We start from the raw sequence: 113,749 nt of genomic DNA on the forward strand, positions 1-113,749 counted from the left end.
CTGCTGTCAGCCCTCGAAGCGCATGTGGCGAAGCCACGAGTCTCGAGGGCTGACAGCAGACGCCAAGAGGGCCGAACCCCCGCGCGCGCCAGCGCGCCGAAAACACAGCGCCAGCGCGCCGAAAACACAGGCCAGGTAGCATCAGAGTGACCACAGTCTTGGGAGGTAACCACAATGGGCAGTCTGAGCATCTGGCACTGGCTGATCATCGCGGCGCTGTTCGTGGTGTTCTTCGGCGCGAAGCGGATGCCCGACGCGGCCCGCAGTCTCGGCCGGTCGCTGCGGATCTTCAAGAGCGAGGTGAGCGAGATGCACAACGACGGCAAGTCCGATGGTGCCGCCGCCGCGAAGCCCGCTCCGGAACTGCCGTCGGGCCGTGAAACGGGCGCCCCGGCCACGGAGACCCGGAGCGAGTCGAAAACGCTCTGAGGCCCGGATCGCGGCCCGGTGGGAACCGGGCTCCCGATGAGGGCTGTCGACCCGGCGCTGCCGACCGGGCGCTGATCGTCGTCCGGACCGGGAAGCGGAACCGGAGGGGCGATGCAGGGCCACGGGCCGAGCGGAGCGAGGCACGCTGACACGAGGGCAACCACATACCATGCGAATTCCGTTCGACCCCCGGCGCAGCAAACGCCGGACCAATCCCGATGGCACGATGTCGCTGGTCGAGCATCTGCGGGAACTGCGTACCCGGCTGCTGATCTCGTTGGCGGCCATTGTCGTGACCACCCTCGTGGGTTTCCTGTGGTACGCGCATCCGTTCCTGGGTATCGAGAGTCTCGGTGAGATCCTGCGGGGGCCGTATTGTGATCTGCCCGCCTCGACGCGGGCCACGCTCTCCCCGGACGGTGAATGCCGGCTGCTCGCCACCGCGCCGTTCGAGCAGTTCATGTTGCGGTTGAAGGTCGGGCTCACCGCCGGTGTGGTCATGGCGTGCCCGATCTGGCTGTATCAGTTGTGGGCGTTCATCACTCCCGGGCTGTATGCGAAGGAACGCAAGTACGCGATCGGCTTCGTCATCTCGGGTTCGGTCCTGTTCGTAGCGGGCGCGGTGCTGGCCTACTGGGTGATCGCCCACGCCCTGAGTTTCCTGCTCAGTATCGGCGACAATGTGCAGATCACCGCGTTGAGCGGTACGCAGTATTTCAGCTTCATCATTCAATTGCTGATCATTTTCGGTGTCAGCTTCGAGACGCCGCTGTTGATCATCGGCCTCAACCTGATCGGGGTGCTGACCTACGAGCGGTTGAAGGCGTGGCGCCGCGGCATCATCTTCGGGTTGTTCGTGTTCGCGGCGATCGTCACCCCCCAAGACCCGTTCTCGATGCTCGCGCTCGCGCTGGCGCTGACGGTGCTGTTCGAGGTGGCGGTGCAATTCTCCCGGTTCAACGACAAACGCCGGGCCGTGCGTGCGGAGCGGGAGTGGGGTCCGGTGGACGACGAGCAGGCCTCGCGGATCGAGACGCCCACCTCGGTGGATCCGGCCGGTCCGATCACCTCGGCGGACCCGGTGGCCGCGCCCGGCGATACCCGGCGCACGGCGTCGGACTACTCGGACACCCTCTGAGCCCGGCGCCCTCCGACTCCGGCCGCGGGCATAATCCGGGCGACCGGTGTCGGAATCCTCGATTAGTCTCGGACTCGTGACATCGAACGCGTCGCTGACCGCCGAACTGTCCCGGTTCGCCTCCCAGCTGACATTCGAGCTGGACCCTTTCCAGCGCCATGCCTGTACCGCCCTCGAGGAGGGGCACGGGGTACTGGTCTGCGCTCCCACCGGCGCGGGTAAGACGGTGGTCGGAGAGTTCGCGGTGCATCTCGCGTTGGTTTCCGGCGGGAAATGCTTCTACACCACGCCCATCAAGGCGCTGTCGAACCAGAAGTTCGCCGACCTCACCGCACGATACGGCCGGGAGCAGGTGGGCCTGCTCACGGGCGACCAGTCCATCAATTCGGACGCCCCGGTGGTGGTGATGACCACCGAGGTGCTGCGGAACATGATCTACGCCTCCTCCGACGCGCTGCGCGGCCTGTCGCATGTGGTGATGGATGAGGTGCATTACCTGGCCGACCGCTTCCGCGGCGCGGTCTGGGAAGAGGTGATCCTGCATCTGCCGCCGGATGTGCGGCTCGTGAGCCTGTCGGCGACGGTGTCCAATGCCGAGGAGTTCGGCGCCTGGATGGAGACCGTGCGCGGGAATACGACGGTGGTGGTGGACGAGACCCGTCCGGTGCCGCTGTGGCAGCACGTGATGGTCGGCCGGCGCATGTTCGATCTGTTCGACAGCGAATCCTCCGACCAGCGGATTCTGGTCGATTCCGATCTGGTCCGCTACATCAAACAGCGGGAGGCCCACGACCGGATGGACGGCTGGAGCGGCGGCGGCCCGCGCGGCCGCGGCGGCCCGCGGCGTTTCTTCCGGCCGCTACCGCGTCCGGAGGTGCTGGCCCGGCTCGACGAGGAGGGGCTGCTGCCCGCTATCACCTTCGTCTTCAGCCGCGCCGGCTGCGACGGTGCCCTGGCCCAGTGTCTGCGTTCCGGTCTGGACCTGAACGCGAATACCGATCCCGCGGTGGTCGACGCGATCATCGAGAAGCACACCGGCGAACTGCCGCGCGCGGACCTCGAGGTGCTCGGCTACTGGGAGTGGCGCGAGGCGCTCTACCGGGGGCTGGCCGCGCACCACGCCGGGATGCTGCCCGCTTTCCGGCACACCGTCGAGGAATTGTTCGTCAAAGGTCTGGTGCGGGCCGTGTTCGCCACCGAGACGCTGGCACTGGGCATCAATATGCCGGCTCGCACGGTGGTGCTGGAACGACTCGTGAAATTCAACGGCGAAACCCACGCCGAGCTGACTCCCGGTGAGTACACCCAGCTCACGGGGCGGGCCGGGCGGCGTGGGATCGACGTGGAAGGTCACGCGGTGGTGCTGTGGCAGCCCGAGGTGGATACCAGCGCGGTCGCCGGGCTCGCTTCCACCCGGACCTATCCGCTGCGCAGTTCTTTCAAGCCCGGGTACAACATGTCGATCAATCTGATCGACCGGCTCGGCGCCGAGGAGGCGCGGCTGCTGCTGGAGCGGTCCTTCGCGCAGTTCCAGGCCGACCGGTCGGTGGTGGGTCTGGTCCGCGGAATCGAACGTAACGAGGGCCAGCTGCGCAAACTGGCCACGCAACTCGGCGGCGAGGACGGCGATTTCCTCGAATACTTCCGGTTGCGCGAGCGGATCAAACAGCGGGAACGTCAGCTCAACCAGCAGACCCGCACCGATCGGCGTACCGCGTCGGTGGCCGCGCTCACCGAGCTGCGCCGCGGCGACGTGGTGGCCATCGGGGCGGGTCGCCGAGCCGGTCTGGCGGTGATTCTCGAACCCGACGCCACCCCCGGCGACCCACGTCCTCTGGTCCTCACCGAGGACAAATGGGCGGGGCGGGTCTCGGTCGCCGATTTCCCGGTGCCGGCGCAGCCGCTGGGGCGGATGCGGTTGCCCCGGCGGGTCGACCACCGCACCGCCCGGACCCGTCGTGATCTGGCCTCGGCGCTGCGCAGTACCGGGATCGCCGCGCCGCATCGCCCCCGGCGGGACAAACGTGCCGGGGGCGCCGACGATGTCGAACTGGAGACCTTGCGGCGGACCCTGCGCGCGCATCCCGCCCATTCCCGTTCCGACCGCGAACAGCTGGCCCGGGTGGGGGAGCGCTACAACCGGGTGAGCCGGGAGACCGAGGCGATGCGGCAGAAGGTCGCGACGACGACGAATTCGCTGGCCCGAACCTTCGATCGGATCGTAGGGCTGCTCGAGGAACGCGGTTTCGTGCACGACGGGGAGGTCACCGCGGACGGCCGGCGCCTCGCGCGGATCTACGCGGAAAGTGATCTGCTGGTCGCCGAATGCCTGCGGCAGGGTCTGTGGCGCGGGCTCGGCCCGGCGGAGCTGGCCGCCGTGATTTCGGTTCTGGTGTACGAATCCCGTTCGGAGGGCGGCTATCTCGGTGCCACCGGCCCCACGGCGCCGATCCGTCGTGCGGTGGCCGACACTCTCGCGCAGTGGTCACGGTTGCGCAACGACGAGGCCGAGCACCGGCTGGCGCCGAGTCGCGAACCGGATCTCGGGTTCGTGGGAGGTATCTACAAATGGGCGCGTGGCGACGCGCTGGCGGATTCGCTACTGGCCAGCGGAGATCAGGGCTCGCCGCTGTCCGCGGGCGATTTCGTGCGCTGGTGCCGGCAGGTGATCGACCTGCTCGATCAGATCCACAGCACCGCAGACGATACGGAGGTCGCCGCCACCGCGGCCAAGGCCGTCCGGGCGATTCGCCGTGGTGTCGTCGCGGTGGACGCAGCGTGAGACCATCGATTGTGATTTGATTTCAACCGCACGCGGGGGGCTACCGTGTGTTTGACGATGCGAGTGGAGGCAACCAGATGAGCGGGCCGTACGGACCGAACGACGCCCCGGGTACGGGGGAGGGACGTAACGATCCCACCCAGGTCTGGGGCGGGCAGCAGCCGCCCGGTGCGGCGCCCCCGTGGGGGAGCCAGCAGCCCTCGCAACCCCCGGTGAGCGATCCGCAGCAGGCGCAGGCCACGCAGCAGTGGGGCGACCAGAGCGGCCAGCAGTGGGGTCAGCAGCCCCAGCCGCCGCAGCAGCAGTGGAGCCAGCCGCAGCCCCAGCCCGATCAACCGCAACCGCAGCAGTGGGGCGACCCGAATCAGCAGCAGTGGGGTCAGCAGCCGCAGGGGCAGTGGGCGGATCCGAATCAGCAGCCGCAGCAGCAGTGGGCCGATCCGAATCAGCAGCAGTGGGGCCAGCAGCCGCAGGGGCAGTGGGGTCAGCCCCAGCAGCAGTGGGCGGGACAGCCGCAGTCCTCCGGCGGCGGTAAGAAGGTCGGCCTGTTCATCGGGCTCGGCCTCTTGGCCGTGGTGGTCGTCGGCGCCGTGGTCGGGGTGATCCTGATGCTCACCAGCACCGACCAGCTCGATCAGGCCGCGGTGCAGGACGGGGTCGCGAAGGTGCTCGAGGAGTCCTACGGGATCGAGGACGTCAAGGACGTCCAGTGCCCGTCCGGCCAGGATGTCGCCGTCGATGCGACCTTCACCTGCGATCTGAAGGTCGGTGGCGAGGCCAAGACGGTCAATATCAAGATCACCAAGGAGGACGGGACCTACGAGGTCGGCCGTCCGAGCTGATCGGTTTCCCCGAGAACCCGCCGGGAGGTGCCCCCGGCGGGTTTCGCTGTTTTCCGGGGCCGAGCGTTTCCGATGGCGGAGCGCCGGTGTTCAGGAGCAGGTCGCGAGCGCGGTGATCAGGCGCTGGATCGGGCTCTCGGCGTTGTAGCGCCGAGCCAGATCGATCAGTGCGTCGGCGTCGGCCGGGATGGGATGCAGAATATCGGGACGTGACAGGATCACGTCCGCGTCGCGGACCACCCGTACCACCGGCGCGGCGGCGTCCAGATACTCGGCCGCGGCCCGGAGTTTGGCGCGCATCCCCTGCGCCAGATCGGCGGCGGGGTCCTCGACCGCGGCGCGGAGTGCTTCCAGCGTGCCGAAACGGCTGATCAGGGTGGCCGCGGACTTCTCCCCGATACCGGCCGCGCCCGGCAGGCCGTCGGACGAATCTCCCCGCAGGGTGGCCATATCGGCGTAGGCGGGACCGGCGTTCTCCAGGGGTACACCGTATTTCGCGGCGAGTTCGGCGGGCCCGAACAGTTCGGCCTTCGCCAGGCCGCGACCGGCATACAGCACCCGGATCGGCGGCGCCGGAGTATCGCGGACCAGCTGCAGCAGATCCCGGTCACCGCTGACCACGACCACCGGGTCGGTGCGTTCGGTGGACGCCAGGGTTCCGAGTACGTCGTCGGCCTCCAGCCCTTCGGCGCCGCCGGTGGCGATCCCGGCGGCGGCCAGTACCTCGAGGATCATCTCGACCTGGGGAGTGAGCTTGTCGGGTACGACCTCGGCGCCCGGTTCGGCTCCGGCGGAGGTATCGAGGCGATGCGCTTTGTAGGTCGGCACCAGCTCGACCCGGAACCGCGGCCGCCAATCCAGGTCCAGGCAGACCACCAGCCGGGCCGGGCGATGCCGGGTGATGAGCGAGGCGACCATATCGGTGAACCCGCGCAGCGCGTTCACCGAGCGGCCGTCGGTGGCGGTGATCTTGTCCGGGATGGCGTGGAAGGCCCGGAACCACAGACTCGCTCCGTCCAGCAGCAGTAGCGGACGCGGGGCGGATTCGGTCGTAGTCACCCGCCGGAATCTACCGGGCGCCACCGACGATCCCGCGTGCCGTCCCCGAACGCGGGGTAAGTTCGAGGCCATGAGCGCGCACACGGAGTCACGGTTCGCGGCGGAGGTCTACGGGGAACGGCTGGAGCGGGCGGTGCAGTTGCTGCACGCCGCGCATCTGGACGCACTGCTCATCACTCCCGGCCCGGATCTGCGGTATCTCATCGGTTCGGCGGCGCAATCGTTCGAACGACTCACCTGTCTGGTGATCACCTCCGACAAGGCCACCCCGTCGGTGGTCATACCGAAGCTGGAGGTGGCGGGGCTGGCCGAATCCGCCGTGGACGACCTGGGGCTGCGGGTTCTGGACTGGGTCGACGGTGTCGATCCGTACGAGCTCGTGCAGTCGGCGTTGCATATCGGGTCCCGGGTGGCGGTCGCCGATGCCATGCCGGCCCTGCATCTGCTGCCGCTGGCGCGCAGTTTCAGCGGGCTGCCCGTCTCGGCGACACCGGTGCTGCGTGAGCTGCGGATGATCAAAGACGATGCCGAGATCGAGGCGCTGCGGCGGGCGGGCGCGGCGATCGACCGGGTCCATGCCCGGATGGAGGAGTTCCTGCGGGTCGGCCGGACCGAGGCCGAGGCCGGTGCGGATATCGCGGACGCGATCGTGGCCGAGGGGCATACCGAGGCCGCGTTCGTGATCGTCGGCAGCGGTCCCAACGGCGCCAGCCCGCATCACGAGGTATCCGACCGGCGGATCGAGGCCGGCGATGTGGTGGTCGTGGATATCGGCGGGCCGGTGGAGCCGGGCTACTACTCCGATTCCACCCGCACCTATGTGCTCGGCGAACCCGCTGCCGAGATCGCGGCGCGCATCGGTGAGCTGGAACGCGCCCAGGCGGCGGCGGTGGCCGCTGTCCGCCCCGGTATCACCGCCGCCGCGGTGGACGCGGCCGCCCGGGAACCGCTGGAGGCCGCCGGGTTCGGCCCGGCGTTCGTCCACCGGACCGGTCACGGTATCGGCCTGTCGGTCCACGAGGAGCCGTATATCGTCGCCGGGAACGACCTCGAACTGCGGCCCGGTATGGCCTTCAGCATCGAGCCCGGGATCTACTTCCCCGGCGAATGGGGCGCCCGGATCGAGGACATCGTGGTCGTCACCGAGGACGGCTGCGAATCGGTGAACCAGCGCCCGCACGGGCCCACGGTGCTGCCCGCCTGATCGGCCCGGCGCCGATCAGGCGCTGCGCAGCGCGACCCCGCACAGGACCCGCTGCACCTCGATGACCACCACCACCCGGGCGGGGTTCTCGCGCGGCACCCGGTAGCGCAGTGCGTAGCGGCGTTCGGCTTCCCGGACCTCGGCCGGATCGTCCAGGACCGATGCGGGGCCCTCCATGGTGAGCCACCGCCGCCCGTCGACCTGGCCGACAGAGGCGTAGCCGCCGCGCCGGGCGTTGCGCGCCTTCACCGAGCCGCCACCGGTGATCACCCGGACCAGGCCCGCTTCGGGGTCCCAGGTGAAACCCACCGGCACCAGATGCGGGGTGCCGTCGGCCCGCAGGGTGGTGAGCATGGCCAGATGCCGTTCGCCCAGGAATTCCACGGCGGCGGGGGAGAGATCGACTGTATGCGGTGGCATGAGCCGACAGTAGTCGTCGCGGCGCGGGCGCCCACGTCTCCCGGTTCCGTCCCCGCCTCCCCCAGGATGACAGACTGAGCCCATGGTTGTGCGTCGTACACGAGGGATCGCCCCGGGCACAGTGCTGGTGCTGGGTGGACGCAGCGAGATCGGTCTGCAGGTCGCGCTGCGGCTGGCACCGGGGCGGGCGGTCGTCCTGGCCGCCCGGAGGTGCGAGGATCTGGACACCGAGACCGCGGCACTCACGGCCGCCGGGGCCACCGCGGTGCATCCGGTGGAGTTCGACGCCGACGACACGGCGGGCCATCCCGCCCTGCTGGCCAAGGTCGTCTCCGATTACGGCCCGATCGGGGTCGCCGTCCTGGCCTTCGGTGTGCTGGGGGACCAGGCCCGCGCCGAAACCGATCCCGCGCACGCGCTGGCCGTGCTCCACACCGACTACACCGCTCAGGTCAGCGTGCTGACCGTGCTCGCCGCGGAACTCCGCGCACAGGGCAGCGGTCAACTCGTGGTGTTCTCCTCGGTGGCCGGCGTCCGGGTGCGCCGCGCCAACTATGTCTACGGATCGGCCAAGGCGGGCCTCGACGGTTTCGCCTCCGGCCTCGCCGACGCCCTGCACGGCAGCGGGGTGCATCTGCTGCTGGCGCGACCGGGTTTCGTGGTCGGCGCGATGACCGAGGGGATGACTCCGGCCCCCTTCTCCAGCACTCCGGACCAGGTCGCCGCCGCGGTGGTCACCGCGCTCGGGCGCCGGGCCGGGCGAGTGTGGATTCCGGGAATCCTGCGCCCGATCTTCTTCGGGATGCGGCTGCTGCCCCAGGCGATCTGGCGGCGGATGCCGCGGTGAGCGTGTGCGGTACGGGGCCCCGGGGGCGGCGGGGGTGAGCACCGGTCCCGCGATCGAATGGGCCGGGCCCCGGGTACCGGTGGTGGGGCTCGGCGCCGACGGCTGGGCGGGCCTGCCCGAGACGTCACGCGCGGCACTGCGCGAGTGCACGGTCCTGCTGGGGTCATCTCGTCAGCTCGAGCTGCTCCCGGCCGAAGTGACCGCCCGCCGGGAACCGTGGCCTTCGCCGCTGCTGCCCGCGCTACCCGGACTACTGACCGATCGGCGCGACACCCGGCTGGGGGTGCTCGCCAGCGGCGACCCGATGTTCTACGGCATCGGCACCACTCTGGCCCGGCTGCTCGGACCGGAAGCGCTGCGCGTATTACCGCAGCCGTCTTCGGCCTCGCTGGCCTGCGCGCGGCTGGGCTGGCCGCTTCCGGAGGTGAGTGTCGTGAGTGCGGTCGGACGGCCGGTGCAGCGGCTGCAACCGGAGCTCACCGAGGGCCGCCGGATACTCGTGCTGAGCGCGGATGCCGAAACCCCCGGACAGGTGGTGGACCTGTTACGGCGCAACGGTTTCGGATCGACCCGGGTGACGGTACTCGAACAGCTGGGCGGCCCGGCCGAGCGGATCGTCTCCGGAACGGCGGCGCAGTGGGACCGGCCGCCGGGGGATCCGCTCAATATCGTCGCGCTCACCGTCGCGGGAGACCCCGGTCGCGCCCGCCTGACCCGGCTCCCGGGACTGCCCGATTCCGCCTACGACGGTGACGGGCAACTCACGAAATCGGAGATCCGCGCGCTCACGCTCGCGGCCCTGGCGCCCGCGCCCGGGGAGACGCTGTGGGATATCGGTGGCGGGTCCGGAACCATCGCCATCGAATGGTGCCGTACCCATCCGTCCTGCCGGGCGCTCACCTTCGAAACCCGGCCGGGGCGGCGCGCGCAGATCACCGCGAACGCCGCTGCGCTGGGGGTCCCGGAGATCGGCATCCGCGCGGAGGCGGTCGCCGAGATCCATGCGGACGCCGGGCTTCCCGTGCCCGCCGCGATCTTCCTCGGCGGCGGCCTCACGACGCCCGGCCTCTTCGACCTGTGCTGGTCGCGGCTTCCGGCAGGCGGCCGCGTGGTCGCCAACGCGGTCACCGCCGAATCGGAGGCACTGCTGCTCGAGTGGTCTGCCGCGTACGGGGGCACGTTGCGGCGTTACCAGGTGTACCGGGGCGAACCGCTCGGGCGGTTCACCACCTGGCGCCCGCAGCTGCCGGTGACCCAGTGGTCGGTGGTGAAGAGCGGCCGGTTGTGACGGGCGGGCGCGCGGTGTGATGTGCACTGCCGCGTCCCTTCTCGAGTGTGACAACCCGAATGGACGAATCGGGCAGCGGTAGTAAGGTCACCGATGTTCCGAGCGTGGGCCACCGGGCCCGTGCGCAACGGGGAGATCGATTGTGAGATACAAGAAGTTCGCCGCGACCGCGATCATGGCCGCCGCGGCCACCGGTATCGCTGCCGGTACCGGATACGCCGCTCCCGCCCCCACGGCTCCCGCCGTCGAACAGCAGGAGAACGTCGTGCCGGAGGTCTCCGGGCACGACCGCGGCGTCGACTACACGCTGGCGCTGGCCGAGGCCGGAAAGTCGCTGGTCACCACCGTTACCGGCGGGGCCTTCAGCCTCGATACCGTCAACAACGAGGTCGTCCTCGCCAACGCGGCCGGGGAGCGCCTCACCGGCATCCCGCTGACGCAGCAGTCCAACGGTCAGACGGTCGCGGTTTCCGCGAAGATCGATGAGGGCAACAGCCGCCTCACCCTCACCCCGCAGGCCACCCCGGTCGCGGGTGCGCCCGCACCGGCGCAGTTCATCGGCGCGCAGCAGTGGTTCATGAGTGAACTGCAGGCGGCCTCCCTGGGTGCGGCCGTCGGTGCGGCGATCGGCGCCGCTGTCGGGTTCCTGTTCCTGGGAGTCGGGTTCATCCCGGGCGCGATCATCGGCGCCGGTATCGGTCTCGCGGTGGCCGGCGGCCCGCCGCTGCTGGATTCGGCCATCGCCTACTTCAGCGGCCAGCCCTGAGAATTCTGCTGCTGGGCGGGACCGGCGAAGCCCGCGAACTCGCCCACCTTCTGACCGGCGAGCGAGGACACGAGATCGTGTCCTCGCTCGCCGGTCGGGTGTCCGAACCCGTCCGTCCGCCCGGTACGGTGCGGATCGGCGGGTTCGGCGGCGTCGACGGCCTGCGGCACTGGCTGGCGGACAACCGGATACAGCTGGTCGTCGATGCCACTCATCCGTTCGCCGCGACCATGACCGCGCATGCCGCGCTGGCGTGCGCCCGGCTGGGGCTGCCCGTGCTGCGACTACAGCGGCCCGGCTGGACGGCCGGCCCGGGTGACCGGTGGTATCCGGTACCGGATACCACCGCCGCCGCGGCGACCGCGGCGACACTGGGCGCCCGGATCCTGCTCACCGTGGGCCGGCAGGAAGTGGGCGCTTTCGCCGAGTATCCGCGACCCTGGTATCTGATCCGGGCCATCGATCCGCCCGAGGTGGCGTTACCGCCCCGGCACGAATTACTGCTCGCCCGAGGGCCTTTCACCGTGGACGACGAGGCCGCCCTGCTGGCTCGGCACCGGATCGAGGTCGTGGTGACCAAGAACAGCGGCGGCTCGGCGACCGCCGCCAAACTCGCCGCCGCCCGCGATGCGGGTCTCGCGGTGGTGATCGTCGACCGGCCGCCGGTGCCGCCGGATATGGCCGTGGTCGAATCCGTTTCCGCCGCACACCGCTGGATTTCGGAGTACAACGGGGCATTTCCGTAACCGGGGCAACCGCACCGTCCGGCTCAACCGGTGAGCAGCTCCGGGAGCCTGTCGAACCAGTCCAGGACCGCACGTTCGTAGCCGATCCCGAATTCGAGGGTGGCCCGGGAATGCGGGGAGAGGCAGGCGGGGTCCTCGGCGCGGTAGCGATCGAGGCGTTCCTGATGGACCCGGCGCCCGCTATCGATGATCGAGGTCAGCTGTTCCCGGTCGAGATGACCACCGAAATGCAACGTGAGCAGCAGCGGGAATCTGATCGTCTCGGCGCCGGGATCGCGGGCGATCCATTCTGCGAACTCCGCGCGGCCCGCCTCGGTGATGCGGTACGGGGTGCGATCCCGGGCGCCCGCCTCGCCCTTGACCACCAGACCCGCCGCGTCCATGGTCGCCAGTTCCCGATAGACCTGGCTCTGGGTGATGGTCCAGAAATCCCCGATCCGGTCCTGCGCCAGTGTCACCAGATCCCAGCCCGACATGGGTCCCTCGTGCAGGAACCCCAGCAGTGAGGCGGCCGTGGAGTTCAGCGACCGCTTCGTTTTGGCGTTCACCACATCTCCCTTTCACCGACGGCATTCCATAGTGGAATGCTATCGGATGGGAGATCAGGTGTGATAGCGCCGTGCCGTGTAAACCCGGGGCGCGGCCCCCACACCGCCGTCCACCACCGCGGTGGTGGAGGCGCCGATGATCAGCAACGTCCGCATATCGACCTCGGCGGGATCGAGGTCGCCCAGCCGGATCACCCGCACCGCTTCCGACGGTCCGCCGACATCGCGGCCCAGCACCACCGGTGTTCCCGGATCGCGGTGTTCGAGCAATAGTTCCTTCATGGCCCCGACCTGCCAGGTGCGCCGGCTCGACGCCGGGTTGTAGATCGCGATGGCCATATCCGCCGCTGCCACTGCGGCCAGCCGCCGGGCCACCACATCCCAGGGTTTGAGGCGGTCCGACAGCGAAATCGTGGCGTAGTCGTGGCCCAGCGGCGCACCGACGCGCCCGGCGACCGCGTTGGCCGCGGTGACCCCCGGTAGCACCCGAACCGGTACGTCCGCCCACTGCGGGTTCGCGGATTCCTCCAGCACCGCGGACGCCATCGCGAAAACGCCGGGATCACCGGAGGACACCACCGCCACCCGGCCGCCGCGCCGGGCGAGATCCAGTGCCATGGCCGCGCGTTCCGATTCGACCCGGTTGTCGCTGGCGTGGCGGTGCTGCCCGGGACGTATCGGTACCCGGTCGATATAGGTGGTGTAGCCGACGAGGTCGGTCGCGGCGGCCAGTGCCGCGGTGACCTCGGGAGTGGTCCATCCGGAATCGCCCGGTCCGAGGCCGACCACGACGACCTCGCCCACGTCCGGGGACTCATCCGGCCCCGCCGCGGGCACCTCGCCCGGGACTGCCGTCGACGTTCCGGCCGGGGTGCTGGAATCCCGCATCGCGGAACGGGATTCGCCGGGTAGCGGGGTCGTCGGTTCCGGGCCCGGGACCAGGGTGATCGCGAAATAGGGGACCTGTGATTCGTCGACGTCACCGGCGGGCAGGACGCGTTCCCGGCCGGTACTGGCCCGTTCGATGTAGTAGGCGCGATCGAGCCGGCCGGAATCGGCGAGGGCCTTGCGCACCGTGGGATAGGTGCGGCCGAGTTTCATGATCGCCGCGGCGTCGCTGTCGGCGAGGCGGCGGGTCAGTTCGTCCGGGGACATCGTGCCGGGGAGCACGGTCAGTACCTGATCGCCCTCGACCAGCGGTGTGCCCAGCGCCGCGGAGGCCGCGCTCACCGAGGTGATCCCGGGGACGATCTCGGCTTCGAACCGGTCCGCCAGCCGGCGGTGCATATGCATATAGGAGCTGTAGAACAGCGGATCGCCGGCGGCCAGCAGGGCCACCGAGCGGCCCGCTGCCAGATGCGCGGCCAGCCGGCCTGCGGCCGCGGCGTAGAACTCGTCGATCGCGCCCTGATAGCCGCCCGGATGATCGGTGGTCTCGGTGGTGACCGGGTAGATCAGATGTTCTTCGAGCTGATCCGGCCGCATATAGGGCTCGGCGATACCGCGCGAGATGCTGCGCCCGTGCCGCGCACTGTGGAATGCGACCACATCGGCTTCGGCGATGATCCGGGCGGCCTTCACTGTCACCAGTTCGGGATCCCCCGGTCCGAGTCCGACTCCCCACAACTTCCCGGTCCGCACGGTCATTCCTCTTCGCTCGCGAGGGCATTGAGTGCGGACGCGGTGATCGCGCTGCCGCCCCGGCGTCCCCGTACCGTCAGGTATTCGATTCCGGTGGTCGCGGCCAGCGCCTCTTTGGATTCGACGGCGCCCACGAAGCCCACCGGGATCCCGATCACCGCGGCCGGGGCGGGCGCACCCGCCGCGATCATGTCCAGCAGGTGGAACAGAGCCGTCGGCGCATTGCCGATCGCGACGACCGCGCCGCCGAGCCGCTCGCGCCACAGTTCGAGTGCCGCGGCCGAGCGGGTGGTCCCGAGCCGCTCGGCCAGCTCGGGTACCCGAGGGTCACGCAGGAGGCAGAGCACCTCGTTGCCGGCGGGCAGCCTTTTACGAGTGACCCCGGAGGCCACCATGTTCGCATCGCACAGGATCGGGGCACCCGACCGCAGCGCGGTGCGCGCCGCGGCCACCACCGACGGGGTGAACAGCACATCGCCGGCCAGATCGACCTGGCCGCAACCGTGGATCATCCGGACCACGACCTGCGCGATATCCGCCGGGAACCGGTCCAGGTCGGCCTCGGACCTGATGATCGAGAACGATCGGCGGTAGATCTCACCGGCATCGGTGAGATAGCCGGCACGTGTTTCGGGCATGCGCACATGCTAAGCGGGGCCCTGCGGGCCCGGCCGGTGCGGGTCCGGCCGGAACCGGTCGTTCGTGCAGCACCGTGGCGCGCCCGCCCGGAACCGCGCCCGCCCGGAATTTCACCGTGGGGCGCCGGCCCGCCATCGGTCGACGAGACCCGGCCCGTGTAGTGCGGCCGGGACACATCGATGACCACTTCGGGGGCGGCCCGGATCGTCCGAGGACCCGAGCCGGTGGCAGTGAGATCGGTGGCGGCGTCGAGGGCGGGAGAGAACGTGGCGTCACCTGTCCTACGGCGTGGTTTCGGAGCCGCCGGATCCGGTCCCGCGTGGGCGCGGGCCGATCTGGTCGAGCAGGGTGTTGACCTCGTCCGGGAATCCGTTGGTCACCGGTTTCACCGTCTTGTGCGGAAACCGCCGGGTGGCATGCTCCTCGGCCGCCGAACCCGGCAGAACGTACACTGTCTCCTCCTGTCGCTGTAGTGGTCGCACCACCTCGTCGAGGTGGGCCCGGCGGTCGTCGAGGAACGGGCCGATGACATCCTCACCCGCCGGGCATACCGCCATGCAGTAGCCGGCCTTGTAGTTGGGTTTGAACGACAGGCTCTGCCACAGCGAGAACGATTCACCGGTGGGGACGCGGGCGCGGTAGTCGTCGCGGTCGTCGCTGTCGGCCACTGTTTCCGCCCAATCGGTGAACCCGCCCATGAACTCCCGGTAGTTGTGGGTGTAGCACGCCTGGAAATCGAATCCGGCGTCCGGGGTGATCGCACCCACCGGGCAGGCGGAGACACACAGTTTGCATTCCAGGCACGGATTGAAATCCAGGGGTGCGCTCGGCTGGTCGACCACCGCGTCGGTCACCACCGTGCCCAGCAGGATGAAATTGCCGAACCGCGGATGGATGACATTGCGGTGTATTCCCATGACCCCGAGCCCCGCCGCCTCGGCCACCACCTTGTGTGCGATCACCCAGATCCGGCCCGGGAACTGTTCGACTTCCATCGGATAGCCCGGCGCCGGATACACCGCGCGATACCCGGCATCCTGCAACGCCCGGGTGATCGCCCGTGATACCGCGTTGGTGTCGTCGTCGGCATGATTGAACTCGGTATTGGCGAGACTGCGCTGCGGGCTGCGCAGGTTGTCCCGATTCATCCGCACACAGAACGAGACGAACGTCCGGGCGGCGGGCAGGATCGCCCGCGCGGGGCCGGTCTCCTCGGCGACCTGTGGATCGTCCACCCGGACGAAACCCACATCATCGGCACCCGCGTCCAGGCAGATCTCGCGCAGCCGCGCCGCGGTGAGTACGGGGTCGGGCTTCGCGCGCGGCCGTTCGGCCATCCGCCGCACCGTCGGGTGCCGGGCGAAGCGCTGTGGTGGTTCCGGGGTGGGTTCGATATCCGGCACGGTGGCCTCCTGGGTGACGAAGAGTCGGGCCTCGAAGACAATGACGCTGCGGGAGGCCGGGATTCATCGGTCCGAAGGAGGGCCGCTGTGGGTTCAGTTCTCCCGGGGCGAATGCGCCACGGTGACTCCGGCCGCGGTCAGGCAGTAGTCCCACAGTGCGAGCAGCTGTTCCTCTGGGTAGCGGGTGTAGCGCACATAGTGCTCGTCGCGGATCTGCCGGTCGTGCCAGAAATGGCCCGCCATCGGCAGCTGGCGGGTGGCGGCCAGCCAGACCGCGGTATCGGCGCCTTGGTCCGGGGTGCGCAGTACCGGCCGCAGCGCGGAGCCGAAGCGGGGGAGGGCGGTGGCGATACCCGGTGTGTCGACCCAGCCCGGATGCATACTGTGCACGCTGGCGCCGTGGTCGGCGAGCAACTGATCGAGCAGCGGGGTGAACGCGACCTGCATGCGTTTGGTGCGCGCGTACGCGGTGGCTCCGCGGTAGGGGCCCTCCTGGTATTCGGGATCGTCGGCGGGCAGCGGCTGGGTGTACATACCGCCGGACGCGACGAAGACCGTCCGGGCGTCGCCGGCCGCGGTCAGCAGCGGAGTCAGACGGTCGATGAGCCGCAGCGGTCCGAGGATATGGGTCGCCAGGGTCAGTTCGTGCCCGGCGGAGTTCTCGGTGCGTTCGGCCGGGAGCACACCGGCGTTGTGGACGAGGATATCGAGGGTCGGAAGTTCGTCGCGCAGCGTCTGCGCGCAGGCGTCGATACTGTCGGGTTCGGCCACATCGCAGTGCACGAGGCGGATATCGGCCGCCGTGACCGCGGCGCGGATCTCGCGGCGCGCCCGCTCGCCCCGGTCGAGGTCGCGTACCGCGAGCACGGTCGACGCGCCGAGCGCGGCCAGCCGGGTGGCGACGGCCTTGCCGATTCCGGAATTGGCGCCGGTGACCATCGCGGTGCGTCCGAGCAACCCGTCGGCGGGTGGGTCGTTCCGCCTCCACGAGCGCGCCCGCAACTGGAAACCGATGCGGCTGTAGCCCGGCACGACGGTCCGGTCGAGCAGGGTGTCCAAGGCGTGGATCACGGTGTCATCCCTCATTTCCTCTGGTGAGCACGAACTGTTCGACATCCAGATAGCGGCTGCGGAATCCGGCCTCGGCGTAGGCGAGGTAGAGGTCCCACATACGCCGGAAGACCGGATCGAAACCGAGGACGGCCACCTGATCGGCGTTCCGGATGAACTGCGCGCGCCACAGGCGCAGGGTGTGGGCGTAGTGGTCCCGCATCGAGAATTGTTCGCCCACCGTGAGCCCGGCGTCGTGGGCGGTTTCGGCGAGCAACCGGGTGGAGGGCAGGAAGCCCCCTGGGAAGATGTATTTCTGGATCCAGGTATAGGTATCGCGGGTCGCCAGCATCCGGTGGTGCGGCATGGTGATCGCCTGCAGCGCGGCCCGGCCGTGCGGCGCGAGCAGCCGCTCGATCTGACGAAAGTAGATATTCAGATATTCGCATCCGACGGCTTCGATCATCTCCACCGACACCACGGCGTCGTATTCACCCACCACCTGGCGGTAGTCGAGAAGATCCACCCGGACGCGGTCGGTCAGGCCCGCGGCGGCGATGCGGTCGCGGGCCAGGTCGCGTTGTTCGGTGGAGAGGGTCACCGATCGCACGGTCGCGCCGCGTTCGGCCGCCCGCAGCGCGAGACCACCCCACCCGGTCCCGATTTCGAGGACCCGTGAGCCCGGCCCGACCCGGGCCGCGTCGAGTATGCGATCGGTCTTGCGCCATTGGGCGGCAGCGAGGTCGGTATGCCGGGGGGCCGGGTGGGTCGCGGTGAACAGCGCGCTCGAGTAGGTCATGGTCTCGTCGAGGAACAGGGCGAAGAAGTCGTTGGACAAGTCGTAGTGACGGGCGATGTTGGTGCGGGTGTTGGCCCGTGAATTGCGTTCCGCGTCCGGGTGACGGGCCACGTAGAGGCGGCGCAGCGCGCGCAGCGGGGCGGGAACCAGGTCTTCGATACAGTCGGCGAGCACGGTCAGCGCGGCGGCCGGGTCGGGCGAGGACCAGTCGCCGGCCATATAGGACTCCCCGAACCCGATCAGTCCGGAAACGCCCACGCGGACCGCGAAATCGTCCGGCCGGTGCAGTTCCAGGAGCGGGGCCGCGGTATCGGTGGGGCGCTGTCCGAGGACCGTGCCGTCCGGGTAGGCGACCCGCAGCGGTAACCGGCGGACCGCGCGCCGGAACAGCCGGTCGGCCACCGGGGCGGCGAATGCGGCCCGGGCCCCCGTGGGTAACCGGTCCACCTCCGGCCAGGGGTTTTCGGCGGGTGGGGACAGCGTGGACAGTTCGGTGGTCACCGCGACGGCTCCTCGATCGGTACTGGGGTGCGGGGAACGACAGGAAGGCCGCGTAGCCAGAGCCGCGCGCCCTGCACGCGGATCCGGGCCGCGACCGCGAGCGGGGCGAGTGGCATGACGGCCGCGGCGCGCAGGATCGCGCCGGTGGTCGCGGGGCGGCAGCGGCCGGATACCGACGCGGTGAGTACGGGGCGATCCCGGCGCAGCACGATCGACAGGTGCAGATCGGCGCCCGGTTCGGGCAGCAGCATCCGGTACTCGCCCGAGACATCGTTGAACGGCGAGACGTAGAACTGCTTGGTGGCGGTGGCACGACTGCGGGAATCGGTGCGCAGCAGATAGGAGTATCGCTCGCCGTAGGTGTTGTGCACTTCGGCGACCACGCAGACCGGGATATCGCGGTGGTCACGGCACCAGTACACGGTGAGTGGGTTGAACACGTACCCGAGAACGCGCGCGTTGGTGAGCATCGTCACCCGGCCGCCGGTGAGGTCGATCCCGTGACCTGCGGCGAAGTCGTCGATGTTCTGACGCAGACTGCGGGCGGGTTCGCCCAGGTGGTCGGCGGCGCGCAGGCCGGCGAGCGGGCGTAGCCAGCGGGGGAGCCGGGGCAGGTCGTCGAGGTCGACGAGCCAGCTGTAGCTGCGATAGCGGAATCGGTGGTGCACCGGCGTGTGGCGGACGTGGTCGATGGTGGTGTACACCAGCCGGGCGGTCATGAGGCGGGCAGGGGTCGCAGGATCCGTTGCGGCCAGCGTGCGCCGAGCCGTTCGGCGGCGCGCAGCCCCGACAGCGCCCCGTCTTCGTGGAACCCCCAGCCGTGGTAGGCGCCGGCGAACGCGATACGCCGGCAGCCGACCTCGCCGAGTCGCTGCTGGGCGGCGACGGACGCCGGGGTGTAGCGGGGATGTTCGTAGACCATCCGGTCGACGATCGAGCCCGGATCGATGCGGTCCTCATCGCCGAGGGTGACCAGGAACCGGGGTTCGGTGGCCTCGCCCAGCCGATGGAGCCGGGTGAGGTCGTAGCTCACCAGGACCCGGTCGGGGGTCGCGGTACAGCCGGGCATCCGATAGTTCCAGGAGGCGCGGGCCCGGACCGCCCGGGGCAGCACGGAGGCGTCGGTGTGCAGGACGGTGCGGTTCACCGAGTACGGCATGGCCGGCAGGATGGCGCGCTCCGCCTCGGTGGGCTCGGTCAGGAGACGGAACGCCTGGTCGGGGTGGGTGGCTATGACGACAGCGTCGAAGACCTGTACTTCGTCGGCCGCGTCGCGGATGGCAACGCTGTCGGCGAGCCGGGTGACCGCCCGGACCGGGGTGCCGGTGAGTACCGCGTCGAGTCGTTCGGTGACCGCGCGCACATAGGTGGCGGACCCGCCCCGCACCGTGCGCCAGGTGGGGGAATCGAACACGGTGAGCATGCCGTGGTGTTCGAGGAAGGTGAACAGGTAGCGGGCCGGATACCGCAGCGCGGTCGCCGGATCGCACGACCAGACCGCGGAGACCAGCGGCGTCAGGAAATGACTGATGAAGTAGTCCGAGAACCGGGCCCGGCGGCCGAAGACGCCGAGGGTGAGCGCTTCGTCGGGAGTGGCGGTGAGTTCCGCGCGGGCGAGCCGGTGGAATCGGGGTACCTCGGAGAGCAGGCGCAGGTAGCGTCCGCGGGCGAGGGCGCCCGGTCGCGGGAAGAGTCCGGCGAGCCCGCGGGCCCCGGCGTATTCCAGTCCGCAGCCGTCGCAGCGCACCGACATGCTCATATCGGTGTCCCGGGTGGTGACCCCGAGTTCGTCGAAGAGGCGCGTCAGCGTCGGATAGGTCCGGTCGTTGTGCACGATGAATCCGGTATCGACCCCTAGTTCGCGGCCGTCCCGGGTATGGACCCGGTGGGTGTCGGCGTGGCCGCCGGGCCTGGGGTCGGCCTCGTAGAGGGTGACGTGCGCGGAGTCGGACAGTACGTAGGCGGAGGTGAGCCCGGCGACGCCGCTACCCACCACCGCGACCCGCCGTCCGGCGCGCACCGGCCCGTCCTGCTCCGTCATCACTCTTCCTCCGATCGGCAACCCCGAGTTCCTATGCATCGAGTATGCATCGTTTCGGCTTCTATCGCGAGCCGGGGTGGAAATCCGCGGGACTGCCCGGAGGTGTGACCGGCGCAGTGGTTCGTCGTCGGACGCCGGGGTGGATGGGTCGGTATCCCCGGCGGACGCGGGCTACGCCCGGACCCGGCTCACGAGAGGTGGCCGAGGGCCTCGGTGAGGCCGGTGAGCCGCGGGGTCCCGGTCGGCAGGATCACCGCGTCCCAGCCTGGTCCGCCGACGAATACCCGGGCTCCCGCCCGGGTTCCGGCGCGGACACTCGATGTCAGGGCGGTGGATTCGTGCTGGGACCACAACACCAGATCGGCCGCGTGCGGTAGTCGCGTGAGGGTATCGGTGAGTGCCCCGGTGGGCACATCGGCGCCGAGCATCTGCGCACCCACCCGCTGTTCTGCCAGCGCGGCGCGCAGTACCTCCAGTGGTAGGGCGTGGGTTTCGCCCGACGTGCAGGCGAGCACGATCGGGCGCGGCCCCGGCGCGGCGGGGGGGTTGGTGAGATGTAGCGCCGAGGTGATGCACCAGGAAAGCAGGTGCTCGACATCGATGCACCCTTCGCCGCTCGTCTGGCGGGAGACGATATCGGCGAATACCGGGCGGCACAGTAGTTCCCAGGTGTCCACCACGCCGAATGCCTGGATATGGGCGACCAGCTGCGTGGTGGCGGCCCGGTAGTCGAGGCGGAAGGCCGCGGCGAGCAATGATTCCCGGTCGCCGGGACGCGCCACCGGTGCGCGGACCGCGGCCGCGGCACCGGCCGGTGTGGCACCCCCCTGGATGAGGCGGAGCATCTGACGCAGCCGGTCGATATCGTCCTCGGTGTAGAGGCGGTGACTACCGGGGCGGTGGCCGGTGGGCCCGATTTCGTAGCGCCGGTTCCAACTCCGCAGCGTGGCTGTCGGGATGCCGAGGCGCTCCGCGACGGCACGGACGGTGAATCCGGCCGCGACGTGAGCGGGGGGCGGACCGGCAGGCATCGTCTTATTCTGCCCGTTCCGGCTTGCCGCCCCGGACCGGGGCGGATCTCCGGCCGCCGGCGGCCGGCCGGGGCAGCCGACGGCCGGTCACTTCGCCCTCGTCGCGGCCACGCCGGCAACGGCGCAGAGCAGGCCCCAGCCCGCCGCGACGGCGACGGCTTTTCCGCGCTGCGGCCGCCCGCGCAGCGTCGTGCCGAGTACCGCGGCATCCGAGAAGTCGGACAGCACCCGGCCGGCGACGGCGATCCGCAGCGCCGGGGCGGTGGGCGCCACGAGCATCCCCAGGCCGGAGGCCACATCACGGAACGCGGTGGTCCTGGCCAGGGCCCGGCGACCCGGGTCGCTGTCGTCCCAGCCGCAGGGTGCCAGCAGGACCGACGGTCGCGCCGCGACCGCGAGTCCGTAGCACGCCGTGGCCGCACCCATGATCCGGGCGAAATTGATGGCTGCCATCGCTACCTCTCTGCGTGTACCTATACGCATCGATTATGCATCTATATAGTGAGCGCCGGGTACCATCGATAGTCAACAACGCCGATTCCCGAGGAGCCACCGTGACCGCCCACCGAGTAGTTCGCCGCACTCTCGGCCTAGTCTCCGCCCTCATCGCGTTCGGCGCGTCCGCGGCCGGCGTCGCGTCCGCGCAACCGGCCCTGCCGCCCGGCCCGGCGCCGGTTCCCGCCCTGGAACTCGACCGCTATCTCGGCACCTGGAACCAGCTCGCCGCGGTGCCACAACCGTTCAACCTGGAATGCGCGCGCGACACCCGCGCCGAGTACACCCTGGACCCGCAGGGCAATATCGGCGTGTACAACCAGTGCACGACCTGGTCCGGCGGACGCAACGAGATCCGCGGGACCGCCAAGGTCAACGATCCGGCGACCCGGGCGCAGCTGCATGTGAGCTTCCCGGGAGTGCCCGGCCAGGACGGTCTCGACGGTCCGACCAACTACATCGTCACCGCTCTCGCGCCGGACTACTCCTGGGCCCTGGTCACCGATCCGAGCAGGCTCTCCGGATTCGTCCTGTCGCGGCAGGCCGCGCTGGACGCACCGACCTGGGACGTCGTGCGTGGTGCCATCGAGACAGCGGGGCAGAGCCCGTGCATGTACCTGACCTCGCCGACCACCGGTGGACTCTCCGATATCAGGCCACTGTGCCTGCGTTGACCCTGTGGCTCACCGCCGCAGCCGCGGCAGCCCCTCCGGGATCTCGATCTCGAGTCCTACCGCGCGCCCACCGTGCGGCCGGAAGCGGCCGAGCAGGGTGGTGAGGACGAAGATCCGGAACTTGGTGCCGTATTTGGCGGTCATCGCACGCTCGGCTGTCCGCCGTTCCCGGCCGTCCAGGATTCGGGCGCTGCCGGTGCGCCAAGAACCGGTGGGGGTGCCGTCGAAGGTGGACCGCGCCACCTCCACTTCGGGGCGGGCGGCGATCCGTACGACCTTGTGTGAGCGGACGGGTGTGTAGCCGTACCAGCGGTCACCGGCAGGAGCAAGCCAGATCGGGGTGGTGACCGGTGAGCCGTCGGCGCGGAAGGTGCGCAGGGCGAAGAACTGGTCGCCGTCGGGGTCGTCGGTGAACGCCATGATCCGTAGTGTGACAGCTCATCCGGATACGCGGCGCCCCGGCGGTGAGCCGGATCCGGGCCCCGGGCGGTGGTGCGCAATCCGGCGGACCCGCCGCGCCGGGTACCCGGGGAGGATGCGGGGATCCCTGCATAATGCGGAGATGGCAGACGACTGGAACGCCGGCATCATCAGCGAGTTCCGTGCGAACGACGGACGGGTCGGCGGGCCCTTCGAGGGCGCCCCGATGCTGTTGGTTCATCACCGGGGCCGGAAATCCGGCCGTGAGTCGGTGACTCCCACGATGTACCTCGCCGACGACCGGGATCCCGATCTGATCTACATATTCGCCAGTAAGGCCGGCGCCCCGACCAACCCGGACTGGTACTACAACCTGACCGACGCCGGGCAGGCCACCGTGGAGCGGGGGACCGAAACCTATCCGGTGGCGGTGGCCGAGGTCACCGGTCCCGAACGCGACCGGATCTACGCCGAGCAGGCCCGCCGCTACCCCGGATTCGCCGAGTACGAGGAGAAGGCACGCGGAATCCGGACGATCCCGGTACTGGCGTTGCGCCGCGCCTGACCGGTGCGCTACACCCCACTCGCCTGATGCAGGGCTTTCGCGGTGGGGGAGTTGGGCACCCGGGCCGGGTCGGGGTAGGTGCCGAGAACCCGGTCCGCGGTGCCCGCGGTGGTGACGGCGAACCAGTAGTGCTCGTTCTTGAAATGGTGCAGACGGTGGTTGCGCCGCACCGCGCGCAGGAGGGCGCCGCGCGGCTGATAGTCGGTATGGACGAGATAGTGCGTCCATTCGTAGACCAGGCCGAGAAACCCGACCGACACCAGGAAGGTCAGCCCGAGCCCGAGCCGGCCGAAGGCAAATGCCGCGATCGCCAGCAGTGCGGGCAGCAGCCACAGGAAGGTCTGCCACGGGATGAACACCAGACCCGTGACGCGCGGGTCGGCATGGTGTTCGCGGTGTTTACGGGCCAGCAGTGAGTCGATTCGCCACCGGCCGAGGGTGCGCGGCCGCCAGTGCAGGACGCAGACGTGGATGACCCATTCGGTGAAGGGGAATGCCGCCACCATCACTACCGGTACGAGGGCATCGGTGAGCTGCCAGTCGCCCACGGCCACGCGCGCGGCGAGCGCGTCGGCGAGTAGCCCGGCGATGATCCAGGGCGAAGGCGCGCGGACGAAACCGTGGAAGGCCCGGCGCAGTGTCAGCCGGCCGCGGCGGGCGGTGGTCGCGTCGTCGGCGGCCAGGCGCCGCCGGGCCAGATCGTCGATATCGGCGTTGCGGGCACGCCGGGTGCGCAGGGTATCCGGGATATTCATGACGTGGACTCCAGACGGCGGAGGAGGGAGTCGAATTCTGTGGTCGCGAGCGAGAGCAGCGCCCCGGCGCGGCTGCCGGCGGTATCGGCCTCGCCGGCGGTGACCGCGTCGGCGAGCGCGCGGTAGAGCTCGGGGCGGCCGACCTCGGTATCCATCACGCCGGTCAGTGCCGCCATGGCCGGTTCGTACACCCCGCGCAGATGGTTGAACAGCAGGCGATAGACGATCGATTCGGCGGCGTCGACGAGGTGGTCCCAGAATTCGAGCGCGCTGCGCTGGCGGGCCAGTGGATCGTGGCGGGAGGCCAATTCGTCCACCGCGGCGGTCAATTCACCGGTGAGGGCGGGACCACCGCGCCGGGCGGCGAGCACGGCGACCTCCCGGCCCAGGGACGCCCTGGTCTCCAGAATGCTGCGGACCACCGAATGGTCGATCTCGCCGCCGCGCAGCAGTAGTCGCGGCAGCAGTTCCAATCCGCCCGAGCGGCGTGGATCGCGCACCGTGGTGCTGCCGCCCTGCCGTATCTCCACCAATCCGGCGCGTGCGAGCCGCTGGACCGCCTCGCGCACGGTCGGCCGGGAGACGCCGAGCGCTTCGGCCAGCTGGCGTTCCGCGGGCAGGGCCGATCCGGGCGTCAGTTCGCCGGTCAGCACATCGTCGACGAGCTGGTCGTAGATCTCGTCGGGCACCGAGCGCCGCGCGATCCGTTTCAAGGCCATACCGGTGACGATAGAAGGGCAACTGGTAAGAGGTCAAGTGGTAAGACCAGTTTGTCGACCAGGATGTTCTGGAGGCGACGATCCGGCGGGCCGGACCGGTGACCGCGCGTTACGCCGTCGGCGCGGTCACCGGTTCCGGCGGCCGGTCAGCGGTCGGCGTCGGTGTAGCGGATGATGCCGCGGATATTGCGCCCGGCGAGCATGTCCTGATAGCCGTCGTTGATGTCCTCGAGCCGGTACTGCCGGGTGACCATATCGTCGAGGTTCAGCTTGCCCACCTGATACATCGACAGCAGGTGTGGGATGTCGTAGTGCGGGTTGCCGCCGCCGAAGATGGTGCCCTGCAGATTCTTCTGCAGCAGCGAGAGCATCGACAGATTCAGGGTGGTCTGGTTGTCGACGAGATTGCCCATGGCGGTGAGAACGCAGGTTCCGGCCTTGGCGGTGATACCCATCCAGCTGTCGACCTCCGAACCGCGGACCTCGCCCACCGTGACGATCACCTTTTTCGCCATTCCGCCCCAGGTGATCTCCGCGCAGGCGGCGGTGGCCTCCTCGATGGTCCCGTAGGCGTGGGTCGCACCGAACTTCAGTGCCTGCTCCTGCTTCCACGGCACCGGGTCGACCGCGAAGATATAGCGGGCGCCGGCGTGGACGGCACCCTGGATCGCGGCGATGCCCAGGCCGCCGATGCCGATGACGGCCACATCCTCACCGGGCCGGATATCGGCGGTGCGCACGGCGGAGCCGTATCCGGTGGTGACGCCGCAGCCCACCAGGCAGGCCACCTCGAACGGGATGGACGGATCGATCTTCACGACCGAACTCTCGTGCACCACCATGTACGGGGAGAAGGTGCCCAGCAGGGCCATCGGGTAGACGTCCTGGCCGCGGGCCTGGATCCGGAACGAACCGTCGATCACCGAGGTGCCCGCGAGCAGTAGTGCGCCCAGGTCGCAGAGGTTACGCAGACCCGCTTGACATGATTTGCATTTCCCGCAGGACGGGATGAACGACAACACCACGTGGTCGCCGACCGCGAGATCCTCGACGGCCTCGCCGACTTCGGTGATGATGCCGGCTCCCTCGTGGCCGCCGAGTACCGGAAATCCCATCATCGGAATACCGCCGGTCACCAGGTGGTGGTCGGAGTGGCACATCCCCGCTGCTTCCAGCTGGACTTTGACCTCATGCCTGCGAGGGTCGCCGATTTCGATCTCCTCGATCTGCCACGGCTGGTTGAATTCCCAGATGAGAGCGCCTTTGGTCTTCATCGGTGTACTCGCTTTCGTCAGAGCTCCCCGCGCCCGTGACACCGCCGGGCAACGGTTCCGATCGGAATATACAGCTGTTCGGACATCCGTCCGGACGAGAATACGGTAGCTGGTCCGGTCTGTGGCGGCGAACCGGTTCATCACGTCGTCCACACCCTGATGCGGGAAACAATGAGACAATGACCTACTATTCGTCTCAAGCTTTCAGCCCGTGGAGACGAGGAGGTCGGATCATGGGTGCTCCGAATACAGAACTGTCCGCCCCGGTGGGCGCGCCCATCGGACCCGGATCGCTCACCTGGAAATACGCCGGTGACTTCCGGAACATGCTGTTCCTCGGCCGTACCGGGATCCTGCAGAACATGCATCCCGCTGTCGGGGCCGCGCTCCAGGACCATTCGAATTTCTTCCAGGACCCCTGGGACCGCCTGATCCGCTCCCTGCCGCAGATCCAGGGCATGATCTACGACGCCGACTCCGAGGCCCAGGCCGGGCGGGTCCGCGACTACCACCGCCCGCTGAAAGGCACCGATTCCCGGGGCGAGCGCTACCACGCGCTGAACCCCGATGTGTACTGGTGGACCCATGCCACCTTCGTCGAGCTCACCCTCGCCATCAACGAGCATTTCGGTACGCCGCTCACCGATGCCGAGAAGGATCAGCTGATCGCCGAAGGCGTCACCTGGTGGCGGATGTATGGCTTGTCCGATCGCGTCCTGGTCTCGAACTACGCCGAATTCCGCGAGTATTGGGAACGCACCATCGACGAGGTGCTGGAAGCCAACCCGACCACCGACTTCGCGCTGCGGCTCGGCAGCGTGCGGATTCCGGCGATGCCCGGTATCCCCGAACCGGTGTGGTCGGTGATCTGGCGCCCGGTGATGGCGTTCAACGTCTGGCTGGCCAACGCGCTCATGCCCGAACGTGCCCGGGAAATTCTCGACCTGCGCTGGAATGCCCTCGACCAGAAACTGTTCGCGGTGTTCGCGACGGCGGTCCGCGGTATCTGGCCGTTACTGCCGGAGCGGCTGCGCTACGCGCCCCGCGCCTACGCCGGGATCAAGCGGGTGCGGGAGTCCGCGTAACGGAGGCGGTTCAGCCGGGCGCGGTCACCCGGTAGCCGTCCGGGGTGGCGGTGATATCGGTGACCGGTCCCGCGGGCCGCCCGCACCTGCGGTCACAACCGGACCAGTGCTGACGCCCGCCGGCCACCACGTCTTCCGCCGGCACCGTGACCTCCGGACCGGTGGCGAACCCATCCGTGCGACCGGCCTCGATCGCTGCCGCCGCGTCGGCGCGGACATCGGTATGCGATTTGGCGCATCCCGGCAGTCCCGCGCACGCGGTGATCCGCAGCCACGGCGAGGCCGCGTCGAAGATCAGGCCCATCGGAGCCAGCACCCGCACGACCTGTTCGGCCGCCCCCTCCGCCAGATCGGCGAGGACCAGGCTGCGCCACGGGGTGAGCAGGATCGGGCGTTCCACGGCGGCGAGGAACTCCGCGGTCCGGGCGGGTAGTGATCCCAGCCGCACGCCGGCGCCGAGCGCGACGAGACCGTCGTCCTGCGGGAGCCAGCCGATCGGCGGCTCGGCGGCGGCGAACTCCACCCGCTCGGGGCCGGGGAGCAGACCCAGATGCGCGGCCACGCGTGCGGCGCCGTCCTCGACCTCGTGCAGGCGCCACCGGTCGGTACCGAGGTGCAGGAAACCGTGTGCCGCCGCTATCAGGACCTCCACGGATTCCGCGGGGGATACCCGGATTCCACTGTCGGTGCCGGCGAGCAGCAGCGCGAACCGATCGTCGCCGAGTGCGTGCACGCCGATATCCGGGCGCAGCGCGCTCACATCGCCGCGTCCGTCGTCCATGGTGAAAAGGACCCGGCCCGGGAGCTCGGCCAGTCGCGGTGCATCCAGGAGCCGGGCATCCAGTTCGGGAACCAGCGGCCGGATATCGGTGTAGTGGCCGACGCGACCCGATAGCGGCGAGGCGATGATATTGCGGACTCGTTCATGGGTCTCGCTGGGCAGCAGCCCGGCCGCGGCGAGGCGATCGGCGAGGGCATCGGCGTCGCGGACCTGCCGCAACTGCACATTGCCGCGTGAGGTGAGTTCGATATGCCCGTCGCCCAGCTCATGGGCGGATTCGGCAAGCGTCTGCAACTGTGCCGGAGTCAGGTGCCCGCCGGGGACGCGGATCCGCGCCAGCGGTCCATCGGCGGCCTGGTGCAGCCGCAGGACACCGGGGCAGGAATCGGCATTCGTACGTGACATGTCCTGATCAGGATACGGGCCCCGCCGCGCCGGCCCCACCGGTCCCGGCCGCTGCTACCCGGGGGTCCTGCGTGCCGTTCGCGCCGCCGGTGCCGCTGGTCGCCCGTGGAAGCGCGGCTCCGCGGGGGCCGATATCGCCTGCGCTCCTGAGAGTGTCCGGCAATTGCTGCGAGTGGGCCCGCGGTGTGCTGTGATCGACGTGGGAGGGTGACCGTGCGGAAAACGATGCAGTGGGTCTCACCTGCTCGGAGCCGTGGCGATCGCAACGCCGCATCGGTGATCGCCGAGCGGGTGCCGTGAGTACCGAGCGGTATCGGGTCCCGGCCGCCCGGATCGGGCGAGCGGGCGCCACGGTCGTGGCGACAGCTGCCGCGATGCTCTGGTTGCGGTGCTGTTTTCTCGTGCTGCAATTTCGACTGTCGGACGATCCGGCCGCCGATCCGCACGGGTACGGACTGATCGCCGGGACCATCCTGTCCGTACCCGCGGCGACGGTGATCATGGTGTGTGCCCCTTTCGCCTTTCCGCCGCACCTCCGGGCTCGTGTCTTCCGGATCGTCACGCCGATCCTGCTCGTCACCACGGTGCTGCTGTTCGTCCTCTTCCTCTTTTCCGCCGGGTAGCCCGGGAGGGCTTCCGCCCACCGGGCGCGGGCCCGCGGTGGGCGTCGCGGTAGCATCCGAACGCTCGGCGGGTGACGAGGAAACCGGTGCAATTCCGGTGCGGTCGCGCCACTGACACAGCCAGACCCTCTCCGGCGAGCACCCCGAACCCCCGACGGGCGCGTCACCCCAGGAAGGTCACCCTTGTGATTCTGCTGCTGTCCACCTCCGATACCGATCTGCTGAGCGCCCGCGCCAGTGGCGCCGACTACCGGTGGGGTAATCCGGCCCGGCTGCTGGTGGCGGATCTGCCGGAACTGCTCGACGGCGCCGATCTGGTGGTCGTGCGGATTCTCGGCGGTAAGCGGGCCTGGGAGGACGGGCTGGCGGTGCTCCGCGACAGCGAGGTGCCGGTGGTGGCGGTAGGCGGGGAGATGGCCCCCGACGCCGAACTGATGGAACAGTCGACGGTTCCGGTCGGGGTGGCCGCGGATGCGCACAACTACCTGGCGGCGGGTGGGCCGCAGAATCTGCTCCAGTTGCACAACTTCCTGTCCGATACGGTGCTGCTCACCGGGCACGGATTCGAGCCCGCGGTACAGCTGCCCGCATGGGGCCGCCTCGAACGCACCGCCCGCTATCCGGAACCGGTGGAGGGTGTGCCGACGGTCGGCGTGGTCTACTACCGCGCGCAGCACCTGGCGGGGAACACCGATTACATCGACGCGTTGTGCGCCGCGATCGAGAACGCGGGCGCCCGGCCGCTGCCGATCTACAGCGCGTCCCTGCGCACCGCCGAACCCGAACTGCTCGATATCCTCCGGCAATCCGACGCGCTGGTGGTGACCGTGCTCGCCGCGGGCGGCACCAAACCCGCCACCGCCTCCGCCGGTGGTGACGACGAGGCCTGGGATATCGGCGCCCTCGCCGATCTGGATGTACCCATCCTGCAGGGGCTGTGCCTGACCGGTGGCCGCCGGCAGTGGGCGGACAACGACGACGGCCTGTCCCCGCTGGATGTGGCGACCCAGGTCGCGGTGCCCGAGTTCGACGGCCGCATCATCACGGTGCCGTTCTCGTTCAAGGAATTCGACGCCGATGGGCTGTCCACCTACGTCCCGGACGCCGAACGCGCGGCGCGGGTCGCGGGGATCGCCGTCCGGCACGCGCGGCTGCGGTACATCCCCGCCGCCGAGAAGCGGCTGGCGATCATGCTGTCGGCCTATCCGACCAAACACGCCCGCATCGGTAACGCCGTCGGCCTCGACACCCCGGCCAGCGCGATCGCGCTGCTCACCGAATTGCGTGCCGCGGGTTACGATCTCGGTGCGGCCGGGGAGGTCCCGGGTCTGATCGAACACGACGGCGACGCGCTGATGCACGCCCTGATCGCGGCCGGTGGCCAGGATCCCGACTGGCTGAGCGCCGAACAGCTCGAGGGCAATCCCATCCGGATCGGCGCGGATATCTACACCGCCTGGTTCGAAACCCTGCCCGGCGAGCTGCGCGAGGCCGTGGTCGAGGCCTGGGGCCCGCCGCCCGGTGAACTCTATGTCGACCGTTCGTCCGACCCGCGCGGTGAAATCGTGATCGCCGCACTGCGTTTCGGCAATGTGGTGCTGATGGTGCAGCCGCCCCGCGGCTTCGGGGAGAACCCCGTCGCCATCTACCACGACCCCGACCTGCCGCCCAGCCACCACTATCTCGCCGCCTACCGCTGGCTCGCCGCCGATACCGGATCCGGCGGTTTCGGCGCCGACGCCATGGTGCATCTCGGTAAGCACGGCAACCTGGAATGGCTGCCCGGGAAAACGCTGGGTATGTCGGCCGCCTGCGGTACCGACGCCGCACTGGGCGATCTGCCGCTGATCTACCCGTTCCTGGTGAACGACCCCGGCGAGGGCACGCAGGCCAAACGCCGCGCGCACGCCACCCTGGTGGATCACCTGATCCCGCCGATGGCGCGCGCGGAGAGCTACGGCGATATCTCCCGGCTCGAACAGTTGCTCGACGAGCACGCCAATATCTCGGCGCTCGACCCGGCCAAGCTGCCCGCCATCCGGCAGCAGATCTGGACCCTGATGCGGGCCGCGAAAATGGACCACGACCTGGGCCTGGCCGAACGCCCGGACGAGGAGTCCTTCGACGATATGCTCCTGCACGTCGACGGCTGGTTGTGCGAGATCAAGGATGTGCAGATCCGCGACGGCCTGCACATCCTGGGGCAGGCTCCGGTGGGCGAGAGCGAAGTCGACCTGGTCCTCGCCATGCTGCGCGCGCGGCAGCTGTGGGGCGGCGAGCAGTCGGTGCCCGGTCTGCGCGAGGCGCTCGGGCTCAGCGAGGCCGGCGGGGAGGCCCGGGAGCGGGTCGACACGATCGAAGCGCGGGCCCGGGAACTGCTGGCGGCACTACAGGCCGCGGAGTGGTCGGCGGACGCCGTGGACGGCCTGGTCGAGCGGTCGGCGCCGGAGCTGTTCGGTGCCGACGGCGGTGACCGCGCGGCGGTGACCGCGATTCTGCGGTTCGCCGCCACCGAGGTGGTGCCGCGGCTGCGGGGCACCGCCGTCGAGATCGCGCGCGTTCTGCACGCGCTGAACGGCGGGTTCGTCCCTGCCGGCCCCAGCGGCTCGCCGCTGCGCGGTCTGATCAACGTGCTGCCCACCGGCCGCAACTTCTACTCGGTGGACCCGAAGGCGGTGCCGTCGCGGCTGGCCTGGGAAACCGGCCGGGCCATGGCGGATTCGCTGCTGGAACGCTACCTGGCCGATCACGGCGAATATCCGCGCTCCGTGGGGCTTTCGGTCTGGGGGACCTCGGCCATGCGCACCTCCGGCGACGATATCGCCGAGGTGCTGGCCCTGCTGGGAGTGCGGCCGGTATGGGACGAGGCCAGCCGCCGCGTCACCACGCTCGAGGTCGTGGAACTCGCCGAACTGGGCCGCCCGCGGATCGACGTCACCGTCCGCATCAGCGGTTTCTTCCGCGACGCCTTCCCCCATGTGCTGGCCCTGCTCGACGACGCGGTCCGCCTGGTCGCCGCCCGCGACGAGCCGGCCGACCAGAACTACATCCGCGCTCATACGGCCGCCGATCTCGCCGCGCACGGCGACGAACGCCGCGCCACCACCCGGATCTTCGGCTCCAAACCCGGAACCTACGGCGCGGGCCTGCTGCAGCTCATCGATTCCAAGAGCTGGCGTACCGACGACGACCTCGCCGAGGTCTACACCACGTGGGGCGGTTACGCCTACGGACGTGACCTCGACGGCGCCCCGGCCGCCGACGATATGCGCACCGCCTATCGCCGGATCGCGGTGGCGGCGAAGAACACCGATACCCGCGAGCACGATATCGCCGACTCCGACGACTACTTCCAGTACCACGGCGGCATGGTCGCTACGGTCCGGGCGCTGACCGGCAAGAATCCCGAGGCCTATATCGGCGACAGCACCCGTCCGGATTCGGTGCGCACCCGCACCCTGTCCGAGGAGACGACCCGCGTCTTCCGGGCCCGGGTGGTGAACCCGCGCTGGCTGGAGGCCATGCGCCGCCACGGCTACAAGGGCGCCTTCGAGATGGCGGCCACCGTCGACTACCTGTTCGGCTACGACGCCACCACCGATGTGGTCGCCGACTGGATGTACGAGAAGCTGGCGGAGAGCTACGTCTTCGACGAGACGAACCGCAAGTTCATGGAGCAGTCCAATCCGTGGGCGCTGCACGGGATCGCCGAACGGCTGCTCGAGGCGGCCGAACGCAAGTTGTGGGCGGAACCGGACGCCGAGACGCTGGACAAGCTGCGCCGGATCTATCTGGAAACCGAGGGCGAACTGGAGTGAACCGGCACGGGCGGGCATGAGGCGAGAGCGTCGTGCCCGGCCGCGGCCCGGTCGCTATCCGACCCGCCAGGCACCCTGCACGACATCGTCGGCCGTGGCGAACACGACCTCCTTCGGAACCTGTCCCGCGTTCACCCCGAACGCCACCAGCCCGCTGCGCGGCTGCCCCGGCGCGATGAACCCGGACGGGTACTCGCCGGATACACCCGTCAACGGGTACACCTTCGCGCCGTCCTGCATCACCATGCGCATATCGAGGGTCGGCAGGAAGAACGGCTGACCCCCCGTCTGCTCGGCGGCCACCTCGTACACCAGCACGGACTGTCCGTCGGCGCGCGGCGGCACCGCGGCGTCGGAGGGCCGCACGGTTACCGCCATATCGCCGCCGGTGCGGACATCGAAGGTGCTGCCGAGCGGACCGGAGGCCACGGCTTCATCCACCGATGCAGCCGGCGGCACCGGGACGATCGGGGTGGGCTCCGCGAGAGCCGGGGCGGCGAGGACGATCGGCAGAATCACTGCCGCGGCGGCAACAACGGTTTTCATCATCGGAGATTCCTTCGAGAGTCGTCGCCCACCGGGTGCTTCCGCCCCCGGCCGGTCGAGTCGATTCGGCGTCCGCGGTGACACCTGTCCGGTCTGCCGGTCACGCTCGCGTTTCGCGCTACGGCACCGGCCCCCCGCGACTCTAGGGCCGATATGCCGGAACTCCACACTCGCGAGATCCTTCTTACCGAACCTGTGATGTTCGATCTTGTCGTGACCGTACCGTAACCGGCCCTGTTCGCCGTCCGGCCTACCCGGAATCCGCTTCCCCGAACAAGGCCCGAGCGGCGTCGACCTGCCGGATCAGCAGTTCGGGATCCGCCGCCGACCCGCCGATGATCGCGTCCAGCCCGCGTAACCCGGCCCGCTCCAGCAGGCGCTTCTCGTTGGTGACCCACTCACCACGCGCCGCCAGGATCGCGTGCGCGGTCTGCATGGCCGCGGTCGCCAGGAGGCCGGCGGTTTCGGCGACCCGCCCCCGCGCGGCATAGGCCGAGCGCGCGTAGCGCAGGGTCAGCGCCGCCTGCCGCCGCCAGACCGGCGGCGCGGCGGTACGCATGGCCTCGGGAAAGGCGGGGTCCGGCAGCGATCCGCGCAGCACCCGGGCGGTGGCGATCTCACCCACCACCAGATAGCTCGGGATGCCCGCGAGGTGGAACGCCAGCGGCTCCCAGCGGAAACGCCCGGCCTCCGCCTCGGCGATCTCGTGTTCGATCACCGTCAGATCGCGGAAGTGCACATCGACCGGGCGGCCCTGCACCGTCAGCCACGCGCCACCGTTGAACACTCCGCCCCACGCGCCGAGTTCGGAGACCTCGCCCGGCCAGCCGACCGCACGCAGATCGGCCGGGTCGAACCGATCGCGATAGTAGAGGGCGAAATCCCAGTCGCTGTCCGAACCGTGGGTGCCCTGGGCGCGGGAACCGCCGAGGGTCACGGCGCGCACGCCGGGCAATCCGGCCAGCCGGTCGGCGATATGGTCCAGGAACTCGTCGTCGGTCACAGCTCCCTCTCGCGTCGCCGTCGTCGTGCCGTCCGGGTCAGCGGCGAGCGGACGCGGACGAGGCCGCACGCCCGGCATCGGTCGCCGCGCGCAGCCTGGCCTCCAATCCGTCCAGGACGCATCCCAGCCCGAAATCGAAACCCAGCGTATTACCCTCGGGCACGAGCACGCGGTAATCGGCACGTATCTCCGGATAGTCCGCGCTCACCTGCTCCAGCAGCCGCATCGCCGTTTCACGGTCCACGGGACCACCGTGGGCGTGTTCCATCGCGATCATCGGAACCACTTGTCCCACCACGAAACTCGTCACGGTTCCGCTCGCGAGATAGGCGTCCGCGCCCTGGAATCCCGCCTCCGCGAAGGCCCGCCGCAACCGATCGCCGACCCGGAACGCCTGTGGCCCGATACTGGGCACCTGTCCGATGAGCGTCGCCGACCAGGGGTGGGCCAGCAGGGTGGCGCGGAGGTTGTGGGCGTAGGTGGTGAGCAGGTCCCGCAGCCCGGCGGCCGGATCGGACCCGGCCTCGCCGACCAGCCCCCAGATCTCGTCCAGCGCGAGCTCGAGAAGTTCGTTCTTGTTCGCCACATGCCAGTAGAGACTGGTGGCGCCCGCGCCGAGTTCCGAGCCGAGTTTGCGCATGCTCAGCGCGTCGAGCCCCTCTTTGTCCAGCAGTGTCACCGCGGCCCGGACGATCTGGTCCCGGCTCAATCCCGTGGTTCTGGGCCGACGGGGTGCGCGGGTCCATACGGAGCCGAACTGGTTCGTCACCCGTCGATCCTAACTCACACTCGCACACTGTTCGATTCAGTCGTACAGTGTGCGAGTGACCTCGAACACTGTACGAGAATCGCGCCGGTGGTTGATCCTCGGCGCGCTGTGCCTCGCACTGCTCGTGCTGATGATCGACAGCACCGTCCTGACCATCGCGATTCCGTCGCTGATCCGCGAACTGGACGCCACCCCATCGGATATCCAGTGGATTCTCGACTCCTACGTGCTGGTCTTCGCCGGTCTGCTGCTCACCGCGGGCAGCCTGTCGGACCGCTTCGGCCGGCGGCGCATGCTGATCCTCGGCCTGATCGTGCTGGCCGCGGGCTCCCTGGCCGCGGTCTCGGCCGACGAACCGTGGCAGCTCATCTCCTCCCGGGTGATCATGGGCGTCGGCGGTGCCCTGCTGATGCCGTCGACGCTGTCGATCCTGATGACGACCTTCGACGAGAGCGAGCGCCGGATGGCCCTCGCCGTCTGGTCGGCCGTCTCGATCCTGGGTATCGTGGCCGGTCCGGTACTGGGCGGGCTCTTGCTGGAGCATTACTGGTGGGGTTCGGTGTTCCTGCTCAACATTCCGGTGGTCGGGCTGGCCATCACCGCCGCGCTGGTGCTGATGCCGGAGACCGCCGGGGAGCGGAGTCCGATCGACGGTGTGGGCGTGGTGTTGTCGGTCGTGGCCCTCACCTCGGCGGTGTATCTGATCATCGAACGAGAAGGGAACCCCGTCGTCGTGGGCCTGGCGGCCATGACGGCTGCCGCGTTCGTGCTGTGGGAGCGGCGCCGGGACCATCCGATGCTGCCGCTGAACCTGTTCGCGAACCGCGAATTCACCGGGATCTGCGCCACCGTACTGCTGATGGTGTTCGGGATGGGCGCGGTGACCTTGATGCTTACCCAGTATCTGCAGTTCGTACTCGGCTTCGGTCCGATGAAGGCAGGTCTCGCGCTGCTGCCCTACGCCTTGGCGGGCGCGGTGTGCAACGGCATCGGCGCGACACTGGGCAGGAACCTCACGAACGCCACTCTGATGGTGGCGGGCCTGTCGGTGATGGCGGTGGGCTTCACCGTACTGGCCACGGGCACCGGCTATCTGTGGGTACTGACCGGCATGCTGATCATGGGTATGGGCGGGGGCCTCGCCGGACCGGCCGGCTATGCGGCGGTACTGAACGCCGTCCCACTGCGGCACGCCGGGGTGGGATCCGCGCTGAACGACACCTTGCAGCAGGTCGGGGTGGCGCTGAGTATCGCGATACTGGGCAGTGTGCTGGCCGAGGTGTTCACCTCCCGGATGCCCGCCGAGGCCCCCTCGGCCGCTCGCGAATCCATCGGTGCCGCCCTCGAACTGGGCTACACCGCCGACGCGAAGGCGGCGTTCGCCGGCGCGGTGTCGATGGGGGCGTGGGTGAGCGTGGGTTTCTGCGTGGCGGGCGCACTGGTCGGCCTGCTCCTGCTGCGTCCCCGCCCGGCCGCGGCGAATCCCGCGCCGCCGGGCGCCCGTACAGGCGTGGGCCCGGCCGTCGACGCCGCGATCGTCGCGGCCGGCACAACCGGGACAGCTTGTGCGATGCGGGATTTCAGCCGCGGTAGATCTCGACATAGGCGTTCGTGGCCACCGCGACGACGCCGGGACCCATCCCCGTGCAGCCCGCGGTGATCCGCTGGCCCGCCGGTGTGAACGGGTAGCCTAGCGCGTAATACGGCCCGACCGCGTACAGCGGGAACGGTCCACTGGCATAGAGTCCGACGCAGTCGACGTGCAGAACGTAGTTGCTTCCGCCGTCCGGATGGCACGTCGCCGACGCACCGAAGAGATCCCGCTGGACCACACAATCCTGCGGCGCCGCCTGCGCGGTGCCGGAGCCGACGATCGCGGCGAAGGCCAGACCGGTAACACCTGCTGCCGCGACTCGTGCGGCGGTAACGATCGTGCTCTTCATCATGAAGGCTCCTTCTGTGTCACCGTGATCGTCGGTGGTGGGCGGGGGGACGTTACGGCCGGCCGTTCAGCTGCCGGGTGGGAGCATGGCGACCACCTCGGTGGCGAGTTCGGTGAGGTGGGCGCAGGCGGTGTCCATGTCGTACTCGATCTCGTACCCATTGAACGACATGTGCAGCGAGCCACCCGCCATCTCTACGAGCAGCAGGCAACTGTAGATCGAAATCGACCTCTTGCCCTCGATGTCCTGGGGGTGGACGACCTCCGCCGCGCGGCCACCGATCCGAGTGGATCGAAACTCGGCATCCGGTGCGGGCCCGTCCGTGCCCAGAGCGGCATTGCTGACGGTGATGTCCACGCTGTATTCGGCTCGATTCGTGAACTGGCAACCGATTCCCCGGCCCCGTCCGGCGACATAGATCGGGCGGTCGCGGTTGCCCAGATGAACCGGCTCTTCGAAGCCTCGGGCATCGATGAAAGCATCCGAGATGTCTTCACACGGATCGAAAGTTTCGGGTATCGCGATGCGGGTTGTGGTGGCCGGGGGTGCAGACACCGGCTCGTCCGCCGAACATCCGACTGCCGCTATCCCCGCTGCCGCGGAAAGGGCTACCGCGAATATTCTGCGTAGAAGCGAATGGCTCATTTGGTCGGGGCCTTGCCGGTTATGTACTGCTCGACGTCGCCGGGCTCTACAGCCAAGCCGCTTTCAAGCTCTCCGGAGTAGTCTCTCGAATAGTCCTGGACGAATTCCTGCAGGCCGAGATCGGTGAACATTTGGTTCACCGCGACCCGTGAGGGTCCCGTGAGTTCGCTGGTGTCGACGGGCTGGCCGTCCGAACCTATGAATGGCACCTGATTACCTTTCGAGTCGAGACCGTATTCCGGCAAACGCCCCTGTTCATGCAGGATCTGGAAGAGTTGCTGCTCGACTCGGTTCTGTGTCACCGCACCCAATTGGGCTTTCTCCGGAAATACCACGCTCTCCTCGGAGGGCTCGGGATTCCATTTCGCCATGGCCGCGTCGAAGCCCTCGTCCTTGATCACTCCTACGACCTCGTTGGCAACGACTCCGACGGGACTCTTACCGGGGATCTCGAGGTTGTCCAGAGTGAGCGACTTGACGATTTCGGCCGCGTTCTGGCGGTTCTGCCAGGCTTCCTGCTTGGCGGCGTTGTTCTCGTCGACGGCCTGCTGGTCCTGGTAGGTCAGGGCATTGGTGATGGCGCTCGTGTAGCGCCCGTCGAGGCTCGCCAGTTCCGGTGCGTTGATGCCCAGCCATTCCTTGGGATTGCCGGGGTTTTCGTTGAGTGCCCGGGTCAGCATCTGGGTTTCGTAGTCCTGGCGTCCCACCTCCAGGATCAACCTTCCCCCTTCCGACTGGCTGGCGAGGAACAGCAGCCGGTTGGAATCCTCGACCGTCATCACCGGAGCTCCGAAGTCGTTGATCCCGGTCTCCAAGACGCCGGGATCGATATGGGAGTCGATATTGGTGCCCATCACCTGGGCCAGGGTGTCGGCGATCTTCGGGTTGGTGTTCATTGCTTCGACGTACTTCTCGTACACACCGTCTTTGAGAGGGTTGCGTCCGGACTCCGAGTCATCGGAGGGATTGCCCTCGGGCGCGAAGTAGTTGGGCAGCTCGACCAGTGTTTCCCGGGCCCGATCCCCTTCGGGGCCTTCCTTGTGGGTGTCCTCCGCGATCCACCCCAGCAGGTTCGACGCCGCGTCGCCGTCGTCGTTCCATTCGTGCCCGAAGACCTCCTTGCGGAACTCCTCCGGGTCGAAGGGCTGGGGTTTCTCGCCGTTACCCGGGTCGGTGGCCGGGGGCATATCGTTGCCGGTGAGCAGCGAGTAGCTGGTGTCTTCGTTGCGGGTAGCTACGCCGAGCAGGGATTGGGCGCCGTTCTCCATGGCTTCCTTGTCCCCGTCCATGAAGCCGGGCGGCATGGTGCCGCCCATATTGGCTTTCACATTGTCGAGGTAGGCGGCCATATCCTGGCTTTGGCGGCCCATCTCGACGCCCATCTGATGACCGGGCTCCATACCGGGACTGGATTGCCCGAGTAGCTCGCCGAGGGCGCTGACCTCCCGGTAGTGTTCGCCGACCTCGAGCGGGCCGTCCATATTGTTCTCACCGGGGCGCATGGCGAGGAGTTGCTGAACGTCGGGCGGGAGGTTCTGGTAGGCGCCTTTGCTGCCGGTGTTGGTGCCGACCTTTTCGTTGGTCGTGGCCAGCAGCGCGTTGGCCAGTCCGTCGCGCTGGCTCGCGGCGGTGAGGTCGCCGGCGCGTTCTTTGTTGAGCAGATGCTCGTTGAGACCGAGGATGCCGTCTTTCCCGGCTTCGTTGAAGAACGCTTTGTAGTAGTCCTGGGTGCCGGCGGGCATGGTGCTGATCTCTTCGCCGCGGGCGAGGGCGTCGAGCTCGAACTGAGTGAGCACGGGTTGCGGCATCTGGGCCAGGATCTGGTCGATCGCCTGCTGGTCGCCGGCTTTCACGGCTTCGGCGAGTGCGGTGCCGTCGTCTTTGCCGAATCGCGCCGCCTGGGTGTCGGCGTCGGCGACGTCGAGACCGGAGCCGAGGAGGTCGCCGGCGGAGCGGATCTCGACCGCCTGTTCGGAAATATTCTTCGCCGCCTGGCTCACCGCGTTCTCGAACGCCCAGAAGGCAGAATTGATCAGATCCTGATGCGCTTTCCGGGTTTCCGCGTCGACGTTCTCGTAGTCCATCACCTTCCAGGCGTCGTCGATCGTCATCCCCAGGGCCTGGGCATCGGCGACCTTGCCCTGGACGACCCGCAGATGCGATTCGACCGATCCGATCTCCTGGTTGGCCACGGTGACCAGTTCGTCGATCTCGAGCGAGAGTTTGCGGACCTGGTCGTGATCCTGGGCGACCCGATCGTATGCGGCGTCGTAGGCCAGCCCGGTCCATGTGGTGCCGAGGTCGGAGAAGTGTTTCAGCGTGTTGTCGGCTTCGGTCATCAGTTGGGTGCGGGAATCGACGAGGGTCCCGACCCAGGCGCGGACGGTGTCGAAATTCCAGGCCGCGACGGTCGAACGCTTAAGCACGGTGCACATCCAGCGCGTTCAGCTGATCGGAGAACTGGCCGTCGGTGGTCTCCATACGGTCGGTGCACTGGGTGCACACGGTGGCGACCTGCCGGTACCGCTGCGCCGCACGCAGGTAGGCGCCCTCGACGAACTCCGCCGCCTGTTCCAGCGCCTGGGGGATCCCGGATACGACCTCATTCGGCGAATCGGGCAGGGCGGCGGGAAGTTCCGCGGCCTTGGTCCGGACATCTATCCCGTCGACGGTATCCGCCACACCCCTCAACTTACCGGTCAGAGCCCGGATTTGATCAATGTCAGCCTGAAGCACGACACCCCCCATTTGTCCCATTTGTGGTTGTACTCGCCGAGCTTAGCGAACGGCGGAAGGCGACGCCCGGTGTCGGTGTGTTCCGTGACCGATGCCGGTCGTGGGCCTACCGTAGAGCAATGAGCTGGGACCAGTTGGTGCAGGCCAAGTACGTTCTGCTGACCACCTACAAGAAGGACGGTTCACCCGTCGGCACCCCGGTCTGGGCGGCGCCGGACGGCGACAAGCTGCTGGTGTGGACCAATCCGACCTCCTGGAAGGTGAAGCGGGTCCGCCGGAATCCGGAGGTGACGCTGCAGATCTCGGACAGCAGGGGGCGCCCGGAGGGCGGGGAGATCCTCACCGGCACCGCCCAGATCCTGGATGCCGCCGGAACCGAACGCACCCGGGAGGTCGTGAGCCGGAAGTACGGCATCATCGGGAGGATCGCCATTCGCGGGCACAAGTTGTTCCGGGGCGCGGACGGGTCGGTGGGGATCGCGATCACCGAGCGGCCCGGCGCCTCTGGCTGAGGGCATCGGCCGGCGGTCGCGTTCACACCAGGCTGCCGTCCACCGCCTCCGCCAGGCGGGTGATCGCCGCTCGATCGTCGGGTCCGGTGACGAGTGGTCGTCGTTTCGGGCCGCGGTAGGCGTTGCGGCCGGGAACGGGGTCGTCGATCAGGGCGATGATCGGAGCCACGGCCGCGTCGGGGTGTTGCCCGGCGAGACGGCCGAATACGGTGGCGCCGAGCTTCATGGCGAATCCGACCTCGCCCGCGAAACTCGACCGCACGAGCCGGGCGGGACCCCATGTCACATACGCCAGATCCGGGTTGCGGGTGACGGCGAGGAGTCCGAGTAGTTCGTTGGCCCGCCGCTGCTGCGCGTTGGATCGGGCGAAGGTGAAGCCGCGGCTCAGCTCGAGGTCGTCGAAGTCGATGGCGCCGGCGCGCGCTCCGGGGACGGCGGTGTTGACGACGATCGGGCGTTCGGCGGCGCGCAGGAGGTCGGCGAGGCCGGTGACGAACAGGTATTTCGAGACGAAGAACAGCACCCAGGAGGCTTCGCGGCCTTCGAGGGTCACGTGGCGGCGCTGCCGGATGAACGACGCCGCGAGAACCAGCACGTCGATCCGCTCGTGATCGGCCCGCAATCGTTCGATCACGCGCCGGTTCTCCGCGACGGAGGAGAGGTCGGCCCCGAGGAATTCGGCCCGCCCGGCGGCCTCGCCGGTCGCGGTACCGCGCAACGTATCGAATTTCGCCCGGCTGCGCCCGATGACGACCACCCGGTCGCCTGCCCCGAGGTGGTGCCGGACCAGTGCCGCACCCATACCGTCGGTACCGCCGGTGATGACGACTGTTCTCATTTCTCAACCTTTCCGGAACATGTGTTCCGGATAAAGGTACCAGGGAAGCGGAACCTCTGTTCCGAATCGCTATAGTGAGGTGATGGCAGAGGACCGGAAACCGCGCCGGGACGCGGTGGTGAACAGGGAACGGATCCTGGTGGCCGCGCGGGAAGCGTTCCGGGGCAGCGGGATATCGGTGGATATGCGTGCTGTCGCGGCGGCGGCGGAGGTCGGGATCGGCACTCTCTACCGCCATTTCCCCACTCGCGAAGACCTGGTCCGAGCCGTCACCGGGACCGATCTCGCCGATCTCGCGGGTGCGACCCTGCCCGACGAGCTGTCGGCGATCGACGGTCTGCGAGAGTTCTTCACGACGACCCTGGCCCAGCTCACGGGCAACCAGGCGATGATCGACGTTCTCGCTGCCGGGCCGCCCACGGATGCGGACCTGGAGCGTTGCCTCGCGCATCTCACCGAGATCGGGCTGGAGGCCGTGCGCCGCTCCGGGGCCGACCGCACCCTCGCGCCCGACGTCACCGCGCGCGATATCGCCTACCAACTACTCGGCCTGATCCGCATAGCCCAGCTGACGCCCGATCCGGACGCACTGAGGCATCAGATGGACCTCGCGCTCCGCGGCCTGGCGGCGAGGTGAGGTCCGATTCGGTGCCCGCCGACGACGGGACCCTACTGCACGTCGGAGTCACGGGAGACGGCCCGGACGTCGTGGTGCTGTCCGGCGGGCCGGGCTGCGTCCATTACCTCGCGGACGAAATCCTGGCCCCGCGCGGAATGCGGGCGTGGTACCCGGACCCGCGCGGGGTCGCCCGCTCCGAGGGCGGACCGCACGACCTCGCCCGCGCGGTCGCCGACCTGGAGTCGGTGCGGGCGGCCGCGGGCATCCGCAGGTGGACGGTGCTCGGTCATTCCTGGGGCTCCGACCTCGCGGTGCGCTATGCGCTGGACCACCCCGACAGCGTCGCTTCCGTGATCGGGATCGCCGGGCACGGGCTGCACAAGGACCGGACGTGGTCGCAGGCATACCATGCCGCACAGCACCAGGAGGCCGATATCGAGATCGAGTGGGAGCCGGAAGTTCATGCGGCGCTGACCGCGGCGTTCGTGGAGTGGATCCACGAACCCGACCTGTTCCGCCGCCTCGCCGACTCCCCGGTCCCGATGACCTTCGTTGCCCCGGAACACGATATCCGCCCGTCGTGGCCACTGCGCCAGCTCGCCGCCCTGGTACCCGGCGGCCGGTTCGAGGAGTTGCCCGGGGCCGCCCACAACGTGTGGGCGACCCATCCGGGAGTGTGGACGGATCTGGTCACACGGCTGTGCGCCGACCCGAACGCTCGATCGGCAGCAGAACCGTCGGTGTAGTCAGGACCACCGGACGCGGACCCAGCAGGTTCGCGCGGTCGATCAGCAGGTGCTCCGACGGCAGCCGGTGTCAGGCGCGGGTTCGGAGACCCGCCCGTCACCGTGGTCGTCAGCTGGTGAGGGGTGACCCGTTCGGCTGGAGGGCGGGACCGACGGCGTCGAGGGTTCCGGGCTTTCGGCCCTTGCCCCACCCGATCCGGGCGCGGTAGCTGCCGAGGAGGCCGTTTCGGATGAGTTCCTGCTGGTCCGCGGACTCGGGGTCGGGGGTCGTCCTGGGGGAGACGAAGAGTGCGTCGGCGGGGCAGTTGGCCTCGCATTGGAAGCAGGTCTGGCAGTCGCTGTGCCGGGCCACGACGGGGATACCGTCGGCGCCGCGGTCGAAAACGTTCGTCGGGCAGACGGCGATGCATTTATCGCAGGCGATGCACCGCTGCGCGGAAACCAGTTCGATCATGACGCCACCCCCGCCGGAACCGCCGCGTGTTCCGGGCGCACATCGATGCGGTCGAGCCCGGAGGTGATCAGCCGGTAGTGCTGGCCCGGGTCCAGGTCGGGGAAGTCGAGGCGTTTGGCCATGCCCCGGGTTTCGGTGCGGGCCAGTGCCGTCCGGTACATCCAGCGGGCGTGGGCGGCCATGGCGGCGGCCTGGCGGGTGCGCACCCGGTGCGCGCCGTCACCGCCGAGGGATTCGCGGATCCCGGACCAGATTCCGTCCAGGGTCACCAGCGATTCGGCGAGAACGCCGCCGTGGCGCAGATAGTTCTTGTCATAGGGCAGCACCTCACGTTGTACGGCGGCCACCATCTCGCGGGCGTCGGCGGTGGCGGAGATCTCCGGGCGGGCGCCCGCATCGCCGATAGCGGTCGCCGCCCTGACGGAGGCCCAGGGGCCCTGGGACCGGGCGTAGCGCGCGGCGCCGCCACCCGCCCAGTTCCCGGACGAGATCGCCCACGCGGCGTTGTGGCTACCGCCGCCGGTGAAACCGCCGCAGATGAGTTCGCGGGTGGCGGCGTCACCGGCCGCGTACAGGCCCGGGACCGTGGTGGCGCAGTCGTCGCCGGTGATCCGGATACCGCCGGTGCCGCGCACGGTGCCCTCGGCGATCAGGGTGACGGCGAATTTATCGGCGAAGGGGTCGATACCGAGCCGGTCGAAGGTGAGGAAGAAATTCGGCTGGGCCCGGCGCATCGCGGCGCGAGCGGGCTCGTCGGCGCGGTCGAGACGGCAGAACACCTTGTCGCGCAACAGTTCCGCGGCGATGGGCGACCGCTGCCGCCCGCTCGCGCCTTCGAGCACGCTGCCGTCGGCGCGGTAGAAGGTAGCGAACTGGTAGAACGCGGTTTTGGTCACCGAGGTCCCTTCAGGGGCGATGCCGTAGGCGTTGGAGAATTCCATCCCGGACAGTTCCGCGCCGGCCTCCACCGCGAACAGGGCGCCGTCACCGGTGTTCACATCACAGCCGAGGGCTTTGGACTGGAACGCGCAGCCACCGGTCGCCAGGACCACCGCCCCGGCGCGCACCCGATAGTCCTGGCCGGCCTGCCGCCGGTGCCCCGCCGCCCCGGCGACCGCCCCGTCGGCGTCCACCAGCAGTTCGGTGACCGGGCTGTGGTCGAGGATCCGCACCCCGGCCCGGCGCACCAGAATCCGCATCCGCCGCATGTACTCCGGACCCTGCAGCCCGTTGCGCAGCTGCTTTCCGTCGGGGCCCACCGGGAAAGGGAAGCGGGCTACCTCGGCCAGCTCGTTCAACCGGTCGTAGGTCTCGTCGAGGACCCGGGCCGCCCAGCGGCGGTCGGCGAGGTAGCCGCCCAGGCTTTCCCGGCTCGCGATCGCGGCCTCGCGCTCCAGCGGGTCCGGCGGAACGTACCAGACCCCGGTGCCGGCCGATGCGGTGGCGCCGCTGGTGCCGCAGTAGCCCTTGTCGACCAGCACCACATCGGCTCCGAGCCGGGCGGCGCGCAGGGCGGCCCACGTGGCGGCGGGTCCGCCGCCGACCACCAGAACATCGGCGGTCATATCGATTACGTCGGTCATATCAACCCTCGCTCCGTATGCGGTGGCGGTCGCGCGCCGGTGCTCGTTCGCGGACCACGGTGCCGAATGCCAGGCTGCAACCACGGCCGGTGCCGGACAACGATTGGAATCGGGGGTAGCGCAAACCTCCCGTGACCTCGGTGCGGACACCATCATCACGCCATGCGTAAACGTGTGCCGGCCCCGATCGTCTCGCTGCTCGCGGCCGTCTCGCTCGTATCGGCGTGCGGCACATATATCGTCCGCGACGATTTCCTGGCCCGGAACAACGGCACCTATCCCGGGAACGCCGGACCGGACGGGCAGGCGATCGCGCAGCGGTGACCGGTCGGATCAGCCGAACCCATGACGTCTACCTGGACGACCCTGCGCCCCCTGCTGCCCACCGTCTTCCTGCCCTCCGCCGTATTCGGAATCGGCCAGGGCGCCGGATCACCGGTCATCGCGCTCACCGCCCGCGACCTCGGCGCCTCGGTGGGGACCGCCGGGGTGATCGTGGCGCTGGTCGGGCTCGGCGCGGTACTGGGAGATCTCCCGGCGGGGCGGGTGGTGGCCCGATTCGGTGAACGCCGTTCGATCATCGCCGGCTCCGCGATCGGCACCATCGGTGTCTTGCTCTCCCTGCTGGCCTGGACTCCGGCCGTCCTGGCGCTCGGCGCCCTGCTGACCGGGGTGTCCAATGCTGTATGGGGTCTGGCCCGGCAGAGCTATCTCGCGGAAGTGGTCCCGGTCGAGATGCGGGCCCGCGCGATGGCGACCTTCGCGCTGATGTGGCGGCTGGGTTTCCTGGTCGGCCCGTTCGTAGGTGCGCTGGTGATCCTCGGTCTCGGGACCCGCGGCGGATTCGCGGTGCAGCTGGCGGGTGTGATCGTTTCCGGGTATCTGATGTCGCGGGTCCCGGACCCGCCCCGTGCTCCCGGCGCATCCACCGGCGGGGTATCGCTCGCGGCGATCCTGCGCCGCCATCGCGGACTGCTGGCCACCCTGGGCGCCGGATCGATGCTGATGGGCGCGGCGCGCGCCTCGCGTGAGGCGGCACTGCCGCTGTGGGCCGACCATATCGGCCTCGACGCCGCCTCGGCGTCGCTGCTGTTCGGTGTCGGCGCGGCCTTCGATCTGCTGTGCTCGTATCCGGCCGGTCAGCTGATGGACCGTTACGGCCGCCGCTTCATCGCGGTGCCCTCGCTGCTGATCATCGCGCTCTCGTACTTCCTGCTGCCCTTCGCCCACGATATGTGGTCGCTCGGGGCGGTGGCGGTGATCATGGGTATCGGCAACGGGTTCGGTAACGGCGTCATCATGACCCTCGGCGCCGATGTGGCCCCGGCCGCGACCCGCGCCGAGTTCCTGGCCGCCTGGCGGCTCACCCACGATTTCGGGATGTTCCTGGGCCCGCTGACCGCCGGCGCCGCCGCGACGGTGGTGGCGCTGGGGGCGGCGGTCGCCGGGCTGGGTGTGGTGTCGGTGACGGGGGCGGCGGTGATGTACCGATACATTCCCCGCTTCGCCTCCGCGTCGGCCCGCCGTGCCGCCGTTCCGGTCCCGGCGCATACGAACTCGAGCTGAGCCGGGACCCGGGGTGGCCGCAAGGTTCCCGAAAGGTTTTCTCGAGCGGGCCCGATAGGTTTGCCGGTATGACGCACAAGGTTGTCCGCCGGGTGGTGCTCGGCGCGGGGTGGTGTGCGCTGCTGGCCGGGATGCTCGGGATCGTGCTCTATCTCGGTGGATGGCAGCGGCGGGAGCTGATTCTGCTGGCCTCCGGGGCCACGTACCTGATGCTCGGCGCACTCGCCGCGCTGGTGTTGTTCGTCGCCGCCCGGGGCCGGCGCAGCGCCGTCGCGGCCGGGATCGTGCTCATCGGTGTGCTGTGGACCCAAGTGCCGTTGTTCGTGCCGGACGGACGTGCCGCCACCGGGTCGGGCGCCGGGCTGACCGTATTGCAGTCGAACCTGCTGTTCGGTGGCGCCGACGCGGGCACCGTGGTGGCGGCTGTGCGCGACCGGCAGGTCGATGTGCTCACGGTGAACGAACTCACCGACTCCGCGGTGGCGAATCTGAGCGCCGCCGGACTCGATTCCCTATTGCCCCACCACTACCTGGATCCGGGGGCCGGAGGCGGCGGCACCGGAATCTACAGCCGCTTCCCCCTCTCCGATACCGTGCGCCATCAGGAATTCGTCCTCGGAAATCTTTCCGCGACTCTTACTCACCCGGACCTCGGCCCGGTCACGGTGTTCGCCTTCCACCCGCTGCCTCCGAACATCGACCACGCCGCCTGGCTGGGCGAGATGCGTGCCGTCGATACGCTCCTGCGCGGCACCGAGGGGCTCGCCGTGGTCGGTGCGGATTTCAACGCGACCAGCGACCATGCCGCGTTCCGGCAGCTGGTGAGCGGTGATTTCGCCGCCGCCGCGGATCAGGCGGGGGCGGGCCGGTTGCTCACCTATCCGGCGGACCGATCCTGGGGTCCGGTGATCGGAATCGATCACATACTCGTCTCGAGCGGCACCACCGAGCACATCAGTACTTTCACCGTCCCGGGCTCCGACCACCGTGCGGTGCTCGCCCGCCTCCGCCTGACCACCCCCTGACCTCCCGCCGCCACTCGACCCCTACTTGCCACTTCCAGGAGAGAACATGTCCTCCCGCACCCGTCTGCGCACCCTGACCTGCACCACGGTCATCGCCCTCGCCGCCGGCCTCGGCTCGGTCGCCTGTAGTAACGACCGCTGGTGCGAATTCGACGCCACCGACACCAAAGTCGACAATTCCTATTGTGAGAAAGGTACGCCCGGCTACGAATGGGAGCCGGACAGCGACGGAAAGACCAAGAGCAAGAAATCGAAGTCCACGACCTCGAAACGCAATAAGAACTGAATCGTCGCCGCCGTAGCCCCCGGCCCGGACGGGCCGGGGGCTATTTCTGTCCCGAAGATTTCTCTCGACAGGCGTTTCCCGATGCGGGGCGATCAGTGTGTGTGGACGATCCCGGTTTCGCGCACTCCACCGGAGCAATTGCGGTGCCGGTAGCTGTAAGGGGTTCCGACGATGAGCGCGCAGCGCTCGAGCACGTCCTCGACCCGGTTGTCGATATGAGCGGCCGCGGGCACGATCAGCGCAGGTGGACCGAGTTTCAGAACCTCGTCGAGAGTGTAGGGGAGGGGTTGTCCCGGGTCGGCGAGGACGACCTGCTCGACCCGGTATCCGTGGGCGGCGGCGAGTAGCCCGCACTGGGCCTCCAGGTTCTCTCGCGCGGCCGCCGTCGCGACCATTTCCGCTTTCAGATACACGATTGCTCGACACATCGGCGATGCTCCTGGCATAGTCTTGGTGCGCACCCGGTGCGGGGTCCGAAACCGCTGTCGGCGTGATCGATACGGACCACCGGCCTTCCGCACTCCAGGCATCGGGTCGATGTTCCCCCAGGGCCATTGGGGGAGGGGCCCGCACCGGGCGCCCTATGAGTAGAGCGTTGCCGCAACGCAATTCACAGCGGCATCGTGGATATTTTCGCCGGAAATCACCCGTCTTCCATCGCGGGGCATTCCATATTCCACTCATCCGATTAGCAAGGGGAACGATCATGGCCATGGGATCGACGCTTCCGCGCCGCGCGCTGGGGCAGCAGTTGCGAAAACTGAGGGAGCGCAACGAGATAAGCCAGGCACAGGCTTCACGTATCGCCGAGACCAGTCCGCAGTCCTACGGCCGGTTGGAGGACGGCCGCATCACCAAGGTGACCGATATGGCACTCAACGCTCTCGCCAACGCCTACCGGGCGACAGATGAGGAGCGACGACTCCTGCTCGATCTGGCGCGGGAGATCCGGGTGAGTCCGGCATCCGGCTCGGGTTGGTGGAGGGCATATTCGGATGCCATCGCGCAAGGCTTCGACCACTATCTGGCGCTCGAGGAGGCCGCGAACCATGTGACGTCGTGGCAGACGGCAGTGGTGCCGGGCCTCCTCCAGACACGCGAGTACCGTCGTGCGCTCACCTGGGCGATGCTTCCGAACGGGTCTCAGGATGAAGTGGAGCGGCAACTCGCCCTATTCGCTGAGCGGCGAAACGCGCTCCGGAGTGAAAATTTCCGATTCGAAGCACTTCTCTCGGAAGCTGTTGTGCGGCAGCAAGTTGGATCGCCTTCGGTTATTGCCGAACAGCTGAAACACCTGATCGAGCAGTCCGAAAAACCGGAGGTCGAAGTTCGAATCCTGCCGTTCCGCGAAACGAGACCGGTAGGGCTCGTGGCCAGCTTCGTCCTGTTCGAGTTTCCGCCGCTGGCCTCTTCCGGGCTCTTGGCGCCTCCCGCTGTCCACATCGAGGGACTGGTCGGTGAGTTGTATATCGAACGTGAATCCGAAGTCTCGGAATATATGCGCCAGGCCGCGATGATCCGGCGTGTAGCGTTGTCGGAGTCGGCATCCAGGGAATGGATGGTGAAAACCCTGAAGGAGACGGCCCATGATGGGGTTATCTGACGCGCGGTGGTTCAAGAGCTCACGAAGCCACGGGGGTCGCGATTGCGTCGAGGCTGCCCACCTGGATCAAGGCTCGGTCGCCGTGCGTGACAGCAAGAACCCGTCCGGCTCCACCCTGATCTTCGCCCCCGGTCAATGGGACGCTTTCCTCGGGGCGGCCAAGGCCGGGGATTTCGACCCCCGCTGACCGGAGCTCGTCTCCAGGTGCTACCGGCTCGCCGATAGCGTAAGCCGCATTTCGAACTCCAGGCGCGGATCGCCGGGGGAGACGGCTCCCGTGACGCCGGTGCGGCGGAAGCCGTGGCGGTGATAGAGGCGTTCAGCGGTTTCGTTGCCCTCGGAGACCTCCAAACAAACATCGGCACAGCCGCCGGCAGTGGCCCAGTCGACGATCGGCGTCGTACTGCTGGTGCGCCCGGACGGGTGGAGAAGTCGCGCGTGGCGGTCCCGCGCCCACGCCGCGCCCGGCGGTAGAGTCCCCACCTGCGTCAGAGCACGTCGGAAGGCATTTTCGGTTACGTGGGTCGATGTGATCGGGGTGGCGATGGACAGGCGTTCGATGTTGTCGATACTGGCCGCGGGGACCGCGGTGGCACTCACCGGTTGCCAGCGGGCGCAGGGTGAACCCGCGGCGGCCGAAGCCCCGGCGGCGCCGGAAGCGGTGGCCCCGGCGGCCGTCGATCCGCCGCTGCTGCCGCCCCCTCCGGGTGGCCCGAAAACGCCGATTCCGCCCGCCACCATCACCGCGCTCCCCGGGCCCGGAAGCAGCATGGCGCTGACCGTGGACGACGGCGCGAGTTCGGAGGTCGTGGGCGCCTACATCAAGTTCGCGAAGGACACCGGTGCGCGCTTCACCTTCTTCGTCACCGGCTACTACCCGGCCTGGATCGATCACCGCGCCGAGTTGCGGCCGCTGGTGGAATCCGGCCAGATCCAGGTCGCCAATCACACCTGGGACCACGCCGACCTCACGTCGCTGTCGGATATCGACGTCGCCGACGAACTCTCCCGCTGCAAACTGTTCCTGAAGAACACCTTCGGGGTGACCGGCGCTCCTTTCTATCGTCCCCCGTTCGGACGCCACAATGCCCGGGTGGACCGGGTCGCCGCCGATCTCGGATACCGGGTTCCGGTGATGTGGTACGGCTCGTTGTCGGATTCCGGGCTGATCACCGAGCAGTATCTGATCGAATGCGCCCACAAGTACTTCAACCCGCAGACGATCGTCATCGGGCACGCCAATTTCGCGCCCGTCACCCGCTGCTACGGACAGCTGGTGGACATCATCCGGGAACGGAACCTCGCGCTGGTCACCCTCGACGACGTGCTCACCGTCGCCTGATCGCGTCCGCCCCGCCCGCCGACCCGGGCCGTGCGCGGCCCGCGGCTCGGTCACCGGGCTGTAACGCAATCCGAACAGTCATGACATCGCGCGGCGCCACACTTTCCAAGGTGTGATCACGCTGGTCGGTGAAGGTGAGGTGATATCACATGACTGCGGAGTCGACGGAACGGACCATGGCGGAGTCGGTGTACCAGCAGGTCCGCCGCAGGATTCTGGACGGCCGCATCAAGCCCGGGACCCGTGTCTCGATCCGGTCGCTGGCCCAGTCGGCCGGAGTCTCGACCATGCCGACCCGGGAAGCGCTGAAGCGCCTGCAATTCGAGGGGCTGGTCGCGTTCGATCGGCGGGCGGTCACGGTGGCGGCACTCGACGCGGACGAGATCCGACAGCTGTTCGCCATCAGGTCGACTCTGGAATTACTGGCCACGGAATGGGCGCTGATGCGTCTCGATGAGGACGGTATCGCCGCGATGCGGACGGTTCTCGACGATATGGGCGACCCCGGCATCACCCCGGATGTCTGGCGCGAACTCAATCGCACCTTCCATCAGACCCTGTACGGCCACGCCCAGAGCCGCTACCTGATGGAACTGATCAACAACATCTGGGACCGGATCCAGCCGTACATGGCGATCTACGCCTCGGCGTCGCACAATCTGGACGACGCGCGGCAGGACCACGAGCATATGTTCCGGCTGATGGTCGACCGGAAACTCGATGAGCTCCTCGATGCCACCCGCTATCACATCGAAACAACGGCGGAGGCCATTGTCGGCGCGCTCGGCACACCCCACGGAACAGCTACCGAAGCCGCCGCGAACTACGAAGAACTGTCGATCGATGCGTTTCACAGCATGATCGAGAGCGGTGAGACGACCAGCGCGAAGCTCACCGGCTGGTACCTGGCGCGAATCGACGATATCGACTCGGCCGGCAACCCCGACGGGCTCGGGATCAACTCCGTGGTGACGGTCAACCCGGCCGCCCTTCGGGAGGCCGCGCGCCTGGACGAGCAGTACGCGCGCACGGGCGAACTCGTCGGGCCGCTGCACGGTGTTCCCGTCCTGGTCAAGGACCAGGGGGAAACACGCGGTATACCGACCTCCTTCGGATCCGAGGTATTCGCCGAGTACGTTCCCGACGTCGATGCCGCGGTCGTGCGACGACTCCGGGACGCGGGCGCGGTCATCCTGGGAAAAACCGCTCTGTGTGATTTCGCCGCGGGCTGGTTCTCGTTCTCGTCCCGCACCGGCCACACCAAGAACCCGTATGACACCGAAAGGGATACCGGCGGTTCGAGCGCCGGGACCGCGGCGGCGGTGACCGCGAACCTGTGCCTCGTCGGCATCGGCGAGGACACCGGCGGATCGATCCGGCTACCGGCGTCCTTCACCAATCTCTTCGGCCTGCGAGTCACCACCGGACTCATTCCCCGCACCGGCTTCTCGCCGCTGCTGCACTTCCAGGACACCCCGGGGCCGATGGCGCGAACGGTGACCGACCTGGCGGCCGTCCTCGACGTCATCGCCGGGTACGACTCCTCCGACCCGTACACCGGTATCGCGGCCACCTCCCCCGATATAGGAACGTATGCCGCCGCGGTCGGCGAGGTGAACGCGGACGCCCTGCGTAGCTTCCGAATCGGGGTGCTGTCCGACGCCTTCGGTACCGGAACCGACCAGGAGAGGACGAACGCCGTCGTGCGGACGGCGATCGGCGATCTCGGCCGGCTCGGCACCGCGGTGAAAGACGGGCTGCGCCTCGGGAATCTGGCGGCGTGGATCGAGGAGACATCCCTCTACACCCGCTGCTCCCGAAAGGACATCAACGAGTTCTTGGCGCAGCGCCCCGGCGCCCCGGCCACCTCGGTGGACGAGATCGTCGCGGCCGGACGTTTCCACCCGCTGACGGATCTGTTCGGCGATCTCGTATCCGGCCCCGATGATCCCGACGGCGACCCGGCCTACCTTCGAGGCCGGTTACGCCAGGAGGAATGGCGGCGCGTTCTCGTCGCGATGATGGCGGAGGCCGACGTCGACTTCCTGGTCTACCCCACGGTTCAGGTCCCGGCCCCCACCCGCGCCGACCTCGAAGCCGGCCGCTGGACGGCCCTGGATTTTCCGACGAATACCGTGATCGCCTCCCAGACCTCGCTGCCGGCGATGAGCATCCCCGCCGGTTTCACCGATTCCGGGCTGCCGGTCGGACTGGAAGTGCTGGGCCGCCCTCTGTCCGAGCTCTCGCTGCTGCGTTTCGCACGCGCCTGGGAGCTGGCCGCGAGTCCGCGGCGGCCGGCGCCGGCGACGTCCGCGGCGGCCGGTTGATCACCGATTCGCCACGTCAACGGTGACCTGGGCGAATCTCGGGCGCTTCGGCGCGAATCTCTTTGGATAAAGGATGGACCCGCATGACAACGCGTACCCAGACACCACCCGCCGTGGCGCACGAGAAGCACGGTGGGCTCGAGGAGGAGTTCGAGAACGAACCCGTCCCCGCATCGCATCGGCGCTCCGTATTCTCGGTATCGGCGGTGTGGTTCGGATTCCCGATGGTCCTCACCTCCGCCATCTTCGGCGGAACCATCGCCTACGGTCTGGGCTTCTGGAAGGGCATCCTGTCCATTCTGATCGGCAATCTCGTCCTGTTCGCCTATGTCGGCTCGCTGTCCTACCTCGCGGGCAGAACCGGTAAGAACTTCGCGCTCAGCGCGGCCGAAACATTCGGGCGCAACGGGGCGAAGATCGTGGCGGGATTCCTGTCGACCGTCGTCATCGGCTGGTTCGCCTTCCAGACGGGGTTGACCGGAGCGACCCTGGAAACCTCACTCGGCTGGAATGCCACCCTCCTCGCCCTGGTCGCCGGGCTCCTGTACATCGGCATCACCTTCATCGGTATCCGCGCGCTGACCGTCATCGGTCTCATCGCGGCGCCGTTGTTCATCGCCCTCGGGATCGTGGCCGTCGTGATCGCGACACGATCCGACGGCATCGGCGCGATCACTTCATTTCAAGGCTCCGGTGACGCCGCGGTCCTGTCGATGGGGGCGGCGATCACCATCGTCGTCGCCGGATTCGTCGATTCCGGAACGATGACCGCCGATTTCACCCGCTGGTCCCGCAGCGGTAAGGAAGCCGTTGTCGCCGCGTTCAGCGCCTTTCCCGTCGCAAATACCATCGCGATGGTCGTCGGCGCGATCATCGTGGCCGCGGGCGCCGCGGTCGATCCGGCCGCCAACGGCGGTGACTTCCTGCCGATCCTCACCGAACACGGTCCGGTGCTGACGGCTCTCGCGGTCGTCTTCGTCTTCGTCAATCTCGGATCTGTGTGCGCGCATTGCCTGTACAACGGTGCTGTCGGATGGAGCCAGCTCACCGGGTCGAAGATGCGGCTGCTGACCCTCGTGCTGGGTGCCGTCGGCGTGGTGATCGCGCTCGCCGGGGTGTGGAGCCATTTCGGCACCTGGCTCAACCTGCTCGGCATCTTCGTGCCCTCGATCGGTGCCGTACTCATCGTGGATCAGCTGATCACCCGTCGCGCCGCCGCGCGGACACCCACAGGTTTCCGGGTACAGCCGTTCGCCGCCTGGGCCATCGGCGCGGCCTGCGCCTACGGGGTGCACCACTGGGCGCCGCAACTCGGCGAAGCCATCGTCGGAATGGTGTGCGCGGCTGTCGCCTACCTCGTCGTCGAGGCGGTCGTCCCGGACCGGATCAACCGCAGCACGGCCGTCGGCACAGCAGAAATCGGGGTGACGCAATGACCACCGCATCCGACACCGGCCTGGCGGGAGCATCCGCGGTCGAGATCGCGTCGTCGATCCGCACCGGGAAGGTCACCGCCGCCGAGGTCGTCGAGAGCGCGCTCGCCCGGGTCGACGCTCTCGACGGCAGCCTGCACGCCTTCGTCGAACGCACCGATGCGATGGCGCGGGCGCAGGCGGCCGAGGTGGACGCCGCGTTCGCGCGTGGTGACGATCCGGGACCGCTGGCAGGTGTGCCGATCGCCATCAAGGATTTGATAGCGACCGCGGGGGTGCCCACCCGGAACGGGACGGTCGTCTACGGGGACTGGATTCCCGACGAAGACGATATCGTCGTGGAGCGGGTCAAGAACGCCGGAGCGGTGATCCTGGGCAAGACGACCGTTCCGGAGTTCGGGTACAGCGCGGTCGGCCACAATCCGGTGTCGCCCACGGCACGCAATCCGTGGAACCCGGAGTTGACGCCCGGCGGGTCGTCGGCGGGTTCCGCGGTGGCGGTGGCCACCGGTATGTCGCCGCTCGCGCTGGGCAGCGACGGCGGCGGGTCGGTCCGGATACCCGCGTCCCTGTGCGGGCTGGTCGGATTCAAGGCATCGATGGGGCGGGTCCCGCTCTATCCGGGCTGCCGCGACGAGCGATTCCCCGGAATGTCGAGCTGGGAGACCATCGAACACATCGGCCCGATGACGCGCACCGTCGCGGACACGGCGCTGCTCATGTCGGTGCTCGCGGGCCCGGATCCGCGAGACAGGCATTCGCTACCCGCCGGTGACGTCGATTGGCTCGGCGCGATTTCCGAGGGCCCGGCCCGGGGGCTGGCCGGCAAGAGAATCGCCTACTCGGCGGACCTCGGCTATCTCCCGGTGGATCCGCGGGTCCGATCGACCGTGGCGGCGGCGGTCGAGGCCTTCGAGAAACTGGGTGCGACGGTGGTCGAGGCCGACCCCGGAATCGACGACCCGCGCCCCTATATCTGGCCGATCGTCATGGCCGACAGCGACCTGGTGGGTATGCGCGGACTGGTGGCGCGCCATCGCGACCGGATGTCGCCCCACCTGGTCGAGCTGATCGAACGGCCTTGGACGGCAGAGGAATTCACCACCGCGCAGATGATGCGCAAGCGGGTGGTCAACCAATTGTGGCGGTTCATGCGGAACTACGACCTGCTGGTCACGCCGAGCCTGGCCGTCCCCGCGTTCCCGATCGGTATACAGGGGCCCGAGCTGATCGACGGCCGGATGGTGGATTCCGGAAGCTGGCTGGGATTCCTGAATATCTTCAACTGGACCGGTCAACCCGCGATATCGGTCCCCGCGGGATTCACCGGCGACGGATTGCCTGTCGGACTGCAGATCGTCGGGCCGCATCTGGGCGACGCCGAAGTACTCGCGGCAGCCGCTCTCTTCGAACAGGAACGGCCGTGGCACTCCCGATGGCCCGAACTCGGGGCGTCCACGACCGGCGGAACACGAGAGGACGACCTCATACGATGACCGGACTGGACGGACTCAATCCGACACCGGGTGCGCTGGTGCTGGGATTGGTGCAGGCACAGGTACCCACGATCCGCGAACCCGGCGATCTGAAAGCCACCGCGGAGCGGCTGGCGGGCATCGTGAAGGGCGCCAAGAGAGGTATGCCCACCATCGATCTGGTGCTCATGCCGGAATACAGCATCAACGGGCTGGATCCGCAGACCTGGCTGGACAACGCATTGCTGTGTGACCGGGACGGACCCGAGATGACGGTGCTCGCCGACGCCTGCCGCGACGCCGATGTGTGGGGCTGCTTCTCCATCATGGAGCGGAACCCGGACGGGGCGCCCTGGAACAGTGGGATCATCATCGACAACACCGGTCGTGAACGTCTCTACTACCGCAAGATGCATCCCTGGGTGCCCGCCGAACCGTGGGCGCCCGGCGACCTCGGCATCCCCGTATGTGAGGGCCCATCCGGGTCCGCACTGGCGCTGATCATCTGCCACGACGGCATGCTGCCCGAGATGGCGCGGGAGGCCGCCTACAAGGGTGCGAACGTGATTCTGCGGACCGCGGGCTACACCTACCCGATTCGGCAGGCCTGGCAGATCACCAATCAGGCCAACGCCTTCCAGAATCTGGCATATACGGCCTCGGTGGCTCTGGCCGGCCCGGACCAGAACAACATCTGGTCGCAGGGCGAGGCGATGGTCTGCGATATCGACGGCACCGTTCTGGTGCACGGGGACGGGATACCCGATCGGGTGGTCACGGCGGAGGTCGTCCCGGCCCGCGCGGACGAGGCCAGGCGGAGCTGGGGCGTCGAGAACAATATCTACCAGCTCGGCCACCGCGGATACTCGGCCGTCGAGGGCGGAGCACGTGACTGCCCGTACACATTCATGCGGGACCTGATGGGCGGCACGTACCGAGTGCCGTGGGAATCCGAGGTCGGTCACGTGGACGGGACCGGCGCGGGCTGGGGTGTCCCGGCCGAGGTGCGTGCGCGCTGAACCGGGTGGTGTCGGGCGCGGCCCGTTCTCGGCGAGCCGTGGGGTGAAGCAGGTTTCCGGCGGCCGGTACCTCACCGGCGCCACCCGGCCGGCCGACGCCGGGGAGGCGCTGTAGCGCAGGGCTCCACCGGTTCGGCTATTGCGTTCCGGCCGAACCGGTTTGACGGGCACGGGATGTGTTCCCATAAATTGACACTCCCGTCATTTCGTATAGCCTCACAGCTGCGCGGTGACCCGGCGCCGGTATGACCACGGCGCGACCATGCCGCGCAGCTGTTCACTGTTCGCATCCCGCGCACGATCACCCCGTGCCGGAAACCGGGAAACCGTCATGAGCGTCGAGGTCAGGGCCGAATGCTGCGGTGCACCGCAAACCTGGAGGGACCCTCGATGACCACCGCCACTCGGGCCGAGCAGAGCTGGGGAAAGCTGTCCGAGCCGATTCATCACGGTGCCGCCGGGGCCGGTGATCCGGTGTGGAAGGACAACGCCTACCTGTCGTTCTGGGATTCCGGCGCCCAGGTGTTCGGTACGGTGCACGTCTCGACCTCGCCGAACGCCCCCGATGCGCGCCGCGCCCGGTTCAGTGTCTCGGTGCGAGGCCGGGTCACCGAGGTGATCGAAACCCTCGCCGAAGGAACCTTCAGCAGTGCGAGCATCCATTTCGGGCTCGACGGCCGGGTGCGGGTGGATCATCCCGCCGTCCGGGCCGAACTCGTCAACGCTCCGCTGTTCGTTGCCGCGGACTACGGCGCCAACAACGCGATCCCGGCGCTCGTGCCCGGCGCACCGCTCCAGCACTTCCAGCAGGCGTGCACCGTCGCGGGCGGGGTGACCGTCGACGGGACGACGGTCGCGGTCGCCGGGCACGGTATGCGAGACCGCACCTGGGGGTTCCGCGACGAATCGTCGCAATGGGTCGAATTCGCCGCACTGTTCACCGTGAACGATTCGACCTTCGTTTCGGCCATGAAGTTCCGGGGCGCCGATGACACCCTGACCGCAGACGGTTTCGTCATCGACGGCACGAGTTCGACGGGCATCACCGGGATCACGTTCGCGCGGGACGCGGCGGCGCAATACCGCTGGGCCCGGCTCACGCTCGCCGACGACACCACCCGGGTGGTGTCGATGCGTACCCGGCTCGGAGGCTTCTGGGTCCCGGCCGGCCCCGCCGAGACCGAAGGGCCGGCGCTGGGGGTATACGACGATTTCATGATGCTCGACAGCGGAGGGCGCGGCGGGGAAGGCATTTTCGAGCAGGCGATCCTGCACCGGGTCGCGTAGCAGCGCCGACGAGAGAAAGCAGCCACGCCATGCCGCACGTCCTGCGCGTCCTTCAGACGGCGCGATTCAAGGGGCGCCCTACCGAATCCGACCTCGCCGCCGCGGCAGGACTCGCCGAATCCGACCTCGCCGCCGTCGTGGAGACCTTGCTCACCACCGGTGAGCTGGCGCGGGTGGGCACGCGCATCAAGCTCACCGCCGAGGGCCGGGCCCGGCTCGACACCCTGCTGGCCGCCGAGCGGGCCACCGTTGATCAGGACCGGGTCCGCGGGCGCTACCGAGAGTTCGCCACCTTCGACACCGAATTCAAACAGCTGGTCACCGATTGGCAGCTCATCGGCGGAGACCGCCCCAACGACCACACCGACGCCGACTACGACGCGCGGATCGTGGCCCGGCTGAGCGCTCTGCACGAGCGGTTCGGGCCCTTGCTCGCCGAATTCGTCGCCCTCGCACCGCGGCTCGCGGAATACCCGAACCGGTTCGCGGCGGCGTTGGCCGGAATACGGTCCGGCGACCCGGCCTGGTTCGCGCGACCGCTCATCGACAGCTACCACACGGTCTGGTTCGAACTGCACGAGGAACTGATCGGGCTCGCCGGTCTGTCCCGGGTGCGGGAAGAAGCGGCCGGGAGGCCGGAATGACCTCGGCTGCCTCCGGACCCCCGCAGGTCTTCGTCCTCGGCTCCGGAACTGCCGCGGATCGCGGCCTGATCGGCGGCAAGGCCTGGAGCATTCAGCGGATGTCGGCGCTCGGACTGCCCGTTCCGCCCGCCTTCGTGCTCACCACCGGGGCCGGCCGTCATATTCGCCTGGCCGGCGACGAGCTGCCCGCCGCAGTGTGGGACGCCGTGCTCGCGGCCGTGGCGGAACTGGAGGAGGCCACCGGCCGCCGGTTCGGGGCCGGCCCCCGGCCGCTCCTCGTCTCGGTGCGCTCCGGCGCCGCGACCAGCATGCCCGGGATGATGGACACGGTACTCAACCTGGGGATGAACGACGACGTCGAACGGGCATTGGCCGCGCAGTCCGAGGATCGGTCGTTCGCCGCCGACACCCACCGGCGTTTTCGCGCGCAGTTCGAGAAGGTCGTCGGCCGCCGCCCATCCGGCGACCCCTGGGAGCAGTTGCGCCGCGCGATCGTCGCGGTTTTCTGTTCGTGGCATTCGCCGCGCGCGGTCGCCTATCGCGAGACCCGCGGGCTGTCCCACGACGCCGGCACCGCGGTCACCGTGCAGGCGATGGTCTTCGGCAATCTCGACGACCGATCGGGAACCGGGGTGCTGTTCACCCGTGACCCGCTCACCGGGGATCCCGAACCCTACGGCGAGTGGCTGCCGCGGGGTCAGGGGGAGGACGTGGTGTCCGGCCGCGCCGATGCCCTCGCGGCGGCGGATCTGGCTTCCGCGATGCCGGATGTGCATGCCGACCTGCTCGCCGCCGCCGCGCGGCTGGAGGCCGATGGCCGTGATGTGCAGGATATCGAGTTCACCGTGGAGAGCGGCAGGCTGTGGCTGCTGCAGACCCGCGCCGCGAAACGCTCTCCGCAGGCCGCGATCCGGCATGCGATCCTGCTGCGCCGGCTCGGGCTGATCACCACCGGCGAGGCGCTCGACCGTGTGCGACCCGAGCAGGTCGGTGCCCTTCTCACCCCGCACCTCGACGTGACCGAGGCGGCAGCGACGACCCCGGTGGCGACCGGGAAACCGGCCTGTCCGGGTATCGCCACGGGGCTCGTCGTGACCGACGCCGCCGTCGCGATGGAGCATGCGGACCGCGGAGAGACGGTGATACTCGCCCGGCCGACCACCGACCCCGACGATGTCATGGGTATGTCGGTGGCCGCGGCGGTGCTCACCGAACTCGGCGGATCGACCTCGCACGCGGCGGTGGTCTGCCGGGAGCTGGCCGTTCCGTGTGTGGTCGGATGCGGTGTACAGACGCTCATGGGACTGGCCGGACGGGTGGTCACCGTCGATGCGACGGCCGGTGCGGTGTATCCCGGCACGCTCACCGTCGTCCCCGGCGCTCCGGCCGACGACCCCGATATCGCGCTGCTCACCCGCTGGGCACGCGCAGAATCCCCGCACGCCGCACCGGGCTCGTTGCCCGAGCTGCTCGTGCGCCGCGAGATGGAGAGAATGCAATGAGCAGCCGCGAAGAGGTCGAGGAAACCCTCGACAACACGACGATCGATCCGTCGGTCACCTGGACGACCGGCAATGTCGCGGAGGCATTTCCCGGCGTTTTCACCACTCTCGGATTCACATTCATCAACGCGTCGGTGGAACTGGCCACCCGTGCCACCTTCAAGAATCTGGGTGTCCTCACCGCGAAACAGGTACAGGTCCCCGACCGGACCGAGGATATGTTCTGGACCCTGTTCGCCGGACGGGCCGCGGCCAATATCGACAAATTCCGCGAGATCGCGAATATCACCCCCGGCACCTCGGCGACGGCGGTCGAGCAGCAGTTGTTCGGTTACGTCCGGCCGGAGACGGTGGATGCGAACAGCGCACGACGCTATCCGGTCATCGCCATCAAGGCGCCGGGCGCGGTACTGCGGCTCCCCGGCCGCCACGATGCCGAATTCGCCGAGCTGCGCCGCTGGCGGCTGGCGCATCTGGACGGTATCGACGCCCTCGACCACGCGGGTTGCGTCGAGCTACTGGCCGACGCGCAGCGCCGATTCCGGCGCATGCTGACCAAACATATGCTCGTCGCGTTCGTCAGCTCCGGGCTGGCCGACCGGGTGACCGATATGCTCGCCGAACTCGACCTGAACCATCTCGGGCCCGCGCTGCTGTCCGGCGTCGGATCCGACGAGAGCGAGATCGCACACGACCTGTGGGCGCTCGCCCACGACGAGATCACCCTGCGCGAGTTCACCGATAGGCACGGCTATCACGGCACCGACGAGGGGCAGTTGTCCGGTGTGACATGGCGAGAGGAGCCGGCTCCGGTGCTCACCCGGCTCGCCGACTATCGCGCCATTCCCGCGGACAGCCCACGGGCGCCACGGAATCGGAGCCGGGAACAGGTCGAGATCCGGCAACGCGCGCTGGCCGAACTCCAGGCTGCCCTGCCCGCCCGCAAACGCGGCGGCGCGGCCCGGAACGTGCGGTGGGCGAGTCGCTGGATCGCGTTGCGTGAACAGGGCAAAGCCGGGTATCTGCTCACCTTCGATATCGCCAGGGCGGCGATGCGCAGGCAGGGCACGCTGCTGGTCGATGCCGGTGTGATCGACGCCGTCGACGACGTATTCCACCTGTCCTACGAGGAAGTGTGCGGCGGTGTCACCGAGGACCGGCGTGCGCTGGTCGGTGCCCGGCGGGCACAGTACGACCAGCGGTGCGACTATCGTCTGCCGCAATCGTGGTCGGGCGTACCCGAATTGACCAAGGTCGGTGACTCCGATGCTCCGGCACTGGGCGTATCCGGGGTGATCACCGGCGTGGCCGCCAGCGGCGGCGTGGTGGAGGGCCGGGCCCGGGTGGTCCGCGATCCCGCCACCACCGAACTCGAGGACGGGGACATCCTCGTCTGCGAGACGACCGATCCGAGCTGGGTGTCGCTGTTCCTCGTCGCGGCCGGGGTGGTCACCGACTACGGCGGCATGCTCAGCCACGGGCCGATCGTGGCCCGCGAACTCGGTATCCCGTGTGTCTGCGGCACAGATAACGGAAGCTACCGGATCCGCGACGGTCAGCGCATCCGCCTGGACGGCGATACGGGGCAGGTGACCGCGGTCGGATGAAACCCACGGTGTCGCAACGAGTCCGCTTCGCCGGTCGGCCGGGGCGGCCCGTTGCGACCCGGCGGCGGCTACCAGAGAGTGCCGCGCAACAGGCCGACGAGATGATCGATCATCGGCTCGAGCCGGTCGTCGGTGCCGACGAATCCCGCATACATGCTCATACCCCACACCACCGCGATGAGCACCTCGGTGACAGCGTCGGTATCGATATCGCGCCCGATCGTCCCCTCCGCCGCCGCGGCGGCCAGCGCGGGCCGGATGAAGCTACGCACATATTCGATCTGTCCCTCCGCCCAATCACCCAGTTCCGGATTGCGCAACGCGTCGAACAGCGAGGCCGCGAGGAACCGGACGTAGGTGCGGTTCTCGGAATCGGCCCGCATGCTGACGCGCAGGAACGCGGCCATTCGGTCGGCGATGTCCTGCGCCGCGCCCGCTTCGGCGATTCCGGCCGTGATCACACTGTCCTTGTCCGCTTCGAACAGCGTCCGGTAGAGCTCGTCCTTACTCCGGAAATAGTGGTTGATATTGGTGCGGCTGATGCCGGCCCGGGCAGCGATATCGGTGAATGTCGCACGGTCGTAGCCGACCTCGCTGAACAGCTCACGAGCCGCCCGCAGAATGGTGTCCCGGGTGTCGGCCCCATCCGATCCGGGCGGCCGCCCACGGCCCCGGCGAGGTCGCGCTCCCGGATCCGTCACCACCGCACTACCTCTCGTCCACCGGCCTCCGGTGATGGTCGCCGCCTGCCACCCCGCCCCGGTGGTCCTCCTGGTGCGAACACTCGCGGCGAGTACACCTTCCGCGTGGACAGCACCGGCCAGAGTCTAGCCGCCCGGCGCCTCGAGTCCCTGGAGTGGCTCGTGCACTCGGAGTCGAAACGCGATATCGGCCACCGCCGAATACCTGGTTCACAGTCCGCCGTCCGCAACAGCTGTCTGGAGTCCCCGTGAGTACCGTCCCGTCCGCAACGCCGGCCTCATCGTCCTCGTCCCGTCCGATCTCGCCGTTCGATTCCGACGAACCCCGGGTGTCGCTGTTCGCGCCGGAATTCGCGGCCGATCCGCACGCCTACTACCGGGCCATGCGCGAACAGGGCCGGTCGATGATTCCGGTGGAATTGGCGCCCGGCGTTCCCGCCACGCTGGTGGTCGACTACCGGACAGCGGTGCGGATCCTCAACGACCCCGAACATTTCCCGGCCGACCCGCGCACCTGGCAGAAGGACGTACCGGCCGGTTGCCCCGTACTGCCGATGATGGAATGGCGCCCGATGGCGACCCGGAGCGCCGGAGCGGAGGCGGCCAGGTACCGGCAGGCCACCACCGAAAGCGTCGGCGAGGTCGACCTCTACGCGCTGCACACCACGGTGGAGGAGATCGCCGTCTCGCTGATCAACTCCTTCTGTGCCGACGGTCACGCCGATCTGATCGGCCAGTACACCTTCCCCCTGATCTTCGGAGTGCTCAACGTGCTCTTCGGATGCCCGCCGGAGGTGGGGGAGAAAATGGCCGCGGGTATGGCGTCGATCGTCGAGGGTGTCGACGCCGATCACGGCAACATGATGATCAGCGAGGCGATGCTCGAGCTGGTGACCCTCAAACGTGCCGAACCCGGAAACGACATCACCTCCGCGCTGCTGCGGCATCCGGCCCGGCTCGACGATCTGGAAATGGTCCACCAGCTGGCCAGTCAGTACGGCGCCGGGATCGAGTTCCAGCAGAACTTCATCGTGAACACGCTGCTGTTCATTCTCACCGACGACAGCCTGGGCGGCGGCGTGCTGGGCGGCAGCCTGCCCACCCGCGAAGCTCTCGACGATGTTTTGTTCAACGACCCGCCGCTGGCGAACTACCTGCTCACCTACCCTCGGCAGCCCATTCTCATCGACGATGCCTGGCTACCCGCGCATCAGCCGATCGTCGTCGGTATCGCGGCATGCAACAACGACCCCGCGGTCGGCGGCGGGGATCGCACCGGCAACCGTTCCCATCTGGCGTGGGGGGTCGGTGCGCGCACCTGCCCGGCCCAGTCCATGGCCTATCTCATCGCGCAGGACGCCATCGACCAACTCCTCGACGCCCTACCGGAGATAACGCTGGCGCAGCCCCCCACCTGGCGGCCCGGTCCTTTCCACCGGTCGCTGACATCGCTGTCCGTGGAATTCCCGGCGTCCGCACCGCTACACCTTTCCTGACCGGCCCGAGCCGGGGATCGCCCGGGCGGATGCGGCGAGATCGTCGGCCGGTGGACAGCATCCGCGCGGATTCGCGCTGGTGTATGTCGCGCACTTTCTCCCAGCCGAGGATGGCCGGTCCGTTTCCGGCTCGCTCAGGGGACCGGCAGGGGCGGTGACGGCGGGAAGGTGACCGGCAGTGTGGCGAGGGTGCGGTGCAGCGGGCCGGGCCGCCAGCGCAGCTCCGAGGCCGGGACCGTCAAGCGGATCTCCGGCAGGGCGTCCAGCAGCTGGTCGATGGCTTCCTGGGCGACGATGTAGGCGGTGTGCTGGGCGGGGCAGGCGTGCGGGCCGGCGCCCCAGGCCAGATGGGCGCGGTTTCCGGGGTGCTGGCCGGTGCGGATCCGCGGATCGTTGTTGCAGCCGGTCAGGCTGATCACCACGGGTTGATGCGCGGGCAGCCAGACATCGTCGATCAGGATCGGTTGCCGGGGGTAGGTGACGCTGGCGTTCGGTAGCGGCGGGTCGTCGAACAGGACGTCGTCGAGCGCCTCGCGGGTGGAGACCGCGCCGCCGAGCATATCGTCGGCGAACCGATCATCGGTGAGCATGAGACGCAGCGCGTTGATGATCAGGCTCTGCATCGGACCCATGCCGACGCCGTAGAGCGCGATCACCTGATGGATCATCTCGGTTTCGTCGAGCGCGGCGGGATGGTGCAGCAGCCGGGTGGTGATGTCGTCGCCGGGTTCGGCGCGTTTGGATTCGACGAGTTCGGCGACCGCTTCACCGAACATCCGGTTGCCCTTCTCGGTGTCGACGCCGTCGAAGATGGCGGCGGTCGCCTCGGCAGCCCGTTCGCTGATATCCGGCGGACAGCCGAGCATCGCGTTGATGACCTCGAAGGTGAGCGGGAACGCGTATTGGGCCACCAGGTCCGCGGCGCCTTCGGCGCAGAACGTGTTGATCAGCGGCGCCGCGAATTGTTCGACGGTGCGCCGGGCGGCGTGCAGATCCACGCCGGCCAGAGCGGCGGTGGTGGCGCCTCGGTACCGGGTGTGCGCGGCGCCCGCGCTGCGCGGCGGATTGGGACGCCACTGCAGTACCGGCAGGACCGGGCAGTCCTGTGGTACGGACTTTTCCCAGGTCCGCGGGTCGGCCGGGAAACGGCCGGGATCGTTGAGGATTCGCAGGGCGGTCCGGTATCCGATCACCAGCGTCGCGGGGACGCCGGGCGCCAGGTCCACCGGGACCAGCGAGCGGTGCCGCGCCCGCATCTGCTCATAGCAGCGGTGCGGGTCGGTGGCGAATTCGGGTGTGTAGAGCGCGAACCGGTGTTCGTCGCCGTGCCGGGGATCCGCGGCGGACGGCCCGGTATTCGGCGGGGTGGTCAATGGCTTGCTCCAGACAGGTCGGCGGACAACGGCTCCGGGAGGGAGTCGTCGGATCTGGTGGGATTCGGCCGGACACCGCGGCGCTGCGGGCACCGAGATCATATGTCAGGTCCGGACCAGTGGCCGCTCAGCGCTGGCGAGGCTGTCGACTTTTGGCAGCCGGTGTCATAGTCTCGCGGTGCGTCGAGCAAACATCATATGAATTCGCGAGTGGAGTGGCTCATGGGCATTCTGGACGGCAAGGTCGCCTTCATCACCGGCGCCGGACGTGGACAGGGCCGCAGTCACGCGGTGCGGTTCGCGCACGAGGGGGCCGACATCATCGCCGTCGATACCACCGCGAAGGTCGGTAGTGTTCCCTACGCCCTGGCGGATGCCGCCGATCTCGCCGAAACGGTGCGGCAGGTGGAGGCCACCGGCCGCCGGATCGTGGCCCGCGACGCCGATGTCCGCGATTACGCGGCGCTGGCCGGGGCGGTGTCCGACGGCATGGCCGCGTTCGGACGCCTCGACATCGTCGTCGCCAATGCCGGAATCTCGAGCCCCGCGCCCACCCTGGAGATGGACGAGGATGTCTGGCAGGACATGATCGATATCAATCTCACCGGCGTGTGGAAATCACTGAAAGCCGCGGTCCCGCACCTCATCGAAGGCGGGCGCGGCGGTTCGGTGGTGATCACCAGCTCTCTTGCGGCATTCCACGCCAACGAGAACACCGCACACTATTCGGCGTCGAAGGCCGGACTGGTGATGCTGATGAAGGTGCTGGCCAAAGAGCTCGCGCCGCACAACATCCGGGTCAACACGGTGCATCCCACGACGGTCGCCACCGAGATGATCCTCAACGACGCGACCTACCGGCTGTTCCGCCCGGACCTCGAGAGCCCGGGTCGGGCCGATTTCGAGGAAGCGGCCCGTACGCTCAACCGGCTTCCGGTCGCCGCGCTCGAACCGGAGGACATCACGGCCACCGTGCTGCACCTGGTCTCCGATGCCGCCCGGTACGTCACCGGCACCACCCAGCTGGTCGACGCGGGCGGGGCCTTGTAGGCGTCGCGGTGTTGTCGCCGGCCGGGCGGCGAACCGGGTCGCCGGAGCGTCGTTCCACCGGCGGGCCGGCGGCGGTCAGGCGGATTCGGCGAGGTTGTCGGCCGTCCATATCTCGGCGAGTTCCTCGAGGGGGAGTTCGAGGACCCGGCTGAGCGAAACCACCGTGCCGAACCCGGGGGAGGGGAGCCGGCCGGTTTCGATCTTCCGCAGGGTTTCGGGGGATATACCTGCCGCGCGGGCGACGTCGGCCAGGTCCCGGCCGTCGCGGGCGGTGCGCAATCGGACGCCGAGACGGCGGCCGGCGTCGATCTGGGATGGGGTCAGGGGGAGGCGGACCATGCCCTCTACTTTAGAAGTGGTATTAATGTACCGCAAGCACGGTATAGAAATACCGAATATGGAGTGGAGGTTGTCATGGTGGAACTGAAAACGCCCGAAGAGATCGACCGGATCGGGGTCGCGGGCGCGTTCGTGGCCGAGATCCTGGCCGAACTGCGGGCCGCGGCCGGGGTGGGGGTGAACCTGCTCGCACTGGAGGCGATCGTGCGGGAAAGGATCCGGGAGCGGGGCGCGCATTCCTGCTACTGGGATTATTCGCCGTCGTTCGGTCGCGGCCCGTTCCGGAACACGGTCTGCCTGTCGGTGAACGATGCGGTATTGCACGGGCTGCCGTTCGACTACGCCCTGCGCGACGGTGACGTCCTGACCATGGATCTGGCGCTGGGTATCGACGGCTGGGTGGCCGACGCCGCGACCACGGTCATCGTCGGCACACCGGACCCCGAGGATCAGCGGCTGGTGCGGGCCACCGAGGAAGCGCTCGGTGCGGCGATCGACGCCGCGCAGCCCGGTAACCGGATCGGCGATATCTCGGCCGCGATCGAAGCGGTCGCGCGGCGGCACGGCTACCCGGTGAACACCGAATTCGGCGGGCACGGGCTCGGCCGCACCATGCACGAGGACCCGCATGTATCCAACGCGGGGCGGGCGGGACGGGGATTCCCGCTGAAGCCGGGGCTGGTGATCGCCCTGGAGCCGTGGTTCGCCAAGACCACCGACCGGATCTTCACCGATCCCGACGGGTGGACGATCCGTTCCGCGGACGGGTCGCGTACGGCACACTCCGAGCACACGGTCGCCGTCACCGCCGACGGGCCGCGGGTACTCACCGCGGCCTGAGCCGGCACGTCACGCGGCGGTGGTGCCACGTCACCGCAGCGTGAGGGTGGTCTCCGATTCGATATGGGTCAGTTTCGCCGGATTCCGGACGAAGTAGAGGCCGGAGATGTGGCCGTCCTCGACGCGGAACGCCATGATGCCCTCCAGGACATCGTCGATCCGGACGACGAAGGCGGGGCTGCCGTTGACCACGGTGAAGTCGACGGTGAAGGCGCCCTCGATCTTGCCCAGCCCGCGGCTCAGGTAGCGTGCCACCGTCTCGGCGCCGCTGATCGGCCGCAGGGCAGCGCGTTTGACACCCCCGCCGTCGGCGATGAGCACCACCTCGGGAGCCAGGACATCGAGCAGGAGTTGCGGATCACCGGCCTCCAGGGCCTGCCGGAACGACTCCAGGGCCGCGCGGGTGCGGCTCGCGGATACGATTTCGCGCGGGCGGCGGGCCTCGACGTGGGCGCGGGCCCGGTGGGCGATCTGGCGGACCGCGGCGGAACTCTTGCCCACGGCGTCGGCGATCTCGTCGTAGCCGAAATCGAAGACCTCGCGCAGGACGAAGACCGCGCGTTCGGTCGGCGCCAGCGTCTCCAGGACCAGCATGAGCGCCATCGACACACTATCGGCCAGTTCGGCGTTCTCCGCGACATCCGGCGCCGTGAGCAGCGGTTCGGGTAGCCACTGGCCGACGTAGGATTCCTTGCGGCGGTTCATCGTCCGCAGGCGGTTCAGCGACTGGCGGGTGGTGATCCGCACCAGATACGCGCGGCGGTCCTGCACCTGCGCGAGGTCGACTTCGACCCATCGCAGCCAGGTCTCCTGGAGGACGTCCTCGGCATCGGCCGCCGAGCCCAGCATTTCGTAGGCGACGGTGAACAGCAGATTGCGGTGGGCGACGAAGGTCTCGGTGGCCGGATCGCCGACGGGGGTGCTCATGGTGCCGTCCCTTTCTGGATGGGCGGTGTCCGTGCGCCCCGCCCCGCTCCTGAGGCAGGACGCACGGTACGGGAATCCGGACCCGTGTTCGAGAGGCCCGGCCACCGGCGGGTTCAGGCCGCCGGTTCGCGGGTGGTCGCCGGTGTGCTGCGCCGGTCGCGCAGCAACCCGGCGCGCTTACCGTCGGCCACCCACCGCAGCGAACCGGGTTTGCGCGCCTCCGCCGCCAGATGCCCGACGGTGTGGGTGCAGACGAACTCCTTGAGCTTCGCACCGGCGCCGCCGGCGAGGAAGAACCGGTTGGCGGTGTCGTCGCGGGAGGCGAACTGGAAGATGCCCGCACCTCGCCCCAGGCTGATGCACTGGCCGAAGAAACCCAGGTCGATGGGTGCGGGAGTATCGCCGGCGAGCCGGGCGAGCACCGTATCGGCGGCATGCGCGCCGATTCTGGTGGCGGACTGGCAGCTCATCCGGAACGGCAGATCCGAAGGTACCGCGCAATCCCCGGCACCGATGATGTGGCTGTCGTCCACGCTGGTCAGCGTTTCGTCGGTGCGCAGGCGGCCGGCGTCGTCGGTGCTCAGCCCGCTGCGGGCGGCCAGGTCCGGGACGCCGAAACCGGCGGTCCAGATGGTCACCGCGCTCGGCAACTCCCGGCCGTCGCGCAGTCGCACTGCCTCCCGTGTCACGGCGGTCACCCGGGTATCGGGACCTTCGAGCATCGTCACGCCCAGCCCGGCCAGCCGTTCGGCGACCGACCGCCGCCCGCGCGCGTGCAGATACGGGCCGAGTACCGGGCCGCAGACGAGGGTCACCCGGCGGCCCTGTTCGGCCAGTTCGGCGGCCATCTCGATACCGGTCGGACCGGCGCCGACCACCGTCACCGGCGCGGTCGCAGGGGCGGCCGTGACAACCGGCAGCAGCCGCTGAGCCTCTTCGAAGGTGGTGATCGGGTAGGCGAACTCGGCGGCCCCGGGCACGCCCGGATCGGCGCTGCTGCTGCCGACGGCGTAGATCAGATAGTCGTACCGCCGCGTGCCGCCGTCGGCCGTGGCCACCGTCCGGCCGGGAGCGTCGATAGTGGTGACGGTGCCGACCACCAGCCGGACGCGTTCGGCGAGCACGTCGCGGTACGGAACGGTCGCGTCATCGGAACCGCCCACCAGCTGGTGTAGCCGGATCCGTTCGACGAAGTCCGGACGTGGATTGATCAGGGTCACGGCCACATCGTCGCGCTGGGTCAGACGGTTGGCGGCCAGGACGCCGGCGTAGCCACCGCCGATCACGACTACCTCGGTGTTCTCCGACATGATGTCTCCTCGCTTCAGGGGGTCGAGCATGAGACACCGGGAACACCACCCCTGTGACAAAGAGTGACGTAGAACACTCCCGACGGGTCGGAACAGCGAGCAATAGTCCCCGACACCCCCGGGCGACCGCCGTGCCGCCGAAGGCCGCGGAGGCCGTGCACCCACGGGACGGCCGGCAGCTGCCGAGCGGGCCCGATCCCGCCGCGACGCACTCCACACTCGGTGCCAACCGGGCAAACCGCACGGTGCCGAGTTTTACGAGGCCCTGAAAGGGTTCGGCCCGCGTCTGCTGTCAGCCCTCGAAGCGAGGCGGCGCAGCCGCGAGTCTCGAGGGCTGACAGCAGACGCTTAGGGGGCCGAACCCCGCGCGCGCCAGCGCGCCAATAAACACAGCACCTTTGCGGGTGAGGTCACCTGCCCCACCTTTGCGGGTGAGGTCACCTGCCCCACCTTGGCGGGCAAGGTCACCTCCTCACCTTCACGAACAAGCCTGCCCAACGCTCGAGCAGGTTCCGGGATCACTTGAGCAGGTTCCGGCATCATGTAAGTGTCAACGGGAGGCCAGGCGAACCGATATTTATCTGTAACCGACAGTTACAGATAAATCTGCCACGGTGGAATGCCCATCGGGCAAACGAACAACGCCGGCTGATCGGCGGTCGATTCGAGCCTACACGACCCGGGATCCACCGCCGGCTCGTCGAACGTCCGGAACGCTCGTCCGATGGTCACCGCAGAGTCATCCCGGGGCCACGCTGTGGTCGGTCTGATGCGGGATCCCTGGAGAATGGACACCACACGCAGGCGCTTCCTGACCGGCGGCGCCGCGGCCGCCGCCATTCTGGTGGCCGGTACCGGCGGGGCCGGCAGTGCCCGGTTCCGCGCTCCCCGCGCGCTCGGCGATCCGTTCTCGCTCGGTGTGGCATCCGGCGACCCCACACCGGACGGCGTGGTCTTGTGGACCCGGCTGGCGCCCGATCCGATCGCCCCGGACGGCTTCGGCGGGATGGGACCGGACCCGGTCACGGTGGATTACGAAATCGCGCACGACGAAGGTTTCCGCGATATCGCGCGACGCGGTTCCGCCGTGGCCGACCGCGTCCTCGGCCATTCCGTACATCCGGAGATCCGGGGGCTCGCGCCGGGGCGCTGGTACTACTACCGGTTCCGGGTGGGGTCCGAGATCTCGCCGGTCGGCCGTACCCGCACCGCGCCCGCGGCCGGGGCCCCGACCCGGCGGCTGCGGTTCGCCTTCGCATCCTGCCAGGCGTGGAACGACGGCCGGTACACGGCGTATGAGCATATGTCCGGGGAAGACCTGGATCTCGTCGTGCACCTCGGTGACTACCTGTACGAGTATCCGATCATCGGTGACGGCCGCGGCGTCGCGGTGGAATCGCATCTGCGCCACGAACCCCGGGACCTGCGCGGATATCGGATCCACTACGGCTGGTACAAAAGCGATCCGGCGCTGCGCCGGGCACATGCCGCGTTCCCGTGGCTGGTGACCATGGACGATCACGAACTCGCCGACGACTGGGCCGGGGACCGGCCGGGTTCCCGGCCCGGCGCCGACCGGGTGCCGCCGGTTTTCCGGGCCCGGCGCGCTGCGGCGTTCCGGGCGCTCTACGAACATCAGCCGCTGCGGCTGACGCAGCGCCCGTCCGGGTCGCGGATCCGTCTGCACCGACGCTACCGATTCGGCGATCTCGCCGATATCACCATGCTCGACACCCGGCAGTACCGTGGCGGCGGATCCATGCTGGGAGCCCGCCAACGGAACTGGCTGGTCGACGGATTCGCGAGCTCACCGGCGCGCTGGCAGATCCTCGGTAATCAGGTGGTGCTGGGCCGCACCGATCACGACCCCGGGCCCGGCGTAGAGCTGTCCGGGGACGCCTGGGACGGATACCCGGCGGAACGCGCCGCGGTTCTGGCGGCCGCCGCCGCGCGTTCGGTGTCCAATCTCGTGGTGATCACCGGTGACCGGCACGAGAACTACGCCGCCGATCTGCGCGCGGACCCGGCGGATCCGCGAACACCGGTGGTCGCCGCCGAATTCACCGGGACCTCGATCACCAGCGGCGGCGACGGTGCCGACAGCTACGCCCGCGGCGAGCAGTTGCTCGCCGCCAACCCGGATCTGAAATTCTTCAACGCGCAGCGGGGATACGTCCGGGTCGAGGTCGGGCAACAGCTGTGGCGCACCGATTTCCGGGTGGTCCCCTACGTGAGCCGTCCCGGTGCGCCGGTGTACACCCGGGCCTCCTATGTGATCGAGGACGGAGTTCCGGGGGTACACGCCGCGGTCGAACCGCGTCGCGGAAGTCCGGCGGCGCCGGGATACCGGCCCGGTACGCTGCCGGATGGTTCCGGCGATGCCCGATAGGCCTGTGCCCTGCCGGATTCAGAAGATACGCATACCCGGGGTAGGCGGGAATTCGACCGGTAGCGCGGTGAGGGCGCGCTGGAACGGGCCCGGCCGCCAGACTGCCTGTTCCGGATCGAATGCCGGGCGCAGATCGGGAAGGGCATCGAGCAATTGATCGATGGCCTCCTCGGCGATCAGCCCGGCGATCGACCGGGCGTGCGCGGGGCAGGCATGGACCCCTGTGCCCCACGCCAGGCCGGTCTCCGGCGTGGACAGGGTGCCCACGGTCCGTTCGGGATCGTTGTTGCAGGCCGCCAGGCCGATGAGCACGGGCTGATCGGCGGGCAGCCAGATATCGTCGATCAGCACGGGCAGCGGGGGATAGGTGATGCAGTGGTTGGCCAGGGGCGGATCGGTGGCGAGGACCTCGTCGAGTGCCGCCCGGACCGGGGGCGCGAAGCCGATCTGATTGGCCGAGAACCGCGGATCGGTGAGGATCAGCAGCAAGGTATTGGCGATCAGGTTGCGCGGCGGTTCCACTCCGGTCCAGAACAGTCCGAGCAGTTGATGGGCCAGTTCGTCGTCGGAGAGGTCCGCCGGGTGCCGGATGAGCCGGCTGGTGACATCGTCCCCGGGTTCGGCCCGCCGCCCGGCGATCAGTTCGACGAGCGCCTTCCGCGCCAGGGTTTCGGCCTCCTCGTCGGTGCGCATATCGAGTATCGGGCCGAGCCCGTGCATCAGCTGGTCGCCCAGATCGGGCGGGCAGCCCAGTATCCCGTTGAGTACCTCGAAAACCAGCGGTACGACATAGCGGTCGATGAGATCGGCCGAGCCGTCCGCGCAGAACCGGTTGATCAGCGGGACCGCTGCCCGCGCGACCCGGGTGCGTAGCGCTATGAGGTCGACGCCGGCCAAGGCCTCGACCACCACGCCGCGGTACCGCTCGTGATCGGCGCCGGTGCTGCGCAGGGCATTCGGGCGCCACTGCATCATCGGCACGATCGGCAGACCGGCCGGCGCCTTCTGCTGCCAGGCGCGCGGATCGGAGGGGAACTGTGTCGTATCGTCGAGTATTCGCAGGGCAGTGCGGTAGCCGATCACCAACGTGGCGGGTACACCCGGCGCGATATCAACCGGCGCCAGTGCCCCGTAGCGCAGCCGCATCCGCCGATAGGCGGTATGTGGATCGGCGGCGAACTCCTTGGTGTAGATCGGGATGCGGGAACCGCTGGAATCGGTGGACGCGGCGGTTCTACCGCGGCGGTGCGCCGGCTGCAGCCGGGACTGCCCTGTCACTCGAGTACCCCCTGAGGTCGGTGCGCCCGGCTTCGGGCGCGCTCGTCAACCGGCCGAACAGAAATCCCTGCTCGAAATCATTCGGCCGACACATATTTCGTATCCGGCGTGGATGATACCCAGCCCGGTTCGCCGTGCGCACGCGAACCACCGAGGCAATTCCGGGGCGGAGAGCCTGGCGTCCGTCACCTCGACTTTGTTCTCGAGGTGCAACTCGGTGAGATAGCGCCGGACCTCGTCGTCGATACGGGTCGGTCGAATCTCGGATACTCGTCCAACAGATGGGAATCGGTGAATACTGCCGCGGAATTCTGGTGGAACCATTTGATATTTTCGTGATCGATCAGTTCTTCGTTCACAGTTATGCTGCCGCCGCGCGGTACGTAGAGTCCGGCGATCAGTTTCGCGAGAGCGCCCGGTGCCGTTGCCACCGATCGCGAAGGTGATCTCCCCGCGCTCCCGACCCCACGGCGACGAGGGTCAGTGCTCGCGCCGGACCGGCGCCGGGGTGTGGCGGAGTTCGATGGCGACCAGCAGTTCGACGAGATCGGTTACGCTGCGGACATTCCGACCGGTGAGTTGCTGGATGCGCCGCAGCCGGTACTTGGCCGTATTGTGGTGGATTCGCAGCGCGTCGGCCGCTTCGCGCAGGTTCATATCCGCGGCGACGAAAGCATGGATGGTCTCGGCCAGGACCGCGCCCTTCGCATGGTCCTCGGCCAGAGTCCGGGATACCCGGGGGTCGACCAGGCCGCGGGCGGTCTCGTCGGAATTCAGGACCAGATACCGGAAAGGGCTGAGTTCGGGTAGCGCCGTCACGCCGCCGCCTTCGGGAACCAGGTCCAGCGCGGTGCCCGCTTCCTGACGGCCGCGCGGCAGCTCGGCGGCGCCCGCGATCACGGTGCTGACGCCGAGAGACACCGTCATCCCCTCGCCGGTGAGGGCTTCGCGCGTGCGGCGCAGGCGCGCGCAGAGATCCTCGACGGTTCCGCTGCGGCCGAGGCCGGCGATGGCGACGATATCGGAGTCCCGGACCACCGCCAGGGTCCGATGCCCGTTCACGCCGGTGCGGGCCAGCGCCGCGGCGACCATCCCGGGCGCTTCGGTTTCGGAGAAGAGGTTGCCCTCGTGATCGTGGCGTTCCGAGACGGTCGCCGCGACCACGACGAGTCGTTCGGTCGCGGAGAGGCCGATACCGTGCGTGGCCGCGGTGTTCAGCAGTGGCCCGCGCTCCGGGAGCGCGCCGCCGAGCAGGCATTCCATCAGGTCGTGGCCGTCGCGGGAGGCTTCGGCGGACTGGTGCTGCTGGAACTCCAGATAGGCGTGGGTGGCCTGGGTGCTGATCAGGTCGCAGTACCGGGTCAGCGGCAGGACCATCGCCAGGGTCGCCTCCCGGGCGGCCGGGGAGTCTCCCGCGTGGGCGACGAGGGTCTTCCAGAAGGCCTGCTGGCCGAGCCGGAACGCGGTGATGTAGTCGGTGAGCGGCAGACCGGACTGGGCCCGGCGTACCGCCGCCCGCCGGGTGTAGGCGAGATCGGCCGCGGTGACCCGTCGTTTGTCCAGGAGCGCGCCGAGGCCGGTGCGGCACAGGCGGGCCACCTGCTCGTGGACATCGGCCCGGAATTCGCTGTCGCGGCCGGCGTACCCGGTGACCTGGGTGAGGATGGCGGAGCTGCCCAGCTCGGCGATTTCGTCCGCGCGGTCGTAGATGGTGCCGACGATCCGGGTGCGTGCCGCCTGAACCGGTTCGGGCAGCGAGGCGGCGATCGACTGTGATCCAGCTGACATAGTCGGATGGTCCACGGCGGCGCAATGAATGTCAACACATAGCGGTAGATGTATCAAATTATGCGCTGGTCGCTTGTCCTCGGCGGACAACTCCGCCGCCGATAATTGGGACGCAAAGGCTGATGTGTTTCATTCGGTGCGCTCTTACGCTGGCCTGACCCATAGCCGGTGTATCGGACTGTGTGCTGCCGCACAGTTTTTCGGTCCGGCTTCCGATCCGGAGGACTCATGCTCGAGATATCCGGCCTGACCGTTCGATTCGGCGGTATCACGGCCCTGGAGGACGTCGGATTCGCCGTCGCCACCGGTGAGATGGTCGGTCTCATCGGGCCCAACGGTGCCGGTAAGACCACCCTGTTCAACTGCCTGACCAGGCGCTGCGCGCCGACCGCCGGCGCGATGCGGTACCTGGGAACCGATCTGCTCACGGTGCGCCCCGATCTCATGGCGCGGCTCGGTATCGCCCGAACATTCCAGAACCTGGGCCTGTTCACTCGTATGTCCGTTCGGGACAACGTGCTCGTGGGCGCGCACCACCGGGTCCGCGCCGGATTTCTCGCGGCCGGCCTGTTCCTGCCGGGGGTGCGCTCCGAAGAGCGCCGGCTCCGAGCCCAGGTCGACGGTCTGCTGGAAAGGCTGGATCTGCACGAGGTCGCCGACCATCCGGCGGTCGGCCTGCCCTTCGGGACCTTGAAACGGATCGAGCTGGCCCGCGCCCTCGCCGCGGGCCCGCGCCTGCTGTTGCTCGACGAGCCGGTCAACGGGCTCAGCCACGGGGAGGTCGGGGAGTTCGCCGACCTCCTGGCCGGCCTGCGCGTGGACTTCGACCTCACCGTGCTGGTGGTGGAACACCATATGGGCTTCGTCATGGGTATCTGCGACCGCGTCGTCTGCCTGGAGTTCGGCCGCGTCATCGCAGACGGCGAGCCCGAAGTGGTGCAGCGGGATCCCGCTGTCATCGAGGCCTACCTGGGGACGGCGGCATGAGCGGGTCAGGCCCGGAGGAGGTAGCGGAGCGTGGCCACGGAGGGCCCCCGCTCGTGCCCGATCGGAAGCGCATGAGCGGAGAGCCTTTCCTCAGCGTCACCGGGCTCACGGCGGGTTACGGCGCGGCCGAGGTATTGCACGGGATCGAATTCTCCGTCGCCGCCGGAGAGGTCTGTGCCGTTCTGGGACCCAACGGCGCCGGTAAGACGACCCTGCTGCGCGCGCTGTCGGGGATGGTCCGCACCCGCGGCTCGGTCACCCTGGCGGGTGCCGAGGTCGCGGGCCGGGCGCCGGAGAAGCTGGCCCGCATGGGTGTGGCGCACGTCCCGGAGGGTCGGGGCACCTTCACGCCGCTGACCGTCGAGGAGAACCTCCGCCTGGGCGCCTATTCACGACGCGATCGCGGCAGCACCGAAGCCGATCTGCGTCGCGTCTTCGACTACTTCCCGATCCTGCGGGAGAAATTGCACGAAACGGCGGGCCGGCTGTCCGGCGGTCAGCAGCAGATGCTCGCGCTCGGCCGCGCACTGATGTCGCGGCCGCGCCTGCTGCTGCTGGACGAGCCGTCACTCGGACTCGCACCACTGGTGACCCGGGAACTCTTCCGCATCGTGCAGACCATCAACACAGAGGAACGCACCACCGTGATCGTCGTCGAGCAGAACGCTCATCTGGCCCTGCGCACCGCGCACCGGGCTCATGTCCTGGAAAGCGGGCGCATCGTCTTATCCGGTACGGCCGCCGATATCTCCGCGAACGAGCAGGTCGCGCAGTCCTACCTCGGATACCGGGTGTGACCGTGTCCGGATTCGCGCAACAGATCATCGAAGGCCTCAGCGCGGGTGCCCTCTACGCCGGGCTGGCCCTCGCTCTCGTCCTCATCTACCGGTTCACCGGGATCGTCAACTTCGCCCAGGGCGAGCTGGCCATGTTCTCGGCCTTCCTGGCCTGGCAGCTGGTCCAGGCCGGAACGCCGTTCTGGCTGGCGCTTCCGGCCACCATCGCGCTGTCCTTCGCCGCGGGAATGCTCATCGAACGAATCGTCATCCGGCCCGTGGAGGGCGCGCCGGAGCTGACACTCGTGATCGTCACGGTGGGTTTGTTCTTCGTCGTCAACGCCGCGGCCGGGTGGATCTGGTCGTATCAGCTGAAATCGTTCCCGAATCCGTTCCCGGAGGGAACGCTGCGGGTCGGCGAGGTCAGCGCCGGGTACGGCAACCTCGGCATCCTCGCCGTGGTCGCGGTGGTGATGGCCCTGCTGTATCTGCTGTTCCGCTACACCAGAACAGGTTTGGCGATGCGCGCGGTGGCGGCGAACCCGCAGTCCGCGCGACTGGTGGGGATCGGCGTGGGCACGGTGCTCGCGCTCGGCTGGGGACTGGCCGCTGCCGTCGGCGCGGTATCCGGCGTGCTGTCGGCGCCCCTGCTCTTCCTGGAACCCAACATGATGGGCGGCGTCCTCATCTACGCCTTCGCGGCCGCCACTCTCGGCGGATTCGACAGTCCCGGTGGCGCGGTCGCCGGCGGGCTCATCGTCGGGGTCGCCGAAACCCTGGCCGGTGCCTATCTCGACGTCATCGGCACCGAACTCAAGATCGGCGTGCCGCTGGTGATCATCCTCGGTGTGCTGCTGGTGCGGCCGCAGGGCCTGTTCGGCACCCCGGTGGTGGAAAGGGTATGAGCGATATGGGAATCCGGCACACCGCGGTGGAGCCCGCGCCCGCCCCGCCGGTCGCGCCGCCACCTTCGGCGCGGCCCGCCCCCCGGTCACGGCGCATGCGGATCAACGGGTCCTGGGTGGCGGTGGCGGTCGTGGCGGTGGCGGCCTGCTGGGCGCCGTTCGAGCTCGCCCCCTTCCATACCTTCCAGCTGGCGTTGGCGATGATCTACGCGATCGCATTGCTCGGCCTGAATCTGCTGGTCGGGCACACCGGGCAGATATCGCTGGGTCACGGTGCCTTCTTCGCGGTCGGTGCCTATACCGCCGCGATCATGATGGACCGCTGGGATACGCCGTACCTGCTGACCTTGCCGGCGGCGGCCGCGGTGGCCTTCGTGCTCGGAATCGGGCTGGGAGTGCCGGCGCTGCGGCTGCGCGGTCTCTATCTGGCACTGGTGACGCTGGCCATCGCGATCTTCCTGGTACCGCTGCTGAAACGCTTCGAATCGGTGACCGGCGGGTCCATGGGCCTGACCCTCGACAAACCGCGGCCTCCGGCCTGGAGCGGACTGGCCGAGGACCAGTGGCTGTACTTTCTCGCGCTGGCGGTGACGGCGGTGAGCTACCTGCTGGTGGCCGGGCTGCTGCGCTCGCGGGTCGGGCGGGCGCTGCACGCGGTCCGCGATAACGAGATCGCCGCCGAGGTGACCGGTGTGCGCCCGGCGTTCTACAAAACGCTGGCCTTCGCCTGGGGCGCGATGTTCGCCGGTGTCGCGGGCTGTGTCTACATCTGGGTGATCGGGTACGTATCGCCCGATTCGTTCACCCTCACGCTGTCCATCACGTTGCTGGCGGGCCTGGTCGTCGGTGGCCTCGGCGGACAGTGGGGGCCGCTGCTGGGCGGGATGTTCGTCATGTACGTCCCCAGTTTCGCCCAGGACGTCAATCAGGCCGCGCCGGGAGTGATCTTCGGGCTGCTCATCATCGCGGTCATGTACCTCGCGCCGAATGGATTGGCCGGACTCGTCGGCCGGGCGGCGCACTGGCTCGGACACCGGGCCCGGAAAGGAAGAACCCATGCGCACTAGAGCGATACAGGCGGTGGCCGCCACGGCCGCGGTGCTGCTCGCGGTCGCCGGCTGTGGTAGCCGCGACGACGGGGACAGCGCCGTCGCCTCCGGTGACTGCCAAGGTCAGCAGACCACCGGACTCACCGGCACCAGCATGAAACTGGGTGGTGTGTTCCCGCTGTCGGGCCCGGCTTCGGCGTATGCCGAGCTGCCGAAGGGGATGCAGGCCTACTTCGCCTACGTCAACGCCGAGAGGGGCGGGATCGACGGACGCCAGGTCGACTATCTGTTGCGCGACGACGGCTACCAGCCGCCGAAAACCGTGGAGGAGACCCGGCGTCTGGTCGAGCAGGACCAGGTGTTCGCGGTCCTGTCGACCCTCGGCACGCCGACCTCCGCCGCGGTGTGGGACTACCTGAACCAGCGCGAGGTGCCACAGATCTTCGTCGCCGGTGGCGCTACCCAGTGGGGCACCGGCGACGGCCATCCGTGGACCATCGGATGGCAGCCCAGCTACCACGCCGAGGGCCGGATCTTCGCGGACTACGTGAAGCAGCAGAAACCCGATGCCACCGTCGCCGTGATCTACCAGAACGACGATTTCGGCAAGGATCTGCTGGCCAGTTTCAAGGAGGGCACCGCGGGCAGCGGGGTCCGGGTGATCGCCGAACAGAGTTACGAGGTCACCGATCCCACCGTGGATCCGCAGCTGCGGAACCTGGCCGGTTCGAAGGCCGATGTCCTGCTGAACTTCTCGACCCCGAAATTCGCGGCGCAGACCCTGGCCGGCGACGCCCGGAATCCGGAATGGAATCCGCTGCACATCCTCTCCCAGGTGTCCAGCACCATGAGCGTGCTGACGCCGGTCGGACTCCCGAATGTCCAGAACGTGGTCACCTCGGTGTTCGTGAAGGATCCTGCCGATCCGCAGTGGGTCGAGGACCCGGGTATGAAGCTGTACCGCGACAAACTGGCCCAGTACGTTCCCGGCGCCGATCCCGACGACGGCTACACGCTGGTCGGCTGGGCGATGGCGCAGAGCTTCCACAAAACCTTCGACGCCGCCTCCTGTAAGACCCGTGAGGGTCTGCGGGACGCCATGCGCTCGCTGGACAACGTCGAAATCGACCTGCTGCTGCCCGGTATCACGCTGCAGACCGGCGAGGGCGACGGATACCCCATGGAGGCCATGCAGATTCAGCGGTTCGAGGGGGACCGCTGGGTGCTCGCCGGCGATCTCGTCGATACCGCCGGTCGATGACAGACCACCCCCGCACAACGTCCGCGGCGCAATCCGGTGCCGACGGCCGCCTCGATATCAACCGATGAGGACAGTCACGATGAAACTCAGAACCAGCGTTGTCACCGCCGCGATCGCGGTGGCGGCTCTCGGCGCGACGGTGGCCCCCGCCTCGGCGCAGCCCGCCCCCGCGCCGCGGGAACTCACCTACGAGATCACTCACGAGGGTGATTCGGCCGTGGTGGCGACGAACGGCAAATGGCAGGTGGCCGGCGATCAGCTCATCCTGAAAGCGGTCGACGAAACCCCGCTGAGCACGGTGCCGTTGACCTATCGCAGGGACAATATCGCCTTCCCGATCGCCGCGAAGATCGACGGCGGCACCGCTGTGCTCACCCCGCAGCGGGACGGCGGGGTGCCGGTGGCTCCGGTGAATGCCCCGGTGATCACGCCGGAGCAGGCCGGTAAGGAGATCGCCGAACAGTTCACCCCGCGCGATATGCAGGCGCTCGGTGTGTTCACGCAGCGCGCGACCATGAGCGCTGCCATCGCCGGTGCCGTCGGCGCGGTGATCGGCGGCAGCCTGGGCTGTGTGCTCGGCGCGGCGACCGGCGCGCTGGTCTCCAGCCCGGTCGCGCTGCTGCTGGTGCCGTTCGTCGGCGCCACGATCGGCGGCTGTGTGGCGGGGGCGGCGGCGCTCGGTGCCGCGGGTGGCATCATCGGCGCCTTCCTCATCGGTGGGCCGGTGGCCGTTTTCGCCGCCTTCCAGTACTTCTCGACCATTCTGTCGCCGTGCCCGCCGGAGCATCCGGCCTGCCGCCCGACCACCCCGTAGTAGCTCATCCCGCCTGTGCCCGCCCCCGGATATCCGAGGGGGCGGGCACAGGCGTGTCGGCGGGAGCCCGATTGCGCGTCCGGTTCCGGGACACGGATGGCATGCTGTCCCCTATGGCCGATATTCGCCTCGATGTCTCCGACTCCGTCGCCACCATCACCCTGGACCGACCCGCTCAACTCAACGCCTTCACCACCGCCATGGGCTACGAGTTGATCGAGGCTTTCGATACCTGCGACCGCGACGACGCGGTGCGCGTCGTCGTCATCACCGGCGCGGGCCGTGCCTTCTGCGCCGGTGCGGACCTGTCCGCCGGAGCGGAAACCTTCGTGGCGCCCGACGACGGCGATGCCGCGGACTTCCGCGACGGTGGCGGGGAAGTGGTGCTGCGGATGTTCGAATCCCGCAAACCGATCATCGCCGCGATCAACGGTCCCGCTGTCGGGGTCGGTATCACCATGACCCTCGCCGCCGATTTCCGGCTGGCCGTCGGCACCGCGAAGATCGGGTTCGTCTTCAACCGGCGCGGTATCGTCCCGGAATCCTGCTCCAGCTGGTTCCTGCCGCGGCTGGTTCCGGTGCAGAAAGCGCTGGACTGGGTGTACTCGGGCCGGATCGTGGAGGCGGCCGAGGCGTACGAGGCCGGGCTGTTCTATGGGTTGTATCCGGCGGAAAGCCTGCTGGACGAGACCTACGCGCTGGCGCGGCGCCTGACCGAGCACACCGCCCCGGTCTCGGTGGCGCTCTCCCGGCAGATGTTGTTGCGCGGACTCGGCGCCGACCATCCGATGATCTCCCACCGTGTCGAGTCCCGGGGGATCCGCAGCCGTGGTGCCAGTGCCGATGCGAAGGAAGGGGTTTCGTCGTTCCTGGAGAAGCGGGCGGCGGAGTTCCCGGACAGCGTGGTGCGCGATCTGCCGGATATCTTCGGAGACGACCTGCCGGTACCGCCGTTCCGGTCCTGAGACCGATCGGCCGGGGGAGGGCACGGTCGCGACGGGATACTCGGCAACGATGAGTTCGCAAAAGTGCGCGGACACCGTGTCCCGGGTCTAGGATTTGTGGCACAACGAATTTCGGAGGTGCTGCATGCCGGACGAGGTCCTGGCGCCCAACATCGAGCTTTTCTCCCGCAACGGATTCGCCGGCCCGAACACCACCATCGTCCGGGCCCAGTATCGACCCCGGTTCCTGCGCGCCCGTGGCGATTACGTGCCGCGGCGCTTCCACACCTGGGAGCTACCCGCCGGTGTGTTCGCCGAGCCCAAAGCGCTACCGGTGCCGATCCTGCAGGGCGAGGGCATCTCCTTCGAACTGAATCGCCGTTCGGCGGCAACGACTTTCGGTTACGTCAATGTATGGGCCGACGAACTGCACTACATCGTCTCCGGCCGGGGCGAACTCGATACCGAGGTCGGCACCCTGGAGGTCCGGGCCGGGGATTTCGTTCTGATCCCCCGTGCCGTCACCTATCGGTGGGGTGAGATCGCCGAGGAGATCAGCGAATTCGTCGTGGTCACCGCCAGCGAACTCCATCTCGACCCCGAGGGTGCGCCCGGCACCTTCAATCCCGATCTGCATCTGGACCGTCCGGTACCGCACGGTCGTCCGGGGCTGCCGACCGAGGAGGAGTACGAGGTGGTCGTCCGGACCGGCCAGACCTTCACCTCGTATTTCTACGATGTCGATCCCGTTCCCTGCCTCGACGCGCTGGGCGCTCCGCTGGTCCTGCGATTCAATATCCAGCACGTACAGGGTCTCGGCGTCGCGGAGGGCGGTCTGGCCCCGGCTCGGCTGATGAGCAGCACCTCGGGCCACGATTTCGTCTTCGGTACCGGCAGCCGGCGCAGTACGCGTCCGCCGATCCACCACAATGCCGATTTCGACGAGGTCATCTGCTATGGGATGGGTCCCTCGCCGTGGGGCTCGGTCGATACGCCCGGAACCGTCACCTGGACTCCGAAGGGGCTGCTGCATCAGGGCCCCGAGGAGGATGTCCAGCCCGGATACCGTGCCTTCCTGGTCGAGACCCGCTCCTCCCTGACCATGACCCCGGCCGGCCGCGATATCGCACACCTGATGGAAACCGATCAGTACGGCGTCCATCCCGCCGAGGGGCAGCCGGCCACCGCGCGCTGATATGCGGGTATCGGCCGGTCGCGAGGCCGGCCGATACCGGCTCACCGGTTACTACTGCTGCCCGAGCCAGTCGATCATCGTGCCGGTTCCCTCCCGGAACGCACGGGAGCGGGGCCGGTTCAGGAAGCCGTGCCTGGACGCGGGGACCACGATGTGCTCGGCGGCGACACCGGCCTCGGCGAGCTCTCCGGCGAATGCGGTACTGGAGGCGCCCAGGGTGTCGTGGGCGGCATCGAGCAGCAGGACCGGCGGCAGGCCGGTCAGTTTGCCGCCGCCCGGAAACACCTCCGGATCCCGCAGCAGACCCGGGGAGCCCGTGTAGTTGAGGTTCATCCGCCGGATCACATGCGGCGAGAACGTGTAGAGGCGGTGCCGGCCGCGTACCCGAACCCGCACCGCATCCGGCAGTGCCGGAAGTTCGGCGTGCAGGGTCGCATACGCGAGGATCAGTCCGGCAGGCGGTTGGGCATCCCGGTCGCGCAGCCGCAGCGCGACCGAAGCGGCCAGGCAGGCGCCGGCGCTCGCGCCACCCAGCACGATCCGCGGCTCCCGCCGCATGAGATCGGTGGCCGCGGCCAGGACGTCGTTCAGCGGTGCCGGGTACCGGTTGCCGGACGGGCGCAGCTTCGGCGGACCCCAGACGCGGAACCGGGGAACCAGGGCGTAGTCGACGGTCCTTACCCGGCGTCCGGTTCCCGCGATCCGCAGCGCGGTCTCATGGGATTCGGGCTGGTCGAGCCCGCCGGATACGAAGGCGCCGCCGTGCACCCACAGCAGTGGTTTCGCGGCGGGGTCCGGCGCGACCGGCAGGTATTCGCGGATGGGCACCGGACCGCGGGGGCCCTCGACCGTCGTATCACTGATCTCCAGGTCGCCCATCCACCGTCCTCGCCGTATGCGTCTCCGGTCGCCTGCGAGCTCCGCGGTGGGCAGGGCGCGCGCTGTCCAGGTTCGGACCCGGCGACAACTTTCGTCAGCGATCGTAACCCCGGGTTTCCCAGCCGCCGCGGTGACCAGCGCTTACATGGTGTTTTCCGGCGGATTCCCGGTGCGTGCCTCAACTCACAAGGCTGCTCCGGAACCCTGCGCACCCCCGGTTTGTTACACCGGAGCGTGACTTCTACCGCTACCGGTCCGGCCACGAATCCCGCGACCACCGCCCGCACCGGCTGGCATATCCCGGCCATGCTGGCCCTGGCACTCGGTGGTTTCGGCATCGGTACCACGGAATTCGTCACGATGGGTCTGCTCCCGGATATCGCGACGTCGTTCTCCGTCTCCGAGCCCACCGCCGGGCACGCTGTCTCCGCGTATGCGCTGGGCGTCGTGGTCGGTGCGCCGGTGATCGCCGCGGCCTGCGCCGCGGTACCCCGTAAACGGCTGCTCATGGTCCTGATGGCCGCGTTCACGATCGGGAACCTCGCCTCGGCCTTCGCACCGAATTTCGCGGCCATGATCGGCGCGCGGTTCGTGGCCGGTCTACCGCACGGCGCCTATTTCGGCGTGGCCTCGCTGGCCGCGGCGACGCTGGCGCCTCCGCGTCAGCGGGCCAAGGCCGTCGCCGCGGTGATGCTCGGGTTGAGTATCGCCAACGTTCTCGGGGTACCGGTCGCGACATGGCTGGGACAGAACCTCGGCTGGCGCAGTGCCTATGTGCTGGTCGCGGTGATCGGCGCGGCCACCGTACTGGCGGTATCGCGGTTCGTGCCGCCGCTGACCGCGATCGTGATCACCAACCCGCTGACCGAACTCGGCGCGCTGCGCCGGCCCCAGGTGCTGCTCACCCTCGCCGTCGGTGCGATCGGCTTCGGTGGCATGTTCGCCGTCTACACCTATGTGAGCACCACCCTCACCGATGTCGCGGGCCTGGGCGCGGGACTGGTACCGGTGGTGCTCATGCTCTTCGGCGTCGGCATGGTGCTGGGCAATATCGCCGGGGGGATCCTGGCCGATCGTGGCGTCGACCGGTCGATCTTCCTGGCGATGGGCGCCATGATGGTGATCCTGCTGATCTTCGTGGCCGCCGCGCATCATCCGGTCACGGCCGGAATCGGCGCCCTGCTGGTCGGTGCGTCCGGCGCGGCACTGGCCCCCGGACTGCAGACCCGGCTGATGGATGTCGCGGCCGATGCGCAGACCCTGGCCGCGGCTCTCAACCACGCCGCCCTCAATATCGCGAACGCCGCCGGTGCGTGGCTGGGTGGGCTGGTGATCGCCGCCGGATACGGATACACCGCACCCGCCCTGGTGGGGGCGGGTCTGGCACTGGCGGGGGTGCTGCTGTTCACGGTCACCGTCTGGGCGGCCCGCAGGAAGCCGGCGGCGCGCGTGCACTGACCGAAACGCCGCCCTCCGGTCACCGGGCCGACCGCCGACATGATGCATGATCGGTGCGAACGTCGGCGAATGATCTGCGGTGGTACTCGGGAGCGGGGCGAGCAGAGAGGTCCAGTGCATGACCGAGCAACAGGTGCCGGAGCGGACGGTGCAGGTTACGGTTCTCACCCTCACTGCGATGGTCGTCGGGTCGATGGTCGGGGCGGGGGTTTTCTCGCTACCGCGCCGCTTCGCGCAGGAGACCGGAGTATCGGGAGCGCTGATCGCCTGGACCATCGCGGGGGCCGGGATGCTGACGCTCGCTCTGGTGTTCCAGCGGCTGGCGGTGCGCAAACCTGATCTGGACGCCGGAGTATACGCCTACGCCAAGGCCGGATTCGGCGAGTTCACCGGGTTCTTCTCCGCCGTCGGATACTGGGCCAGCGCCTGCGTCGGCAATGTGACGTACTGGGTTCTGATCATGTCGACGCTCGGTGAGTGGATTCCGGCGCTGGGTAAAGGCGACACCCTGATCGCGGTGGTGTTGTCGTCGGTGGGCCTGTGGTCGTTCTTCCTGCTCATCCGGCGCGGTACCAAGGAAGCCGCGGCCCTCAACCGGATCGTCACAGTGGCGAAACTGGTGCCGATCATCGTCTTCGTCCTCCTCGCCGCATTCCTGCTGGACCCTGCGGTATTCGCGGACAATTTCCGCGGCGCCGACTACGGGGGGTCGCTGTTCGAGCAGGTGAGCGACACGATGCTGGTGACGGTTTTCGTGTTCCTCGGAGTGGAGGGGGCGAGCGTGTACTCCCGGCATGCCCGGCGCCGGGAGGATGTCGGCCGCGCCACCCTCCTCGGATTCGTCAGTGTCCTGGCGATCTTCGCCTCGGTGACGATCGTCTCCTACGGAATCATGCCGAGCAGCCAGATCGCCGAACTGCGGCAACCGTCCATGGCGGGTGTGCTCGATTCCGCCGTCGGCTCCTGGGGAACCGCGTTCGTCAGCGCCGGTCTGATCATCTCGGTACTGGGCGCCTATCTCGCCTGGTCGCTGATGGCCGCGGAAGTGCTGTTCGTCGCCGCGAAGGACAACGATATGCCAGGGTTCCTGGCACGTTCGACGGATAACGACGTACCCGTGAACGCGTTGCTGCTCAGTACCTCGCTCTCCCAGACCGTGCTGATCATCACGATGTTCTCCGAGGACGCCTTCGATTTCGCACTCGACCTGACCGCGGCCCTGACCCTCATCCCGTTCCTGCTCGCCGCCGGATACGCGCTGAAACTCTGCCTCACGCGCGAGACCTACGGCGGCGCCGCGGCCTCGGCGCGGCGCGGCGATCTGATCATCGCGGTACTCGCGACCGTGTACACGGCATTCCTGCTGTACGCGGCCGGCCCGAAGTTCCTACTCGTCTCGCTCATCTTCTACGCGCCCGCGACCGTGCTGTTCGTCCTGGCCCGGCGGGAACAGGGCCGGAGGGTGTTCTCACCGCGTGAGGCCGCGTTCTTCGCCCTGGTGGCGGCGGGCGCGGTCCTCGGCGTGCTGGCCCTGGCGGTGGGCTGGGTGAGCCTGTGACCGCCGCACGATCGATCACTCCCACCGACGGAAGGGTGCGCAGATGACCGCGAACACCAGTGCGGGCCGGTTCGGTGTCCACTCCGAGGTCGGACGGCTGCGCAGAGTTCTCGTATGCGCCCCGGGATTGGCCCACGAACGGCTGACCCCCAGCAATTCCGACGAACTGCTGTTCGACGATGTGATGTGGGTCGAGGCGGCGCAGCGCGACCACCTGGATTTCGTCAACAAACTGACCAACCGCGGGGTCGAGGTCGTCGAACTGCACGATCTACTGGCCGAGACGATGGCGATTCCGGAGGCCCGCACCTGGCTGCTGGACCGCAAGATCATCGCGAACCGGGTCGGGATCGGGTTGCTCGACGCCGCCCGCGCCTATCTCGACACCCTCGGCCCTCGCGACCTCGCGCGGTTCCTCATCGGCGGACTGTCGACCGCGGATCTGCCCGTCGACTACCGGACGGACTATATTGCGCTGGTCCGGGAATCGCTCGGCTCGCCCGAGTATCTGCTCCCGCCGCTGCCGAACACTCTCTACACCCGCGACACCACCTGCTGGATCTACGGCGGCCTGACCCTCAATCCGCTCTACTGGCCGGCCAGGCACGACGAACCGCTGCTGATGAAGGCGATCTACCTGTTCCATCCGGACTACACCGGAGCGACCGTGTGGTGGGGTGATCCCGAGAAAGACTGGGGTCAGGCGACATTGGAGGGCGGTGACGTCATGCCGGTCGGCAACCGCGCGGTGCTGGTCGGGATGAGCGAACGCACCTCGCGCCAGGCCATCACTCAGCTGGCGAAAGCCCTGTTCGACGCCGGCGCCGCCGACCAGGTGGTCGTGGCGGGGATGCCCAAGCTACGGGCAGCGATGCATCTGGACACCGTCTTCACCTTCGCCGACCGGGACCTGGTGACCGTCCATCCGGGCATCGTCGACGGAATCCACCCGTTCACCCTGCGCCCGTCCGATCGTGCGCCGGGAGTGGAGATCACCGACGAGCGTGACAACCCGTTCGTGGACGTAGTGGCGCGGGCACTCGGATTCCCGCGGCTGCGGGTGGTCGAGACCGCGGGAGATATCTACGCCTCCGAACGTCAGCAGTGGGATTCCGGCAACAACGCGGTGGCCCTCGAACCGGGTGTCGTTTTCACCTACGACCGCAACACCCAGACGAACGCGGCGCTGCGCCGGGCGGGGGTCGAGGTCATCACCATCGTCGGCGCCGAACTCGGGCGCGGGCGGGGCGGTGGCCACTGCATGACCTGTCCGATCGTCCGCGACCCGATCGACTGAGTGTTCGCGCGCCGGTTACCGGCGGCCCGCGGCGGGTGTCGACAGGAGTCCGCGCCCCGCGTGCGGTATTCGATGGGGCTCGTCCCGCTCTCACCGATCGGCGGTGCGGCTCCGCGCTCGAGCAGATCTCCGCGCGTGCGGCCACCAAGGTCACCCATGTGACCTACCGTCTCGTCGGCCGGACGACGAACCCCGCCGACATGCTGTCGTAACACCGCAGGTAGACCGCTCGAAATATCCGGCACCGCACCACACACGGTGTGATGTGATCGCCTCGTCCACACCGGACGTGAAGCCACGAATCGGGGCACAATGACCTCCGTCGGGTCGCTCGTGCAGATCGAAGGACCCGCCGTAGACCGTACGGAGGAGGTGGTATGGCGACTGTCGCCGCGTTCGCGCTGCGCGCCGGTCTGCGGTCACTCACTCCGGGCCCCGCCGCGAATGCCCGGCCGGAGCCGGTTTCCGGCCTGTACGAGTTCGACCCCGGAGCGCCGGCCGAAATGCCGGCCGGATCCATGATCTACGTGCCGTCGAAGCGATGGCCGGAGATCTCCGCGCCCGAGAGCCTCCCCGAGGCTATGCGGTCGGCCGGCGGTATCGCGATTCTGGTCGACCACGACGATCATCACCTGCCACCGGAATTCGTCGCCGAATGTGTCCGCCGGTCGCTGCCGGTGTTCCTTCTGCCGAAGGCGGCCACATTCGAGCACATACATACGCTGCTGGCCGGCGATCCGGGCAGCGCCCCGGAGGAACCGGCCCCCGCAGGTGAGGTGGCGGCGGTCCGCGCCGCCCTCGACCGGTTTCTGGGCGGCACCACGCTCAGCGGATGGCTGGTCCTGCGCGGCTGCGTGATACCGGGCCGGCACCCGACCGATCCCGAGCTGCTGCGCATCTTGCTCTCCCGCCCGCCGGTGTATCCGGCGAAGGCGGCGGGCACGGCCGCCGCGTTACACCTGACCCTGCCCGAATCCGGCCACGCGTTCCTGCTGGCCAATCCGGACCGGATCGCGCTCGACTCGCGGCGGGTCGCGGGTCTGCTCCGTCGACTCGACACGCACGCCCAGGCGATCGAGGTCACACGCTCCGCCCGCCGGGACCTCGAAGGTGCGTTGATACGGGAACTGGTCGACGCGACAGTGGCCTCGAGCGCCCTCGACCCCTGGGCCCGCTCGCTCGGACTCGAGCCGGGCTCCCGGGTCCGGGCCATCGCGGCAACGGCAGCAGGTGTATCCGCCGAGCGGATACCGGCCGCGCTGCAGGATCTGGCGTGTGGACTCGGCAGCACCTGTGTGGCGGGCGCATCCGGTGAGAGCGCTTATGCCCTGGTCACCCTCGACGCGGCTGCCGGCGGCGCGGGTGAACTCGTGCCGTTCGAGGAAGCCCTGCGGGTACTGACCACACTGTTCGAGTTCCGGTACGGTGCGTCGCTGTCGGTCGGCACCAGTTCCTTCGTCCTGCGTGACAGCAACGACCTGGTCCGCGGGCTCATCAACGCCCGGCAGCTCGCGGACCGGGACGCGCGTGCGACCCGGGCCGTAGCGGGTCGCCACACCCTGCCGCCGCCGCTGGCGGCGACATTGCTGACCGCGCAACCTCACCTGTCCGCGACCCTCGACCGCGTGCTGCTGCAACCGGTTGTCGATTACGACCGGGACCGGGGATCACGGTATCTGGAGACGCTGCGGACCTTCCTGGCGCTGGACGGTCAGTTCGCTGCGACGGCTACCGAACTGGGTATTCACATCAACACCCTGCGGTACCGGCTGACCCGCATCGAGCGGCTCACCGGCCGCGGCGTGCACTCCACTGCTGATCGGGTGGATTTCTATCTGGCACTGTGCCTGCGAGAGTTACGGAACGACTAACTGCCGGCCCTCGGACCACCAGGGCTCCGGGAGACGGGGCGAAAATTCCTCGATCACCTCGTAGTCGCCGCCCACGGCACGGCCCACGTAGGTGGGATGTGCACTGTAATGGTTGCCCCGGAAATAGAAGGGCAGCCCTTCCGGGCTCCCATCGAAACGCACACCCGGCAGCGCCGCGGCGAGAGCGTCCGGATCCGCCGAGCCCGTCTGTTCGGCCGCCAGGCGCAGGGCGTGTACCGCGTTGTACGCGCCCACCTGCGCCGAATGGGAATAGCGTTGTCCGCGAACCTCGTACAGCGCCGCCCGGTACGCGGGATTGGCCGGGGAATCGAGTCCGGAGAAATAGGTGGCCACCATGTAGTGGCCTTCGCTGACCTCGGCGGGCATATGCGCGAGGTCGATTCCGGTGGTGACCGTGGCGGCGATGGGCAGGGACGCCGCGGTGTATCCGGCATCGTGGAATTGCCGGTAGAAACTCGTGGTCGAATCGACGCCGACGAGATTGCAGATGATCACCGCCGGACGGGTGCGCGCGATATCGGAGAGGACGGCGCCGAAATCGGTTTCCCCCAGTGGCGCGTGCCAGGCGCCGACCGTCATCATCTCCCACCGGCCGCCGAGCCGGCTGATTCCCTCCGCGAGCACTCGCGGATATATGTAATCCGAGCCGACGATATAGACCCGTCGGCCCAGATTCTCCGCGATCCAGCTCAGATAGTCCTCGAGGTACTGGTTGGGCGCGGCACCGCAGTAGAACACCCGTGGATCGGTTTCCTCACCCTCGAAATAGGTGGGATACATGAGCAGGGTGCGGTTCTCGTGGATGGACGGGATCATCACCACCCTGCTCGCGGACGTGTAACCCCCCACCACGACATCGACCGATTCGTTCCGGCACAGATGGTCGATACCGCGTGCGGTCAGCGAGACCTGGGAGCGGTCGTCGAAAACGGCGGTACGCAACTCCGCACCGCCGACGCCGCCCGTCGCGTTGATCTCGTGGACCGCCAGCAGGGCACCGTCGAGAATCGACTGTTCCATTTCCGCCTGCGCGCCGCCGAGTGAGTAGAGCATGCCGATTTTCACCCTCACCGCTCCTCTCCACGCCTCCGGCATCGTCGTGACCAGGACACTGTACGGCGTACCGGTGCCCGGCACCGCCCGACTCCGTGAAGCTCACACCGGCGCCCCCGCCCGTGTTTCGATGCGGTGACAGTGCGTCTCGTCCAGATGTCCGATACCCGGATTTTACGCGGACCCATCCGATATTTCCCCAGCTCATCGCGGTGATCACGGGGTCAGGCTCGTATCGATCTCCAAGTCCTGCGCGACGGTGCCGGTCGGAAAGGCCAATTGTCGCCCCGCCCGCCGCGGCGTTTCGTAGTAGCCGGTCCGCGACATATTCCGAGGAGGGCGAGATGACCGAAGCCAGCAGTCGAGCGGAGAGGATCCGCACTGCGGTCGATATCGGTGGGACGTTCACCGATGTGTTCATTCAGCGCGGCGACGGCACGATCGTCACCGCGAAATACCCGACCCAGGCCGATCCGATCGAGGGCGTACTCGCCGGGATGAAGCAGGCGGGGGTGAGCTGGGAGGATGTCGAGTTCTTCTCGCACGGTACGACCATCGCGACCAATGCTCTGATCACCCGGCGATTCCCGCGGGTGGCGATGGTGACCACCGAGGGCTTCCGCGATGTGCTCGAGATTCGCCGCGGCGATCGTGAATCCTGGGACCCCTACGACGAGGTGGCGCCGCCCATCGTGTCGCGCCGCCACCGCCTGACCGTGCGGGAGCGTATCGGCTACGACGGCAAGGTGCTGCAGGCGTTGGACGAGGACCACGCCAGGGATATCGCCCGGATCCTGCGGCGCCGCGAGGTCGAGGCGGTGGCGGTGTGTTTCGTGAACTCGTTCACCAACCCCGAGCACGAGGAGTTGATGGCCGAGATCCTGCAGGAGGAACTGCCGGGGGTTTCGGTCACCACCTCGAGTGATGTGCTGCCCGAGATCTTCGAATACGAACGCTTCTCGACCACGGTCGCGAACGCGGCGCTGGTTCCCATCATCGGCCCCTACGCCCGCACGCTGGAAGGCCGGCTGAGTGAGAGCGGCTACGCCAACGACGTCCTGCTACTGCATTCCGGTGGCGGTGTCATGACTCCGGCCATGGCCGAGCGGTACGGCGCCCGGCTGGCCGCCTCGGGTATCGCGGCGGGCGCCATCGCCAGTCGCCATATCGCGCGCATGTGCGGATTCGAGAATTCGATCGGTTTCGATATGGGCGGGACGTCGACCGATGTCTCGCTCACCGACGACGGCGTATTGGGCACCACGAACCGGTGGAGTGTGGAATTCGGCCACCCCATCTGCTTCCCGAGTATCGAAGTCCTCACCATCGGTGCGGGTGGCGGTTCCATCGCCTGGCTCGACGATGCCGGTTCGTTGCGCAACGGTCCGCAGTCGGCGGGCTCCGACCCGGGCCCGGCCTGCTACGGAATGTCCGGTGCGGACGCGACGAACACCGACGCCAATCTGATCCTGGGAACGGTCGGCCGGAAGCTCGCCGGCGGTGTGCGGGAACTGGACGAGTCGCAGGCCCGCGCCGCGGTGGAGCGGATCGCGGCGCCACTCGGTCTCGATGCCGATACCGCCGCCCAGTCCATCATCAAGGTGGCCAATGCCAATATGGCCGACGCGATCCGCCTCATATCCATCCGGAAAGGTCACGACCCGCGCGATTTCGCGCTCGTCGGTTTCGGCGGGGCCGGACCGCTGCACGCCGCCTACCTGGCCAAGGATCTCGGAATCCCCACCGTGATCATCCCCCCGCACCCCGGCGTGACCTCCGCGATGGGCTGCATGCTGGTGGATGTCCAGCACGACCTGACCACCATGTATCTGGCCGACGCCGCCGAGGTCGATCTGGGCCACCTCGCCGAATCCTTCCGCAAGCTCCAGGCCGAGGGGCGCGAGCGGCTGGTCGCGGAACATGTCGCCGAGCAGGACATGGTTTTCGAGTACTACGTCGACACCCGCTACATGGGCCAGTGGCGTGCCATAGCGGTCCCGGTCACGATGCCCCTGACCTCCCTCGACGATGTTGTCGCCACCTTCCACACGCAGCACCACAAGGAGCACAACTACGCCGACGAGCAGGCCGGTGTCGAGATCTACCGGATTTCGGTGCGCGCCATCGGTGTCACCCCCAAACCGACGGTCGAGCCGGCGCAACTCATCGACCCCGCCGAGTTCACACCGGTCCCCATCGAGGTGCGCCGGGTCTTGTTCCCCGACGAATCGACCCGTCTCGACACCCCGGTCTACGACCGCGCGCACCTGCCCGCCGGCGCGATCCTGGACGGCCCGTGCATCGTCGACCAGCTGGATTCGACCACCGTCGTTCCTCCTCGTACCACCGCGCAGGTCGACGAATGGGGAAATTTGCTGCTCCGGCCGGCCGTCTGAGGTCCGATCCGTCCGAAACCACACTTCCACGAGGTATAGAACCATGGCTACATCACTGGACCCGGTGACCTTCGAGGTCCTGAAGAACTCCTTCATCAGCACGGTGGATCAGATGGCGGAGCAGATTCTGCGGACCTGCTACTCCTTTGTCATCTATTCGCGTGACTTCTCCTCGGCGCTCTGCGATACCGAGGGCAATACCGTTATGCAGGGTACCGGCGATATCGCCGCGCACGTCGGTACTCTGCATTACACCGCCAAAGCGGTGATCCGGCAGTTCGCCGGCGATATCCATCCCGGCGATGTCTTCGTCATCAACGATGTCTACGAGGGCGGCAGCCATTTCAACGACACCCGGATCATCCGCCCGATCTACTACGAGGGCGAACTACTCGGCTACGCCCAGGCCAACGGGCACTGGGCCGATGTCGGCGGCGCGACCCCGGGTTCGTTCAATGTGAAAGCGCTCGACCATATGGGCGAGGGGCTGCGTATCCCACCGACCCGGCTGTGGAGCAAGGACGAATTCCTCGAGGACGTCGCCTATCTCATCGCCAAGAACACTCGCAATCCACGTGACATCATCGGCGATATGCAGGCCCAGGCGGAGGCCACCCGGGTCGCGGAACGTGAAATCCAGCGACTCTGCGACAAATACGGCGTAGATACGGTGAAAACCGCGATGGCCGAGGTGCAGGATTACGTCGAGGATCTGACCCGGGCCAAGATCGCGGCCCTGCCCGACGGAGTCTGGTACACCGAGGACTACATCGATCAGGATCCCGCGCTCGGCGAAGGCCTCATCCCGGTGACGATGAAGATGACCATCGACGGCGATACCGTGCACTACGACCTGAGCGCTTCGCACGCGTCGATCTCGTCGATGATGAATGCCGGCTTCGGCGGCTCGTTCGCCGGTATCGTCGCCGGTACCAAGATGCAATTCCCGGATATCCCACTGAACTCCGGTTTCTACCGAGTGGTGACCGCGGATCTGGGCCCGGTCGGTTCGGTGGTGAATGCGGATTGGCCGTCGCCGTGCGCGGGCTTCTGCTCCGGGCCTTTCGAGAAGATCATGAGCTCGGTATTCGAGATCTGGTCCGATATCTTGCCGGACCGCGCCATGGCCTGCACCTTCAATCTGGAATATCTGCTGGTCGGCGGCCGGGACGAAAGGGAGAGCGGCAACCCGAATTTCATGTGGTACGACTGGATGATGGGTGGCTGGGGCGCCCGCAACGGCGCCGACGGCTACAACGCCTCGGCGGCCGTGTTCGGAGTCCAGTACGGCACCCAGCCGTTCGAGGGGCAGGAGCGCCTGGCCCCGGTGCTCACCTCCCGCCACGACCTGGTCCCGGATTCGGGTGGGCCGGGCAAGTTCCGCGGTGGCCTCGGTGCTGAGAAAGGTGGCAAGTTGTGGGCCAGCAACAACACGGTGATGTCGTACTGCTGTGATCGCGAACGCTCGGTGACCTGGGGGCTCTGGGGCGGACTGCCGTCGATTCCCCACGGGGTGTGGCTGAACAAGGGCACCGAATCCGAACAGTATCTGGGTTCCATCTTCGCCGCGGTCCCGATCAAATCCGGTGACGAGTTCACCCGGCCGTCGGCCGGTGGCGGTGGTCTGGGCGATCCACTGCGTCGAGAGGTGGCCGCTGTCCTCGAGGATGTGATCGACGGCTACGTCAGTCTCGAACGGGCCGAGAAGGACTACGGCGTCGTCATCAAGGAAATCGACCCGGAGGTCTTCGAATACGCCGTGGACACCACGGCCACCGAGAAGGCTCGCGCCTATATCCGGGACAATCGGCACACGTGGATGGAGCGCGACCCCTACGAGGTCGCCGGCGAATACCGGTCCGGGCTGATCAACGAAATGGACTGTGTGCGCCAGTACGGCGTGATCCTGGACTGGGGCAGCGGTGAGGTGCTGGAGAACACGACCGCCCAGTTCCGCCGGATGCTGCAGCGGCGGACCGTCGTCCATTGGACCGACGATCCGGCCGTCGAGTACGTCAAGGGCACGCTGACCGTATCCGAGGCCGCGGCGGTCTAACCCGGCGGCGCGGGTGTGCGGGGCACGGCGTGGTCCCCGCACACCCCTTCGAACTCCGGCCCGGTTCCGGAGCAGAACCCAGAGTTCTTCATGAATGTGAGAAACCCATGTCAACCTCCACGGAGGCGGTAGCGACCGCCGTACCCGAACTCACTATTTCCTCCTCCGACGACCCCGGTGTCCTGGAACGTGCTGCAGCGGAGGACTATTCGCTGCATATTGTGCCGCTTTCCTGGCGCAGCAGCCGTCTGTCGGTGTCCATGGCCTGGTTCGGGCTCATGAGCGCCATGTTCTGGGTGGTTGTGGGCAGCACCGTGACTCTTACGGTGGGCACCGTCGATACGCTCATCGGTATCGCCCTGTCGGCTGTGAGCTACGGGGCGATCAACTCGATCGTCTCGCGCTACGCGGCCCGCACCGGAACCAGTGTGTCGCTGTTCTCGCGTGCGCTGTTCGGCCGAGCGGGGTCGGCATTCGCCGCTGCCCTGTTCGGCGTGACCATCACCTATTACGTAGTCGCCGAAGGCGCGATCGTGGCCAGTGCGCTGCACGCCTACCTGCCCGCCCTGCCGATGGCCGTGTGCTGTCTGATCGTGGTCGTCTACCAGGCGCCGCTGGCGATGCGCGGCGTCACCACCTGGCTGGACAAGATCAACGGTGCGCTGCTCCCGCTGTACCTGCTGGGTCTCGTCGGATCGGTGGTCTGGGCGATCGTGCGCTACGGATACAGCAACGACTGGCTCACCTACGAGCCCGCGGGCGCGGCCGATCTCGGCGTGCCGGGCTGGTGGTTCGCCTTCACCGTCTATATGGGTGTCTGGGTGGTCACCATGATGGCCTGGGATTTCGCCCGCTTCGGCCGGCCACAGGACGCGGTGTTCAACGGCCGGGTCACCTTCGGCGTCCCGTTCTACGTGATAACTCTCCTGGTGAACGGCATGGTGGGTATCTTCCTGGCCCATACGATCGATATCGCCGGTGCGCTGAACGAGGAATCGGCGATTCTCGGCATCGTGTCGATGATGGGGTTCTGGGGCCTGCTGTGGGTGGTCGTCAGCCAGACCCGGGTCAACACCGGCAACTTCTATCTCGCGTCGACGAATGTCCAGAACTTCTTCGCCCGCGCATGCCGGCTCACACTGCCCCGAGTGGTGTGGCTGGGAGTGATCGCAGTGGTCGTGTACGTGATGATGCTGACGAATGTGCTCACCTGGATCCTGCAGGCGCTGACGTATCAGGGCGTGATCATTGTCGGTTGGGTGGCGATCGCGCTCACCCATATCCTGCTGACATCACGGGGCGCCGGCGTGCACACCGGGGAGCCGGAGTTCCGGCCCGGCCGGGTGCCCGCGGTGAATCCGGCCGGAGTCTCGGCCTGGGTCGTCTCCTCGGTGGCCGGTATCGCGCTGGTGGCCTTCGGCGGCAGCACCGGGTCGGTATGGGCACCGCCGGTGAGTTGCGTGCTGGCCGCGGTGATCTACGGTGTGGCGGTCCGGTTCTCGGCGCCGTCGTGGTTCACTCTCGACCGGCCGTTCGACCCTCGTACCGAGGTCGACGATCCGTGGGAGACCCGGGTCCGGTGCCATTGCTGCGGTGACTCCTATATCGCCTACGAGATGGACCGTGACCCGGCGGCCGGGCATCAAGCGATCTGCCTGGCGTGTGCGTCCGGTACTCCCGGCTTCCTGGCGGCGGCGGAAACCGAGGCGGCCGCGTACCGGCGGCGGGCCTCGACCGGCGCGGTATCGGAGGGAGAGGTGACGGCCGGCGGATGATCGGCCTGCCGGCCGGGCGGGTGGATCTGCTGTTCCGCCCCTCGGTCGTGAGCATGGCCCGCCGAGAGGAAACACCACCTCATCGGCGGGCCCGGCCGCGTGGTTCGGGCGAGAGACAGCCGGTGACCCGCACGCGATGAGCTCGCGTGCCCGGTGCCGCCGGACTCGTCTGTGAGCGGGCTTCAGGAGCCGCGACCGGTTCCGCCCGCCCGGCGTTCCCGGTCCCGCTCGGCGGCGGTGGCGAGATAGTCGCCGAGTTCGCGGCGCAGGGTGGTGTCGAGGGACCGGGCCAGGCTGGTGTGCACGGCGGCGACACCGAGTTCGCGCATCGTGTTCAGCATCCGGGTGGTCGCGGCGATCTCGTCGTTGGAGTCGGGCAGCCAGCCCGGCCCGTGCTCGTCGACGATATGTTTCTTCGCCGCATTGATGAGCAGCCCGCTGATCCCGTCGATCCGTGTCGCGACCTCGGCGTACACCGAGATCAGGGTGCCCAGTTCCACCCCGTATTCATGGAGTTCGGTGAACGAGGTGAGTAGCTGGGTGTCGGTGATCACCACCGTCTCACCGTCCACCCGGACCAGGCCCATCCGGCTCAGCTGGGCCACCAGATCCTCGGTCTGGTCGCCGAGGATGGTGGCCAGCAGTTCCCGGGGGACCTCGAAGGTCTCCTCCTCCGACCAGTTGGCGGTGACGGCGTGCTGCAGGCCCAGCACCTCGGTGAGGTCCTTGCCCGTCTCCCAGCTGGTGATGAAATCGGCGATATGGGCGGTGGTGAAACCGCGCTGCAGCAGCGCGTCGATGAGGCGGAGCCGTTCGAGATGGGAGTCGTCGTAGAGGATGGCGCGGCCGTCGCGGCCGGCGGGCGGCGGCAGCAGGCCACGTTCCTGATAGGCGCGGACATTGCGGGAGGTGGTGCCCGCCGCGCGTGCGAGGTCGTCGATGCGATACCTCGGCATCTGCTCGCGCACCTCCTCGCCCGCCTGCCGCCGGTGACCCCGGCCTCGAGAAATCGAGTGTAGCCGCCGCCTAGGAGGCGGAGACCGCCCTTGCCCTTACCGCCGGTTCCGCGGCCACCAGTGTGTAGTCGCCGAGGTCGACCTCCCGGAGCTGGTTGCGGTACTGGGTGGCGAAACCCGGGTACATGGTCGCGTTGAATCCGTCCTCGGTGAGGTACCAGCTCTGACAGCCCGAATTCCAGGTGGTCGCGTCGAGGCGACGCTGGATGGCCGTGTTGTAGCGGTCCTGGCGGTCCTGGCGGACCTCGAATATCCGCAGATCCCGGTCCAGGATGATGCCGACGGCCCGGACGAGGTAGTCGATCTGGGATTCCATGTACACCAGCGCCGAATTATGGCCCGGTCCTGAATTCGGCCCGAAGGTGAGGAACAGGTTCGGGTATCCGGAGACGGTGACACTCTTGTAGGCGAAAGCGCCACGCTGCCATTCGTCGGACAGCACCCGGCCGTCGCGTCCGGTGATCGGAATCGGTGTACCGGTCTTGGAGACCTGGAAACCGGTGGCGTAGACGATGCAGTCCGCCCGGTGCTCGATACCCTCGGCGGTGCGGATCCCGTCCGGGGCGATTCGCGCGATCGGCCAGGTGATCAGTTTGCAGTTGTCGCGTTGCAGCGCCGGGTAGAAGTCGTCGGTCATCAGCAGTCGTTTGCAGCCCGCCCGGAAGTCGGGGGTGAGCTGGCGGCGCAGCCAGGGATCCTTCACCTGGCGGCGTAACTGGGCCCGCCCGACCAGTTCCACCACCCGGGTGAGCGGCGAATTCCAGACCACGCCCAGTGCCACCGATTCGTGTCCGTAGAACCAGGCCTGGCGGGCCAGTGTCTCGGCGCCGGGAACATGGCGGTACACACTGCGGGTCAGCGCGCCGGTGTGCCGGTTCACCCGTGGCAGTACCCAGCCGGGGGTGCGCTGGAAGACTTTCACCGACGCCGCGCGCCGTACCAGCTCCGGGACGATCTGTACCGCGCTCGCGCCGGTGCCGATGACGGCGACCTTCTTACCGGTGAAATCGTAATCGTGATCCCAGCGGGCACTGTGGATCGTATGACCGGTGAAGGTCTCGATACCCGGGATGTCCGGATAACCGGGGTTGGCCAAGGGGCCCGAGGCCAGCACCACGGCGCGAGCGCGGACAGGTTCGGGGTCGCCCTCGAATGAGATATCCCAGACCCCCGCCTGCTCATCGAACGCCATACCGGCGACGGTATGCCGCAGCCGGATATGCGGCCGGATCCCGGTTTCCGCCACCATCGACTCGATATAGCCCAGGATTTCGCGGCTCCCGGAATAGGTGTGCGACCAGTCGGGATTGGGAGCGAAACTGTACGAGTACAGGCGTGACGGGATATCGCACGCGGCACCGGGATAGGTGTTGTCGCGCCAGGTTCCGCCGATCTCGGAATCGCGTTCGAATACCGCGAAGTTGGTGATACCGCGCTGCCGCAGCCGGATGGCGGCGCCGATACCGGCGAATCCGGCGCCGATCACCGCGACGTCGAGCGGTGCTGTGCTGGTGGTGGTGGTCATAGGATTTCCTCGTCAGGCGGCGGGGGTGTAGGTGATTTCCTTCGACCAGCTCGGGTCCTTGCGCAGCAGGCGGCGTGGAATACGCCCGGTGATCTTCACGAGCGTGTCGGCCAGCAGATGATAGGGATGACCCCGGTCGACGACCCAGTTCCCGTGCATTTTGACGATCTGGTACATCGGCAGCCGGCGCGCGAATTCACTGCGCTCGCCGACTTTGCGGTAGCGCTCCAGCGCGGTGTAGAGCTTCTGCTCGTCCACGCCCATCGCGACGATGTTGTCGCGCATCTTGTTCAGCAGCGGAAGATAGCTCAGCACGCCGATGAGGAATGTCGGTTTCACCCAGCCGCCGACGAGTTCGATGAGCAGTTTGCGCATCTCGGCATGGCCGAGCACATCCATGACCGCGAAATCGACTGCCAGATGCCGTGATTCGTCGGCGTTGATCCGGCGGAATGCCTCCTGGCACACCGGATCCTCTATCTCGTCCATGATGAATTTGACCAGGGCGCCGTCGAGAGCGACCTCGAGCATCGGGATGACCGTCCCGAGAAACGACAGCGACATATCGTCGGAGTACTTGTCCAGGAAGTCGATCACCAACTTGACGTTGATATTCGGCTGCGGGATCTCGTCGCCGTCGAGCATGCCCCAGCGGCGCATGAGAGCGAGTTCCGCATTCGCGTGGCGCTGCTCCTCGGCGTGGAAATAGCGGTAGATCTCCCGCAGTGTCTCGTCGGGCGCCTTTTTGGCCATGGCGGCGAAACCGCGGGCGCCGACGTTCTCGATCCACATCAGGTCCGCCATGAACGGCTTGAGCCGGGCATGCTGTTCCGGAGTGATGGTCTCGGTACCGGGTGCGTCCCAGTCGATATCGGCCAGTGCCCACTGGCGATCCTTGATCTTGGTGAGCATGTCCTGGAAGTCCATGGTGGGCATATCAGACTCCTGTCCTTTCTCCGGTGGTGCGCGGCGCCGGTTCGTCCTGCGGCAGCAGGCGTTCGAGCAGACCGGCGACGGTGGTGTACTGGCCGGGAAACGTACGTTTGAGCAGCCAGATCAGCTGGGCATCCGGCTGCGGGAGAACGTGCAACCGGCGGCGGTCGTGGGCGTCGAGGGTGATGCGGGCGACCCGTTCGGGGGAGAAACCGGTCCATCGCATGAGAGTGTCGGCGAGAGTGCGCGAACCGGAGGTGATGCGGCCGTCGCGGGCCACGTTGGTGCGCACGAAAGTCGGGCACAGGACGGTCACCGCGATATCGGTGCCGCTGAACTCCGCGGCCAGGGTTTCCGACAGCGCGAGCACCCCGGCTTTCGAGGTGTTGTACACCGCCATCGAGGGCGCGGCCGCGAACCCCGCCGCTGAGGCCACATTGATGATCCCGCCCCGGCCTGCCGCCCGTAGCCGCGGCGCGAAGATCTCGCAGCCGTGCACCACGCCCCACAGGTTGATCCCCAGTGCCCATTCCCAATCGGCGAATCCGATCTCGCCGACCCGGTGCCCGCCGATACCGACCCCCGCGTTGTTGATCACCAGCGTCACCGGGCCGTCGAAAACGGAGTCGGCGAAACGCGCCAGGATCTCAACATCTTCACGGCGGGCGACATCGCAGCGGAAGGCGTAGGCGGTGCCGGGGTGTGCACGGTCGATCGCGGCCACTGTCTCCGCGGCCCGCGCCTCGTCGATATCGGCGCAGACGACCTGCCCGCCCCGCGCCGCCAGCTCCAGGGCCAGCGCCCGGCCGATCCCGCTGCCGGCGCCGGTGACGACGGCGCGGGCGCCGCGGGTGCGCCCGGAGGCGCCGAACGGCAGCAGGTTTCGCAATCCCGGCATATCAGCTCACTTTCCGTGGGGATTTCGCCATCAGTGCCGCGCAGAGGAAGTCGGCGGCACGGTCGAGCGCGGCATCGGCTTCGGGAGCCAGCCGGGGGAGTGCCTGGAAGACATGCACCTGCCCGGGCCAGATCTCGAGGGTGCAGTCTCCGCCGGCGGCGCGCACCATCCGGCTCAGATGGCGGGCGTCGGCACTGAGCATTTCCGCGCCGCCGGCCTGCACCAGAATCGGCGGTAAGGCCGTCCCGGCCGCGACACTCAATCGCAGCCGCGGCGTATCGTCCGGATGCCCACTGGTGTACACGCGCGGTAGCCGCCGGGCCGCCGATGCGGAGATCACCGGGTCGCGCCGCCGCTGTTCCTGTTCGGCAGCGAGCGTGAAGGTCAGATCGATGAGTGGGGAGAACATCGCGACCGCGGCCGGTTGGCCCGTCCCGCGGGCCGCGTTCTCCAGCAGCAGGTCGAGAGTGAGGTGGCCGCCCGCCGAATCCGCCGCGATCACGAGATCGCCGGCGCGGTAGCCCTGGTCCAGCAGCCACCGGAATCCGGCGGCGATATCGTCGGCGGCCGCGGGAAACCGGTGCTCGGGGGCGAGGCGGTAGTCGACGACGAAGACCGGCAGACCGGTGCGCCGGGACAGCCGGGAGGCCAGACCGCGGTGGGTGCGCGCGGAGCACAGCACGTATCCGCTGCCGTGGATGTAGTAGACGGCCCGGTCCGCGAAACGCACACCGGGTGCGCGCACCCATTCGCCGCGGACACCCGGCTCGCGCACCTGCCGGATCTCGGTGCCGCGGATCGGCGGCCCGCTCAGTTCCATGATCGTCGCGATGAGCGTGCGAGCGAACCACACCCCGGGCCGGTTCAGCGGAACGGCGCAATTGATCGGGCGCAGCCCGTATTCCGCCGCTGTGGCCGCCAGCCGGGAACGCACGGACGGCGCGTCGGGTACCTCGGGAGGCGAGGTCCTCGTCGACCTAGTCATGCGTTCAGAATCAGTCAGCAATGTGCCATTTGTCAATGGCAGATTGATCGGAATTCCTGGGCGGATATGACCGGCATCACACTCTGTATCGGAGTTCTTCCGGTCGCTACGGATTCACGCTGGTTCGGTATCAGTCCTTCCAGCCGTTTGCCCCGACGATATCGTTCCAGGTGGGCACCAGTTCCGGATGCCGCAGTCGCACGATTTCACCGGGCAGTGAGCCGGGTAGCGCCTTGTGCGGTTTGGCGATCGCCTGCGCAGCGATGGCGTCGGCCAGTGCGCGGATACCTCCCAGCCGGGGAAAGGCCGCGTGGACCTCGTCGGCGAAATCCGGGGCGAGCGTGTCGGGGGCGCCGCCGATATCGGCGCCGATACCTTCGACCGCGATCCAGATCGCCGCGGGGCGGCGGCGCCGGTACACCGGTGAAAAGCACAACCCGCTGCTGTGCGCGGCGATCGCGTCCCAGACGATATCGACACGCTCGTCGGTGACGCCCCGGCCTTCCAGGAACTCCGCCGCGTAATCGGCGCCGTCGACCTCGAACCGCTGGTCGCCGTCCGCGGCATCGGCAAGTCCGATATCGTGCAGCGCGCAGATCAGATACATGAGTTCTTCGTCGTAATCCCTCCCCGCCCGCAGTCCCTGGGCCGCTGCCAGCGCGCGGCCGAACAGGAACGATCGCAGACTGTGATTGCGAAGTGGCGCCTCGAGTTCGGCGTCGATCACGTTGCGGGCCGCGATCGCCAGCGCGGTGGTGGGTAGTGCCAGGGACATGCGGAACTCCTCGGAAACGGGGTGAATACGTCCGGAGGCGCGGTCGGTGCCCGGATCGCGGCGAGTTCTCCTCGACCCAGGCGGTGATACGCCGCTGTCGGTGTCGGTGTCGGTGTCGGTGTCGGTGTCGGTGTCGGTGTCGGTGGATGGGTGGGGTGGTCGCGGTGGCTCAGGTGGGTTCGCCGACGTCTGTGGCGGACCGGAACCGGTCCCGGTATTCCGACGGCGCGACCCCGAGCCGGCGATGGAACGCGCGCCGCAGCGATTCGGCGGTGCCGAACCCGCACCGCCGGGCCACGACGTCGACCGGGTGGTCCTCCACGAGGAGTCGCTGGGCGGCCTCCACCCGGACCTGCTCCACATACGCCGTGGGTGACATCGTGAGCTCGGCGGTGAACCGCCGCTGGAAGTGGCGGGCGCTGAGCCCGGAGCGGCCGGCGAGGTCGCCGATACCGTGTCGCCCGCCCGGGTCGGCGTGGATCGCGGTCACTGCCGCGCGGATGGGATCGGTGGAAGGCTGGGCGTGCCACAGCGCGGTGCCGAACTGTGTCTGGCCGCCGGGACGGCGCAGGAACAACACCAGATAGCGGGCCACCATGAGCGCGGTCTGCCGGCCCAGATCGTCCTCCACCAGCGCCAGTGCCAGATCCATCCCGGCGGTCACTCCCGCGGAGGACCAGATATGTCTGTCGCGGACGAAGATCGGATCCCGGTCGACGGTGACCCGGGGATACTCTCGCGCGAGCCGCTCGGTGAACGCCCAGTGGGTGGTGGCACGCCGGCCGTCGAGGACCCCTGCCGCCGCCAGCAGAAACGCGCCGGTACACACGGACGCCACGCGGCGCGCGTGGGAGGCCGCCGTACGGATCCAGGCCATGAGGCGCGGGTCGGCGCAGGCCGCATCGGTTCCCGGGCCGCCCACGACCACAACAGTGTCCACCGTGGCGGGATCGATATCGTCCACACCGTATTCCGCGCCGATCGGCAGTCCGTTGTCGGAGCGGACCGGTCCGGGGCGGGTGGCCACGACAGTGCACAGGTAGTGCCCGGTGCCCTGGAACACCTCGTGCGGGCCGACGAGGTCGAGGGCCTGGAAATCATCGAAGATCACGAATGCGACGCGGCGTTGCTGCACATTTCTACGATCACCCCTCGCACGAATGGCGTCAACGACATACACCCCACACTTCACGCCATACGGTCGATCGGTGACCCCCGCGTGGCACCACCGGCCGGTGTCCGGTAGTGCGGCACGATGAAGGGATGAACATCGACCTCTCCGGACGGCACGCACTGGTTACCGGTTCCAGTCAGGGGATCGGTCTGGCCATCGCCACCGCGCTGGCCCGGGCCGGTGCGTCGGTGATCGTGAACGGCCGCGGCGCGGACAAGACGGATGCCGCCCGGGCGGCGATTCTGGAATCGGTACCTGGCGCGTCGGTGCGGGCGGTCGCCGCCGATCTCTCCTCCGCGGTGGGCGCGGCGTCGCTGCGGGAGAAGGTCCCCGAACTGGATATTCTCGTGAACAATCTCGGAATCTTCGAGGCGAAGCCCGTATTCGAGATCGATGACGACGATTGGCGGCGGTACTTCGAGGTCAACGTGCTGTCCGCCGTCCGGCTCATCCGGATGTATCTGCCGGAGATGATGGAGCACGGTTTCGGCCGGGTCATGAACATCGCCAGCGACTCCGCGGTGGTGACGCCGCTCGAGATGGTGCACTACGGGACGACGAAAACCGCGCTGCTCGCGGTCACGCGCGGTTATGCGAAAGCCGCGGCCGGAACCGGGGTCACGGTCAACTCCGTGGTGGCGGGCCCCACCCATACACCCGGGGTGGAGGATTTCGTGCGGGATATGGTGGGCGAGGACCTGCCGTGGGAGGAGGCGCAGCACCGTTTCATGCTGGACCACCGGCCGCATTCGCTGCTGCAGCGTCTCATCGAACCCGAGGAGATCGGCAATATGGTCGTCTACCTCGCCTCGGATCGGGCCTCGGCCACTACGGGTGGCGCCGTCCGCGTGGACGGCGGATACATCGACTCGATCCTGCCCTGATCCCGCGGCGCGCCGGGTTCAAGCGATATCGAACTCGTTGCTGATCCCGACGATCGGAGACAGGCGCCCGTCTGCGGCGAGCCGGTCGGCGAAGTGCACGAAACGGTACCGGCCGGGGACCGTATCGGCCGGGATATCCCAGGTGAACGCCGCTACCGAGGTGGCCGGTGCGCGTTTGCTCCAGTGGAAGCGCACCGCCCATTCGCCCTCGTTCGCGACGCGCACCCAGCGCCCGCCGGCCGAGCGCTGTACCTCGAGGAAGGTGCCGTTGCGGCGTGGATTGTGCTTGGGATGCGCGGACAGGAATTCGACCGAGGCCCGGGTCCCGCGCGTGTAGGAGGCCGCCGGCTGGGTCAGGGTCGCGCCGAAATCATGTCCGGGCAGGGCGGTGTCCGGTCCGGGTGCGGGCACGAAGTTCGGTTGCAGATGAGAGAGATCCCGCGGGGCGGGTCCGCGTGGCACCGATGTTCCCGCCGCGAGCGCGGCGGCCAGCCGGGTGAATTCCTGCTGATACGCGGGCAGCGTGTAGCGGCCGAACAGCGTGGACGCGCCCTCGTACTGCTGGGCGTCGTATTCCTCGGGTGTGGTGACGTATTCGTGGTACGCGTTGGCGTAACCCTGCAACAGCACCTGGTCGAGCCCGACGCCCAGCGCCGCGGCCACCGCCCGCCGGACCCGTAACCCCGCGACGATGGTGAATTCGCCACCCGCGGCCGCCAGATAGAGATCGCCCAGCCGCACGATCTGGATCGGCACCACGCTGGGCACCCACGGGGCGGGCGGAAGCAGACCGAACGGCACCGCGATCGCCTTGGGCGCCTGGGCGTCGGCCAGCCAGGCGGGCGCGGGCCGGTGCGGGTCCCCGCCGAGGGCGTCGAGAAATGGGTTGCGTACGCCTTCCGGAATGGGACCGCCGGGCAACCCGGGACCGTCTTCGACACTGCCCGCGAACAAGGAAACGCCCGCGGCGGGCGGCGCCGTACGACGCGGCGCCCCGTCGGGGGTGTACCGCCCGTCGACCGCGATATCGGACAGGTCGATGTAGCAGAAGACCGACCCCACCGGGCCGGTAACCGGATTCGCGGTCGCCAGTGCCGCCCGGGCGGCATCGTACTGGCGTTGCCCGAGGATGCGAGTGTTGTCGAACTCGTCGTCCGTGGGTCCCGATCCCGGCCGGAGATTCAGGTTGGGCGACATATCACCGGCATTGGTCTGGGCGAAGGCCGCCACGAAATCCGGTGCCCCATCCAGGTATCGGACGCCGTGTTCGGTGTGCTCGCAGGTGAAGGCCGCATACCCTTTGTTGTCGGAGCTGATCAGCCGATTCTGATTGGTCATCGAGGTGTTGTGGGTGGCGAACCAGGTGATCTCGCCGACCTGCCTGCCGCCCTTGGCGATCGACACCGTGGTGACCGCCGGGTCGATCGCTTCCGGGAAATGCGCGGTGTCCTCGGCGGGATTGCGGTCGAAGGCCACCCGGGAGCGGTTGACGCTCGCGTTGTGCAGTTCGGCGCGGCCCAGCGCCACCGTGCCCGGACCGAGGTCGCCGTCCGCCGCGGCTATCGCCTCGACCAGCCCGTTGACCTCGGCGTCGTAGACCTGCTGCTGGAAACCCAGAATCGACAGGTTGTAGGCATAATCGTGCGCGGCGCCGCCGCAGACGGCGTGCGAATGCGTCGAGGTGAGCAGGACATTGCGTTCGGTGTAGCGGTCGCCGAATCGACGTGCCAGTTCGGCGAGTACCCCGTGATGCACCGATTGGAAGATCATCGCGTTCTCCGCGACCGCGAAAACGATTCGCTCGGAACCGGTGGCGAAGACGAACGCGCGGGCACGGGGGCGTAGGTGGATTCCGGCGGTGGTCTGGTCCTGCTGGGAGTAGCCCATCATGCCGCATTCCGCAGCCGGGCCGGTGATATCGGAGATCCCCACGCCGATCAGATACTCGCCCGCGTCGGCGCGCGCCGCGGCGCCCAGGCGCTCGTCGAGAGCGGGGGCGGTGGTGGCGAGCATACCGAGGCCCAGTGTGCCGGCCGCCGCGCCCGCCAGCACCGTCCGGCGGGGTAGCGCCGAATCTCCGGTGGGGGACGCCGGTCCGGGTGTGGAGGGCGGGAATTCGGGGGTTGCCACCATCGAGTTTCCTTCCTGCTCGACTGGCAGCGAACCACACTGTTGAACAAACGTCCAGATGTGCGGCGGCGGGTCGTCGCCCGGCCGGCGCGGGCCGGCCGCGAGGGCGCCGGGTGCGGATCAGTCCGGAAGCAGCGGTACCGACAGCCCTTCGCCGCGGCCCAGGAGTGCGGCTCGGGTCACCGCCGCGGAGCCGAAACGGCCACGCAGGGTATCGAGAGTGGTATCCAACTCGGGACCGTCACCCCGGTCGAAAGGGAGGGCGAGCTGCCGGGGATCGGCATCCTCCAGGTTCGTCAACGCCAGCCCGATCAGGGTGAGGCCCCGTTCCCCGATCATCGGTCCAGCCTCCGTCAGTAGCGCGCGAGCGGCGCGCAGGATTGTCTCCGTATGATCGGTCGGCGCGGCGAGCGTACGGGATCGGGTGGCCCGGGAGAAATCGCCGAAACGCATGCGCAGCACCACGGTCCGGCAGCTCCGGTCGGCCGCGCGGAGTCTGCGTCCCAGCCGGTCGGTGAGGCCGTGTACATACGCCTCGATCTCCGCCGGGGGCCGCGGGCGGCTGCCCAGCGCCCGTTGCGCGCCGATGGATCGCCGCCGCCGCCCCGTTTCCACCCTGCGGGGATCACGCGCCCAGGACAGCGCGTGCAGATGGCGCGCCGCGGCAGCCCCCACGATCGGGCGCAACTCCGGTTCGCCCAGTTCGGCCAATTGCCCGATCCGCTCGATTCCGTGCGCGTGCAGCGCCCGGGCCGTCACCGGCCCCACGCCCCACAGCCGGTGCACCGGAAGCGGATGCAGGAAGGCCAGCTCGTCCACGGGCTCCACCCGGCGCAGGCCGTCCGGTTTCGCCACCGCGCTTGCGACCTTGGCCAGGAACTTGGTGCCCGCGATCCCGACCGAGATCGGCAACCCGACCTCGCGGCGAACCCGCGCCCGCAATACCTGCGCTATCGCCTCCGGTTCGCCCGCGATCCGCCGCAACCCGGCGACGTCCAGGAATGCCTCATCGATCGAGATCCCCTCCACGACGGGTGTGGTGTCGGCGAAGATCTCGAACACCGCCTTACTGGCCCGGCCGTACTCCGGCATCCGGGGCGGTACCAGCAGTGCGTCCGGGCACAGGCGCAGCGCGGCGCCGATATTCATCGGGGTGCGCACTCCCTTCGCCTTCGCCTCGTAACTGGCCGCCAGCACCACCCCGCCGCCCACCAGGACGGGTTTCCCGCGCAGTTCGGGCCGATCCCGCTGTTCCACCGAGGCGTAGAAGGAGTCCAGATCCGCGTGCAAGATCGAGGCGTGATCCCGGGGAGCGATCCGCGGCCGCCCGCCGGGGCGCGATTCGGCGGCGTTCCCGGGAACCGCGCGCCCATCCTGAGCTCGGCATTCAGGATCGGATTCGAACATATGTTCACATTACAGGACGGCCGGCGCGTCACATGTGATGGAGTACGCCCGCGAAGCCACGCGGTACCACCGGGTCGGCCTCGGTGTCGGTGGACCTCGGTAGCGTCTGGTGCTGTGGAAGCCGGGGAACGTATCCAAGAGCTCGCAGACCGTATCGTCGCGCTGCGCGACGCCTACTATCGGGGCTCGCCGCTGGTCGCCGATGCCGAGTACGACACTGTCGAGGACGAGCTACGGAGCCTGATCGAGGCGCACCCCGACCTCGCACCCGACCCGAACCCGTTGGAGCAGGTCGGCGCACCCGCCGTGCTGCACGCCCCGATCCGGCACTCGCGCCCGATGCTGTCGCTCGAGAAGGCGACCACCACCGAGCAGGTCGCGGCATTCTTCGACCGCTTCCCCGGGCAGCCGGTCGTGGTGATGCCGAAGCTCGACGGCCTGTCCCTGGCCCTGGTCTTCGAGGGCGGGCGATTGCTACGCGCTGTGACCCGCGGTGACGGCACCACCGGTGACGATGTGACCGTGCTGGTCCGCGCGTTGGTCGACGGGGTGCCCGACCGAATCGACGTCCCGGGGCGGGTGGAGGTGCGCGGCGAGGCGGTGATGCTGCGCTCGACCTTCCTCGCCTACAACACCGCACATCCGGACAAACCGCTGATCAACCCGCGTAACGCCGCGGCAGGCACACTTCGGGCGAAGGACCCTGCCACGGTCGCCGAGCGGCGCCTGCAGTTCTTCGGCTTCGACCTGGACGCGGCGGACGGGGACGCCGCGGTCGATCTCGAGGAGGGCTTGCGGACGTTGGGGATCGCCGGCGCGCAGATGCGGGTGTGCGCCGGCGCCGATCAGGCGCAGGCCGCGATCAGCGCGATCGAGCAGGGCCGCAACGACCTGGACTACGATATCGACGGCGCGGTGTTGCGGCTGGCCGATCGGGGCGCCTACGCGGCGGCCGGGACCCGGTCCAACAGCCCGCGCGGTGCGCTGGCTTTCAAATTCGCCGCCGAAGAGAAGACCACCGTGCTCAACGAGGTGGTCTGGGACGTCGGCAAAACCGGCAAGATCGTCCCGGTCGCGTGGCTGGAGCCGGTGTTCGTCGGCGGTACCACTGTCACCAAGGCGACGTTGGCCAACCAGCAGGTGATCCGCGCCCGCGACATCAAAGTCGGTGACACCGTGCTGGTGCGCCGGGCGGGCGATGTGATCCCGTTCGTGGCCGGCGTACTCGACGCTTCGAAACGCACCGGCGAAGAGCGTGAGATCGTGCCGCCCACCGGCTGTCCGTCCTGCGGGCAGCCGGTGACCGAACAGGGGAACAGCCGGGAACTCTTCTGCACCAACGTCTCCTGTCCCGCGCAGACGGTGCGGCGCCTCATCCACTGGGCGTCGCGGCCCGCCGCCGATATCGACGCGTTCGGGCAGGTATGGATCGAACGCCTCGCCGAGGCGGGAATCCTGGAGCACCCCTCGGATTTCTACGCGCTGACCGCGGAACGCCTCCTGGAGTTCGACCGCATCGGTGAAACCTCGGCCACCCGCATGATCGACTCGATCGATGCCGGCCGTCGGGTGGGGCTGCGGCGTGCGCTGATCGGTCTGGCGATCCCGATGGCCTCCGAGGGCACTGCGGCTCGGCTGGCGCGGGCGGGATTCGGCTCGCTGGAGGAGGTCGCCGACGCGGGTGTCGAACGACTCGTGGCGGTGGAGGATATCGGACCGAAGGTCGCGGCCTCCCTGGTCGAGCATCTCACCCGCCTGCGGCCGGAGCTGCAGCGCCTGCGGTCAGCGGGCGTTTCCTTGGATGTGCTCGAGGAGGACCTGCCGCCGGTCATCGCATCCGGTGGGCCGCTGGAGGGTAAGACGGTGGTGATCACCGGCGCGATCAGCGATCCGCGCTCTGGGGAGAAGGTCGCCCGCCCGACATTCCAGCGACTGTGCGAAAAGGCGGGCGCGACGGCGGTGTCCTCGGTATCGGCCAACACCGATCTGCTCATCACCGGTGCGGGAGTCGGCGAGAGCAAATCGGCGAAGGCGGAGAAACTCGGCGTCGCCGTCGTCGATCAGGGCGAGATCTGGCGCCTGTTGATCGACGCGGGGGTCGTCTGACCGGTGGCGCCGACCGGCCGATGTGGTCACTGTGCCGCTGCTCCGGGAACGCGCCGAGCCGGCGTCACAGTTCCTCGACCAGCCCGATGATGACGCCGGCGGGGCCGCGGATGTAGGCGTAGCGGCAGATGTCCTCGTATCGGGCTACCGTACCCACGAGTTCGGCGCCATGAGCGCGCAGCCGGACGAGGAGGCCGTCGATATCGTCGACGACGAACGTCAGCCGAGGGATGCCCGGGGTGTTCACCGGCGCCTGCTGCGCCGGGCCGGTGGTCGCGGGCGAGCGGAATGTCGAGAGCTCGACGCGGCCATGGCCGTCCGGAGTCCGCACGAAGGCCAGGTCTGCTCGGACGCCGTCCAATCCGAGGAGGTCGTCGGCCCATCGGCCACCGACTGTTGTTTCACCTTCCAGTTCCATACCCAGTTCGACGAAGAAGGCGACAGCAGCCGCGAGATCCTCGACCACAATGCCGGCGTGATCCATCCGGTGGATCGTCATGATGTTCTCCTCGGGTTCGTTTCGGCCCATTCCGGCCGGGTCGATCGGTTCGCTCGCACACCTGGGACGGAACCGCCCGGGCATTTTCGACATCCAGGCGCACGAATTTCCAGATTTTTCCGACCCGGTCATTCGCGGCGCATCCGAAGCCGGTGGTTCCGGATTCACCTGCTCGATCACCCGGCATTGTCCGACAACCGGGAGCGGGTTCCGGTCAGCCGGGCGGTGGCCGTTCGAGGAACGACCGATGCTTACCGAATTTAAGTCAATCGCTTGACTTCAAAAGAGTGGCGGTGTTTGCTTTCGGCACTGGGCACGGAGGAGCAACGATGACCGCCGACAACCTGTCCGCACGGGCAATACGGGTCAGCGCCACCCGCGACGCGATCTTGATCGCGGCCGAACAGCTGTTCGCCGAACTCGGGGTCAACGCGGTGTCGAATCGCCAGGTGAGTGAAGCTGCGGGACAAGGAAACAACGCCGCGGTGGGCTACCACTTCGGTGCCAAGGCCGACCTGGTTCTGGCGATCGTGCGTAAGCATCAGGCACATACCGAGCGACTGTGCCGGGAGCGGGTGGCGCTGGTTCGTACCGTGACCACTCCCCAGGTCCGGGATTGGGTGGAGTGCCTGGTGCGCCCGGTCACCGAGCATCTCGCGACCCTGGGTCATCCCACCTGGTATGCGCGGTTCGTCGCGCAACTCATGGCCGATCCCGCCTACCGGCAACCACTGACCGACGAATCGCTGTCCTCCCGGGCATTGCAAGGCGTGATCGCGGGCCTGCAGCTGTGTCTGGGCCACCTGTCGGCGGATCTGCGGCGGGAGCGCACCATCATGGCGAGCTTGCTCATCGTGCACAGCTGCGCCGAGCGGGAGCGGGCCCTGGCCGCGGGGGAAACGGACCCGCTCGCAGGCTGGGAACCGACCGCCACCCGGCTGGTCGACGCGATCACGGGCCTCTACCTCGCACCGGCGACGGCATGAGCGCGCCGGCCTCGGTGCGGACGGTCCGTGAGATCGAACGTCTCACCAGAGTTACCGCGGCGGCCGCGCCGCGACCGGCCGCGCACGGTGTGCACCGTCGCGGTGAGCATCGGAATGGAGTTCGTCATGGATACTCGGCCATTCGATCCTGCTGATCGAGGTGTTCGGCCCGTACACAAACTCGCCGCCTCGCGGTTGCGGTTCGAGTGGGGCGACGCACGGTACCGGCTCGATATCGTCGGGCGCAGTATCGACGATGTCGTCGAGCATGTGGGCGGGTGGTTGTTCGACCGCGCGACTGCCGGTTGGGAGGTGGCGGTACTGGTCGCCGAACCGTCCGACGACCG

The 113,749-nt window shown here is 68.4% G+C and carries 103 protein-coding genes (1 of these 103 cut by a window edge); 56 read left to right on the forward strand and 47 right to left on the reverse strand.

Translation table 11 applies throughout. The features are described 5' to 3' along the window. Nucleotides 1-174 precede the first annotated feature (174 nt). The 4 genes from tatA to AB0F41_RS05180 all read left to right on the forward strand — a co-directional run bounded on the left by tatA (nt 175) and on the right by AB0F41_RS05180 (nt 5,191). Nucleotides 175-429 (forward strand): Sec-independent protein translocase subunit TatA, encoded by a 255-nt coding sequence (tatA, locus tag AB0F41_RS05165; RefSeq protein ID WP_357421440.1) that lies wholly within the window; start codon nt 175-177, stop codon nt 427-429. A 169-nt stretch (nt 430-598) separates the two neighbouring features. Beyond that, complete coding sequence (tatC, locus tag AB0F41_RS05170; RefSeq protein ID WP_357421441.1) at nt 599-1,567, forward strand: twin-arginine translocase subunit TatC; 969 nt, start codon at nt 599-601, stop codon at nt 1,565-1,567. 76 nt (nt 1,568-1,643) lie between these two features. Further along, nucleotides 1,644-4,349 carry an RNA helicase gene (locus tag AB0F41_RS05175; protein ID WP_357421442.1) on the forward strand — a complete coding sequence of 902 codons (2,706 nt, stop codon included), beginning with the start codon at nt 1,644-1,646 and terminating at the stop codon, nt 4,347-4,349. Nucleotides 4,350-4,426: 77 nt separating this feature from the next. After that, complete coding sequence (locus AB0F41_RS05180; RefSeq protein WP_357421443.1) at nt 4,427-5,191, forward strand: DUF4333 domain-containing protein; 765 nt, start codon at nt 4,427-4,429, stop codon at nt 5,189-5,191. 90 nt (nt 5,192-5,281) lie between these two features. Here AB0F41_RS05180 and AB0F41_RS05185 read toward each other — a convergent pair whose 3' ends face one another. Continuing rightward, a complete protein-coding gene (locus AB0F41_RS05185) occupies nt 5,282-6,250 on the reverse strand; it encodes a 5'-3' exonuclease (protein ID WP_357421444.1) in 969 nt (322 codons plus the stop codon). Between the two features lie 70 nt (nt 6,251-6,320). Here AB0F41_RS05185 and AB0F41_RS05190 point away from each other — a divergent pair, with 70 nt between their 5' ends. Then, entirely contained in the window at nt 6,321-7,454 is a 1,134-nt protein-coding gene (locus tag AB0F41_RS05190; protein ID WP_357421445.1) for a Xaa-Pro peptidase family protein, read from the forward strand. Nucleotides 7,455-7,469: 15 nt separating this feature from the next. On the opposite strand, the gene AB0F41_RS05195 is transcribed toward AB0F41_RS05190, so the two are convergent. Further along, a complete protein-coding gene (locus AB0F41_RS05195; RefSeq protein WP_357421446.1) occupies nt 7,470-7,874 on the reverse strand; it encodes a PPOX class F420-dependent oxidoreductase in 405 nt (134 codons plus the stop codon). An 82-nt stretch (nt 7,875-7,956) separates the two neighbouring features. Here AB0F41_RS05195 and AB0F41_RS05200 point away from each other — a divergent pair, with 82 nt between their 5' ends. The 4 genes from AB0F41_RS05200 to AB0F41_RS05215 all read left to right on the forward strand — a co-directional run bounded on the left by AB0F41_RS05200 (nt 7,957) and on the right by AB0F41_RS05215 (nt 11,521). Continuing rightward, nucleotides 7,957-8,721: an SDR family NAD(P)-dependent oxidoreductase gene (locus AB0F41_RS05200; RefSeq protein WP_357421447.1), complete on the forward strand. Its 765-nt coding sequence runs from the start codon at nt 7,957-7,959 to the stop codon at nt 8,719-8,721. 34 nt (nt 8,722-8,755) lie between these two features. After that, nucleotides 8,756-10,009: a precorrin-6y C5,15-methyltransferase (decarboxylating) subunit CbiE gene (cbiE, locus tag AB0F41_RS05205; RefSeq protein ID WP_357421448.1), complete on the forward strand. Its 1,254-nt coding sequence runs from the start codon at nt 8,756-8,758 to the stop codon at nt 10,007-10,009. Between the two features lie 142 nt (nt 10,010-10,151). Next, entirely contained in the window at nt 10,152-10,775 is a 624-nt protein-coding gene (locus tag AB0F41_RS05210) for a hypothetical protein (protein ID WP_357421449.1), read from the forward strand. A 50-nt stretch (nt 10,776-10,825) separates the two neighbouring features. Next, complete coding sequence (locus AB0F41_RS05215; protein WP_357421816.1) at nt 10,826-11,521, forward strand: cobalt-precorrin-6A reductase; 696 nt, start codon at nt 10,826-10,828, stop codon at nt 11,519-11,521. A 23-nt stretch (nt 11,522-11,544) separates the two neighbouring features. Here the strand turns inward: AB0F41_RS05215 and AB0F41_RS05220 are convergent, their stop codons facing one another. The 10 genes from AB0F41_RS05220 to AB0F41_RS05265 form a co-directional block, all read right to left on the reverse strand. Then, nucleotides 11,545-12,069: a PadR family transcriptional regulator gene (locus AB0F41_RS05220; protein ID WP_357421450.1), complete on the reverse strand. Its 525-nt coding sequence runs from the start codon at nt 12,067-12,069 to the stop codon at nt 11,545-11,547. 54 nt (nt 12,070-12,123) lie between these two features. Beyond that, nucleotides 12,124-13,716 carry a precorrin-2 C(20)-methyltransferase gene (locus AB0F41_RS05225; protein ID WP_357421451.1) on the reverse strand — a complete coding sequence of 531 codons (1,593 nt, stop codon included), beginning with the start codon at nt 13,714-13,716 and terminating at the stop codon, nt 12,124-12,126. Then, on the reverse strand, nt 13,713-14,348 hold the full coding sequence (locus AB0F41_RS05230) for a precorrin-8X methylmutase (RefSeq protein WP_357421452.1): 636 nt from the start codon (nt 14,346-14,348) through the stop codon (nt 13,713-13,715). Before AB0F41_RS05230 ends, AB0F41_RS05225 begins: the two co-directional genes overlap by 4 nt. A 282-nt stretch (nt 14,349-14,630) precedes the next feature. Continuing rightward, entirely contained in the window at nt 14,631-15,686 is a 1,056-nt protein-coding gene (locus tag AB0F41_RS05235) for a 4Fe-4S binding protein (protein WP_357421817.1), read from the reverse strand. Nucleotides 15,687-15,845: 159 nt separating this feature from the next. Further along, nucleotides 15,846-16,838 carry an SDR family NAD(P)-dependent oxidoreductase gene (locus tag AB0F41_RS05240; RefSeq protein ID WP_357421453.1) on the reverse strand — a complete coding sequence of 331 codons (993 nt, stop codon included), beginning with the start codon at nt 16,836-16,838 and terminating at the stop codon, nt 15,846-15,848. Beyond that, the gene (locus AB0F41_RS05245) at nt 16,828-18,102 is read right to left on the reverse strand and encodes a cyclopropane-fatty-acyl-phospholipid synthase family protein (RefSeq protein ID WP_357421454.1); all 1,275 of its coding nucleotides are present in this window, start codon (nt 18,100-18,102) and stop codon (nt 16,828-16,830) included. Before AB0F41_RS05245 ends, AB0F41_RS05240 begins: the two co-directional genes overlap by 11 nt. Further along, nucleotides 18,099-18,821 (reverse strand): DUF1365 domain-containing protein, encoded by a 723-nt coding sequence (locus tag AB0F41_RS05250; RefSeq protein WP_357421455.1) that lies wholly within the window; start codon nt 18,819-18,821, stop codon nt 18,099-18,101. The genes AB0F41_RS05245 and AB0F41_RS05250 overlap by 4 nt, the downstream gene beginning before the upstream one ends. After that, the gene (locus tag AB0F41_RS05255; RefSeq protein ID WP_357421456.1) at nt 18,818-20,143 is read right to left on the reverse strand and encodes an FAD-dependent oxidoreductase; all 1,326 of its coding nucleotides are present in this window, start codon (nt 20,141-20,143) and stop codon (nt 18,818-18,820) included. Before AB0F41_RS05255 ends, AB0F41_RS05250 begins: the two co-directional genes overlap by 4 nt. A 188-nt stretch (nt 20,144-20,331) precedes the next feature. Next, a complete protein-coding gene (locus AB0F41_RS05260) occupies nt 20,332-21,174 on the reverse strand; it encodes a MerR family transcriptional regulator (protein ID WP_357421457.1) in 843 nt (280 codons plus the stop codon). Nucleotides 21,175-21,261: 87 nt separating this feature from the next. Continuing rightward, a complete protein-coding gene (locus tag AB0F41_RS05265) occupies nt 21,262-21,627 on the reverse strand; it encodes a hypothetical protein (RefSeq protein ID WP_357421458.1) in 366 nt (121 codons plus the stop codon). 200 nt (nt 21,628-21,827) lie between these two features. Here AB0F41_RS05265 and AB0F41_RS05270 point away from each other — a divergent pair, with 200 nt between their 5' ends. Next, entirely contained in the window at nt 21,828-22,343 is a 516-nt protein-coding gene (locus tag AB0F41_RS05270; protein WP_357421818.1) for a lipocalin family protein, read from the forward strand. Between the two features lie 9 nt (nt 22,344-22,352). Here AB0F41_RS05270 and AB0F41_RS05275 read toward each other — a convergent pair whose 3' ends face one another. Beyond that, nucleotides 22,353-22,763 carry a PPOX class F420-dependent oxidoreductase gene (locus AB0F41_RS05275; protein WP_357421459.1) on the reverse strand — a complete coding sequence of 137 codons (411 nt, stop codon included), beginning with the start codon at nt 22,761-22,763 and terminating at the stop codon, nt 22,353-22,355. A gap of 142 nt (nt 22,764-22,905) precedes the next feature. On the opposite strand from AB0F41_RS05275, the gene AB0F41_RS05280 reads away from it, so the two are divergent. After that, the gene (locus AB0F41_RS05280) at nt 22,906-23,328 is read left to right on the forward strand and encodes a nitroreductase family deazaflavin-dependent oxidoreductase (protein WP_357421460.1); all 423 of its coding nucleotides are present in this window, start codon (nt 22,906-22,908) and stop codon (nt 23,326-23,328) included. 8 nt (nt 23,329-23,336) lie between these two features. Here AB0F41_RS05280 and AB0F41_RS05285 read toward each other — a convergent pair whose 3' ends face one another. The 3 genes from AB0F41_RS05285 to AB0F41_RS05295 all read right to left on the reverse strand — a co-directional run bounded on the left by AB0F41_RS05285 (nt 23,337) and on the right by AB0F41_RS05295 (nt 26,076). Beyond that, nucleotides 23,337-24,083, reverse strand: a complete 747-nt coding sequence (locus AB0F41_RS05285; protein ID WP_357421461.1) for a sterol desaturase family protein — start codon at nt 24,081-24,083, stop codon at nt 23,337-23,339. Next, nucleotides 24,080-24,802, reverse strand: coding sequence for a GntR family transcriptional regulator (locus tag AB0F41_RS05290; RefSeq protein ID WP_357421462.1), 723 nt, complete (start codon nt 24,800-24,802; stop codon nt 24,080-24,082). The genes AB0F41_RS05285 and AB0F41_RS05290 overlap by 4 nt, the downstream gene beginning before the upstream one ends. Nucleotides 24,803-24,948: 146 nt before the next feature. Next, a complete protein-coding gene (locus AB0F41_RS05295; protein WP_357421463.1) occupies nt 24,949-26,076 on the reverse strand; it encodes an NDMA-dependent alcohol dehydrogenase in 1,128 nt (375 codons plus the stop codon). A gap of 233 nt (nt 26,077-26,309) precedes the next feature. Between AB0F41_RS05295 and AB0F41_RS05300 the strand changes: the two genes are divergently transcribed. Then, the gene (locus tag AB0F41_RS05300) at nt 26,310-27,161 is read left to right on the forward strand and encodes an oxygenase MpaB family protein (protein WP_357421464.1); all 852 of its coding nucleotides are present in this window, start codon (nt 26,310-26,312) and stop codon (nt 27,159-27,161) included. A gap of 10 nt (nt 27,162-27,171) precedes the next feature. On the opposite strand, the gene cobG is transcribed toward AB0F41_RS05300, so the two are convergent. Further along, nucleotides 27,172-28,347 carry a precorrin-3B synthase gene (cobG, locus tag AB0F41_RS05305; protein ID WP_357421465.1) on the reverse strand — a complete coding sequence of 392 codons (1,176 nt, stop codon included), beginning with the start codon at nt 28,345-28,347 and terminating at the stop codon, nt 27,172-27,174. A gap of 296 nt (nt 28,348-28,643) precedes the next feature. Here cobG and AB0F41_RS05310 point away from each other — a divergent pair, with 296 nt between their 5' ends. Next, nucleotides 28,644-28,970, forward strand: a complete 327-nt coding sequence (locus AB0F41_RS05310; protein ID WP_357421466.1) for a hypothetical protein — start codon at nt 28,644-28,646, stop codon at nt 28,968-28,970. 185 nt (nt 28,971-29,155) lie between these two features. Then, on the forward strand, nt 29,156-32,788 hold the full coding sequence (gene cobN / locus AB0F41_RS05315; RefSeq protein WP_357421467.1) for a cobaltochelatase subunit CobN: 3,633 nt from the start codon (nt 29,156-29,158) through the stop codon (nt 32,786-32,788). 54 nt (nt 32,789-32,842) lie between these two features. Here the strand turns inward: cobN and AB0F41_RS05320 are convergent, their stop codons facing one another. The 3 genes from AB0F41_RS05320 to AB0F41_RS05330 all read right to left on the reverse strand — a co-directional run bounded on the left by AB0F41_RS05320 (nt 32,843) and on the right by AB0F41_RS05330 (nt 35,106). Then, entirely contained in the window at nt 32,843-33,337 is a 495-nt protein-coding gene (locus AB0F41_RS05320; RefSeq protein ID WP_357421468.1) for a hypothetical protein, read from the reverse strand. 247 nt (nt 33,338-33,584) lie between these two features. Then, on the reverse strand, nt 33,585-34,337 hold the full coding sequence (locus AB0F41_RS05325) for a nucleotidyltransferase domain-containing protein (protein ID WP_357421469.1): 753 nt from the start codon (nt 34,335-34,337) through the stop codon (nt 33,585-33,587). Between the two features lie 37 nt (nt 34,338-34,374). Next, nucleotides 34,375-35,106, reverse strand: a complete 732-nt coding sequence (locus tag AB0F41_RS05330) for a TetR/AcrR family transcriptional regulator (protein WP_357421470.1) — start codon at nt 35,104-35,106, stop codon at nt 34,375-34,377. Nucleotides 35,107-35,161: 55 nt separating this feature from the next. On the opposite strand from AB0F41_RS05330, the gene AB0F41_RS05335 reads away from it, so the two are divergent. After that, on the forward strand, nt 35,162-36,766 hold the full coding sequence (locus AB0F41_RS05335; RefSeq protein ID WP_357421471.1) for an MFS transporter: 1,605 nt from the start codon (nt 35,162-35,164) through the stop codon (nt 36,764-36,766). On the opposite strand, the gene AB0F41_RS05340 is transcribed toward AB0F41_RS05335, so the two are convergent. From AB0F41_RS05340 to AB0F41_RS05355, 4 genes are all read right to left on the reverse strand, one after another. Continuing rightward, nucleotides 36,687-37,052 carry a hypothetical protein gene (locus tag AB0F41_RS05340; RefSeq protein ID WP_357421472.1) on the reverse strand — a complete coding sequence of 122 codons (366 nt, stop codon included), beginning with the start codon at nt 37,050-37,052 and terminating at the stop codon, nt 36,687-36,689. The genes AB0F41_RS05335 and AB0F41_RS05340 overlap by 80 nt on opposite strands. A 63-nt stretch (nt 37,053-37,115) precedes the next feature. Continuing rightward, on the reverse strand, nt 37,116-37,694 hold the full coding sequence (locus tag AB0F41_RS05345; protein WP_357421473.1) for a DUF3558 domain-containing protein: 579 nt from the start codon (nt 37,692-37,694) through the stop codon (nt 37,116-37,118). Further along, nucleotides 37,691-40,120: a hypothetical protein gene (locus AB0F41_RS05350; protein WP_357421474.1), complete on the reverse strand. Its 2,430-nt coding sequence runs from the start codon at nt 40,118-40,120 to the stop codon at nt 37,691-37,693. The genes AB0F41_RS05345 and AB0F41_RS05350 overlap by 4 nt, the downstream gene beginning before the upstream one ends. Then, entirely contained in the window at nt 40,113-40,376 is a 264-nt protein-coding gene (locus AB0F41_RS05355) for a hypothetical protein (protein WP_357421475.1), read from the reverse strand. Before AB0F41_RS05355 ends, AB0F41_RS05350 begins: the two co-directional genes overlap by 8 nt. A 173-nt stretch (nt 40,377-40,549) precedes the next feature. Between AB0F41_RS05355 and AB0F41_RS05360 the strand changes: the two genes are divergently transcribed. Further along, nucleotides 40,550-40,942, forward strand: a complete 393-nt coding sequence (locus AB0F41_RS05360) for a PPOX class F420-dependent oxidoreductase (RefSeq protein WP_357421476.1) — start codon at nt 40,550-40,552, stop codon at nt 40,940-40,942. Nucleotides 40,943-40,964: 22 nt separating this feature from the next. Here AB0F41_RS05360 and AB0F41_RS05365 read toward each other — a convergent pair whose 3' ends face one another. Then, nucleotides 40,965-41,780: an SDR family NAD(P)-dependent oxidoreductase gene (locus tag AB0F41_RS05365; protein WP_357421477.1), complete on the reverse strand. Its 816-nt coding sequence runs from the start codon at nt 41,778-41,780 to the stop codon at nt 40,965-40,967. A gap of 82 nt (nt 41,781-41,862) precedes the next feature. On the opposite strand from AB0F41_RS05365, the gene AB0F41_RS05370 reads away from it, so the two are divergent. Together AB0F41_RS05370 and AB0F41_RS05375 are read left to right on the forward strand one after the other, a co-directional pair. After that, a complete protein-coding gene (locus tag AB0F41_RS05370; RefSeq protein ID WP_357421478.1) occupies nt 41,863-42,417 on the forward strand; it encodes a helix-turn-helix domain-containing protein in 555 nt (184 codons plus the stop codon). A gap of 11 nt (nt 42,418-42,428) precedes the next feature. Then, complete coding sequence (locus tag AB0F41_RS05375) at nt 42,429-43,145, forward strand: alpha/beta hydrolase (protein WP_357421479.1); 717 nt, start codon at nt 42,429-42,431, stop codon at nt 43,143-43,145. Nucleotides 43,146-43,254: 109 nt separating this feature from the next. Here AB0F41_RS05375 and AB0F41_RS05380 read toward each other — a convergent pair whose 3' ends face one another. Then, nucleotides 43,255-43,599, reverse strand: coding sequence for a ferredoxin family protein (locus AB0F41_RS05380; protein ID WP_357421480.1), 345 nt, complete (start codon nt 43,597-43,599; stop codon nt 43,255-43,257). Beyond that, nucleotides 43,596-45,182 carry an FAD-binding protein gene (locus AB0F41_RS05385; protein ID WP_357421481.1) on the reverse strand — a complete coding sequence of 529 codons (1,587 nt, stop codon included), beginning with the start codon at nt 45,180-45,182 and terminating at the stop codon, nt 43,596-43,598. The genes AB0F41_RS05380 and AB0F41_RS05385 overlap by 4 nt, the downstream gene beginning before the upstream one ends. 162 nt (nt 45,183-45,344) lie before the next feature. Between AB0F41_RS05385 and AB0F41_RS05390 the strand changes: the two genes are divergently transcribed. The 4 genes from AB0F41_RS05390 (at nt 45,345) to AB0F41_RS05405 (ending at nt 48,059) form a co-directional block, all read left to right on the forward strand. Beyond that, nucleotides 45,345-45,506 (forward strand): hypothetical protein, encoded by a 162-nt coding sequence (locus AB0F41_RS05390; RefSeq protein WP_357421482.1) that lies wholly within the window; start codon nt 45,345-45,347, stop codon nt 45,504-45,506. 21 nt (nt 45,507-45,527) lie between these two features. Further along, nucleotides 45,528-46,748 (forward strand): MFS transporter, encoded by a 1,221-nt coding sequence (locus AB0F41_RS05395; RefSeq protein WP_357421483.1) that lies wholly within the window; start codon nt 45,528-45,530, stop codon nt 46,746-46,748. A 68-nt stretch (nt 46,749-46,816) separates the two neighbouring features. Next, nucleotides 46,817-47,773, forward strand: a complete 957-nt coding sequence (locus tag AB0F41_RS05400; protein WP_357421484.1) for an endonuclease/exonuclease/phosphatase family protein — start codon at nt 46,817-46,819, stop codon at nt 47,771-47,773. Between the two features lie 46 nt (nt 47,774-47,819). After that, nucleotides 47,820-48,059, forward strand: coding sequence for a hypothetical protein (locus AB0F41_RS05405; protein ID WP_357421485.1), 240 nt, complete (start codon nt 47,820-47,822; stop codon nt 48,057-48,059). A 92-nt stretch (nt 48,060-48,151) separates the two neighbouring features. Here the strand turns inward: AB0F41_RS05405 and AB0F41_RS05410 are convergent, their stop codons facing one another. Further along, the gene (locus tag AB0F41_RS05410; RefSeq protein WP_357421486.1) at nt 48,152-48,487 is read right to left on the reverse strand and encodes a hypothetical protein; all 336 of its coding nucleotides are present in this window, start codon (nt 48,485-48,487) and stop codon (nt 48,152-48,154) included. A gap of 278 nt (nt 48,488-48,765) precedes the next feature. Here AB0F41_RS05410 and AB0F41_RS05415 point away from each other — a divergent pair, with 278 nt between their 5' ends. From AB0F41_RS05415 to AB0F41_RS05465, 11 genes are all read left to right on the forward strand, one after another. After that, on the forward strand, nt 48,766-49,662 hold the full coding sequence (locus AB0F41_RS05415; protein ID WP_357421487.1) for a helix-turn-helix transcriptional regulator: 897 nt from the start codon (nt 48,766-48,768) through the stop codon (nt 49,660-49,662). After that, nucleotides 49,649-49,849, forward strand: coding sequence for a DUF397 domain-containing protein (locus AB0F41_RS05420; RefSeq protein WP_357421819.1), 201 nt, complete (start codon nt 49,649-49,651; stop codon nt 49,847-49,849). The genes AB0F41_RS05415 and AB0F41_RS05420 overlap by 14 nt, the downstream gene beginning before the upstream one ends. A gap of 357 nt (nt 49,850-50,206) precedes the next feature. Beyond that, nucleotides 50,207-51,004: a polysaccharide deacetylase family protein gene (locus tag AB0F41_RS05425; RefSeq protein WP_357421488.1), complete on the forward strand. Its 798-nt coding sequence runs from the start codon at nt 50,207-50,209 to the stop codon at nt 51,002-51,004. A 149-nt stretch (nt 51,005-51,153) separates the two neighbouring features. After that, nucleotides 51,154-53,331, forward strand: a complete 2,178-nt coding sequence (locus AB0F41_RS05430) for an amidase family protein (protein WP_357421489.1) — start codon at nt 51,154-51,156, stop codon at nt 53,329-53,331. A gap of 83 nt (nt 53,332-53,414) precedes the next feature. Further along, complete coding sequence (locus AB0F41_RS05435) at nt 53,415-54,767, forward strand: cytosine permease (protein ID WP_357421490.1); 1,353 nt, start codon at nt 53,415-53,417, stop codon at nt 54,765-54,767. After that, nucleotides 54,764-56,260 carry an amidase gene (locus AB0F41_RS05440; RefSeq protein WP_357421491.1) on the forward strand — a complete coding sequence of 499 codons (1,497 nt, stop codon included), beginning with the start codon at nt 54,764-54,766 and terminating at the stop codon, nt 56,258-56,260. Before AB0F41_RS05435 ends, AB0F41_RS05440 begins: the two co-directional genes overlap by 4 nt. Continuing rightward, on the forward strand, nt 56,257-57,258 hold the full coding sequence (locus tag AB0F41_RS05445) for a formamidase (protein ID WP_357421492.1): 1,002 nt from the start codon (nt 56,257-56,259) through the stop codon (nt 57,256-57,258). The genes AB0F41_RS05440 and AB0F41_RS05445 overlap by 4 nt, the downstream gene beginning before the upstream one ends. 390 nt (nt 57,259-57,648) lie before the next feature. Beyond that, on the forward strand, nt 57,649-58,545 hold the full coding sequence (locus AB0F41_RS05450) for a hypothetical protein (protein ID WP_357421493.1): 897 nt from the start codon (nt 57,649-57,651) through the stop codon (nt 58,543-58,545). A 29-nt stretch (nt 58,546-58,574) separates the two neighbouring features. Then, nucleotides 58,575-59,189, forward strand: a complete 615-nt coding sequence (locus AB0F41_RS05455) for a hypothetical protein (RefSeq protein ID WP_357421494.1) — start codon at nt 58,575-58,577, stop codon at nt 59,187-59,189. Next, the gene (locus AB0F41_RS05460) at nt 59,186-60,691 is read left to right on the forward strand and encodes a pyruvate, phosphate dikinase (RefSeq protein WP_357421495.1); all 1,506 of its coding nucleotides are present in this window, start codon (nt 59,186-59,188) and stop codon (nt 60,689-60,691) included. The genes AB0F41_RS05455 and AB0F41_RS05460 overlap by 4 nt, the downstream gene beginning before the upstream one ends. Then, nucleotides 60,688-62,298: a PEP-utilizing enzyme gene (locus AB0F41_RS05465; protein ID WP_357421496.1), complete on the forward strand. Its 1,611-nt coding sequence runs from the start codon at nt 60,688-60,690 to the stop codon at nt 62,296-62,298. The genes AB0F41_RS05460 and AB0F41_RS05465 overlap by 4 nt, the downstream gene beginning before the upstream one ends. Before the next feature lie 68 nt (nt 62,299-62,366). Here the strand turns inward: AB0F41_RS05465 and AB0F41_RS05470 are convergent, their stop codons facing one another. Next, nucleotides 62,367-62,999 (reverse strand): TetR/AcrR family transcriptional regulator, encoded by a 633-nt coding sequence (locus tag AB0F41_RS05470; RefSeq protein WP_357421497.1) that lies wholly within the window; start codon nt 62,997-62,999, stop codon nt 62,367-62,369. 248 nt (nt 63,000-63,247) lie between these two features. On the opposite strand from AB0F41_RS05470, the gene AB0F41_RS05475 reads away from it, so the two are divergent. Next, on the forward strand, nt 63,248-64,495 hold the full coding sequence (locus AB0F41_RS05475) for a cytochrome P450 (protein WP_357421498.1): 1,248 nt from the start codon (nt 63,248-63,250) through the stop codon (nt 64,493-64,495). A gap of 134 nt (nt 64,496-64,629) precedes the next feature. Here AB0F41_RS05475 and AB0F41_RS05480 read toward each other — a convergent pair whose 3' ends face one another. Further along, complete coding sequence (locus AB0F41_RS05480; RefSeq protein WP_357421499.1) at nt 64,630-65,868, reverse strand: cytochrome P450; 1,239 nt, start codon at nt 65,866-65,868, stop codon at nt 64,630-64,632. Nucleotides 65,869-66,090: 222 nt separating this feature from the next. Between AB0F41_RS05480 and AB0F41_RS05485 the strand changes: the two genes are divergently transcribed. Next, nucleotides 66,091-66,918 (forward strand): mycofactocin-coupled SDR family oxidoreductase, encoded by an 828-nt coding sequence (locus AB0F41_RS05485; protein WP_357421820.1) that lies wholly within the window; start codon nt 66,091-66,093, stop codon nt 66,916-66,918. Between the two features lie 75 nt (nt 66,919-66,993). Here the strand turns inward: AB0F41_RS05485 and AB0F41_RS05490 are convergent, their stop codons facing one another. Then, nucleotides 66,994-67,257: a helix-turn-helix transcriptional regulator gene (locus AB0F41_RS05490; protein WP_357421500.1), complete on the reverse strand. Its 264-nt coding sequence runs from the start codon at nt 67,255-67,257 to the stop codon at nt 66,994-66,996. A gap of 75 nt (nt 67,258-67,332) precedes the next feature. On the opposite strand from AB0F41_RS05490, the gene map reads away from it, so the two are divergent. Further along, complete coding sequence (gene map, locus AB0F41_RS05495) at nt 67,333-68,097, forward strand: type I methionyl aminopeptidase (RefSeq protein WP_357421501.1); 765 nt, start codon at nt 67,333-67,335, stop codon at nt 68,095-68,097. 30 nt (nt 68,098-68,127) lie between these two features. Here the strand turns inward: map and AB0F41_RS05500 are convergent, their stop codons facing one another. Beyond that, nucleotides 68,128-69,024: an RNA polymerase sigma-70 factor gene (locus AB0F41_RS05500; protein ID WP_357421502.1), complete on the reverse strand. Its 897-nt coding sequence runs from the start codon at nt 69,022-69,024 to the stop codon at nt 68,128-68,130. A 113-nt stretch (nt 69,025-69,137) separates the two neighbouring features. Beyond that, a complete protein-coding gene (locus tag AB0F41_RS05505) occupies nt 69,138-70,334 on the reverse strand; it encodes an FAD-dependent oxidoreductase (RefSeq protein WP_357421503.1) in 1,197 nt (398 codons plus the stop codon). A 787-nt stretch (nt 70,335-71,121) separates the two neighbouring features. Between AB0F41_RS05505 and AB0F41_RS05510 the strand changes: the two genes are divergently transcribed. Continuing rightward, nucleotides 71,122-72,723, forward strand: a complete 1,602-nt coding sequence (locus AB0F41_RS05510; protein ID WP_357421504.1) for an alkaline phosphatase D family protein — start codon at nt 71,122-71,124, stop codon at nt 72,721-72,723. A gap of 18 nt (nt 72,724-72,741) precedes the next feature. Here the strand turns inward: AB0F41_RS05510 and AB0F41_RS05515 are convergent, their stop codons facing one another. Together AB0F41_RS05515 and AB0F41_RS05520 are read right to left on the reverse strand one after the other, a co-directional pair. Continuing rightward, nucleotides 72,742-74,001, reverse strand: a complete 1,260-nt coding sequence (locus AB0F41_RS05515) for a cytochrome P450 (RefSeq protein WP_357421505.1) — start codon at nt 73,999-74,001, stop codon at nt 72,742-72,744. 480 nt (nt 74,002-74,481) lie between these two features. Further along, nucleotides 74,482-75,789, reverse strand: coding sequence for a helix-turn-helix domain-containing protein (locus AB0F41_RS05520; RefSeq protein ID WP_357421506.1), 1,308 nt, complete (start codon nt 75,787-75,789; stop codon nt 74,482-74,484). A gap of 228 nt (nt 75,790-76,017) precedes the next feature. Between AB0F41_RS05520 and AB0F41_RS05525 the strand changes: the two genes are divergently transcribed. The 8 genes from AB0F41_RS05525 to AB0F41_RS05560 all read left to right on the forward strand — a co-directional run bounded on the left by AB0F41_RS05525 (nt 76,018) and on the right by AB0F41_RS05560 (nt 83,720). After that, entirely contained in the window at nt 76,018-76,776 is a 759-nt protein-coding gene (locus tag AB0F41_RS05525; protein ID WP_357421507.1) for an ABC transporter ATP-binding protein, read from the forward strand. Between the two features lie 71 nt (nt 76,777-76,847). Next, a complete protein-coding gene (locus AB0F41_RS05530; protein ID WP_357421508.1) occupies nt 76,848-77,573 on the forward strand; it encodes an ABC transporter ATP-binding protein in 726 nt (241 codons plus the stop codon). Next, nucleotides 77,570-78,457: a branched-chain amino acid ABC transporter permease gene (locus AB0F41_RS05535; RefSeq protein WP_357421509.1), complete on the forward strand. Its 888-nt coding sequence runs from the start codon at nt 77,570-77,572 to the stop codon at nt 78,455-78,457. The genes AB0F41_RS05530 and AB0F41_RS05535 overlap by 4 nt, the downstream gene beginning before the upstream one ends. Continuing rightward, nucleotides 78,454-79,524, forward strand: a complete 1,071-nt coding sequence (locus AB0F41_RS05540; RefSeq protein ID WP_357421510.1) for a branched-chain amino acid ABC transporter permease — start codon at nt 78,454-78,456, stop codon at nt 79,522-79,524. The genes AB0F41_RS05535 and AB0F41_RS05540 overlap by 4 nt, the downstream gene beginning before the upstream one ends. Beyond that, nucleotides 79,514-80,767: an ABC transporter substrate-binding protein gene (locus AB0F41_RS05545; RefSeq protein ID WP_357421511.1), complete on the forward strand. Its 1,254-nt coding sequence runs from the start codon at nt 79,514-79,516 to the stop codon at nt 80,765-80,767. Before AB0F41_RS05540 ends, AB0F41_RS05545 begins: the two co-directional genes overlap by 11 nt. A 79-nt stretch (nt 80,768-80,846) precedes the next feature. Further along, the gene (locus tag AB0F41_RS05550) at nt 80,847-81,581 is read left to right on the forward strand and encodes a hypothetical protein (protein ID WP_357421512.1); all 735 of its coding nucleotides are present in this window, start codon (nt 80,847-80,849) and stop codon (nt 81,579-81,581) included. A 113-nt stretch (nt 81,582-81,694) separates the two neighbouring features. Further along, nucleotides 81,695-82,546, forward strand: a complete 852-nt coding sequence (locus tag AB0F41_RS05555) for a crotonase/enoyl-CoA hydratase family protein (RefSeq protein WP_357421513.1) — start codon at nt 81,695-81,697, stop codon at nt 82,544-82,546. A 124-nt stretch (nt 82,547-82,670) separates the two neighbouring features. Continuing rightward, complete coding sequence (locus AB0F41_RS05560; RefSeq protein ID WP_357421514.1) at nt 82,671-83,720, forward strand: homogentisate 1,2-dioxygenase; 1,050 nt, start codon at nt 82,671-82,673, stop codon at nt 83,718-83,720. 51 nt (nt 83,721-83,771) lie between these two features. Here AB0F41_RS05560 and AB0F41_RS05565 read toward each other — a convergent pair whose 3' ends face one another. Beyond that, nucleotides 83,772-84,599, reverse strand: coding sequence for an alpha/beta hydrolase fold domain-containing protein (locus tag AB0F41_RS05565; RefSeq protein ID WP_357421515.1), 828 nt, complete (start codon nt 84,597-84,599; stop codon nt 83,772-83,774). 306 nt (nt 84,600-84,905) lie between these two features. Between AB0F41_RS05565 and AB0F41_RS05570 the strand changes: the two genes are divergently transcribed. The 4 genes from AB0F41_RS05570 to AB0F41_RS05585 all read left to right on the forward strand — a co-directional run bounded on the left by AB0F41_RS05570 (nt 84,906) and on the right by AB0F41_RS05585 (nt 90,783). Beyond that, complete coding sequence (locus tag AB0F41_RS05570) at nt 84,906-86,057, forward strand: MFS transporter (protein ID WP_357421821.1); 1,152 nt, start codon at nt 84,906-84,908, stop codon at nt 86,055-86,057. A gap of 118 nt (nt 86,058-86,175) precedes the next feature. Beyond that, complete coding sequence (locus AB0F41_RS05575; protein WP_357421516.1) at nt 86,176-87,615, forward strand: basic amino acid/polyamine antiporter; 1,440 nt, start codon at nt 86,176-86,178, stop codon at nt 87,613-87,615. A 43-nt stretch (nt 87,616-87,658) separates the two neighbouring features. Beyond that, a complete protein-coding gene (locus AB0F41_RS05580) occupies nt 87,659-88,912 on the forward strand; it encodes an arginine deiminase (protein WP_357421517.1) in 1,254 nt (417 codons plus the stop codon). A gap of 377 nt (nt 88,913-89,289) precedes the next feature. Continuing rightward, nucleotides 89,290-90,783, forward strand: coding sequence for a helix-turn-helix domain-containing protein (locus tag AB0F41_RS05585; protein ID WP_357421518.1), 1,494 nt, complete (start codon nt 89,290-89,292; stop codon nt 90,781-90,783). Here the strand turns inward: AB0F41_RS05585 and AB0F41_RS05590 are convergent. Then, the gene (locus AB0F41_RS05590; protein WP_357421519.1) at nt 90,769-91,875 is read right to left on the reverse strand and encodes a transporter substrate-binding protein; all 1,107 of its coding nucleotides are present in this window, start codon (nt 91,873-91,875) and stop codon (nt 90,769-90,771) included. The genes AB0F41_RS05585 and AB0F41_RS05590 overlap by 15 nt on opposite strands. Before the next feature lie 326 nt (nt 91,876-92,201). On the opposite strand from AB0F41_RS05590, the gene AB0F41_RS05595 reads away from it, so the two are divergent. From AB0F41_RS05595 to AB0F41_RS05605, 3 genes are all read left to right on the forward strand, one after another. Further along, on the forward strand, nt 92,202-94,253 hold the full coding sequence (locus tag AB0F41_RS05595) for a hydantoinase/oxoprolinase family protein (RefSeq protein ID WP_357421520.1): 2,052 nt from the start codon (nt 92,202-92,204) through the stop codon (nt 94,251-94,253). 43 nt (nt 94,254-94,296) lie between these two features. Next, on the forward strand, nt 94,297-96,309 hold the full coding sequence (locus tag AB0F41_RS05600) for a hydantoinase B/oxoprolinase family protein (protein WP_357421521.1): 2,013 nt from the start codon (nt 94,297-94,299) through the stop codon (nt 96,307-96,309). A gap of 107 nt (nt 96,310-96,416) precedes the next feature. Beyond that, a complete protein-coding gene (locus AB0F41_RS05605) occupies nt 96,417-98,084 on the forward strand; it encodes a thiamine permease (RefSeq protein WP_357421522.1) in 1,668 nt (555 codons plus the stop codon). Between the two features lie 182 nt (nt 98,085-98,266). On the opposite strand, the gene AB0F41_RS05610 is transcribed toward AB0F41_RS05605, so the two are convergent. The 7 genes from AB0F41_RS05610 to AB0F41_RS05640 all read right to left on the reverse strand — a co-directional run bounded on the left by AB0F41_RS05610 (nt 98,267) and on the right by AB0F41_RS05640 (nt 105,351). Next, on the reverse strand, nt 98,267-99,040 hold the full coding sequence (locus tag AB0F41_RS05610; RefSeq protein ID WP_357421523.1) for a MerR family transcriptional regulator: 774 nt from the start codon (nt 99,038-99,040) through the stop codon (nt 98,267-98,269). 70 nt (nt 99,041-99,110) lie between these two features. Next, nucleotides 99,111-100,625: an NAD(P)/FAD-dependent oxidoreductase gene (locus AB0F41_RS05615; protein ID WP_357421524.1), complete on the reverse strand. Its 1,515-nt coding sequence runs from the start codon at nt 100,623-100,625 to the stop codon at nt 99,111-99,113. Between the two features lie 12 nt (nt 100,626-100,637). After that, on the reverse strand, nt 100,638-101,552 hold the full coding sequence (locus AB0F41_RS05620; RefSeq protein ID WP_357421822.1) for a ferritin-like domain-containing protein: 915 nt from the start codon (nt 101,550-101,552) through the stop codon (nt 100,638-100,640). A gap of 10 nt (nt 101,553-101,562) precedes the next feature. Beyond that, a complete protein-coding gene (locus AB0F41_RS05625; RefSeq protein WP_357421525.1) occupies nt 101,563-102,456 on the reverse strand; it encodes an SDR family NAD(P)-dependent oxidoreductase in 894 nt (297 codons plus the stop codon). Nucleotide 102,457: 1 nt separating this feature from the next. Further along, entirely contained in the window at nt 102,458-103,441 is a 984-nt protein-coding gene (locus AB0F41_RS05630) for an alpha/beta hydrolase (protein ID WP_357421526.1), read from the reverse strand. Between the two features lie 130 nt (nt 103,442-103,571). Then, on the reverse strand, nt 103,572-104,216 hold the full coding sequence (locus AB0F41_RS05635) for an HD domain-containing protein (RefSeq protein WP_357421527.1): 645 nt from the start codon (nt 104,214-104,216) through the stop codon (nt 103,572-103,574). Between the two features lie 169 nt (nt 104,217-104,385). Beyond that, nucleotides 104,386-105,351: a DJ-1/PfpI family protein gene (locus AB0F41_RS05640; RefSeq protein ID WP_357421528.1), complete on the reverse strand. Its 966-nt coding sequence runs from the start codon at nt 105,349-105,351 to the stop codon at nt 104,386-104,388. Between the two features lie 128 nt (nt 105,352-105,479). Between AB0F41_RS05640 and AB0F41_RS05645 the strand changes: the two genes are divergently transcribed. Beyond that, nucleotides 105,480-106,274, forward strand: a complete 795-nt coding sequence (locus AB0F41_RS05645) for an SDR family oxidoreductase (RefSeq protein WP_357421529.1) — start codon at nt 105,480-105,482, stop codon at nt 106,272-106,274. 18 nt (nt 106,275-106,292) lie between these two features. Here AB0F41_RS05645 and AB0F41_RS05650 read toward each other — a convergent pair whose 3' ends face one another. Together AB0F41_RS05650 and dinB are read right to left on the reverse strand one after the other, a co-directional pair. Continuing rightward, entirely contained in the window at nt 106,293-108,407 is a 2,115-nt protein-coding gene (locus AB0F41_RS05650; RefSeq protein ID WP_357421530.1) for a neutral/alkaline ceramidase, read from the reverse strand. Between the two features lie 117 nt (nt 108,408-108,524). Continuing rightward, nucleotides 108,525-109,811 carry a DNA polymerase IV gene (gene dinB / locus AB0F41_RS05655; protein ID WP_357421531.1) on the reverse strand — a complete coding sequence of 429 codons (1,287 nt, stop codon included), beginning with the start codon at nt 109,809-109,811 and terminating at the stop codon, nt 108,525-108,527. 114 nt (nt 109,812-109,925) lie between these two features. On the opposite strand from dinB, the gene ligA reads away from it, so the two are divergent. Beyond that, nucleotides 109,926-111,917 carry an NAD-dependent DNA ligase LigA gene (gene ligA / locus AB0F41_RS05660; RefSeq protein ID WP_357421532.1) on the forward strand — a complete coding sequence of 664 codons (1,992 nt, stop codon included), beginning with the start codon at nt 109,926-109,928 and terminating at the stop codon, nt 111,915-111,917. Between the two features lie 64 nt (nt 111,918-111,981). On the opposite strand, the gene AB0F41_RS05665 is transcribed toward ligA, so the two are convergent. Beyond that, on the reverse strand, nt 111,982-112,416 hold the full coding sequence (locus tag AB0F41_RS05665) for a VOC family protein (protein WP_357421533.1): 435 nt from the start codon (nt 112,414-112,416) through the stop codon (nt 111,982-111,984). Between the two features lie 329 nt (nt 112,417-112,745). Between AB0F41_RS05665 and AB0F41_RS05670 the strand changes: the two genes are divergently transcribed. Both AB0F41_RS05670 and AB0F41_RS05675 read left to right on the forward strand, forming a co-directional pair. After that, on the forward strand, nt 112,746-113,402 hold the full coding sequence (locus tag AB0F41_RS05670; protein WP_357421534.1) for a TetR family transcriptional regulator: 657 nt from the start codon (nt 112,746-112,748) through the stop codon (nt 113,400-113,402). Nucleotides 113,403-113,528: 126 nt separating this feature from the next. After that, on the forward strand, nt 113,529-113,749 hold the 5' portion of the coding sequence (locus AB0F41_RS05675) for a hypothetical protein (protein WP_357421535.1). The gene runs 382 nt beyond the window's last position; the window shows 221 of its 603 coding nt (coding positions 1-221); the start codon lies at nt 113,529-113,531; its stop codon lies beyond the right edge, outside the window.

Source organism: Nocardia sp. NPDC024068, from assembly GCF_040638875.1.
GTDB lineage: Bacteria > Actinomycetota > Actinomycetes > Mycobacteriales > Mycobacteriaceae > Nocardia.

Excerpts from the sequence above, each read along its gene's own strand:
- AB0F41_RS05420 (WP_357421819.1), top strand. The coding sequence starts at position 49,649 with ATGGGGTTATCTGACGCGCGGTGGTTCAAGAGCTCACGAAGCCACGGG.
- AB0F41_RS05575 (WP_357421516.1), top strand. The coding sequence starts at position 86,176 with ATGACCGAGCAACAGGTGCCGGAGCGGACGGTGCAGGTTACGGTTCTC.
- AB0F41_RS05385 (WP_357421481.1), bottom strand. The coding sequence starts at position 45,182 with ATGACCGACGTAATCGATATGACCGCCGATGTTCTGGTGGTCGGCGGC.
- AB0F41_RS05580 (WP_357421517.1), top strand. The coding sequence starts at position 87,659 with ATGACCGCGAACACCAGTGCGGGCCGGTTCGGTGTCCACTCCGAGGTC.
- AB0F41_RS05275 (WP_357421459.1), bottom strand. The coding sequence starts at position 22,763 with ATGGCGTTCACCGACGACCCCGACGGCGACCAGTTCTTCGCCCTGCGC.
- AB0F41_RS05465 (WP_357421496.1), top strand. The coding sequence starts at position 60,688 with ATGAGCAGCCGCGAAGAGGTCGAGGAAACCCTCGACAACACGACGATC.
- AB0F41_RS05360 (WP_357421476.1), top strand. The coding sequence starts at position 40,550 with ATGAGCTGGGACCAGTTGGTGCAGGCCAAGTACGTTCTGCTGACCACC.
- AB0F41_RS05365 (WP_357421477.1), bottom strand. The coding sequence starts at position 41,780 with ATGAGAACAGTCGTCATCACCGGCGGTACCGACGGTATGGGTGCGGCA.
- AB0F41_RS05265 (WP_357421458.1), bottom strand. The coding sequence starts at position 21,627 with ATGGCAGCCATCAATTTCGCCCGGATCATGGGTGCGGCCACGGCGTGC.
- AB0F41_RS05430 (WP_357421489.1), top strand. The coding sequence starts at position 51,154 with ATGACTGCGGAGTCGACGGAACGGACCATGGCGGAGTCGGTGTACCAG.
- AB0F41_RS05295 (WP_357421463.1), bottom strand. The coding sequence starts at position 26,076 with ATGAAGACCAAAGGCGCTCTCATCTGGGAATTCAACCAGCCGTGGCAG.
- dinB (WP_357421531.1), bottom strand. The coding sequence starts at position 109,811 with ATGTTCGAATCCGATCCTGAATGCCGAGCTCAGGATGGGCGCGCGGTT.
- AB0F41_RS05440 (WP_357421491.1), top strand. The coding sequence starts at position 54,764 with ATGACCACCGCATCCGACACCGGCCTGGCGGGAGCATCCGCGGTCGAG.
- AB0F41_RS05225 (WP_357421451.1), bottom strand. The coding sequence starts at position 13,716 with ATGACCGTGCGGACCGGGAAGTTGTGGGGAGTCGGACTCGGACCGGGG.
- AB0F41_RS05425 (WP_357421488.1), top strand. The coding sequence starts at position 50,207 with ATGGACAGGCGTTCGATGTTGTCGATACTGGCCGCGGGGACCGCGGTG.
- AB0F41_RS05600 (WP_357421521.1), top strand. The coding sequence starts at position 94,297 with ATGGCTACATCACTGGACCCGGTGACCTTCGAGGTCCTGAAGAACTCC.
- AB0F41_RS05460 (WP_357421495.1), top strand. The coding sequence starts at position 59,186 with ATGACCTCGGCTGCCTCCGGACCCCCGCAGGTCTTCGTCCTCGGCTCC.
- AB0F41_RS05190 (WP_357421445.1), top strand. The coding sequence starts at position 6,321 with ATGAGCGCGCACACGGAGTCACGGTTCGCGGCGGAGGTCTACGGGGAA.
- AB0F41_RS05500 (WP_357421502.1), bottom strand. The coding sequence starts at position 69,024 with ATGAGCACCCCCGTCGGCGATCCGGCCACCGAGACCTTCGTCGCCCAC.
- AB0F41_RS05280 (WP_357421460.1), top strand. The coding sequence starts at position 22,906 with ATGGCAGACGACTGGAACGCCGGCATCATCAGCGAGTTCCGTGCGAAC.
- AB0F41_RS05555 (WP_357421513.1), top strand. The coding sequence starts at position 81,695 with ATGGCCGATATTCGCCTCGATGTCTCCGACTCCGTCGCCACCATCACC.
- map (WP_357421501.1), top strand. The coding sequence starts at position 67,333 with ATGGTGGAACTGAAAACGCCCGAAGAGATCGACCGGATCGGGGTCGCG.
- AB0F41_RS05560 (WP_357421514.1), top strand. The coding sequence starts at position 82,671 with ATGCCGGACGAGGTCCTGGCGCCCAACATCGAGCTTTTCTCCCGCAAC.
- AB0F41_RS05415 (WP_357421487.1), top strand. The coding sequence starts at position 48,766 with ATGGCCATGGGATCGACGCTTCCGCGCCGCGCGCTGGGGCAGCAGTTG.
- AB0F41_RS05230 (WP_357421452.1), bottom strand. The coding sequence starts at position 14,348 with ATGCCCGAAACACGTGCCGGCTATCTCACCGATGCCGGTGAGATCTAC.
- AB0F41_RS05390 (WP_357421482.1), top strand. The coding sequence starts at position 45,345 with ATGCGTAAACGTGTGCCGGCCCCGATCGTCTCGCTGCTCGCGGCCGTC.
- AB0F41_RS05605 (WP_357421522.1), top strand. The coding sequence starts at position 96,417 with ATGTCAACCTCCACGGAGGCGGTAGCGACCGCCGTACCCGAACTCACT.
- AB0F41_RS05455 (WP_357421494.1), top strand. The coding sequence starts at position 58,575 with ATGCCGCACGTCCTGCGCGTCCTTCAGACGGCGCGATTCAAGGGGCGC.
- AB0F41_RS05410 (WP_357421486.1), bottom strand. The coding sequence starts at position 48,487 with ATGTGTCGAGCAATCGTGTATCTGAAAGCGGAAATGGTCGCGACGGCG.
- AB0F41_RS05615 (WP_357421524.1), bottom strand. The coding sequence starts at position 100,625 with ATGACCACCACCACCAGCACAGCACCGCTCGACGTCGCGGTGATCGGC.
- AB0F41_RS05200 (WP_357421447.1), top strand. The coding sequence starts at position 7,957 with ATGGTTGTGCGTCGTACACGAGGGATCGCCCCGGGCACAGTGCTGGTG.
- AB0F41_RS05625 (WP_357421525.1), bottom strand. The coding sequence starts at position 102,456 with ATGCCGGGATTGCGAAACCTGCTGCCGTTCGGCGCCTCCGGGCGCACC.
- AB0F41_RS05405 (WP_357421485.1), top strand. The coding sequence starts at position 47,820 with ATGTCCTCCCGCACCCGTCTGCGCACCCTGACCTGCACCACGGTCATC.
- AB0F41_RS05320 (WP_357421468.1), bottom strand. The coding sequence starts at position 33,337 with ATGATGAAAACCGTTGTTGCCGCCGCGGCAGTGATTCTGCCGATCGTC.
- AB0F41_RS05520 (WP_357421506.1), bottom strand. The coding sequence starts at position 75,789 with ATGTCAGCTGGATCACAGTCGATCGCCGCCTCGCTGCCCGAACCGGTT.
- AB0F41_RS05570 (WP_357421821.1), top strand. The coding sequence starts at position 84,906 with ATGCTGGCCCTGGCACTCGGTGGTTTCGGCATCGGTACCACGGAATTC.
- AB0F41_RS05630 (WP_357421526.1), bottom strand. The coding sequence starts at position 103,441 with ATGACTAGGTCGACGAGGACCTCGCCTCCCGAGGTACCCGACGCGCCG.
- AB0F41_RS05665 (WP_357421533.1), bottom strand. The coding sequence starts at position 112,416 with ATGACGATCCACCGGATGGATCACGCCGGCATTGTGGTCGAGGATCTC.
- AB0F41_RS05290 (WP_357421462.1), bottom strand. The coding sequence starts at position 24,802 with ATGGCCTTGAAACGGATCGCGCGGCGCTCGGTGCCCGACGAGATCTAC.
- AB0F41_RS05485 (WP_357421820.1), top strand. The coding sequence starts at position 66,091 with ATGGGCATTCTGGACGGCAAGGTCGCCTTCATCACCGGCGCCGGACGT.
- AB0F41_RS05510 (WP_357421504.1), top strand. The coding sequence starts at position 71,122 with ATGGACACCACACGCAGGCGCTTCCTGACCGGCGGCGCCGCGGCCGCC.
- AB0F41_RS05650 (WP_357421530.1), bottom strand. The coding sequence starts at position 108,407 with ATGGTGGCAACCCCCGAATTCCCGCCCTCCACACCCGGACCGGCGTCC.
- AB0F41_RS05635 (WP_357421527.1), bottom strand. The coding sequence starts at position 104,216 with ATGTCCCTGGCACTACCCACCACCGCGCTGGCGATCGCGGCCCGCAAC.
- AB0F41_RS05565 (WP_357421515.1), bottom strand. The coding sequence starts at position 84,599 with ATGGGCGACCTGGAGATCAGTGATACGACGGTCGAGGGCCCCCGCGGT.
- AB0F41_RS05450 (WP_357421493.1), top strand. The coding sequence starts at position 57,649 with ATGACCACCGCCACTCGGGCCGAGCAGAGCTGGGGAAAGCTGTCCGAG.
- tatA (WP_357421440.1), top strand. The coding sequence starts at position 175 with ATGGGCAGTCTGAGCATCTGGCACTGGCTGATCATCGCGGCGCTGTTC.
- AB0F41_RS05240 (WP_357421453.1), bottom strand. The coding sequence starts at position 16,838 with ATGAGGGATGACACCGTGATCCACGCCTTGGACACCCTGCTCGACCGG.
- cobG (WP_357421465.1), bottom strand. The coding sequence starts at position 28,347 with ATGTCACGTACGAATGCCGATTCCTGCCCCGGTGTCCTGCGGCTGCAC.
- AB0F41_RS05195 (WP_357421446.1), bottom strand. The coding sequence starts at position 7,874 with ATGCCACCGCATACAGTCGATCTCTCCCCCGCCGCCGTGGAATTCCTG.
- AB0F41_RS05340 (WP_357421472.1), bottom strand. The coding sequence starts at position 37,052 with ATGATGAAGAGCACGATCGTTACCGCCGCACGAGTCGCGGCAGCAGGT.
- AB0F41_RS05400 (WP_357421484.1), top strand. The coding sequence starts at position 46,817 with ATGACGCACAAGGTTGTCCGCCGGGTGGTGCTCGGCGCGGGGTGGTGT.
- AB0F41_RS05370 (WP_357421478.1), top strand. The coding sequence starts at position 41,863 with ATGGCAGAGGACCGGAAACCGCGCCGGGACGCGGTGGTGAACAGGGAA.
- AB0F41_RS05545 (WP_357421511.1), top strand. The coding sequence starts at position 79,514 with ATGCGCACTAGAGCGATACAGGCGGTGGCCGCCACGGCCGCGGTGCTG.
- AB0F41_RS05525 (WP_357421507.1), top strand. The coding sequence starts at position 76,018 with ATGCTCGAGATATCCGGCCTGACCGTTCGATTCGGCGGTATCACGGCC.
- AB0F41_RS05505 (WP_357421503.1), bottom strand. The coding sequence starts at position 70,334 with ATGTCGGAGAACACCGAGGTAGTCGTGATCGGCGGTGGCTACGCCGGC.
- AB0F41_RS05255 (WP_357421456.1), bottom strand. The coding sequence starts at position 20,143 with ATGACGGAGCAGGACGGGCCGGTGCGCGCCGGACGGCGGGTCGCGGTG.
- AB0F41_RS05235 (WP_357421817.1), bottom strand. The coding sequence starts at position 15,686 with ATGGCCGAACGGCCGCGCGCGAAGCCCGACCCCGTACTCACCGCGGCG.
- AB0F41_RS05645 (WP_357421529.1), top strand. The coding sequence starts at position 105,480 with ATGAACATCGACCTCTCCGGACGGCACGCACTGGTTACCGGTTCCAGT.
- AB0F41_RS05250 (WP_357421455.1), bottom strand. The coding sequence starts at position 18,821 with ATGACCGCCCGGCTGGTGTACACCACCATCGACCACGTCCGCCACACG.
- AB0F41_RS05620 (WP_357421822.1), bottom strand. The coding sequence starts at position 101,552 with ATGGACTTCCAGGACATGCTCACCAAGATCAAGGATCGCCAGTGGGCA.
- AB0F41_RS05490 (WP_357421500.1), bottom strand. The coding sequence starts at position 67,257 with ATGGTCCGCCTCCCCCTGACCCCATCCCAGATCGACGCCGGCCGCCGT.
- AB0F41_RS05610 (WP_357421523.1), bottom strand. The coding sequence starts at position 99,040 with ATGCCGAGGTATCGCATCGACGACCTCGCACGCGCGGCGGGCACCACC.
- AB0F41_RS05395 (WP_357421483.1), top strand. The coding sequence starts at position 45,528 with ATGACGTCTACCTGGACGACCCTGCGCCCCCTGCTGCCCACCGTCTTC.
- AB0F41_RS05595 (WP_357421520.1), top strand. The coding sequence starts at position 92,202 with ATGACCGAAGCCAGCAGTCGAGCGGAGAGGATCCGCACTGCGGTCGAT.
- AB0F41_RS05260 (WP_357421457.1), bottom strand. The coding sequence starts at position 21,174 with ATGCCTGCCGGTCCGCCCCCCGCTCACGTCGCGGCCGGATTCACCGTC.
- AB0F41_RS05285 (WP_357421461.1), bottom strand. The coding sequence starts at position 24,083 with ATGAATATCCCGGATACCCTGCGCACCCGGCGTGCCCGCAACGCCGAT.
- AB0F41_RS05550 (WP_357421512.1), top strand. The coding sequence starts at position 80,847 with ATGAAACTCAGAACCAGCGTTGTCACCGCCGCGATCGCGGTGGCGGCT.
- AB0F41_RS05670 (WP_357421534.1), top strand. The coding sequence starts at position 112,746 with ATGACCGCCGACAACCTGTCCGCACGGGCAATACGGGTCAGCGCCACC.
- tatC (WP_357421441.1), top strand. The coding sequence starts at position 599 with ATGCGAATTCCGTTCGACCCCCGGCGCAGCAAACGCCGGACCAATCCC.
- AB0F41_RS05180 (WP_357421443.1), top strand. The coding sequence starts at position 4,427 with ATGAGCGGGCCGTACGGACCGAACGACGCCCCGGGTACGGGGGAGGGA.
- AB0F41_RS05435 (WP_357421490.1), top strand. The coding sequence starts at position 53,415 with ATGACAACGCGTACCCAGACACCACCCGCCGTGGCGCACGAGAAGCAC.
- AB0F41_RS05585 (WP_357421518.1), top strand. The coding sequence starts at position 89,290 with ATGGCGACTGTCGCCGCGTTCGCGCTGCGCGCCGGTCTGCGGTCACTC.
- AB0F41_RS05445 (WP_357421492.1), top strand. The coding sequence starts at position 56,257 with ATGACCGGACTGGACGGACTCAATCCGACACCGGGTGCGCTGGTGCTG.
- AB0F41_RS05300 (WP_357421464.1), top strand. The coding sequence starts at position 26,310 with ATGGGTGCTCCGAATACAGAACTGTCCGCCCCGGTGGGCGCGCCCATC.
- AB0F41_RS05345 (WP_357421473.1), bottom strand. The coding sequence starts at position 37,694 with ATGAGCCATTCGCTTCTACGCAGAATATTCGCGGTAGCCCTTTCCGCG.
- AB0F41_RS05530 (WP_357421508.1), top strand. The coding sequence starts at position 76,848 with ATGAGCGGAGAGCCTTTCCTCAGCGTCACCGGGCTCACGGCGGGTTAC.
- AB0F41_RS05380 (WP_357421480.1), bottom strand. The coding sequence starts at position 43,599 with ATGATCGAACTGGTTTCCGCGCAGCGGTGCATCGCCTGCGATAAATGC.
- AB0F41_RS05540 (WP_357421510.1), top strand. The coding sequence starts at position 78,454 with ATGAGCGATATGGGAATCCGGCACACCGCGGTGGAGCCCGCGCCCGCC.